The following is a 110,814-nucleotide window of genomic DNA, read 5'->3' as shown; positions in this document are numbered from 1 at the left end:
GCACGGGAATTGGACAGTGCCGGGAAAGCCGCCTTTGTGATGCACTGGAAATCCCTGCGCCGCCAGATTCGGGTGCGCGGGCTGATCAGCCGCGAAAACGGGCCGCAGGCGGATGAGTATTATGCGTCCCGGTCGCTTAAAAGCCGTTTGGGTGCTTGGGCGTCAAGGCAATCGCAGCCGCTCAGCAGTCGAACCGCTTTGATGGCCGAGGTCGCCAAGGCGACAGCGAAACATGGGCTCAATCCCGATCGGCCTCCGTTTTGGGGCGGCTATCGCTTGACACCGGTTGAGATTGAGTTTTGGGCGGATGGTGAGTTTCGTCTGCATGATCGTTTTCGATGGCAACGGGCATCCCCGAAAGATGCTTGGATGATCGAGCGGCTTAGCCCCTGATCAGGGGTGCAGTGTAGATGGTGTTAGTCAGTTGGAGTTTGTTGGGCGTCAGAAAAAATGGAGCAACCGCTGTGTGGTCGTTTTGATATCAAGGGACTGTTGTGACGGATAAAGAAGAAATAAACCAAGGGGCGGTCGCGCAAGACATGTCCGGGTTTCAGCTGTCAGGCGTGGTCAAGTGGTTTGACCCGAACAAGGGCTTTGGCTTTGTCATTGCTGATACCGGCGGGCCAGACATCTTGCTGCACGTCAATGTGTTGCGCAATTTTGGTCAAAGCTCAATCGCTGATGGGACCCGGGTTGATCTGTTTGCGCAGGAGACTGAAAGGGGGGTGCAGGCAACCAGTGTCGTGGCTGTCCATCCACCCGAAGGTTCCCATTCGATTGTGTTGGCCGATATTGTTGAGCTTGATGCCGATGCAGTCGCTGCCGCCCCGCTTGAACCTGCGCGGGTGAAATGGTTCGACAAGGCCAAGGGCTTTGGTTTTGCAAATGTGTTTGGCAAGCCTGATGATGTTTTTGTCCATATTGAAGTGCTGCGCCAATCGGGTCTTTCTGATCTGCAACCGGGTGAGGCGCTGGCGATGCGGGTGATTCAGGGCAAACGCGGCCATATGGCCGCTGAGGTGCAGGCATGGGAATCCGTACAAACGTAAATGGGCTGCGGCGCTCAGTCGTTGCCGTGATCCTGGCGGTCAGCGCTGTTGCGGCTCAGGCAGAGCAATCCTGCAGTGACGATACAGTCACGTTGCGGGGGGCCTGGGGCAGCGCGCGGTTCACCGTTGAGGTCGCTGACGAGCCTCAGGAGCAGCAGCAAGGCCTTATGCACCGGAAGACGATGGCCCTCGGCAACGGCATGCTGTTTGTCTATGACAGTCCCCGGACACTCAGTTTCTGGATGCGCAATACGCTGATCCCGTTGGATATGGTGTTCATTGATGCGCGCGGTGTCGTGCAGCACATTCACCATATGGCGAAACCACTGGATGAAACGCCGATCCTGGGGGGGCAGGACCTGCTTTCCACGCTGGAGATCAATGGCGGGTTGGCCAAACGGTTGGGGATCACGGTGGGCAGCCAGGTGCGCCACCCTGCGTTCGCAGATCATTTGCCGGTCTGGCCCTGTTAAGGTGTTGCGGATCGTGCATGTGGCACCTTTGTCCCGGCACGATCAATTTTGTCGCAAACTAGGGCTTTTCATTCAAAGCAAGTGTAGCTAAAGAAGCCCGTGTCGGAGCGTGGCGCAGCCTGGTAGCGCACCTGTTTTGGGTACAGGGGGTCGGAGGTTCGAATCCTCTCGCTCCGACCACTTTCAAAAAATCTAGATATAGAGCCTGCCAGATCTTTCGGCGCGGATTGCTACCACATTTGGGGGGCGTGTGCGTGATTCTCGCAACAATCTGGGGCCGGATGTTACGATTTCGTGACAAGGCTCGAAGTTTTTTTCAGCCGCAGAAACCGGTTGGAAATTGTCTGATTGTTAACCTTCTTCTTGTGGGTAAATTCATGCAAAAGATGAAAACCGGTATCTAAACCTGCCGGATGGTTTGATTAATCGCGATACGTGCATCGTGATCCTTGGTGGACAAAATTGGGGATATTAACCTCTTGAATCAGGCACGCGGTGTTGGCCCAAAAAATCCAATCTGGGTCAACAGTAACTTTCGCAAAAAATGGTAATAAAATCGTTGACCAGATAGGTCCCAATACGTCAGGTTGTGCAAGCCGACGATGACGCCACAAGATGTAGTGGTTAACGCTCAAAAGGCGCATCGGGGCACGAGGGACAGGTAAACGACAATAATAGCGTTGTGTTACTGCATTGCCGCCGGAGGATGATCCGGTTGGCCGTTGAAACCTTGTGTCTGCGACACGGCGACACAATAGGGCGGGGGCCTCTGCAATGACAGATGCGCCTCTTGGATGGTAACGCTGAACATGAGGCAGCTAAGATGAAAATTGAACGGAAATTCACGAAAGTCGGGCAGGACGCATATAGCGATTTGGATTTTGTCACCACGGTGTCCGAAATCCGCAATCCGGATGGGTCAGTTGTATTCAAGCTCGACGATGTGGAAGTTCCGTCAAGCTGGAGCCAGGTTGCCAGCGACGTGATTGCACAGAAATATTTCCGCAAGGCCGGCGTGCCGAGCGCGATGAAGAAGGTCAAGGAAAAGGGTGTGCCAGAGTTCCTGTGGCGCTCTGTTCCGGCAGAGGGTGCGACCATGGGCGGCGAGACGTCCTCAAAACAGGTGTTCGACCGTCTGGCGGGGGCATGGGCCTATTGGGGTTGGAAGGGTGGCTATTTCACCACCGAAGAAGACGCGCAGGCCTATTATGACGAAATGCGCCACATGCTGGCCAGCCAGCGTGCCGCACCGAATTCACCGCAGTGGTTCAACACTGGTTTGCACTGGGCCTATGGCATCGATGGGCCAGCGCAGGGTCATTATTACGTTGATTACAAAACCGGCAAGCTAACACGCTCCAAATCCTCTTATGAGCACCCCCAGCCACACGCCTGTTTTATCCAGTCGGTTAAGGATGATCTGGTTGGCGATGGTGGCATCATGGATCTGTGGGTCCGCGAGGCACGCCTGTTCAAATACGGCTCTGGCACCGGCACCAACTTTTCCAGCCTGCGGGCGGCGGGCGAAAGCCTGTCGGGGGGTGGCAAATCATCCGGGCTGATGGGGTTCCTGAAAATCGGTGACCGCGCTGCGGGTGCGATCAAATCGGGCGGCACCACGCGGCGCGCGGCCAAGATGGTGATCGTGGATGCCGATCACCCTGACATTCAGGATTTCATCAACTGGAAAGTCATCGAAGAGCAGAAAGTGGCGTCGATTGTCGCGGGTTCTAAGATGCACGAAGAAAAGCTGAACCTGATCTTTGCGGCGATCAAAGCGTGGGATGGGGCAGAGGCGGACGCCTATGACCCTAACGCGAACCCCCAGTTGAAATCAGCGATCCGCGAAGCCAAAAAGGTCGCGATCCCCGAGACCTATGTGAAGCGCGTGCTGGACTATGCCAAGCAGGGTCACACATCGATTGAATTCCCGACCTATGACACTGATTGGGATTCGGAAGCCTATTCATCCGTTTCCGGCCAGAACTCCAACAACTCGATTCGCGTTACCAATGCCTTCCTGACCGCCGTTGAAAAAGACGCCGACTGGGAGTTGATCAGCCGCGTAGATGGCAAGGTCACCAAAACCATCCGCGCCCGTGAATTGTGGGAACAGGTGGGTCACGCCGCCTGGGCCTGTGCCGATCCGGGCATCCAGTACCATGACACCGTTAATGACTGGCACACGTGCCCAGAAGATGGCGCGATCCGGGGCTCAAACCCTTGTTCTGAATATATGTTCTTGGATGACACGGCTTGTAACTTGGCGTCTATGAACTTGCTCACATTCCTGCAAGACGGCGAATTCCAAGTCGAAGACTACATGCACGCCTCGCGTCTGTGGACCGTGACATTGGAGATTTCAGTGATGATGGCGCAGTTCCCGTCCAAGGAAATCGCACAGCGCTCTTATGACTTCCGCACTTTGGGTCTGGGCTATGCCAACATTGGCGGCTTGTTGATGAACATGGGATATTCCTATGACAGTGACGAAGGCCGCGCGCTTTGCGGATCGCTGACCGCGATCATGACCGGTGTGGCATATGCCACAAGTGCCGAGATTGCGGGCGAGTTGGGTCCATTCCCCGGCTACGCCAAAAACGCCGAACACATGCAACGCGTCATTCGCAACCACCGCAATGCGGCCTACGGCGAAAGCAAGGGCTACGAGAAACTGTCGATCAAGCCCGTGCCGCTGGACCATGACAATTGTCCGCAGCCCGGTTTGGTGGATGTGGCGATGTCTTGCTGGGATGAAGCCCTGAAAATGGGCGAAAAGAACGGCTTCAGAAACGCGCAGGTGTCTGTCATCGCACCCACCGGCACCATCGGTCTGGTGATGGATTGTGACACCACCGGGATCGAGCCTGACTTTGCCTTGGTCAAATTCAAGAAACTGGCCGGTGGCGGGTATTTCAAGATCATCAACCAGTCGGTACCAGCGGCGCTTGCCAAGCAGGGCTATGGCTCGGCTCAGGTTGAGGAGATCATCAGCTATGCCGTGGGTCACGGCAGCATCGGCAACGCGCCGGGCATCAACCACACTTCGTTGATGGGCCATGGGTTTGGCGCGGTTGAACTGGCCAAGGTAGACGCGGCACTGGCACAGGCCTTTGACATTCGCTTCGTGTTTAACCAATGGACGCTCGGCGAAGAATTCTGCACGCAAGTGCTTGGTATTCCGGCGGAAAAGCTGAACGATCCGACGTTTGACCTGCTTCGTTCATTGGGCTTCAGCCGCCGTGAAATTGACGCCGCCAACGACCACGTCTGCGGGACAATGACGCTGGAAGGTGCGCCGCATCTGAAAGAAGAGCACTATAGCATCTTCGATTGCGCCAACCCCTGCGGCAAAAAGGGCAAGCGGTTCCTGGGCGTCAACAGCCACATCACTATGATGGCTGCGGCACAATCGTTTATCTCTGGTGCGATCTCAAAGACCATCAACATGGCCAATGATGCCACCATTGAGGATTGCCAAAAAGCCTATGAACTCAGCTGGTCGCTGGGCATCAAGGCCAACGCGCTTTACCGCGATGGTTCCAAACTGTCACAACCGCTGGCGGCGTCGCTGGTTGAGGATGATGATGAGGCGGCAGAGATCCTCGAAAGCGGCTCTCAGCAGGAAAAGGCCACCGTGCTGGCCGAAAAGATCGTTGAAAAGATCATCATCAAAGAGCTGATCAAATCGCACCGCGAAAAGATGCCTCAGCGCCGCAAGGGATATACCCAAAAGGCCAATGTGGGCGGTCACAAAGTCTATCTGCGCACCGGCGAATACGAAGACGGCAAGCTGGGCGAGATTTTCATCGACATGCACAAGGAAGGTGCGGGTTTCCGGGCGATGATGAACAACTTTGCCATCGCGGTGTCGGTGGGTCTGCAATACGGCGTGCCGCTTGAAGAATTTGTCGACGCGTTCACCTTTACCAAGTTTGAGCCAGCCGGTCTGGTGCAGGGCAACGAAACGATCCGGTCAGCGACCTCGATCCTTGACTATATCTTCCGCGAACTCGCGGTCAGCTATCTGGACCGCACGGACCTTGCGCATGTGCAGCCTTCGGGCCAGACATTTGATGATCTGGGCAAGGGCGAAGCCGAAGAGACGGTCGGCAACGTCGCCGAACTGTCCGACACTGCGGCAAACAAGTCATTGGAAGTGCTGAGACAAATCAGCTCAACCGGATATCTGCGCAACCGTCTGCCACAGGAACTCGTGGTGCTTCAGGGCGGGCAGGCCGATGCCGTTGCTGCGTTCCAGTCGCTGGTGCCAGAGGGCGCATCGGGCAACCTCGCGGTTGCGATGACGTCGTCCACATCGGTGTCCTCGGGCACCGTGGCCCTTGATGCACGCACCAAGGCCAAGATGCAGGGCTATGAGGGCGAGGCATGCGGCGAATGCGGCAACTATACGCTGGTGCGCAACGGCACCTGCATGAAGTGCAACACCTGCGGCGGGACAAGCGGGTGTAGCTGATGGGATTGGGTGGAGGAGAAGCGTTACAGCACTTCCCCTCCGCTATCCTTAGCCTAAACAGCGTGGGCTAGGGACAAGCTTTTCGGTCACGGGGACCGATAAGAAGAGCAGAAACATAGAACGGAAAGTGGATCAATAAAGCGCTGCTAACTCACAGGAAATACATCGGTTATCCACCGAATTCCTGTGGAGAAGTAAGGGAGGCCATCAAATGGCTGACAAAAGAGACTACTGGACGCAACAAAGATCAGATGGATCTTGGGAATCGAAGAGAGAGGGTGCATCACGCGCATCTTCAGTCTCGCCCACTCAAGCGGAAGCTTGGGAAAAGTCCAAAGATCTTGCGCGTGATCGAGGCGGCGAAGCGTACTTGAAAGGTACGAATGGCCAAATTCGTGAACGTAACACGTATGGGAATGATCCGAAGAAGTCGAAAGGCTGAGAGGGAATTTCACAGAACGTTCTAGGGCGTTCAAATAACAACCGGGTGGGTTCTCATCGTTCGCAAGCGAACGACTGCCACCCACTCCGCAGCCCCGGCTTTGCCGGGGCGCGGGACACGGGGCGGGTGCGCTCGCCCCTGACGACGTTCAGGCCGCAGGCAGAACAAATACCGAGCGGTTAACATATTGAGCTTGAACGGCGAAACTTTGAGGAGGGCTTAGGCTCTCCTCTTTTTCTTTTTTAGCGTTTTCGAATTAACTTGAGACATCTTGCATCGCCTAACGCGTTGAAATCTTTGATTTCAGGCAGCGTTAGGTGATTCAGGTTTTTCGAAAACTGCTTTAGAAGGTGAGACATCCGGCTCCCTTCCAAAACAGGACGCTGACTGGCAGAATTAGGGACCACATCCGCACTTCCATTCTTCTTTTGGAACAGATGATGCGGGACGCGCGGTGGTATGGTACCAAGAACGCGCAAACAGAACGGGCTCCTTGATGCGCATCGCAAGTTACAACATCCGCAAGGCAATCGGCCTCGACTGGCGCCGCGATGCAGACCGGATCGTGCGGGTGTTACATGAAATCGACGCGGATGTTGTGGTGCTGCAAGAGGCCGACAAACGCATCGGCCAGCGGGCAGGCGTCTTGCCCTCGGCACAGATGGAACAGGATCTGGGCTATGTCTTTGCCGATGTATCGATACGCCCGGAAAGCCACGGCTGGCACGGCAATGCGATATTGTACCGCAAAAAGACGATGATGTTGGACCGGGCAGAGCGGGTCAAGCTGCCAACGCTTGAGCCGCGCGGCGCGGTGTCGGCGCGCTTTGCGGTGCCGGGGATTGAGATTGTCGGCGTGCACCTCGCCCTCAGCCGGGGCATACGCATCAGGCAGATCAGAGCCATCGAAAGCTATCTTGAACACTCAGATCATCCGACGCTTGTTGCCGGCGATTTCAACATCTGGAAACGGGACACGGATATCACCGAGACGTTGCGCGGCGGGTTTGAGATGATCACGCCGGGCAACAGTTTTCATGCCTCCCGTCCGGTGACAGCGCTGGACCGTTTCGTGTTGAAAGGGGCGGCGCGCCATATGTCGAGCCATGTGCACAGCTCTGATCTGGCCGCGCGTGCCTCCGATCACCTGCCCATCGTCATCGACCTTGATCTGGAAAAGGACAGCGCATGAGCTTGCTTGTTGTCCTGCACATTCTCGTGGTGGGAATGTTCACGACGCGCATCCTGTTGCGCGATGATCTGTCGCCGCCTGCGCGGTTGGCGTGGTTTATCGTGCTGCTGGGTCTGCCGATCTTTGGCTCAATGGTCTATTTTCTGTTCGGAGAGGTTGATCTGCGCGGCAAGGCCAGACGCACGCGTGCGGTGATATTTGACACCATCAGACATGATGCTGCTGCAGAAATGGGGGAGGCGGACAAACTGACGGCCCTGATTGAGCGCCCTTATCAGGCGGCGTTCAAATATGCGGCGTCGGTGAATGGTTTTTATCCGATTGCCGGTAACACCGCCGAACTGATGGCTGACAGCGTGATGACCCACGCACGCATGATTGCGGATATTGACGCCGCAACGGACCATGTCCATGTGCTTTATTATATCTGGTTGGGCGACAAAACAGGCACCGAGTTGGCAGAAGCGCTGATCCGGGCGGCACGTCGCGGGGTCACCTGCCGGGCGATGGCTGACGGGCTGGGGTCGCGCGTGTTGATCCGCTCGGCCTTGTGGCGGCGCATGCGGGACGCGGGCGTGCAGATGGCGGTGGCCTTGCCGCTCAACCGTCCGATCCGGACCTTACTGAACAGCCGCATTGATTTGCGCAACCACCGCAAAATCACGGTGGTCGACGGGCAGATCACCTATTGTGGCAGTCGCAATTCGGCGGATCCCGAATTTAAGATCAAGGCGAATTACGCGCCTTGGGTCGACATCATGTTGCGGTTCCGCGGGCCCGTCGTTGCGCAAAATCAGCTGCTTTTCGCAACCGACTGGATGGATGCAACCGGCGAAAGGCTTGCGCGGTGCGCGGTATCTTCCAAGCCAGCAAAAGACGGCTTTCCTGCACAGGCCCTGGGCTTTGGCCCGACCGAGCGGAAAGGGGCCACGCCGCATCTCTTTTCCACGGCCATCGGGTGCGCACGCGCCACAGTCACCTTGTCGACACCCTATTTTGTGCCTGACGCCACGGTATTGGAGTCGTTGCGCGCCGCCGCCTTGCGCGGCATCGCAGTGACGCTGATATTCCCAAAGATGAATGACAACTGGATCGTCGCGGCCGCTTCGCGCAGCTATTATCGCGCCTTGCTTGAGGCGGGCTGTATCATTCACGAATTTACCGGCGGGTTGCTGCATGCAAAGACCCTGACGATTGACGATAAGATCAGCCTGATCGGGTCATCTAACCTTGATCTGCGCAGTTTCGATCTGAATTATGAGAATAACATCCTTTTGCAAGACACTGAAACCACATGCCAAATTCAGGGGCGGCAAGCAGATTATATTGCTGATTCTGAACCTGTCTTTTTGGATACCGTGATCAACTGGCCTTATCGAAAACGCATTTGGCACAATGTGATCGCCACGATCGGGCCGATCCTTTAGAACGCAGTTGTTTTGTAGGGTCAGTCAGCGCGTGCGGCGCGGACCCATGCCACGATGGTCGCGCGGGCCTCATCATCCATCTGCACGGCGTTAGGGGGCGGCATCGCGTGGCTCACGCCCGCGTGCAGATAGATTTGATCGGCATAGCGCGCAACGTCGTTTTGCGTCTCAAGCACGACGCCTTTTGGAGCCCAACGCAGACCCTCCCAGACAGGTTCGCGGGCGTGACACATCGAACAATTGCCCAGCACGGTGTCATAGGCATCTTCAAACCCCGCCGCGGATGCAAAGTGCTGTTCATAAGGTGTTGGCGCGCGTGCCTCGGCCGCTTCCAGCGTTTCGGTGGCTGACAGCGTGGACAGCCACGCGATAAGAACGAACAGCAGGACCGTCACCGCCCATGTCCAATGCGGGCCTGACCCGGTGGCGTGCATGGTGTTAAAGTAATGGCGGATGGTCACGCCGGTCAGAAAAATCAGGCTGGCGATGATCCAGCTGTATTCCGTGCCAAAGGCCAGTGGATAATGGTTGGACAGCATCAGGAACACGACAGGCAGCGTCAGGTAATTGTTGTGGGTCGACCGCAGCTTGGCAATCTTGCCGTATTTGGCGTCTGGCGTGCGACCGGCCTTGAGATCATTCACCACAATGCGCTGATTTGGCATGATCTGGAAAAACACGTTTGCGGTCATGATGGTCGCGGTGAATGCGCCCAGATGCAACAGCGCGGCGCGGCCTGTGAATATCTGATCATACCCCCAGGCCATGATCACCAAAATCACGAAGAGCAGCAGCATCAGCAAGGTTGAATGTTCGCCCAGCTTGGATTTGCACATGTAATCATAGGCAATCCAGCCAATGGTCAGCGACCCGCCAGAGATCACGATGCCCTGCCACAATGAAAGATTTGCCTTGGTCGGATCGAGCAAAAACAGCTCACCACCGACCCAGTAGACGATCATCAAAAGCGCCGCACCCGAAACCCAGGTGATATAGCTTTGCCATTTGTGCCAGATCAGGTGCTCGGGCATGTTTTCAGGGGCGACCAGATACTTTTGGATGTGATAAAACCCCCCGCCATGCACCTGCCATTCCTCACCGTGGCATCCGACAGGCATGTTGGCGGCTTTGCGCAGGCCCAGATCAAGTGCGATAAAGTAGAACGACGCGCCAATCCAGGCCATCGCGGTGATCACATGCAGCCACCGCACCGCAAATGCGATCCAGTCCCAAATAATTGCCAGATCGTACATGAGGCTCTCCCGAGATTCGAATTCAACTCCATACTAGGCGAGGGGGCATTCTTCAGGTATTGTACCAAAATACCAAGCAGCATCAAAAAAAACAAAACAATGTCCTATCTCGATAACATCCGCACCTTTGTCCGTGTCTATGAATTGGGCAGCATGTCCGCCGCTGGCCGGGACTTGCGTATTTCGCCTGCAGTGACGTCATCGCGGATTTCGCAACTTGAAGAACACCTCAGTGTGCGTCTGTTCCAACGCACAACCCGCAGCCTGACACCGACAGAGCAGGGCAAGGCATTCTATGGCGGTGCCAGCGAGATTCTGGAGGCGGTAGAGAGCGCCGAGGCGCAGGTGGTCAACATCACCGACAATCCCAAAGGCTCGCTTTATGTGGCAGCACCGCTGGGCGTCGGACGCAGGTTGATCGCCCCTTTGGTGCGGGGATTTCTGGACAAATATCCAGAGGTGAAAATCCGGCTCAGGCTGACAGACCGCAAGGTGGACTTGACCACCGAAGGCCTTGATCTGTCATTCTTTCTTGGGCAACCCGAGGACAGCAACCTGCGCATGCGCAAGATTGCGGACGTGGAACGCATCCTCTGTGCCAGCCCGGCCTATATCAAGGCGCATGGCAACCCAAGCTCCGGGGAGGAATTGATGGTGCAGAACCACGAATGTCTGAACCTGCGGTTTCCCGGCGCCACCGAATTTCAATGGCGGCTGAACACAGCCGATGGACCAAAACGGTTTCAGATTGCCGGGCGCTATGAATGTGATGATGGTGATGTGCTGACCGATTGGGCATTGGCCGGAAACGGCATCGTAATGAAACCAATCTTTGAGGTGGCCGATCACATTAGAGCAGGGCGTTTGGTGCCTGTTGCCACCCAAAACCCGCCCGAACCCATTCAGATGGCTTGTCTTTTCACGCACCGCAGGCGGCAGGACCCCAAGACCCGGCTGTTTATGGAATACGTGATCGCCCGGATCACCGAGGTCGTGCGCGACAGCTCAATCCCCGCTTAACTGCCGCGATAGGTGGCGTAGCTGAACGGCGACAGCAGCAAAGGCACATGGTAATGCGTCGCCTCTGACATGCCAAAACGCAGGGGGATCACATCCAGAAACCGCGGGGATTCTGGGGGTATGCCGCAGGCATCCAGATAGTCACCAGCATGAAAGACCAGTTCATAGGTCCCGGTTTCGAACTGGTCTGTTGGCAAAATCTGTTCGTCGGTGCGCCCGTCCTCATTGGTTATGAGAGTCTTGAGGTGGATCCGCGTTTCGCTGTCGAGCTTGAAAAGGTCAATCTTGAGGCCCTCAGCCGGACAGCCGCGTGCGGTGTCGAGCACATGTGTGGTCAGATATCCGGTCATGGGTGTCTCTCCTGCTGTGTTGGTCGTTTTATAGTCTGTGGGAGGTGCCGTCAGCAAAGCCCTGCTGGCAGAAGACTCCTTCGTGTTTTATTTGAAAAACAAGAATATTGTTTTGAAATACAAGAATGCCATCCGGGAGGGCTTTTCTGTGAACCGATATCCACGTGACATGACGGGTTATGGCGCGACCCCGCCGACGGCCAATTGGCCGAACGGGGCCAAGATCGCAGTTCAAATTGTCCTTAATTATGAAGAGGGTGGCGAGAATAACATCCTGCATGGTGATGCGGCGTCAGAGGCATTTCTGTCTGAGATTACAGGGGCCTCTGCCTGGCCTGGCCTGCGTCATTGGAACATGGAATCAATTTACGAATACGGGTCGCGGGCTGGGTTTTGGCGCTTGCACCGGATGATGAGTGACCTGCCGTTGACGGTTTACGGCGTGACGACCGCCTTGGCCCGTGCGCCTGAACAGGTCGCTGCGATGAAGGCATCGGGGTGGGAGATTGCCAGCCATGGTCTGAAATGGGTCGAACACAAGGACATGGCAGAGCAAGAAGAGCGTGCTCAGATTGCAGAGGCGATCCGGTTGCACACCGAACTTGCGGGGGCTGCCCCGCGCGGTTGGTACACCGGGCGCTGTTCCAACAACACTGTGCGGCTGGTCGCTGAAACCGGGCAATTTGCCTATATTTCAGATAGTTACGCCGATGATCTGCCTTATTGGATGAACTTCGATGGACGTGATCAGCTGATCGTGCCTTATACGATGGATTGCAATGACATGCGGTTTGCGATTCAGGCGGGTTTCACCAATGGGGATCAGTTTGAAAGCTACCTGAAAGACAGTTTTGATTTCCTTTATGCGGAGGGATGTGCCGGTCAGCCCAAAATGTTGTCGATCGGCCTGCATTGCCGGCTGATGGGCCGCCCGGGCCGTGCCGCGGCATTGCAACGGGTGCTGGACCATTTCAAATCGCATGAAGATGTCTGGTTTGCCACGCGACTTGAGATTGCTGAACATTGGGCGCGGGAAAACCCAGCCATGCCGAAAATGCGCCCGTCACAGATGGACCGCGACACCTTTGTCGCGGAATTCGGCGGCATCTTTGAACACAGCCCATGGGTCGCCGAAGGGGCATTTGCGCATGAATTGGGTCCGACCCATGACACGGCACAAGGTGTGCATCAGATGCTGGCACGGGTGTTTCGCAGTGCGGATGCCGAAAAGCGCCTTGGCGTGCTGACCGCGCACCCCGATCTGGCGGGCAAACTGGCTGAGGCCAAGCGCCTGACAGCGGAATCGACAGCCGAACAGGCATCGGTTGGTTTGAACGCCCTCACCGATGACGAGCGCCAGACCTTTACCGCGCTCAACGACGCCTATACCACGAAATTTGGTTTTCCCTTCATCATTGCGGTGCGCGACAACACCAAAGCGTCGATCATGGACGCGTTCAAGCGTCGCATCGAAAGCGATCGTGACACCGAATTTTCTGAGGCGTGCAAACAGGTTGAACGGATCGCGGAACTGCGGCTTCAAGAAAAGTTTTCTGCATGAGTAACCATATCAAAATCGCCCCCCTGACGGCGCAGGCCTTTGCGCCCTACGGCGATGTGTTGGAGGTATCAGGGGCACCAGACAAAATCATCAATCAGGGGAAATGCGGGCGGTTTCATGACCTTGCGAAATTGGATTTTGCGGATGGCAAGGCGGGGATCAGCATCTTTAAGGGCGAAAAAGAAACGCTGCCCCTGACCCTGGAAATGGTGGAACGCCATCCCGAGGGCAGTCAGGCGTTTGTACCGATGTCGGCTGATCCGTTTTTGGTGGTTGTGGCGGCAGATAAGGCTGGCACACCAATCGATCCACGCGCGTTTTTGACGGCACCCGGTCAGGCGATCAATTTCCATCGCGGCACCTGGCACGGCGTTTTGACACCGCTGTCCGAGCCCGGTGTCTTTGCCGTCATCGACCGTATTGGCAATGGCGCGAACCTTGAGGAACACTGGTTCACGCAACCCTACATCATCGAACAATGACCAGACTGGCGGCTTAAACGCCAGCTCATGCAATAACCAAAAGGGACTTATGACCATGAAAGATGCCTCCATCGGGACCCCGGAACAACTCCGCGACCCAAATTACACCCCCGCGCTGCACCGTGCGGTGCCCTTGGGAATACAACATGTTCTGGCCATGTTTGTCTCAAACGTGACCCCTGCGATCATCATCGCGGGTGCGGCAGGCTTTGGCTTTGGCTCTGACGCGGGGGCGCAGGGTTTTCCGGACATGACTTATCTCATCCAGATGTCGATGCTCTTTGCCGGTGTTGCGACGTTGTTCCAGACCATTGGTCTTGGCCCCGTTGGCGCGCGGCTGCCGATTGTGCAGGGCACCAGTTTTGCGTTCATCCCGATCATGATCCCGCTGGTGGCAGGCAAAGGTGTCGAGGCATTGCCAGCCCTCTTTGGGGGTGTGGTCATTGGCGGTCTGTTCCACACGTTTATTGCGACGTTTATTGGCAAGATCCGCTTTGCCTTGCCGCCACTGGTCACGGGCCTTGTGGTCACGATGATCGGTCTGGCGCTGGTCAAGGTCGGCATCCAATATGCCGCGGGTGGTGTGCCTGCCATTGACCAGCCTGAATATGGATCGTTGCTGAACTGGTCAGCCGCATTGGTTGTGATCTTTGTGACGCTGGCGCTCAAATTCTACGCCAAAGGCATGTTGGCGGTGTCCGCTGTCGTGATTGGTATTTTCGTTGGTTATTTCTATGCCATGGCGATGGGCATGGTCACGCTGGAGGGCATTGCCACCAGCTGGGGCCGCGCGGCACCTGTCGCCTTCCCGGTTCCGTTCAAATACGGGTTCGAGATGAGCTTTGCGGCGATTATCGGATTTTGTCTGATGGCCTTTGTTTCCGCCGTTGAGACGGTTGGCGACGTGTCCGGTATCACCAAAGGGGGTGCCGGGCGCGAGGCAACCGAAGAAGAGATCACAGGTGCGACCTATGCTGACGGTATTGGCACGGCGGTTGCAGGTGTATTCGGCGGTTTCCCCAACACCTCGTTCAGCCAGAATGTCGGTCTGATTGCGATGACCGGTGTGATGTCCCGGCACGTTGTCACCATCGGTGCGATCTTTTTGATCCTCTGCGGGATGATCCCCAAAGTGGGTGCTGTGATCCGCACCATCCCAATTGAGGTTCTGGGGGGCGGTGTGATCGTGATGTTCGGCATGGTGGTGGCGGCGGGCATTTCGATGCTGTCCGACGTGAACTGGAACCGCCGCAACATGGTGATCTTTGCGATTGCCCTGTCGGTGGGCCTTGGCCTGCAACTGGACCCCAAGGCGGTTCAGTATCTGCCAGACACGCTGCGCATTCTGATGACGTCGGGCCTTCTGCCTGCGGCGTTGATTGCGATCGTTTTGAACCTGATCCTGCCAGAGGAACTTTCTGGGGAAGCAACAGAAGAAGTGTCGGGCGGCATGGCCGGTCACGGGGCGGGATCGCTGCCAAAGGACAACTGACCCTTGGGTGCGTGCACCCTTGAAACAGCAGAGGGGCGCTCCAGTTGAGAGCGCCCTTTTTCGTCGCTAAATCAGTGACCTCAGTCTGAGACCTTTCAAATGCCCTCGATCGTCCCAAAGGCCAACTTCTTAGAAATCGACCTCAATGGCGACGCCCTGTTGCACCGCAAGTTCCACCACCTTGGCAGCGACGGCCAGATCCTGCAGACCAACGCCCGTCCCATCAAACAAGGTGATCTCATCCTCCGATGTCCGGCCCTTGTGGGTTCCGTTGATCACCGCGCCGATCTGATGCACATCACTTTGCTTGATCAGGCCCTCGGCAATGGCGTGTTGCGCCTCGCCAATGCTGATGGATTGCGCCACTTCGTCGGTAAAGACCGTTGCGCGGGCCAGCAGGGCGGCCTCGACCTCTTGCTTGCCTTTGGTGTCGGTGCCCATGCAGGCGATGTGGGTGCCGGGCGAGACATGATCCGCCATCAACGAAGGCGCAAAGGCTGAGGTGATTGAGATGATGACGTCAGCCTCGCCCATGCCGTCCAGTTCAACCGCTTCAAACGGCAGGCCCGCCTCGGTCGCGACCTTTTCAAGGTTGGGCAGCATATCGGGGTGATAGTTCCAGCCGATGACTTTTTCAAAGCGGCCCTGTTCCAATGCGGCGCGCAATTGGAAGGTGGCCTGATGGCCTGCACCGATCATGCCCATGACCCTTGCGTCCTTGCGCGCCAGATGTTTGATCGACACCGAAGACGCCGCTGCCGTGCGCAGCGCTGTCAAAACGTTGCCGCCCACCATTGCCTTGACCATGCCGGTGTCGGGATCAAACAGAAACACTGTGGACTGGTGGTTGATATGCCCATGCTTTTCCAGATTGTGGGGCCAATAGCCGCCCGCCTTGAGCCCCAGCGCCATGCCCGCCTTGTCAAAGCCGCCTTTGAATCCATAAAGCGCGTCCTCGTGGCCGATGGCCTCGCGGATGACGGGGAAGTTATAGGCGTCTTTTGATGCCATAGCGGCAAAGACACCGCTCACCGCATCAAATGCGGCGTCACGGGTCATCAGCGCGGCAATTTCGCGTTCTGGAACGATTATCATGGGGTTCTCCTAATAAAATGCATGCGCCTGCGTGTGGTGCCGGGAACGGCAGGCACGCAGGCGTCTTTGCTTCAACGTCGCTGTTGAAGGTGTTGTAATCAATACGCTTTGCCGCGCGCGGACACGGGCCAGACTGTTTCAACCTTGCCGCCGCGCACACCGACATACCAATCATGCACGTTGCAGGTCGGGTCACAGTGGCCGGGCACAAGGCGCAACTTGTCGTTGACCTTGAGAACACCTTTGGGGTCGCGGATCACGCCATGCTCGTCCGAGCATTTGAAATATTCGACATCTGTGCGGCCATAGACTACCGGCAGGCCACTATCGACGGATTGGGCCTTGAGGCCCGCATCAACGACCGCCAGATCGGCCTTGGCGTGAGACATGACGGAGGTCAGAATGAACAATGCGTTTTCCCATTCGCCCTGATCAATACGGTTCCCGTCCTTGTCGAGGATCCGGCCATAATCGGCATCCATGAATGCGTAAGAACCACACTGCAACTCATTGAAAACGCCAGAGTTCCCTTCAAAATAATAGGACCCGGTGCCACCGCCGCCAACGATATCACACTCCAATCCTTGCGCCTTGAGGCCCGCAATCGCGTCAGCGACCTGCGCCACGGCGGTGTCGATCTTGGCTTTGCGATCTTCGTAAGAATCCAGGTGCTGCATGGCACCCTGGTAGGCTTGCAAGCCGGCAAACTTGAGCCCATCTGCGGCATCTATCAGCTTGGCAATGTGAACAACGTCCTGCGTTGTTGTAACACCGCATCGGCCCGCGCCGCAGTCAATCTCGACGACGCATTCGATCTGGGTTCCGTGCTTGACCGCTGCTGCCGAAAGGTCCGCAACATTTTCGGGATCGTCTACACAACAGATCGTGCGCGCGCCAAGCAAAGGCAGGCGGGCAAGACGGTCAATCTTTGCGGGTTGGGTCACCTGATTGGACACCATCACGTCTTTGATGCCGCCACGGGCGAACACTTCTGCCTCAGATACTTTCTGGCAGCACACCCCAACTGAACCGCCCAGCTTTTCCTGAAGCTTGGCCACATCGACGGATTTATGCATTTTGCCGTGCACCCGGTGCCGCACACCCATTTCTTTGGCAAAGTTGCCCATCTTGACGATGTTACGCTCAAGCGCGTCCAGATCGAGCACGAGGCAGGGTGTTTCGATGTCTGCCTCGTCCATACCCGGCACGGCCGGAATGTCGTAACCGACTTCGAGGTTTTCAAAATTTACATGCGTGTTCATGAGGTTGTTCCCTTCACTTAAGCCAAGGCAGCGTGTCGAGATCGACATTGCCACCCGTGATGATGACGCCGACCCGCTTGCCAGCAAACCGGTCCTTGTTTTTGATGATGGTGGCCAGCGGCACGGCACAGCTGGCTTCGATCACGATCTTCATGCGCTGCCACGTCAGCTTCATCGCGTCGATGATTTCATCCTCTGATGCGGTCAGGATATCTGTCACGTGGTTGGACACAAAATGCCAGGTCAGTTCCTTGAGCGGCACTTTCAGCCCGTCTGCAATTGTGTTTGGCGCATCGTCGGCAATGATGTGTCCTGCCTTGAAGCTGCGATAGGCATCGTCGGCCTGTTCAGGCTCAGCTGCGATGATCTGTGTTTCGGGCGCAATGGTGCTGAGCGTGAGGCAGGTACCAGAGATCATGCCGCCGCCGCCGATGGGGGCCACGACCATATCCAGACCATCGGTCTGCTCCATCAATTCTCGCGAACAGGTGCCCTGACCGGCGATGACCCTTGGGTCATTATAGGGATGGACAAAATTTCCCCCGGTCGCGGCCTGAACCTCGGCAAAGACGGCTTCGCGCGATGTGGTTGAAGGTTCGCATTCAGTGATGATGCCGCCATACCCTCTGACCGCGTCCTTTTTCGCCTGAGGGGCAGTGTGGGGCATCACGACATTACATGGAATACCCCGGCGGCCCGCCGCATAGCTGAGCGACAAGGCGTGGTTACCAGATGAATGCGTGCAAACACCGTTTTTGGCCTCCGCGTCAGGCAGACCAAACACCGCGTTCGAGGCACCGCGCACCTTGAATGCACCCGCTTTCTGGAAGTTCTCGCATTTGAAGAACAACTGCGCACCGGTCAGTTCGTTCAGATATGAAGACGTCAGAACCGGCGTGCGGTGGATATAGGGTTTGATCCGCTCATGCGCCGCGATCATGTCATCGAATGTGGGGATATACATGGGTTCTATGTCCTTATCAGGCAGCGGTTTGATGGGCAGCGATCGGATTGGCGCGGTAGTGTTCCTGTGCCGCGGCAACGCCAGAACCGAGTGTGATATCAAGGCCCAGATCGGCCATGCACATCTCTGCCGTCGCGATCCCGCTCAGCATCATCACGTCTGTCAGGCTGCCAAGGTGGCCAATGCGGAACACTTTTCCGGCGACCTCACCCAAACCGACCCCAAAGGCCACGCCGTACACATCGGCGGCATGTGTCACGATATCTGTCGCGTTGAACCCGTCCGGCGTGCAGATGGCCGATACTGTGTCGGAATGAAGGTCAGGGGATGCAGCACAGAGTTCCAGCCCCCAGGCTGACACGGCGTGACGCACGCCCGTTGCGATGCGGTGGTGCCGGGCAAAGACGTTCTCCAGCCCTTCGTCAAGCAGCATATCAAGCGACATTTTAAGGCCATTCATCAAGCCCACCGGCGGCGTATAGGGAAAGGCGTTGGCATTATAGCCGTTCTGCATGTCTTTGATGTCAAAGAACGTGCGCGGCAAATCGGCGGTCTTGGACGCGGCGACGGCCTTGTCTGAAAATCCGACGATGGCCAGACCCGCAGGCAACATAAAACCTTTTTGGCTGCCGGTCACGGCGACGTCCACGCCCCAGTCGTCAAACCGAAAATCCATCGACGCGATAGAGCTTACGCCGTCCACAAAGAGCAGGGCAGGGTGATCTGCCGCGTCCAGCGCTTTGCGCACGGCCCCAATGTCGGATTTCACCCCGGTGGCGGTCTCATTGTGGGTGGCCAGAACAACTTTGATCTGGTGGTTCTTGTCCGCCTTGAGGATTTCGGCGTAGCGATCGGCCGGCAGGCCCTGACCCCATGGGGTTTCAACAACCTGAACGTCCAGCCCATGCCGCTGGCACATGTCAATCCAGCGGTGCGAGAACATGCCGTTGCGCGCGGCCAGAACCTTGTCCCCTTTGCTCAGCGTGTTGGTCAGCGCGGTTTCCCAACCGCCGGTGCCGGTAGAGGGGAAGATAAAGATGTTTGCGCTTTCAGATTTTAGCACCTGACGGACACCATCAAGGCAAGGATGCAGGATCTTACCGAAAATTGGAGAGCGGTGGTCGATCGTTGGCATGTCGCAGGCTTTGCGCAGGGCCTCTGGCATGTTGGTCGGACCGGGGATGAAAACGGGGTTCTGGAAGCTCATAGTTGTCTCCTTGTGTTCGTTGCAATGATCCTAGTGGTTGGGTCGTCCAAAGGATATTTTTTTGAAAACATTTTTCATTTTTAAAAAGGCGGAAAAAATGCAGCATTGTCATGGGCTTGTATTTTTCATATCGTGAATGCGTCTTTCATATCTGTCGGAATGAAAATTATGGTCTCCTCAAACACTCCTGATCAACTGGTGCGAAAGGCGCGGGGCAGGCCCCGTGACTGGCATGATAAAACCGCGCAGAACACCATCAAATCGCTAGACCGTGCGATGGAGGTTTTTGAGTTTCTGAGCGAGGCGCAGGGCCGGGCATTGTCGACCTTGGCGGCGGACATGGGCCAGTCCCCGGCGACGGTCTACCGTATTCTGGTCACGCTGGAAGGCCGAGGCTTGGTCGAATTTGATCCGGTGGATCAGGTTTGGCACGTTGGTGCGCGCGCCTTTATCATTGGTGCGCGGTTTCTAAAGCGGACCAGTCTGGTGGAACGGGCGCGGCCCTTTCTGCGGCAGCTGATGGAGGACACGGGCGAGACTGCAAACCTTGGCATTGAGCAGAATGGTCATGTGCTCTTTGTCAGTCAGGTGGAGACCCATGCCAGCATCCGCGCGTTTTTCCCGCCCGGAACATTGTCCCGATTGCATGCGTCGGGGATTGGTAAGGCGCTGATGGCGCAAATGGGGGCGGCCCAGCTTGATCGGTTCCTGAGCGACGCGCCCCTGGAACGCTTTACCGAATTTACCCTGACGGACCCTGACGCGCTGAAGGCTGATCTGGCTGCCACCCGGACGCGCGGCTATGCCATCGACGGTGAGGAGCGCAATCTTGGCATGCGCTGCATTGCGGCCCCGGTGTTTGATATGAACGGCGAAGCGGTCGGCGGCATTTCTGTCTCTGGCCCCACAGCGCGTGTCGGCTCAGAGCGGATCGCGGATTTTAGTGCCGCAGTGGTTGCCGCTGCAAAAGAGCTTACCGTGGCAATTGGCGGCAGCGCTATTTCCTAGCACTGCCAGCGCCGGCGGGTCGCAATGTCATGTGGCGGTTCACATCTTTGTAAAGCAGATACCGGAAACGCCCCGGTCCACCCGCATAGCAGGCCTGCGGACAAAAGGCGCGCAGCCACATGTAATCACCCGCCTCGACCTCGACCCAATCGGTGTTCAGACGATAGGCGGCCTTGCCTTCAAGCACATAAAGCCCGTGTTCCATCACGTGGGTTTCCAGAAACGGGATCACCGCACCGGGTTCAAACGTCACCACGGTCACATGCATGTCGTGGCGCAGATCGCTGGGGTCCACAAAACGGGTGGTGGCCCATTTGCCTTCGGTGCCCGGCATGACGGTGGGGGCGATATCTTGTTCGTTGGCGATGATCACCGTTGGGGGATCAAGGCCCTCAACGGCCTCATAGGCTTTTCTGATCCAATGAAACCGCAGCATGTCGTCGCTGTTGTTGTGCAGGGTCCATCCTGAATTCGGGGGCAAATAGGCATAGCCGCCGGGCGTCAGTGTGTGGGTTTTGCCATCAACGGCAAGTGTGGCGGTGCCTTCAACGACAAACAGCACGCCTTGCGCGGCGGGATCTGTTTCAGCGCGATCTGACCCGCCGCCAGGGGCCACTTCCATGATGTATTGCGAGAACGTCTCGGCAAAGCCGCTGAGCGGCCGTGCAATCACCCACAGGCGCGTGTTTTCCCAAAATGGCAGATAGCTGGTGACAATATCGCGCATCGTCCCTTTGGGGATCACCGCGTAGGCATCGGTAAATACCGCGCGATCGGTCAGCAGTTGATCCTGACCGGGCAGGCCACCTGTTGGGGCATAATAGCTGGCAGCCATGGATCATCCTCACCTGAGTTGCGGTTTGATGACTATGGGGGTGCAATCGGCAGATGGCCATCGGGTTGGGAATTGCAGATGTATTCGGCTTTTTTTGAAAATGGCGGCAGTTCTTGTCACAAAGCCGAAAAGCGAATGCCTATCAAAGCAGTTCGACGACCGACGCCTTGCCTTCCAATCCCATATCCACCCGCAGCTTTGCCCGTGCGCGCGCAAGGCGTGACATGACCGTGCCGACCGGAACGCCGTGCCGGGCCGCCAATACCTGCGGGCTGCTTTCCCCGGCCAGTACCAGCGCCATCAGGTGCGCCTGATCTGCCGGCAACCGCATGATTGCAGCGCGCAATTCGGCGCAGGCCAGCCGGGCAGGGGCTGCGGGGGCGGTCTGGGCCATGTCGTCGGCCAGTTCTTCGGTTTCATGACGGCTGCGCCAGCGGCTGCGTGCCAGATTGTGCAGGGTGATCATCGCATATCGGTCTGGTGCCGTGATGTCGCCATCGCGGTGCAGCGCCTGCCACAGCCGCAATGCTGTCTCCTGGGTCAGGTCCTCTGCTTCATCATGGGTGCGACACAGCTTGCGGGCGCGGGCGCGCAGGCGGGGCAGCATGTCTGAGATCGGGTCAGCTGTTGGCGATGTCATAGGGTGCCTCATTTTGGGGGCCTCAATTGGTTTTCCCCACACAATGCCCGATTTTCACCATACAACCAGTGAGGGAGTTTTCGCCGATGCGCTCATCAGGGGCTTTTTGGGCGGGCGTTTGCCCAAGCCGATCACCGCAATCGGCAGGGAGCCGCGTGTGCGCACGCCTGCGGCGGCGGACAGGGACGCAAACCCCTGCTGACCCGTCTGACAGGGTGAAGGCACGAAAACATGCTTTCAAACATCAACAACCCTGAAAGGGAGTATCAAGATGAACAGACTCAACAAATTGGCCGCAATTGCCGTATCAGCCCTCTGCCTGCCCGCCTATGCGATGGGCGCAGGCGGTGCCGAACTCGATGCAAATGGCGATGGTCTGCTGAGTGTCACAGAAGTGCAGGCCGTCTATCCTGACGTCACCGCAGAGCAGTTTTCAGCGATGGATCTGAACGCGGATGGCGCATTGGATGATGCCGAGGTGCAGGCTGCAACTGAGGCGGGCGTGATGCCTGTGGCACCTTCTGAGGGTTAACGGGATAGGCCTGTGAAGGGCGCGGCAGAAAATAGTCCTTCATAGGTTGAGGGAGGTCCGGCAGCCCCAGATTGCCGGGCCTCTTTGATTTCAGACGTCAAAAGGCCGGAATTCAGGCGCTCAGATGAATGTTGAATCTGGCCCTGATTGCAGCATCTGTTGCCGGATCAAGCCGCGCTGAGGCGCGTTCTGCCAGAATCATTTCTTTGCGTGCTTTGGCCTTTTCGATCAGGTCGGGTTTGCCCATTTCGGCCCATTCCTTTGGCGACATGCGGTTGCCAAGGGCGGGATAGACGTGGTCCGCCTCCATCCGGCTTAATGTTTGCTCTGTCCCCAGATAATGCCCGGGCCCGCCAATGCAGACCTGGCGGATTTCTTCGAGCGCCAGCGTGTCATCCGACACCTCAATCCCGCGCACACAGCGCAATGCCTGACCGATCAGATCATCCCCAAGGATCAGGCTTTCGTGGCAAAAGCCCAGCAGGGACGCATGCATGCCTGCGGCCTCATAGACCATGTTGAGACCTGACAGCCCCGCCATGACGTTGGAACACATCTGTTCCCATCCGGCCTGCATGTCAGGCAGTTTGCTGTCGGCGATGCCGGCGGCGGCACCACCGGGCAGGTCATAGAATTTATGCATCTGCGCGCATCCCGCAGTCAGCAGGGCCTGTTCGCCGGATCCACCCGTCATTGCACCGCTGCGCAAATCCAGACCAAAGGGCCAGGTGCCAAAAATTGCAGGTGCGCCGGGTTTGACAGCGTTCACGTATACCAGCCCTGCCAGACATTCTGCAGTGGCCTGCACAATCGCGCCTGCCACGGTAGAGGGGGCTGTCGCCCCGGCCATGCCAGCAGACAACAGCAACACAGGCATGCCGCCTTCGATACAGGCCTCCATCACCTGACAGGATTCGGTGGCGAACTTCATCGGTGGGACGACAAAACAGTTGGAGTTGCTGACAAAGGGGCGCGCGCGCCATTTGTCTTCGCCACCAGCGATCATGTGCAATAATTCGAGCCCGTGTTTGACATACGCAGGATCGGTAAAGGACGCGCCGACGTGCTTTTTGGTGCCAGAACAGCAGGCGTAGATCGAATTCAGGTCCATCTCAAGGTTGTCAGGGATGTCACGGCAGACCATCGGCCTTTGCAGAAAATGGATGTTTTCCAGCCGGTCAGCGATGCGTGCCGCGTCATGCAGATCTTGCACCCCACATTCGCGGTAGTTGCGCCCCTCAGCGTCCACCAGATGAACCGCAGCGCCCGCGGTGCCATAATGTACGCGGTTTCCTGACAGTTCCAGGTCATGCGCAGGGTCACGGCCATGCAGGGTCAAAGATCGGTTGGCACGGGCAATCGTTTCCTCAACCAATGCACGTGGAAACCGGATGCGGCCATCGTCACCTTCAATGGCCCCGGCCGCCGTCAGATATGCCACGCCAGAGGGCGGCGCATCGGCCAATCCGATCTGTTCCAGAGCATCGAGTGCTGCGGTGTGAATGCGCTGCATGCCCTCGTCGGTGAGGGGTTTATAGGTACCACCGTTCATGCCCGCGCGAATGGGGCGAAGATGATCGGCAAGCGGGGCTGCGCGGGCAGCGCGCCGTGCAGCGCGGCCACCGGTACGGGCTGGAGATTGATCTGTCATGTAAGGTACGTCCGAAAAGTGTCAGGGAAAGTTGCGGTATCGGCACCCGAAAGGTGCCCCCCGTGCGGCGCGACCGCGGTCCGCACCGATGGTGCGCGACACGCGAATGAAAATACACAAGTCAGCTCTCACTGCCGTTCTCCCTTGGGGTGATGCTGCTCAACTGAAAGACTGTTTTCTGTTCTGTTCGCGACGGGTGTTCTGTTTGCGACCTGCATTTGAGTTCCGCGTCGTCGATCACGAATTGTATCAGCAGGCACAACTTTGCCGATAAAAAGCGACCTAACTGCAAACATCCGCGCATCACGAATCTGTTAACTATTATCTGGGAAACTTGTACCTATTTAATGCGTTAACCGGATGATCCCGCATGACGTGTGGGCATTCGGATTAACAAAAGGAGCAACACATGACACGCACTTCAAAACTGTTTGCACTGGTCTTGGGCACAACGGCATTGGGCAGTGCCGCTTTCGCGGGCAGCCCGGTTGAGGCACCGGCTGATGCGCAGGTTTTTGCCCCCGCACCGGTACCTGTGAACACAGGTGGCGATTGGACAGGTTTTTACACCGGTCTGCAATTCGGCCATGCGGATGCCGACAGTGCGACAGGCGCACTTGACGGTGACGACACATCTTACGGTTTCCATGCTGGCTATGACTATGACTTTGGTCAGTTCGTACTGGGTGGAGAACTCGATTACGACAAAACCGACATCAGCCTGGGCGGCGGTGCTGCATCCATTGATTCCGTTGCACGGGCCAAACTTCGCGCTGGTTATGATCTTGGCCGCACCTTGGTTTACGCAACAGCCGGGGCTGCGCGCGCCGATACATCGGTGGGTGACGAAACCGGCCCGTTTGTCGGTCTGGGTGTCGCCTATCAGGTCACAGACCGCTATCTGATTGGTGCTGAGGTGCTTGAGCATCGTTTCGACGATGTCGGCGGCGTTGCAGGCAACGATATTGACGCCACAACGTTCAGTATTCGAGGCTCTTTGCGATTCTGATCATCGCGCTGTGATATTGAGATAACAAATGCCGGGGTGAGAAGCCGCCCCGGCATTTTCCATCGCGCAGGGGTCTCAAGTGAAGACTTCGCGACCCCCAGATCAGCCCCCCTTCAAGTGAAGGTTGAAGCATTGGAGGCGATGCTGGAACGAGAGCGCGAAGCGCTGACAGAAATGCGGTCGTATTGAGACGCTTGGAAGCAGCAAGCTACCGCGCTTTTAAGCGCGCCAGAAAAGAAATGCAGCCGGTAGTGGCCTTGGGAGCACTGGGCGGAAAGGTCGCCTGTGCGGGACGAACCCGCCTTTTGCTGGTGCAGCGAGTGCTGACGCAGCATTTCCTCGCATGTGCAGCGGCACGCATTTGCAGCGCAGCGGATTTCACCAGAGCGGCCAATGAGAAGGTCAAAATTGGACATTCCCAAACCACCCTTTCGCTGGGCGCGGTGCCAACAATCGTGTCGCGGACAAAGCCGCCGGTCGTTCTGTCGATCCACGTTCAATTCGTCAGAACTCCGACTGCACTGAATAAAATTGACTAATTCACAGGTGCATTGCATTCTCGCTCGATGGACACATCCTCGCTGGCCGCTATTCTGATGCCCATTGCATTGATCCAGTTTGTTGGCTGGGCCACGCCGGGACCAAACCATCTGACCATTATTACAGCTTCAGTCACGGCCGGGCGCGGTGCCGGACTTCGGGCGGCCATGGGGATCGCCACGGGTGCGCTGGTATGGTCATTGATCGCCGTTTCCGGGATCGCGGTGGTTTTCCAGCTTGTGCCGCCACTTTACTTTGGCTTGCGAGCCATAGGTGCAATGTATCTTATCTATCTTGGCATAAATGCGTTTCGCGCTGCTCGACGCGGCGGTGTATTTAAGCTTGAAGCAGACACCACTTCACCCGCAACACGTGAACCATTCCGGACTGCCTTTTTGGTAATGATGACAAATCCGAAGGCAGTATTGTTTTTTGGTTCAATATTGACCGCCTTTATCCCTCCAGACGGGCCACAGTGGCTGATGGTAGTCATCGCATTTCAGATTGGGCTTGTCGGTGCGGTTCTCAATGCATTTGCGGCGCTGTTCTTTTCGTCGCCGCCCGTCATGCGTGGTTTTCAGGCGGCCAGCTATCCGATGTCGCTTCTGTTCGGTGTACTCTTCATCGGCCTTGGAATGGTGGTCGCGTGGGATGTCGTTGGCGACTTTTTGTAAGCACCCCAGTGGAAAGCTATGGATTCCAGAACCTTGGTTTCATCTGACCAACTCTGCGCCTAAAATATTGTCAGCTTCGGGCTCTCACCGGACCTCCGAAGCCGCACCAAACCTGCCTATGAAGGCTGATCACCAACCTCTTTCTGGTGCCGCACCGCACCGACCAAAGCCACGTCCTGCTGCAACCAATGAGCGCTACATATCCGCTGGTGCCAAGGCTGATCGGCCATTCCTGAAGCTCTGGGTCCATGTCATCGACGGGACGGCCGGCATCTGGATGATCTGGAACGATCTGCATCTCGTCACGGATCGCACTTGCCGGACGTCTGGCTGCATCAGGGTTTTTCTCAGCAAGAAAACGATAGAGGCGCTGCACCTCTGCCAGCGCCTCAGGCGACCAGATCAGTTGTGGCCCTCAGGCGGCTCCTGATCGTTACCAGCGGCGAGTCGGGCCAGCCAAGCATCCGCCTCGGCATGCGTCACGTGCAGCCCGGTCTCCTGATAGGCGTCCCAGGCGCGGATGCCATCCTGGCGGAACGCTTCGTGCTTTTCCTCGCGCTCGACGTATCGGGCAATCGCCTCGCGCATGATCCAATGGGGGGATCTGTCCCGAGCTTTAGCGAGACCTTTTCTATCTGGGTGCTACGCCGCTTTCGCAAGACCTTCGGCAAAGGCACATAAAGTGCGCAGTGCCGTTTCAAATGCCCCGTCTTCGATGGTCATCGCGACCCGGATGTGGCCCGCCGCGGACTGACCAAAGCTTTCGCCGGGCATGACCGCAATGTGATGGGCGTCGAGCAGGGCGTTCGCGAATGCCTCACCGGTCATGCCCGTGCTGCGCACATCCAGCATCAGATACATCGCCCCCTGTGCGGGAACCAGCGCAACAGCGTTCTGCGCGGCCAGCACTTTCTTTGCGAGGGCGCGGCGGCGGCGGAAGGGGGCGGCAACCTCGGTCTCCACCGCCTCACCTTGGGTGAGCGCAAAGGCGGCAGCGTCCTGAATGAAGCCCGGCACGCCGTAGGTCGTGTGGGTCGCGAGGTTGATGAGATGGTCAACTATATCCTCAGGCCCAATGATCCAGCCGCACCGCGATCCGGTCATCGCATGAGATTTCGACATTGATCCCACCACCAGTGTCCGGTCCGCCATCCCGGGCAGGGCGCGGGGGCTGATGTGCGCGCCTTCCCAAACTTGGGTGTCATAGACTTCGTCCGAGATCAGCCACAGATCGTTGTCGATGCACACCTGCGCGATGCCCTCAAGTGTGGCACGTGAATAGACCACACCGGTGGGGTTGTTGGGGGAGTTGATCAGCAGTGATTTTGCCCCCTTTGCATGGGCCGCGATATCGCTGGCGCGCGGCTGAAAGGCGTCCTCGGGCCGGGTCCGGATGCACAAGGGGTTGGCGCTGACCCCGCGCAGGGTGCCGGGGTAGGTCGCATAAAACGGGTCCAGGTAAAGTGCGGTATCACCGGGATCACATACGGCCGCATGTGCCGCGAAAAGAGCGGATTGGCCGCCCGGCGTGATCATCACATTGGCACGGCTGGTTGGCACGCCGGTGCGCGATTGCACACGCGCGGCCACGACATCGCGCAGATGTGTGGTGCCGGGCACCGCGGCATAGCCTGTGTGCCCCGCCATCGCGGCGCGGTGCATGTCTTGCAAGATCGGCGCTGCGGTGCGGATGTCATGCTCGCCAATCGTCAGCTCAGTCACGGGCGTGCCGTTCGCGATCATCTCGCGCGCCCGGTTGAACACGTCCCAGCCGTCCGATCCACCGCCCAACAGGGTGGTAATGCGTTGTGATGCTTTCATCGCGGTCTCCTGAGTTTGCATTGAGGCGCAGGGGCGCAGAGCATTTACGATTCGTCAATCTCATCTATGACCACGCAGATATCAAACGCCCTTGACCCGGCAGTCCTCACCGGGCTAGTCAGGGGCATGAACACCACGATCTGCATTATCTGCTGTATTATTACCTGCTGAGTTTTCTCGCGGGCGTGTTCATGTCGTTTTCATCCAGATAGATATGTGGCATCCCCGCGTTACCCCTGCGCGAGGACGAACCGATGACGACCCCCAAGACGGCCATCAAGCTGCACAACACCAAGACACGGCGCAAAGAGGTCTTTGCGCCGATTGATGCGGATAACGTGCGCATGTATGTCTGCGGCCCCACCGTCTATGACCGCGCCCATCTGGGCAACGCGCGTCCGGTGATTGTGTTTGACGTGCTCTATCGGTTGCTGCGCCATGTGTATGGACCCGATCATGTGACCTATGTGCGCAATTTCACGGATGTCGACGACAAGATCAACGCCCGCGCGGCGGAAAGTGGGCGCGCCATCGGTGAGATCACCGCCGAGACAACGCAATGGTTTCTGGATGACATGGCCGCCGTTGGCGCGTTGGAGCCAAATGCAATGCCGCGCGCGACGCAGTATATCACCCAAATGGTTGCGATGATTGAAGATCTGATCGCCAAGGGCCATGCCTATGCCGCTGAAGGGCATGTGTTGTTTGCCGTCGGAAGCTATGCTGAGTATGGCGCGCTGTCGGGCCGCTCCATTGATGACATGATCGCAGGTGCCCGTGTTGAGGTTGCACCCTACAAGCGCAACCCGATGGATTTCGTCTTGTGGAAACCATCAGATGAGAAAACCCCCGGCTGGGACAGCCCCTGGGGCCGGGGCCGCCCCGGGTGGCACATCGAATGCTCTGCCATGGCGCATGATCTTTTGGGCGCACATTTCGACATTCACGGCGGCGGCAATGATTTGCTGTTCCCACATCATGAGAACGAGATTGCGCAGAGCAAATGCGCAGGCCACGAGTTTGCGAACGTCTGGATGCACAACGAGATGTTGCAGGTCGAGGGCAAGAAGATGTCCAAGTCGTTGGGCAACTTCTTTACCGTGCGGGATCTGTTGGATCAGGGCGTGCCGGGCGAAGTAATCCGGTTTGTGATGCTGTCGACGCATTACCGCAAGCCGATGGATTGGACGGAGAAGAAGCGGGACGAGGCGGAGAAGACTCTGCGGAAGTGGCGGGCTCAAACCAAGGACGTAATTCCGGGACAAATTCATCAAACAGCGCTCAGCGATCTGGCCGACGACTTGAACACATCTGGAGTAATTGCGGAATTGCATCGACTTTCGGCCGCTTCTGACGTGACCACGCTGTTGGCATCGGCACAGATACTGGGTTTGCTGACAGAGGAACTGGGCGGATGGCAATGTGCTGGGCTCGCCGACGGTGCTGATTTGTCGAAGCTTGATGATTTAACGCATTACATAACTGCGATGCGTAAGAAAGCAATACAAACCAAGGACTTCTCCGCAATTGACACAATGAAGGCGAAACTGCTCGATGCGGGTGTTGAAGTGCGCATGTCCAAGGCCGGAGTTGAGTTGGTTCCATCTGATCAGTTCAATAGCGAACGACTATGGCTGATAGGGCGGGAAAGAGGAGCCGAGGCATGATAAAACAACGCCTCTACCTCTACGACACCACCTTGCGCGACGGGCAGCAAACTCAGGGCGTGCAATTTTCGACGGATGAAAAGCGCCAGATCGCCACCGCGCTTGACGCGCTGGGCGTGGATTATATCGAAGGCGGCTGGCCAGGGGCCAACCCCACCGATTCCGCGTTTTTCCACGATGCCCCCAAAACCCGCGCCAAGATGACCGCCTTTGGCATGACCAAACGCAGCGGCATGTCGGCACAAAACGATGACGTGCTGGCGGCGGTTCTCAATGCGCAAACGAAATCCGTCTGCCTTGTCGGCAAAACCCATGATTTTCACGTGAAAACAGCGCTGGGCGTCCCGCTTGCGGAAAACACCGACAACATCGCCCGCTCCATCGCGCATCTGGTGGCGCAAAAACGCGAGGCACTGTTTGACGCTGAACATTTCTTTGACGGCTACATGTCCAACCCGGATTACGCATTGGCTACGATCAGGGCTGCTTATGACGCGGGCGCGCGCTGGATCGTGCTTTGTGATACCAACGGCGGCACCTTGCCCGCTGATGTCGGACGGATCACTGCAGAGGTCATCGCAGCGGGCATCCCCGGTGATCACCTTGGCATCCATACCCACAACGACACCGAAAACGCGGTGGCCTGTACCTTGGCTGCGGTGGATGCAGGCGCACGGCAAATCCAAGGCACGCTCAATGGGTTGGGCGAACGCTGTGGCAATGCCAATCTGACGGCGCTCATCCCCATCTTTTTGCTCAAAGAACCCTATGCCAGCCGGTTCGAGACCGGCATCACGCCGCACGCCTTGCAGGGGCTGACGCGGATCAGCCGGATGCTGGATGAAATCCTCAACCGGGTGCCGATGAAACAGGCCGGGTTCGTGGGCTCAAGTGCGTTTGCCCACAAGGCCGGGTTACACGCCAGCGCGATCCTCAAAGACCCCACAACCTATGAACACATCGACCCGGCGCTGGTGGGCAATGCGCGGATCATTCCGATGTCAAATCAGGCAGGGCAATCGAACCTGCGCCGCCGTCTGGCGAGTGCCGGACTGGACGTGGAAAAAGGCAATCCCGCCCTCGGTCGCATTCTTGAAGAAGTCAAAGAACGCGAGGCGCAGGGGTATTCATATGACACTGCACAGGCAAGCTTTGAATTGCTGGCGCGGGCCGCTTTGGGTCAGATGCCGGACCTCTTTGAGGTCAAGCGCTACCGCGTGACGGTGGAGCGGCGCAAAAACAAATATGACAGGATGGTCAGCCTCTCTGAGGCGGTTGTGGTGGTCAAGGTGGACGGCGAAAAGCGGTTGTCCGTGTCTGAATCGATGGACGAGCAGGGCAGTGACCGGGGCCCGGTCAACGCACTGTCCAAGGCGCTGGCCAAGGATTTGGGGCAATACTCCGCCATGCTCGAAGACATGCATCTGGTCGATTTCAAGGTGCGCATCACCCAGGGCGGCACCGAGGCTGTGACCCGCGTGATCATCGACAGCGAAGACGGGCAGGGGCACCGCTGGTCCACCGTGGGGGTTTCGGCGAACATCGTTGATGCCTCGTTTGAGGCATTACTGGATGCGATCCGCTGGAAATTGATCCGCGACAGTGCAGCGCAGGAGACATGATGGCATTCTTCACCCTGCACCGTGATCTGCCCCGCGAAGGACCGGGGGAAGCGGCAGATGTGGCCTGGGCGGCGGATGTGGTCGGCCTTGCCCAGAACGCCGAGATGGCCGATATCGCCTGTGGTCCGGGTGGCGATATTGCCGCACTGCTGCGCGCGGCACCGGATGGCCATGTGACTGCGTTGGACAAGACCGCGCATTTTGTGGACGCGGCGCGTGCGATCTGGGCGGATGACCCGCGTGCAACGATCCTTAGGGCCGACATGGCGCGGGTGATGAACACCTATGACATGATCTGGTGTGCCGGGGCTGTGTATTTTCTGGGCGTGACCGAGGCGCTGAAAACCTGGCGTAAATCGCTGAAACCCGGTGGGATTGTGGTGTTTTCAGAACCGTGTTGGTTCACCGACACCCCCTGCGCACAATCAGTTGAGGCCTGGGCCGAATATCCGGCGATGAGCGATGCCGCTGGTATCGCGGCGCGCATTGACGCGGCGGGGTTTGAAGTGGTTGCGACCCGCAAGCTGTCGGATCAGGCGTGGGAAAACTACTATGGCCCACTGGATGCCCGCATCGCTGCGTTGCGCACCGATGCTGATGCGGCATTGACCAAAGTGCTGGATGAGGCAGAGGCAGAGGCCGCCGCATGGCGCGCGCACCGTGATGAGTTTGGCTATCTGCTTAGTATCGCCCGGCCAAGATGACCTTTGACGCAGATCTGAACGCTTGCGCGGCACTGGTTGAGCGCGCGGATCCATTGCGGTTTCGCGGCGCGATGGCCGCCCCGGTTGCTGCACGCAGGCTGCTCTTTCCGCTTTATGCGTTCAATATCGAAGTTGCGCGTGCACCTTGGGTCACGCAGGAACCGATGATCGCGGAAATGCGTCTGCAATGGTGGCGCGATGTCTGCAAAGAGATTGCCGAAGGGCGGACTGTGCGACACCATGAGGTGGCGACGCCTCTGTCTGGTGTCATCAGCCGCGATGATGCGCGATTATTGGATGAGCTGGTGGCCGCAAGGCGCTGGGATATCTACAAAGATGCCTTTGAAGATGTGCCTCATTTCGGGCGCTATATCAATCAGACTGCAGGCCATTTGACATGGATTGCCGCGCGCAATCTGGGCGATGCGGACGAGGCGATCGTGCGGGGCGCGGCCTTTGCGACCGGCATTGCGGCGTGGCTGCTTGCCATACCAGAGCTTGAGGCAAAGGGGCGCGTGCCGCTGCTGGATGGCACTGCCCAAGGGGTCCGGGACCTCGCCGGGAACGCACTGGCGCGGCTCAAAGCGGCCCGCGCAGGGCGGCGTAAAGTATCGGCCAGGGCGGGTGCGGCTTTGCTGCATGTGGGACAGGCTGAGGGGACGTTGCGTGCCGCACTGAAAGACCCAAGCGCGGTTGGGGCAGGCACGTTGCCCGACCCGGTCCGCGCGGACGGGCTGAGGTTGGCATACCGCGCCTTTACGGGCCGCTGGTGATCTAGTGTCCTTAGCCTAGGCCTGTGCGCTTTTGGGCCGCATCACCAACCAGATCAACGACCCACCGGCCAGCGCCAGAAAAGGTACCATGGCCATGTTCACAGCTGTCCAGCCTTCGATCGCCGTGCCCCCCGAACAGTTCATCAAACCGCCCGAGGCCAGCGAGGCCAAAGTTACGCCGCCAAAGACCAGAAGATCATTCAGCCCCTGCATCCGGCCCCGTTCATTCGGCTCGTGTGCGCCTGCGAGCATGGCTGTGGCCCCGATAAAGCCAAAGTTCCAACCAAGGCCCAACAGGATCAGCGCCACATAGAAGTTGCCAAGGGCAACACCTTGCATCGCCACCACACCAGCCGCGGCCAAAATGGCGATGCCCAGCCCCATGATCTTTTCCACCCCAAAGCGGGCGATCAGATGCCCGGTGAAAAACGACGGCGCGAACATAGCCAGCACGTGACCTGTGACGATGTTGGAGGCATCCGCCACGCGGAACCCACATCCGACCACAGCCAGCGGCGTCGAGGTCATCACCAGGTTCATCAAAGCATAGGAAACCATGGCACAAATCACCGCCACCGCGATGCGCGGTGTGCGCAAAAGTTGGCTCAGGCTGCGCCCGCGCGGTGCGTCGACCGCAGCTACCGGGGGTTTGGGGATGTCGAGGAAAAAGAACAGCATCATGCCAATGACATTCAAGGCCATCGCCGCCAGATAGACCGGGAAGAACCGCATGACATCTGCCACACCGCCTTGGGTGAGAAAGGCAACCAGCTGTGGCCCGATGATCGCCGAGATCAGGCCACCGGCCATGACATAGGATATCGCCTTGGGCCGGAAAGCGTCAGACGCGGTATCGGTGGCCGCAAAGCGGAAAAACCCCTGTGATGACATATAGATACCCGTGAGGTAGCTGCCGAACAGAAAGATCCAGAAATTGTTGAGTGTCAGCGCATACGCACAGACCACTGCGCCGATCAGCCCGCCTGTGGCTCCGACAAGGAAGCCGGCGCGCCGGCCCCAGCGCTGCATCACGCCGCTTAGCCAGGGTGCGGTGGTCATGGACCCAAAGACGATCATCGAAATGGGCAGTGTCGCAAGGCAGACGTTGGGTGACAATTGTTGCCCCGCAAGGCCCCCGATCACAAAAATCATGGTGATCTGGCTGCCCAGAAAAGCCTGCGCTGCCACCAGTACGGCCACATTGCGCTTGGCGCGGGTGTCGTCAATCATCGCTGTCATCCAACTGTTTGCGCCAAGGGGTATCGCCGCCGTCCGGCAGGGGCAACCCCTTGCGCTGTGCAACTGCTTGGCCTTAGGTCGATGGTATGGAAACAGGCATGACATTGATGATCCTTGCCGGCAGCGCCGAAGCGCGTGCCTTGGGACAAATGGCACGACAAGCCGGGGCAAACGTGAGGGCACTGGTGTCTGAGCCGCCGCGTGGTTCGACCCCAATGCCCATGCCCAGCACATTGCTGCCGTTTGACGATGTGGATGCGGTGATGGCCGAGATGCGCGGGTGTGACGCAGTGCTTGACGCAAGCCACGGTTTTGACGCGGAGATGAGCTGGGTCGGTCATGAAGCGGCCCGGCGGTTGGATCTGCCGTTTCTGTCCTACGTGCGCCCACTCTGGGGGCTGCCAGACGATCTGCCATGGCATTCCGCCCCGGATGTGGCCACGGCACAGGCCCCGATCGCGCCGGGCGCACGGGTGTTTTCGGCAACCGGGTGGGCCAGCCTGCCAGAATACGCGGCGTTTCCCGGTGCGTGCCTAATGCTGCGCCAGACCCATGAGCACCCGCGCATTCCGCCGTTTGATTTTGTGGAGCTGATCTTTGGCGATCCGCCGTTCACCGTTGCCAGTGAAACGATGCTGTTTCGCGACCTGCGCGCAGATACGTTGATCTGTCGAAATCTTGGTGGGCAGGCCAGCCGGCCAAAGCTGGATGCAGCGCAGGCGCTGGGTATGAAAGTGATCCTGATTGACCGGCCCGCGATGCCGGCGGGCGTTGACGTGGTCGATGACATTGATGCGGCCCTTGCATGGGTGCTGTCGCGATGAGCACGTTTGGCCGGATCATCAAAACCCCGGAGGATGTGCACCAGGGGGCCGAATGGCTGGCATCGGCCGATCCGCGTTTTGCCGATCTTATGGCGCAAACGGGCCCACTGCCGCTGCGCCTGAAGCCCCAAGGGTTCAATGCCCTGCTTGAGATCATCGTCAGCCAGCAGGTCAGTGTCGCCTCTGCCGATGCCATCCGCGCGCGCATGGTGGATGCAGGTCTGAACAACGAAGCGGCGGTATGCGCTGCGGGTGATCTGGGCCTGCGTGCTGCGGGTCTGAGCCGCCCAAAGGCACGCTATGCACTGGCACTGGCGGCTGCTGACATTGATTATCGCGGGTTGCATCAGTTTTCCGATGACGCCGTGATTGCGCGGCTGACCGAAGTGCCCGGCATCGGGCCATGGACCGCACAAATATATGTGATGTTTTGCATGGGGCGGGCGGATATGTTCCCGCCCGGTGATTTGGCCCTGCAAGAGGCGGCCAGAGTACTTTTTGATCTGCCCGCACGACCCACTCCACAGGAACTCTCCATCATGGCGCAGGCGTGGTCGCCCTGGCGGTCGGTTGCGGCGCGCGCACTCTTTGCCTACTACCGTCACCTAAAGCAAAGGGAAGGTTTGGGATGACACGGGTATTGAACGCAGGACGGCGCGCGCCGGTATCGGGCGAAACGCAATCGGTTGTGGTGTTTTTACATGGCTACGGGGCCAATGGCGCGGATTTGCTGGGCCTTGCCGACCCGCTGGGCGAACACCTGCCTGATACGCTTTTTGTGGCACCTGATGCACCAGAGGCCTGTGCAGGCGCGCCAATGGGCTATCAATGGTTCCCAATCCCATGGATCGACAATTCATCGGAGGAAGAATCTGAACGCGGCATGATGCAGTCGGTTGAGGACCTCAATGCGTTTCTGGATGCGCTGATGGTCGACGAAGACGTACTGCCCGAACAAGTCGTGTTGTTTGGCTTTTCCCAGGGTTCGATGATGGCGCTGCATGTGGCCCCGCGCCGCGAAGATGCGGTGGCAGGGGTGGTTGCGTTTTCAGGCAGGCTGATGTCGCCCGAGGCGCTGGTTGATGAAGCGCGGGTGAAACTGCCAATCTTGCTGGTGCATGGCGATCAGGACGATGTGGTGCCCCCCCAATCGCTTCCGCAAGCTGCCGAAGCGTTGCAGGAGGCCGGGTTTCAGGATGTCTTTGCGCACATCATGAACGGCACCGGCCACGGCATTGCGCCCGACGGGCTGAGCGTGGCGTTGGCGTTTATGCGCGACAAGCTTAGCCTGTAAAATACCGGCGGACTGTCAGGTGGGTGTGTGCTGTTTTGCGGGTCAGATGAACCCGCAATTCGGCGCAGCACCCGAAACACCCTAAACCACAGTTATAGATGGCATGGTCAGTCGCCATAGACCGCGTCATTGCAACTGCGGTCCAATTTCAGCATGGCCCGTTCGTTTGTAGTTGAGCGTCAGGCAACAGCACATCGCTGTGCGCCACCACATGTTCAAAACAAAGGAGCTTTCCATGTTTAAGAAGAGCATTCTCCCCGCCGTTCTCGTTTGTGCGATGTCCGCTGCCGCTTTGGCCAGTGGTGCGGTTGAATTGACAGACCCGAACACCGCCAAAATTCGCGAGATGCTGACCGAACAGGGCTACGAAATTGCCAAGATCAAGATTGAGGACGGACTTTACGAAGCCTATGCCCGCAAGGACGGCAAGAAATACGAGGTCTTCCTCAATGCCGATTTTGAAGTTGTCCGCACAGAATTGGACGACTGAGCAAGCGACCTGTGAGGGCGGCGCAAATGCCGCCCCACGCCACTTTATTTTACGGAGAAACAGGATGAAACGCATTCACGTTTGGGATCCGTTTGTCAGGGTGTTCCACTGGTCGCTGGTCTTGAGCTTCGGGGCCAATGCGCTGGTCATTGATGATGACAGCAAACTGCATGAATGGGTTGGTTATGTGGTCGTCGGTCTGGTGGTGCTGCGCATTCTCTGGGGTTTTGCCGGTAAGGGTTATGCGCGATTTTCAAGCTTTCCGCCAAGCGTTCAGGGATCAAAAGAACAGATTGCGGATATCGCGGTGGGTCGGAACAAGATCCATATCGGCCATACGCCACTTGGGGCATTGATGATCTACAATCTTTTGCTGGCGCTGCTGGTGGTGGGGGTTTCCGGTCACCTGATGACGACCGATATGTTTTGGGGGGTAGAATGGCCCGAACATCTGCATGAATTTGCGGTCACATGGACAGAGGTGTCCGTGGTTCTGCATATTCTGGCGGTGATTTTTGAGAGCAAAAGGACCGGCGTCAACCTGCCTGCGGCAATGATCAGGGGTTACAAGGACGTTCCATCAGGCTAATCACCGAACCTATGTCGATACGACTTGAAACTGAAACAAAAGTCCCGATTGGGATGGCTGTGCTGATCGCGGTACAGTTCGCATGCGTGATATTTTTCCTGACTGATGTGTTGGCAGATTATCGTGCTGCAGCGCCGGGTGACGGCCTGTCCGGGCATCTCAACATCGAAGCGCTGGCGTCTTTCAGCCTGCTGGCTGCGATCGTGGTTGAGGTGCGTTTCCTGTTTGTGTTGTTGCGGCGCAAGGCCCATCTGGAACGTAATCTGACCATCGCTAGCACTGCAGTGCATGATGTGATCGCTGCCCATTTTGAGACATGGAAGCTGTCGCCCGCTGAGACAGATGTGGCCAACTTTCTGGTCAAGGGACTTGAGATTTCCCAGATCGCAGAAATGCGCGGTTGCGCCGAGGGGACGGTCAAGGCACATCTGAATGCGATCTACCGAAAATCCGACACCCGCAACCGCGGTGAATTGCTGAGCGTGGTAATCGACAGCCTGCTTGGGGCGTCAGCTTAACCATCGATTACGCCCCAAACTGATATGTTTTTGGTATTCAGGGTGTCGGGGACCTGGTGCAGATTTTTCGTGATTTCCATGACAGCAAAGAAGACGCTTTGAAAATCGCGGAATCACTTGCGATATCGCCGGTCGGCTTGGCGCGCTCAATTCCCGACATCTTGTGCCTAACCTTACACTTGCCTGTTACAAACCACGAGATATAGTCATATCAAACGGGCAGGGGACCCAGACGTGATAGAAGGCGATTTCAGAACCGAATTTACACGGGTCAAGGGGGGGCTGAAACATCGCCCCGCACTGGTGCTGAATGCGGATTACCGCCCGCTCAGCTATTACCCGCTGTCGCTTTGGCCCTGGCAGGAGGCGATAAAGGCCAAATGGCTCGACCGGGTGGATATCGTCGCTGAATATGATGATGTGGTGCGCAGCCCCTCAATGGTGATCAAGATACCGTCGGTGGTCGTGCTCAAAGACTATGTGAAACCGCAAAAGCGCGTGGCTTTCACCCGATTTAATCTTTTCCTGCGGGATGAGTTTTGTTGCCAGTATTGCGGTGCGCGGGGCGATCTGACCTTTGATCATGTGGTGCCGCGTGCGTCCGGGGGCGTCACCTCATGGCAGAACGTGGTGGCCGCGTGCAGCCCCTGCAATCTGCGTAAAGGGTCCAAGGCGTTGCACCAGACGGGTCTGAATCTGCGCAAACCACCGCGCCAACCGGCCGCAGAAGAATTGCGCAATACCGGCCGCAAGTTTCCGCCAAACCACCTGCATGAAAGCTGGATGGATTTTCTGTATTGGGATGCGGAGTTGCAGGCTTAGCCTGAATTTCAGCCGCTAAAAGTCGAGGTCAACCCAAACCGGCACGTGGTCGGATGGTTTGTCATGTCCGCGCACGTCCTTGTCGATCTGGCAGTCACGCAACATATCGGCACATCGCGGCGACAGCAGGAAATGGTCAATCCGAATGCCGTTGTTGCGATTCCAAGCTCCGGCCTGATAGTCCCAAAAGCTGTAGTGGCCCGGTCCCTGGGTGCGGGCACGAAACGCTTCTGTCAGGCCAAGGTTCAACAGCTTGCGCCATGCAGCCCGCGATTGCGGGCGAAAGAGGGCGTCATCACGCCACGCATCAGGGGTCGCCGCGTCTTCCGCCTGTGGAATGATGTTATAGTCTCCCGCCATCAGAAATGGCATTTCTTTAGCCAAAAGGGCTTCGGCGCGGGCCTGTAATCGCGCCATCCACGCCAGTTTATAGTCATACTTTGGCCCCGGGGCCGGATTGCCGTTGGGCAGGTAAAGCCCGCAAATGCGCAACGCTTCCTTTTCGCCCACCACTGTCGCCTCAATCCAGCGCGCCTGTTCGTCGGTGTCGTCACCGGGCAAGCCGCGTGTGACATCCTCCAACGGGTGTTTGGACAGGATCGCGACGCCGTTGAAAGACTTTTGGCCGTGGGTTTCGACGTTGTATCCCCGGTCTTCGAAAATTTCCGAGGGGAAATTCTCGTCTACCGATTTGATCTCTTGCAGCAGCACGACATCCGGTTGTGCGTCATCAAGCCAGTTGGGCAGGGCCTCGATCCGGGCTTTGATACCGTTGATGTTGAAGGTTGCGATTTTCATCTGACTGTCCCTGCGCTGCCGCCCATTGCTATCGCGCAAAGCACGGCATGGGGCAAGTGCAAGGTGCAACCGCCTGAGGTGATTCTCCAAAACCAAATTCCCGTATAAGGAGAAGTGTGGGTTTGGAGACCCTCGAAAAATCCGAAAATCAGACGTGTGGATAAGAATTTTTTCGCCTGTGGAGATCACAGGTTTCCCGCGTGGGTGGAACTGACTGTCGGGACGGTGCTTGGGGATAAAGGTGTGAGTTCCGCGGCTGGTCGAAAAAATCTCATTGGCAGATCGCGTTAAACGGGTAAGCGTTTTGGCACTGCAACCTAAACCTGAAAAACCAATGAAAGAGGAAATGAAAATGACAGCACTTGCACACATCCAGAGCTTTGTTCCGATGGCTGACGAGACCAGCATCATGAATGGCGCTGGCACCGAAATGTTTACAACAGGGCTTGCTTTGAACACCACCGATATGATGGCCGGTGATGGCGTTGATATGTTCACCACCAGCTGCATCACGTCCGAAAGCTCTGCAGGCGGCGGCGATAAAGTGGAAATGTTCACAACAAGCTGCTGAATTCGGTTCTGAAATGACCAAAGACCCGGCGGGCAATTGCCGGGTCTTTCCAGTCCTGAGGTCCCGATCGGACCAGAGAGGCGCACGCCCATGTCCAATGTCATCACACTCCACCGTCCCGAGCGCAGTACGCTTGCCACCCGCCAGACCCGGCTGATCCGCGCATTTGCCGATCATCGCCGTCTGGCGGATGATGTGTTCTGGCTCAAGGAAAACGCTGAACTTTTGGGCATTCTGTGCGCCACAGGGGCGGAACTTGGGCCTGACGCTTTGGCCCCTTTCGATACGTTTTACGGACAGATCGAAGACCGGCTGCGGTTTTTCCCGCAATATTATCGGTTTCTTATTTCCATTTGCCTCGACCTGGAAGATCTGGGGCTGAGCGGCGGCGACAAAGGGGCCGCTCTTTGTGACTGGGCCGCTGATCAGGGGCTTGCAGAAGCGGAATTGTCAGATTTGCAACGTGCCGAGGCACGGCGGCTGTTGGCGCGGCGCGGAGCTGCAAGGGTGCCGGATGCGGCGTTGGATGCGCGGTTGCACCGGTTTATCAATCGGCCAGGTACCTTTTCGATGCCCAACAAAAAAGCCGCCTATGAGCTGACCCATATCGTTTTCTATCTGTCCGGCTATGGCAAACGCGACCCTGAGATTTCAGCACAGGCGTTGCTGAGCCTCGAATTTGCGGGGCTGCTGGCCTATCTCGATCAGAACATCGATCTGCTGGCTGAGGTCTGTGCCGCCTTGCGTTTCGCAGGCCATGTGCCAAGCCCGATTTGGGACGACGCGGTGCTTGCGGCCCACCGGGGCTGCGTGATGGTCGCGGATGCGGGCAGTGGTTTGAACGATCCCTACCACGAATATCTGGTGACTGGCTGGGCATCACAGGTGGCCGGAGCGCCCGCCTTTGCCGCTGAAGTGCCAGAAGGGCCGGTTCGGTTTGCGCGCCCATCCATCCCCGTCGGTGCCCTGCGCACCATGTCAGAACGGATGTTTGAGTTGGGCCAGACCCGCAGCGGGGATTGGCACCACATGCGTGGCCATGTGGCCCCGTACCTTGGGCCGGATGGCCATGAGGTGCTGGCAAATGCAGAGCAGTCCAGCGACAAGTTTGATGCGTTTTTTGAAGGATTTGCACGGGCGGGCAGCGTTTGAGCCACCAAAAGATGTGGTGGCTGCGTGGCAATGTCGTGCATCGGTATTTTTAAAAGGGTGAAAGCAAAGAGGGCCCGCGTTTACATCGAAAAGGATGTTCCACACCCGCAAGCCGATGTTGCGTTGGGGTTTTCGATGACAAAGCGCGCGCCGATAAGCTCTTCTGAGAAATCAATCACCGCATTCGCGAGAAAGGGCAGGGATACGGCGTCGACCACAACCTTTTGCCCGGATCCTTCAAGGATAAGATCATCGTCTTTTGGCTCGTCCATAGTGATTTCATATTGAAAACCGGAACAGCCGCCGCCCTCGACCGCGACACGCAAAGCTTTGCCATCACCGGCAGCACCGATTTCGGCAAGGCGTTCAAAGGCTCGGCTGGTCACTTTGGGGGGCAGGTTCATCGGCTAAGCTCCGCAGGTCGGTTTCAATCCGTCTGTGAGTACAATATAGAAACCCATAGGACAGGCCACAAGGACCAGCCGCAATGCGCGCATCTTTTGCCTCTGATCCCAAGACCAGCAGGGGACGGCGGGTCTGGGAAGAGGAAAGCACCCATCGGTCTTGCTTTCAGCGGGATCGGGACCGGATCATTCATGCCAGCGCCTTTCGGCGGCTCAAGCACAAGACGCAGGTTTTTGTGGAGCATGAGGGCGATTATTACCGCACGCGGCTGACCCATTCGATTGAGGTCGCACAGGTGGCGCGGACCATTTCGGGGGCCCTGGGCCTGAACGGAGAGCTGACCGAGGCCGTCGCTTTGGCCCATGATCTGGGTCACACTCCCTTTGGTCACACGGGCGAGGATGCCCTGCATGCGCTGATGGCCCCCTACGGCGGGTTTGATCACAATGCACAGGCCATCAAGATTGTGACCTCGCTTGAGCGGCACTATGCGCAATTTGATGGGCTGAACCTGACCTGGGAGACTTTGGAGGGGATTGCCAAGCACAACGGCCCCGTCACCGGTGATCTGCCGCATGCCCTGGCGGACTATGACGCAGTGCATGATCTGGAACTGCACACCCATGCCAGTGCCGAGGCGCAGGTGGCAGCCCTGTCTGATGACATTGCGTATAATAATCACGATCTGCACGACGGGCTGCGCGCGCAACTGTTTACCGAGGCGGAGATTGCGGAGTTGCCCTTGGTTGGGGATGCCTATGCGCGGGTTGATGCGCTTTATCCCGATACCGACCCTTATCGGCGTCGGCATGAGGCGCTGCGCCGGGTGTTTGGGGTCATGGTCAGCGATGTGATTGAAACATCAAGGCTTTTGCTGGCGCAAGCGGGGGCAACAGATGCGGCAGGTATTCGTCACTTGGGGCACCCGGTGATCCGCTTTTCCGATCAGATGTGGCGTGACCTGCGCGACATCCGCAGCTTTTTGTTCCAGCGCATGTACCGCGCAGGCCCGGTTATGAAAAAACGCGCCGAGGTCACGCAGGTTGTCGAAGACCTGTTTCCCCTGTTTCTGGAGAACCCGGTGTTGTTGCCGCGCCACTGGGCGCGCCAGATTGACGCGGCGGCGCAAGATCGCACCGCTCTGGCGCGGATGGTCGCCGATTATATCGCGGGCATGACCGACCGATATGCGCTTCAGGAACATGCGAGATTAATTACGAATGCTTAGATGGCTTCTTATTTGATCAAACTCGTGCTAACCTTTTGTTAACAATTTCTGGTTCGCACATTTGTCTACTGTCATTTCACGTTCTGCCTGCACAATTCTTGTCCTTTCCGCCTGTCAAACGCCGGGCGCAGAGATTGCGCAGGCTTTTGCTGAAACGGATGCCCATGTGATCGTGATGGGCGGCGATGCACAGGGATTGGGACAGATCGCGGCCGCGTCCCCGGAACGGATCGAACCACTTTTTGTTAAAGGCGGTCAGGTTGAGGCGCTGCGGGTTCTTGCGGATGCATGGGGCGCAGAGCCGATTGATCTGGTGGTGAACCTGATGCCGCTGGCCTATCCCCACCACATCACCGAACAGATGCGCGGACTGTCAATGATCATGCGCACATTTGGACATGGTTTGGTTGCAGGCAAGGGGTCGTTGGTCAGTGTGGTTGCACGGCCAGATGATCCGCTTGCCCTTGTCGAACAGGGCCTTTGTGGTGCGCTTGGTGCAGCGGGGGCGGCCTTGGGCGATGCTGTGGCGTCAAAATCGATGCGCGTGCATACTGTGACGGTGCCAAAACAGACACCTGAGCGGGCGGTAGATACCCTGCTTTTTCTGGTGGGCGCGCAGGCCCGGCGGATCAAGAGCACGACATTCGATTTGACCCAATAACGCATTCCCCGGTGCGGTTGATTGACTGCATTTTTCCAAGTGATACATGGGCAGGGAATAAGGATTGCTGAAATGAACCTCTTTGCTGAAATTCGCACGCTGATCATCGCCACGCTTGAAAATATGGTGGCTCAGGGCACATTGCCCGCTGATCTGAACATGGACGCCATCACGGCAGAGCCTCCGCGCGATGCGGCACATGGCGACATGGCCACAAACGCGGCAATGGTGCTGGCCAAACCAGCGGGCATGAAACCGCGCGACATTGCGGATGCATTGGCGGCGCAATTGGCGCAAGATGTCCGCATCACATCAGCAGAGGTGGCGGGGCCGGGGTTTTTGAACCTGCGGATTGCGCCTTCGGAATGGCAAGGTGTTGCACGGGCCGTATTAGCCAGCGGTACGGACTTTGGCCGCGCCACGTTGGGGCAGGGGCGAAAGGTCAACGTTGAATACGTGTCGGCCAATCCCACCGGACCTTTGCACGTCGGCCACACGCGGGGTGCGGTTTTTGGCGATGCGCTGGCCAGTCTGCTGGATTACGCGGGCTGGGACGTGACGCGCGAATACTACATTAATGACGGTGGCGCGCAGGTCGATGTGTTGGCACGCTCGGTCTATAACCGCTATCTTGAGGCGCACGATCTGACCGTCGATTGGCCCGAAGGGACCTATCCCGGTGATTATCTGATCGAGGTCGGCGAGGCGCTGAAGGCCAAGGTTGGGGATGCCTATGTCGATCAGGACGAAGAGGTCTGGCTTGCGGATGTGCGGGAGTTCTCCACCGATGCCATGATGGCGCTGATCCGCAGTGATCTCAAAGCGTTGGGCGTCGAGATGGATGTGTTTTATTCCGAAAAGTCGCTCTATGGCACAGGGCGCATTGAAGCCGCGATTGAGGACCTTAGATCGAAGGGCCTGATCTATCAGGGCACCCTGGAGCCGCCGAAGGGCAAAATGCCCGAAGATTGGGAGCCGCGGGTTCAAACCTTGTTCAAATCAACAGAGCATGGCGATGACGTGGATCGCCCGGTGATGAAATCTACGGGGGGCTGGACCTATTTCGCGCCCGATATTGCTTACCACTATGATAAAATTCAGCGTGGATTTGACGCGCTCATTGATGTTTTTGGTGCCGACCACGGCGGCTATGTCAAACGGATGAAAGCGGCGGTCAGCGCGCTGTCGGATGGCAAGGTGTCACTTGATATCAAGCTGACGCAACTGGTGAAGCTCTTTAAGAACGGCGAGCCGTTCAAGATGTCGAAACGGGCAGGCACGTTTGTGACCCTGCGCGATGTGGTCGAGCAGGTGGGTGCGGATGTGACGCGGTTTGTCATGCTGACCCGCAAGAACGACGCCATGCTGGATTTCGATTTTGACAAGGTGCTGGAACAAAGCCGCGAAAACCCGGTGTTTTACGTGCAATATGCCCACGCGCGCGTCGCATCGGTGCTGCGCAAGGCGGCTGAGGCCGGGATCGCGGTGGATGATGCCAGTTTGCAAGCTGCGGACCTGAGCAAGCTTGATCACGAAGCGGAACTGAAGGTGCTGCAAAAGCTTGGTGAATGGCCGCGTCTGGTCGAAACCGCCGCCCGGTCCAATGAACCGCACCGGGTCGCATTTTACCTCTATGAGCTTGCGGGCGAACTGCATGGGCTTTGGAACCGCGGCCACGATGTCTCGTCGTTGCGCTTTATTCAGGACGACGATCCCGAAACCTCGCAGGCAAAAATTGCCCTCGCGCGGTCCACGGCGATTGTAATTGCGGCTGGTCTTGGTATTCTGGGGGTCACTCCGGCGCAAGAGATGCGATAAGTCGCACGCGCGCTGACACAGGCAAACCCAAAGATAGACCCGCATGGCAATGTACTAATGTGGGCAGCGAGGCAGAGATGGCAGAATTCACTTCCTCCCCGATGGCGGGGGGCTTCGGCGCTGATTCAGGTGAATCCTATAGCGTCGCAGCAACGGCTAATGGATTGAAAAAAATAACGAATTTGGCTGGTGCGGCGATATCGCTGGCACTGGTTGTTGGGATTGGTGTCTGGGGGTACAAGTTGCTGGTGCGCGATGTCAGCGGGATACCTGTGGTGCGTGCTGTGACCGGCGACATGCGGGTGCGGCCCAGTGATCCGGGTGGCGAATTGGCCGAGCATCAAGGGTTGTCCGTGAATGAAATAGCAGCGAACGGCACCGCAGGTTTGCCAGCCGATGAACTGCGTTTGGCCCCCCGGCCTGTCGATTTGACCGACGATGATCAGGCCACGCCCGTCGCAATGGTTGCACCTGCGCCACAGGACGCGCTGCCCCAGAATCTGCCGCTGCCTGAGCCGGTGGATGTGACGGCGGCGCTGCAATCAGGGAATGTGGATGACTTGGTTGAACAATTGACCACCGGCGTCGCCCCGATGATTGAATTAAGCGCCGACCCCGAAGAGGTTGCGGCAACCGTCGCCGCCGAGGTCGCGGAGGCCGTGCTGGAGCAAGAGCAAGTCCCCGCCGTCCTTGATGCGCCCGGCGTTCGCCAGTCGCTGCGCCCCAAGAAACGCCCCGCCACCCGCGCAGTTGTGGTTCAGGCATCGCTTAACACCGCCACAGATGCGGTCGAAGTGGATGCCACAAGTTTGGCCGCGGGGACGCGGTTGGCACAATTGGGTGCCTTCGACAGCCCTCAGGTGGCGCGTGAACAATGGGACGTTTTGCAGGGACGCTTTAGTGCGTTTCTGGATGGCAAGCAGCGCATTGTGCAAAAAGCAACCAGTGGCGGGCGCATATTCTATCGTCTGCGCGCGATGGGTTTTCAGGATATCGCGGATGCGCGCCGCTTTTGCGCGGCCCTTGTGGCTGAAAACGCCGATTGTATTCCGGTCGTGACCCGGTAATGCGCCCTGTTGGCTCTGATCAGGTGCGTCCTTTTGGGGCAACGATCATTGATGCAACGGGCCAGCGTCTGACGGCGGATGAAAAAGCGTTCTTTCGGGATGCCAATCCTATTGGTTTCATTCTGTTCGCCCGCAACATCGACACGCCAGATCAGGTTCGCGCGCTGTGCGATGAAATGCGCGAAGCCGTGGGCCATGATGCAGTGATCACCATTGATCAGGAGGGCGGCCGCGTTCAGCGAATGCGCGCGCCCCATTGGCGTGAATGGCTGCCGCCGCTTGATTTTGTGGCGATCGCGGGTGCGCGCGCCGAAGAGGCGATGTATCTGAAATATCGGATTATCGCCGATGAGCTGAGAGCCGTTGGCATCGACAGCAATTGTGCGCCCATGGTTGATGTTGCAGGCCACGCCACCCATGAATTTCTGCGCAACCGTTGCTATGGCAGCGATCCGGCGCGGGTTGGGAATATCGGGCGCGCTGTGGCGAACGCTCTGTTGGCTGGCGGTGTCTTGCCTGTGGTCAAGCATATCCCCGGTCATGGCCGTGCCACAATGGACAGCCATTTTGACCTGCCCTGCGTCGATGCCGCTCGCGCCGATCTCGATGCGCTCGATTTTGCCCCGTTCAGGGCCTTGAATGATCTGCCCATGGGCATGACAGCGCATCTGGTCTTTGACGCGATTGATCCGCGCCCCGCGACGCTGTCGGCGGTCATGATGCAATTGATCCGCGAGGACATCGGCTTTGACAATCTGATCATGACCGATGACATTTCGATGAATGCGCTTAGTGGCACGCCAGCGGAAAATGCCAAAGGAGCGATCGAGGCGGGTTGTGACGTTGTTTTGTACTGCAATGCCCCTTTGGAAGACCGCCGTCGCGTTGTTGAGGCCGCAGGTGAAATGACGCCTGCCGCAATGACCCGCGCCCGGCGTGCATTGTCGATGCGCAAAGCCCCCGATGATGTTGACATTTCCGCCATGGACGCCCAGCTTGAGGCGCTTTTGGGCGGGGCTGGACATGGCTGAAACCACATTTGAAGAAGACCCGGTATCTGTCGCAGAGCGGATGGCCGCCGAGGCGTTGATCGTCGATGTGGATGGGTTCGAGGGGCCGCTTGATTTGCTCCTGACACTCAGCCGTACCCAAAAGGTCGATCTTCGCAAAATCTCCGTTCTGCAATTGGCGCGGCAATATCTTTCCTTTGTGGAAAAAGCCAAAGCGCTGCGGCTTGAACTGGCTGCGGATTATCTGGTGATGGCCGCATGGCTGGCGTTCCTGAAATCTCGCTTGTTGCTGCCGCCCGACCCGACCGAAGATGGCCCGTCTGGTGAAGAACTGGCCGCACATCTGGCATTTCAACTGGAGCGATTGCAGGCGATGCGCGACGCTGCCGCCCGACTGATGGCCCGTGACCAGCTGGGGCGTGATTTCTTTGCCCGTGGCCAAACCCACGAGGTAACGCGGACACGCCGTGTGACATATACCGCGACCCTGCTGGATCTGATGCAAGGCTATGCGCGCATCCGCACACGTGATGATTTTCGCCCCTTTGTCATGGATCGGGATTCCGTTTTCACCATGGAACAGGCGCTGGACCGATTGCGGGGATTGATCGGGTATGCAGGCGACTGGGGGGACCTGATGAGCTTTTTGCCCGAAGGGTGGGAGGCCGACCCGATGCGGCGCAGGTCCGCCACCGCGTCGACCTTTGCGGCGTCACTGGAGCTGGTAAAAGAAGGCCAAGTTGAGATTAGGCAGAGCGCGTTGTTCGCCCCGATCCAGTTGCGCAAAAAGGATTAGGTGCGTGTCGGAAGAATTTGAAGAAAAAGAAGAAAGCCTGTTTGAGGCCCCGCCAATTGCTGAACAGGAACGCATGTTGGAGGCGGTGCTTTTTGCAACCTCGGAACCGATCACCCTCAAGGAACTTGAGGGGCGGATGCCGCATGGCTGTGACGCGGCCGAAGCGATGGTGCATCTGCGCAAACGCTATGACGGGCGCGGCGTGCAGGTGGCAAAGATCGGCGATGCTTACGCCATTCGGACGGCCTCTGATCTGGGATTCCTGATGCAAAAGGAAACCGTTGAGGTCCGCAAGCTGAGCCGCGCCGCTATCGAAACGCTGGCCATCATCGCCTATCATCAGCCCGTTACCCGCGCCGAGATTGAGGAAATTCGCGGCGTTTCGGTGTCGCGGGGCACGGTGGACCAGCTGCTTGAACTGGAATGGATTCGCTTTGGACGGCGCAAAATGACGCCGGGGCGGCCTGTGACTTTCGTGGTGACACAAGGGTTTCTTGATCACTTTGGCCTCGAAAATGCCCGCGATCTGCCGGGGCTCAAGGAATTGCGTTCTGCCGGGCTGCTTGAGAACCGACCGCCGCCGGGCACCTTGCCGATCATGGGGGAAAGCGACGGCGATGAGGAAGAAAGCACAGAAGGTCAAAGCGAGCTTTTTGAAGATTAATCAAATGGTGGCCTGAAAATCGCCGTATTCCATGCTATATTGCGCGCTGAGGCAAAAAGGGAAACGGGCAATGAACCAGATTATTAACATGATTATCCGTCAGGTGATGAATCAATTGGTCAGACGCGGTGTGAACGCCGGATTTGAACAAGCGGGCAAGATTGGCAAGCGCCGCCAGCAGCCGCAGGGCGAGATTGACGACTATGGCAACCCCGTGCAGCCGCAAATGAGCCGCGAAGAACGTCAGGCCCGCCGTCAGGCGCGCCAGCAGCGGCATTTGAATACAGGCAATGCAAATCAGTCGATGAAGGCCATGCGCCGGATCATGAAGTTCTAAGCTGCAACCGTTTTGAAATGTTTGCTGAGCTTCAGGCCCTGACCCTGATAGTTTGATGCGATGCCCGCGCCGTAGATATGCGACGGGACGTCCGCCATGCGCTCATAGACCAGCCGCCCGACGACCTGACCGTGTTCAAGCACAAACGGGGCCTCATGGCATCGGACCTCAAGCACACCTCGGGAACCGGCACCACCTGCATCAGCAAAGCCAAAGCCGGGGTCAAAAAAGCCCGCGTAATGCACCCGAAATTCCCCGACCATCGCGAGATATGGGGCCATTTCGGCTGCGTATTCCGGGGGAATGGTGACGGCCTCGCGGCTCACCAGGATATAGAACGCGCCGGGGTCGAGAATGATCTGACCATTACTGGTGTGGACCTCTTCCCAATATTCAGCAGGGTCATAATATCCAATGTTATCAAGGTCTATGACGCCGGTATGGGGCTTGGCACGGTATCCAACAAGCGTGGTGTCCGGCAGTTTCAGGTCCACTGAAAACCCCAACCCGTCATCAATCACCGCATCACCATTCACCAATGGCGTCTGTGCATGCAGGGCGCGCAGATCAGTATCGTTCAGCGTTGCATCGCCGCGGCCAAACCGGATCTGGTTCAGCCGCATCCCCGGACGTACCAGCACCGAAAAAGACCGTGGGCAAATCTCGGCATAGAGCGGCCCTTGATATCCCGGCGCGACACGGTCAAATTCTGTACCGCCATCGGTGATCGTGCGTGTCAGCAGGTCAAGACGACCGGTTGAGCTTTTGGCGTTGGCCACCGCCGACAGGTCTGCGGGCAGGGCGAGGTGCTCCATCAGGGGCACCACATAGACACAGCCCTTTTCAAGCACCGCACCATTGGTCAAGTCGACCTGATGCATCTCAAACTCGGCCAGACGGTCCGCAACCTTGGCGTCTTTGCCTGCCAGAAAAGAGGCACGCACGCGGTATGCTTTTGTACCCAGTCGCAAATCCAGGCTGGCAGGCTGGATTTGCGCAGGGATCACCGCAGGATCGGCGAGAATTGCACCGTCCCTGATCATCGCTGAGATTTCTTGGTTTGGAATAACGCCATGCACCGGGGTGGTCATCTGGTGGGGCCTTTCGCAATGACAAACGCCCGCATCCCAGGGAAGCGGGCGTGTTGTTGATGATTGGTCGGGCTAGCAGGACTCGAACCTGCGACCTTCCGTCCCCCAGACGGACGCGCTACCAGGCTGCGCCATAGCCCGACTTGGGGCGGTACATAACCGATCTTGCCCCGCACGCAAGAGGGAATTGCCAGATGTGACATTGCCGAGGTCAGTCTTGGTTTGATGGCGGCGGGGAAGGTCTGGGCCGTGTTGCCATCGAATCACGCAGTGCAATGAGCTGGCGCAGCAATGTAGTGGCTTTTTCGCGGTTCTCCGGTGCGATCTCACGGGCTCTGAATGCCGCGGTGAGCGCCGCAGGGGCTGCGTCAAAATCAGCCTCAGTTGCGAATGCCGGCAGGTCAATGACACGTGGCTTCCTGGGTGTTTCGATTTGCGGCTCTGCGTCCGGTTGCGCGGCGACGTCGGGCTTTTCATCCTGCCCGTCCTGATCCGTCAGCGGATGCCGCAGGAAGGCCGGTAATGCGTCAACGGAGGCAGGTTCCTCCACGTCTTCCGGCGCGGGTTCATCCTCGGCTGTGGCATCCAGAGGTTCAGGTTCTTTTGCTTCGTCGGGCTCAGAAAACGACGGTTCTTCTGCGCTGTCTTGTGCTGGCTCAGATGCCTCGATCTGATCTTCCTGAACTTGTGGTTGCTGTGGTTCCGCGATGTCATCCGGCGCTGCATCCACCGCGACTTCTGGTTCATCATCGGCCATTTCGGCGTCAAGAATCTTTGTGAGGTTTTCCGATATTTCAACGTCTTGCGAGACGTCCTTATCTGATTTTGCCTCAGCGCCACCGTCAAAATTGAGCACGACACCTTTTTCGTCTTCCGGCGTTCTTGCGGCGGTGGGTGCTGGCGTTTTCGGCTTGTCTTCTCCAAGCTGTGACAGGGTCAGATCATCAAGGGGGGCAGACATCCCAGCGACATGGCTCATCCCTTCTTCGCGCAGAATTTTTTGCACGCCTTTGATGGTCAGCCCGTCTTCATGCAACAGTTGCTTGATGCCACCCAACAACAACATGTCCGACGGGCGATAATATCGACGCCCGCCGGCCCGTTTGATCGGTTTTACCTGGGTAAATTTGCTTTCCCAAAAGCGCAGCACATGGGCCTGAATGCCCAGCCACTCAGCGACCTCAGAAATGGTGCGAAAGGCGTCTGGGGATTTGGCCATGGATCAGGACTTGTTCCCGTCTGCGACGCGGTCCTTCATCAGGTGTGATGGCCGGAACGTCAGCACGCGGCGCGGGTTGATCGGGACTTCTTCGCCAGTTTTCGGATTACGGCCCACGCGTGCCGTTTTGTCACGCACGGAAAACGTGCCAAAGGATGAGATTTTGACCTGTTCGCCAGCGACCAGCGCGTCCGACATATGATCCAGCACGGCTTCTACCAGCTGTGCACTTTCATTGCGCGACAGACCAACCTCGCTGAATACAGCTTCGCTAAGATCCATCCGCGTCAAAGTTTTATTCGCCATTCCGTCCCCCGTGGTTTTGGCTACCTTAGGCCCTGCGGAATTTAGGAGTCAATATCAATGACTTGGACGGGCTTGTTTCTGCCAATTATTAACGTGTGGTTGTAAGTATTTACCAGCGCAGTACAACCGCACCCCAGGCCAGTCCGCCGCCAATGGCCTCGGTCACGATAAGATCGCCATCTTTGATCTGACCGCGGGCGCGCCCGACGGACATCGCAAGGGGAATTGACGCCGCAGACGTGTTGCCATGATCCTGCACTGTGACCACAACCTGTTCCATCGGCAGGTTCAGCTTTTTGGCAGTGCCCTGAATAATGCGGATGTTGGCCTGATGGGGGACAATCCAGTCGACGTCATCGGCATTGACGCCAGCGCGTTCCATCGCGGTGGTCGCGGTCGATGCCAGTTTTTCAACCGCATGGCGGAACACCTGGTTGCCCTGCATGCGCAGGTATCCGGTCGTGCCGGTGCTGACACCACCATCAACATAGAGAAGATCGCGGTAACGCCCGTCCGAATTCAGGTCGGTCGCCAGAATACCCCGGTCCGTGGGTGCACCGGTACCAGTTTGGCCCTCAAGCAGCATCGCACCCGCACCGTCCCCAAACAGCACGCAGGTGGATCGGTCCGTCCAGTCCATGATCCGGCTGAATGTTTCGGCACCAATGACCAGCACGCGACGTGCCTGGCCCGACGCGATCAGCGCATTGGCGTTTGACAAAGCATAGATGAAACCGGCGCAAACGGCCTGAACGTCAAAGGCAAAGCCTTTTGTCATACCCAGTTGCGCCTGCACCATTGTCGCCGCTGAAGGGAAGGTCAGATCAGGCGTAGAGGTCGCCAAAATGATGGCATCGACATCGTCAGCGGTCAGGCCAGCATCTTTGAGGGCCGCCTGTGCCGCGGCGGTGGCCATAGAGGATGTGGTTTCACCCTCAGCCGCAAAATGACGCCGCTCAATTCCACTGCGGGATTTGATCCATGCGTCATCTGTATCAAGCGTTTTTTCAAATTCGGCGTTTTCGACCACGCGCGATGGCAAGTAATGGCCGCAGCCAATGACAACAGCGCGCTGGGTCATTCTTCCGTTTCCTCAACCGGCAAAGCAGCAGCAACTCGGGCCGCCAGTTTGTCATTAAATTTGTTTGCTGACAGCTGTGCGGCCAGTTTGATCGCCGCAGAAACGCCGGTGGCGTCCGCAGACCCGTGTGATTTCACCACCGTGCCGTTCAGTCCCAGAAACACACCGCCGTTCACGCGGCGCGGATCAATCGCTTTGCGCAGCCGCATCAGCGATGTGTAGGCCAGCAGCGACGCCAGCCGTGACAAAGGCGAGTATCTGAACGCCTCGCGCAACCGGGCACCGATCATGCTTGCCGTGCCTTCGCCGGTTTTGATTGCCACGTTACCAGTGAAACCATCGGTGACGATGACGTCTGCGCGGTGGCCCGAAATATCGCCGCCTTCGACAAAACCGACAAATTCATAGCCTGCAATCTCGGATTGGTCGCGAATCAAGTCATAGGCTTCTTTCAATTCGCTTCGGCCTTTGTGTTCTTCGGTGCCGACGTTCAAGAGACCCACGCGGGGGCGTTCCATGTTCATCCCGTTGCGGGCATAGGACATGCCCATCAGGGCAAAGCGCATAAGGTCATCCGCATCAGCACGAATATCAGCGCCCACATCCAGCATCACGTTAAAGCCCTGAGGGTTAGAAGAGGGGTAAAGCACCGCAATCGCAGGACGGTTCACACCGGGCAGTTTTTTGAGGCGGATCATCGAGACGGCCATCAATGCACCGGTGTTGCCACATGAAACGGCAACCGCCGCATCGCCTGTACGCACCGATTCAATGGCCGACCACATCGACGTGTCCTTGCCAGTGCGCAACACCTGGCTGGGCTTGTCGTCCATGGTGACAACGTCTGTCGTATGGCGAATTTCACAGCGTCCGGCCAGTTCGCGGCGTTTGGCCACAAGCGGGGTCAGCAGCTTTTCGTCACCGTGCAGGATAAATGCGATATCGGAATTGGCCGATGCGGACAAAGCGCATCCGGCAACAACGGCAGCCGCACCTTGATCGCCCCCCATCGCGTCAACCGAAATGAGGGTACGACCTGAACCTGCAGGTTTGGCATTCGCGGAGCTGTGATCGGTCGGGGCCGTCATCTGTTGCGAAAACCTCTTGTGATCTGGAGCGATAGTGAACTCAGCTTATGCCGCGTCGTCTTCCAAGTCGATCTCTTCGGTCAATGCGACGATTTCCGCGTCGGCATAGTGACCGCAAGACGGACAAATGTGATGCGGGCGTTTCAGCTCACCACAGTTTGTACATTCGTTTGGATTCGCTGCTGAGAGCGAATCATGCGCACGACGGTTGTTGCGACGCGACTTGGAAACTTTATTCTGCTGGACAGCCATGTCTGGTGCCTTTGTCTTTGGGGTCAGGACATGAGCCAAGCCATGTAATAACCATGTTTCAATCTGGGTCCCATTCGGGCGTGTCGTCGCTTTAGGCGCAAGGCCTCGCAATGTCCAACCTTAATTGGGGTAAGGGCGGCAAAATACTGCGAACGCGGTATGATGCAAGCAGGTATTTTGCGGCTGCCAGCGACGAATTGCCGCTTGGCTAGTGGCCGCCCTTTTTCATCTGATCCTTGAGGTCGGCCAAACCGGCAAAGGGACGGGTGTCTTCGTCGGTCATCGGGGCCTCTCCGGGCTTGGTATAAACCAACTGGCCCAGTTCGGCGTCATCCTTGCGCGGATAATCAGGGATCGCCAGTGCCAGTGCTTCTTGCATTGCGATGGCCGGATCAATCCACGGGCCAAGGGGTTCAGCGGTTTCATCTTCTGGCATTTCGGCCTCGGGTTCATCAGGATCGCTGAAATCGTGGATGAACCGGCGCGCCACGTTTGCCTCAATCCGGGTGGTCACAGGGTCCAACGTCACCACACAGGGCTGTACCACAGTGGCACCCAGACGGCCCTCAAGCTGCCAATCGGTGCTGCCCATAGAGATAATGCGCCCGACAAAGCTGAGCTTGCGCAGGGCGGACACGTCCAGCATTTCTGCAAGCGCTTTTGTCGCGGCAGCGTCGGGGCGCAGATCAAATGTATTATCAACATTGTGTGACAGGTCAGCCACACGCAGGGCTGTGGGGCTTGGTGGAGTGCGCGACATGGGATGTCACCTTTCGTTTCTTGAACCTAGTTTCTTGATACCGGGGGGGGCATTGGTGTATGCGGAATAAAAGCCATAACTTCCAAGGGCAAGGGCCAGACCATATGCGCATCAAAAGTCAGACTCGTGTTAGGGCATTTAAAGCCACGACATTTGCCGCAGTGCTGGCGCTTGCGGCCTGTAGCCCGCAGTTTGAAAACCATGGATATATCCCACCCCAAGAGGATCTCGACCAAATTCAGGTTGGCACAGACACCCGCGAGAGTGTCACAGAAAAAGTTGGTGTGCCAACTTCCGCCGGGGTTCTAAGCAACAGCGGCTTTTATTACGTCAAGATGCGGCAACGGGTGATCGGTCCATTGGCCCCCAAAGAAATCGACCGACAGGTGGTCGCAATCAGCTTTTCCGACAATGGTGTCGTGACAAATGTCGAACGCTTTGGTCTGGAACGCGGTCGGGTTGTGCCATTGTCACGGCGTGTGACATCGTCGTCGGTCAGGGATCAATCGCTGTTGCGTCAGCTTTTGGGCAACATTGGCCGGTTCAGTCCTGCCTTCGGCAGTTAAGGCCGTTTGTGCGGTCCTGCGGGATCGGCCATAGGGTGTCTGGCGCATGGCCGCTCCGTTGACCGCACAGATCAAGACGCTGACCAAAGGTAAATTCAGCGCCTATCAAGCCAAATCGCCGCGTGACATTGCAGCCGCCCAGCAATTGCGCGCGCGCTGCTTTGGGTGCCAGCAGCCCCATGATTGTGATGCGTTTGATGCCATCAGCACGCATGTTCTGATAAAAGAAGTGTCGAACAATACGGTGGTGTGCTGTTTCCGGCTCTTTGCGGTCAACGGTCGTGACCTCGCAAGCAGTTACGCCGCGCAATTTTATGAGTTGAGCGCCTTGCAGCGGTACAAGGGTCTGATGATGGAAATGGGCCGCTTTTGTGTACACCCCGATTGGTGCGATCCTGATATTTTGCGGGTGGCATGGGCCGCGATGACCGATGTGGTCGATTCCAATGATGTCCGGATGCTGTTTGGGTGTTCATCCTTTGCCGGCGTTGACCCCGATGCCTATCTGGATGCTTTCGCCATGCTCAAGGCCCGCCATCTGGGCCCCTTATGCTGGCGACCCGGGGTCAAGGCCCCAGATGTGTTTCGCTTTGCGGCCCAGCTCAGCCAAAAGCCTGATGCGAAAAAGGCGATGTTGGGATTGCCACCGCTTTTGCGAACGTATCTTTTGATGGGCGGCTGGGTCAGCGATCATGCGGTGGTCGATCATCAGATGAACACCCTGCATGTGTTCACAGGGCTTGAAATCGGGTTGATCCCGGCACCCCGGAAACGGATCCTGCGGGCGTTGGTCTAGCAGGAATTTATGCGTCATAGGGTCAGGGGACATTGACCTCTGAGATCAGCGCAGATAGCTGGCGGTCATGGCACGTGCACCTCTTTTGCAACTCAATGAAATATCACTGACCTTTGGCGGTGATCCTGTTTTTGACGACCTGTCGTTGGTCATTCAGCCGGGTGACCGGGTGGCCCTGGTCGGGCGCAACGGGTCAGGCAAATCAACACTGATGAAGGTGATGGCCGGCCTTGTTGAGGCGGACAAGGGCGATGTCATTGCAGGCCCCGGTGTGTCCGTCGGCTACATGGAACAAGATCCTGATCTGGCCGGGTTCGACACGCTGGGTGATTTTGCGGCGCACGGGCTGGACCCCGGCGAGATGTACAAGGTTGAACGCGCGGGCGAGGGGCTCAAATTCGATCCTACGCGTCCGGTGGCCACCGCCAGCGGCGGCGAACGGCGGCGCGCGGCACTGGCGCGGCTGATGGCCGAAGAACCTGAATTGATGCTGCTTGATGAACCGACGAACCATCTGGATATTGAAGCTATCCGGTGGCTTGAGGCCGAGCTAAAGCAAACCCGGACAGCCTTTGTGATCATCAGCCACGACCGTGCATTTTTGCGTGAACTTACACGCGCAACCCTCTGGATTGATAGAGGAAAGGTGCGGCGGCAAGAAACCGGTTTCGCTGGGTTTGAGGCATGGCGCGACCAGGTATGGGACGAAGAGGACATGCAGCGGCACAAGCTGAACCGCAAGATCAAGTCCGAGGCGCGGTGGGCCGTTGAAGGCATCTCAGCGCGCCGCAAGCGCAACCAGGGCCGGGTGCGTGCGTTGCAGGAACTGCGTGCAGAACGCTCTGCCCAGATCACGCGCCAAGGCACCGCCGCGATGGCGCTGGATGCCGGACCCAAGTCAGGGCGCAAGGTGATCGAGGCTGATAACATCAGCAAAAGCTTCGGTGACACGACGATTCTGAGCGGTTTTTCCCTCAAGGTGCAACGCGGCGATCGCATTGCGCTGGTGGGGCCAAATGGCGTGGGCAAAACCACTCTTCTGAATATGTTGATTGGCCGCGAAGAACCCGACAGCGGGACTGTGTCGCTTGGCACCAATCTGGAAATTGCACTGTTTGATCAGGCGCGGGCGCAACTGGACGGTGATATGACGCTTTGGGAAAGCCTGACAGGCGATCCTGATATGCGGGTGTCGGGCAAGGCAGATCAAGTGCTGGTGCGGGGCAACCCCAAGCATGTGGTTGGATACCTTAAAGAGTTTCTGTTTGACGAAGCACAGGCACGCGCGCCGGTCCGGTCTTTGTCGGGGGGCGAAAAGGCGAGGCTGCTGTTGGCCAAGATCATGGCACGGCAGAGCAATCTGTTGGTTCTCGATGAACCCACCAACGATCTGGATGTAGAAACACTGGATCTGTTGCAGGAACTGCTGGGCAATTACGACGGCACCGTCATTCTGGTCAGCCACGACCGCGACTTTCTGGACCGGGTTGCCGCGACCACCATTGCAATGGAAGGCGATGGCAAGGCCACGATTTATGCGGGCGGATGGACCGACTATCTGTCGCAGCGGGGGCAGGATGACTTTTCGGAAAGCGTGACCAAATCCAAAGCGCAGCCCGCTAAAGCCAAGCAGGACAAACAGGCCAAATCGGGGCTGAGCTTCACCGAAAAGCACAGGCTTGAGGCACTGCCCGATGAGATCGCGCGGCTGGAGGCGGAGATTGCCAAGCTTGAAGGGTTATTGGCCGATCCTGATCTGTTCACGCAACAACCGGTCAAGTTTAACAAAGCCACGCAAGCCCTTGCCGAAAGGCAGAAAAAACTAGGTTCCTGTGAGGAAGAATGGCTGCTCCTTGAGGAAAAAGCGGGCGGCTAGGACGGATGATCACATCCGCCGCGCCGGCACGCCAATAACGCTTTGCCCTGCGGCCACATCACGCGTCACAACAGCACCTGCGCCGACAATTGCACCGTCGCCGATGCGCACCCCCGGCATTATGATCGCACCTGCACCGATCCAGACATCGTCCCCAAGCGTCACGGGTCTGGCAATTTCAATGCCGGCTTTGCGCTTGTCGCGGTCCTTGTGATGCTGGGCGCAAAGGATCTGCGCACCGGGTCCGATCATGGTGCGACTGCCGATCACAACCGGGGCGGAATCAAGAATAATGCACCCTGCGTTCAGGTAAACCGCATCTCCTAGGTGGATGTTGAAGCCATAGGAACAGTGGAACGGCACCTCGATCATGCAGTTCTCGCCATGTTGTGCAATAAGGTCTGCCAAAGGCGTGCTCAATTGCTGACGGTCATCGGGGGACATGGAGTTGTGCGCGAATACCGCATGTCGCGCCCGCATCCGCAACGCCTCCAGTCTATCGTCGATGCAGCTATACCATTGGCCTGCCAGCATTTTATCATATTCGGTTGCTGACATTTCTGCCACCCTCAGCGCATGCGCAGCGCGCCGTCAATGCGGATGACCTCGCCGTTGAGATATCCCATTTCAACGATAAAGCCGGCCAGACGGGCATATTCAGACGGATCGCCCAGCCGCGCGGGGTTTGGCACATCGGCGGCCAGCGATGCCTGAACCTCATCGGGCAGTCCGGCCAGCATCGGCGTCATGAAAATGCCCGGCGCGATGGTCATCACGCGGATGCCATCCTTGGCCAGGTCGCGGGCCATTGGCAGGGTCATGCCGACAACGCCACCCTTGGACGCGGCATAGGCGGCCTGTCCCTTTTGACCGTCAAAGGCCGCAATCGATGCAGTGTTGATGATCACGCCGCGCGCACCATCGGGTTCAGGATCGTTCTGCGCCATCGCCTCGGCCCCAAGCCGCGCCACGTTAAAGCTGCCGACAAGGTTGATATCAATGGTGCGCTGGAAGGCATCAAGCGGGTGCGGGCCATCGCGGCCAATGGTCTTGATGCCATAGGCGATCCCCGCACAATTTACGGTTGCAGAGATTTTCCCCATCTTTTCAAGGGCAAAGGCAACAGCCGCCTGTACAGATTCCTCATCTGTGACGTCTGTCTGGATAAAATGCCCGCCAATGTCTTTGGCCACATTCGGTCCGCGCTCTGCATCCCGGTCCAAAAGCGTCACCTGTGCACCTTGGTCCGCAAAATGACGCGCTGTGGCTTCGCCTAATCCAGAGGCTCCGCCGGTGATGATGGCTGATGACGTGCTGAGTTTCATAGGTGCCTCCCTGATTTGAACGTATGTTCAGATAATCACGGGTCGCCGCCCCGTGCAAGTGGACGCCAGCGCAACCATGTGCCGCCGGTTTGGGCGGTCACGGCCCCGGTGCGCAATTTGAATCGGTTAAGTCCGGGTGTACGCGGATCAATCAACCCCAGATCAAGGGCGTCATGCCCCTGTGCGGCAAGCCACCGCGATGCCTGCCACAACAGCAGATTGTGGGCAGAGCATGCTTTGCCGGCCGCTGTGATATGCCCGATGTGGTAGGTCGCACGCGCGCCGTGGCGAAAAAACAGCATATGGGCCACCACGGTGCCTTTTTGGTGCGCCATAAAAAGGCGGGTCTGGTCCGGGGCCACCGCCGCAAATGCAGCCGTCAAAGCGGCGGGCCAGTTGGCGTAGCGGCGTGCGCGGGCTTGGGCGGTTTCCAATCGTAACAGCGGGTGCGTTAGTTTGGGCGGCAGGGGCCGGTGCGAGACCCGTAGTCCTGCGGCCTCGGCACGTCCAAGCTGATTGCGGCATTTGGGATGGAGCGCTGCGCGCGCCGTATCCACATCCGGGTGCAGGCGTAGCTGTGCCAGAAACTGCGGTCCGCGCAGGCGCATTGCGCGGGGCAGGGTGCAGGGCCGTTCAGGTGAGAGGACCAGTGGCGTGCGGTGAAGGTTATGGGCGCGTAATTGGCGATCAAGGTCATCAGGCGGCACCGCACGGGGCAACATCGTGATCGGTATGCCCAGCACGCGACGATGCAGCAGCATCAGACCAGATTGCAGGACAATGGGGCTTTGCCCACACCTGCGCAAAGCAGCAGCAAAGGCCGGGTCCTGCATCAGCGGTGTATCTTGGGCGGGTCCGGCATCAAACATGGCCGCAAGGGTGCGCCCATTATGCTAAAGAAAGGGTTAAATGCGCACTACAGGAAGGCTGGCGGGGCGCATCATCCGCCCCTGCCTTTAGTTCAATTGCACCAGCGCATGGCGTTTCTTGCCCGCACTCAGTTTTATCGGTGTGGCCAATGCGCTGGCATCAATCATCATGCCCGCATCGTTCAGCGGTTCATCATTCAGCCGCGCACCGTTTTCGGAAATCAGCCGCTTGGCTTCTTTTCCCGAACCGGCAAGGCCGGACTTGACGAACAGTTGAACAATGGAAATGCCATCCCCCACATCCGCCGCTGACAACGTCAGGGTTGGCAAATCGTCGCCAATACCGCCTTTTTCAAAGACCTCGCGTGCGGTTGCCTCGGCTGCTGCCGCCGCATCAGCGCCGTGCAACAGGGTCGTGACTTCATTGGCCAAACGCACCTTGGCCGCGTTGATCTCGGATCCTTCCAGCGCGCCCAGGCGATCACATTCATCAACGGGCAGTTCGGTATAAAGCTTGAGAAAACGCCCCACATCCGCATCCGTGGTGTTGCGCCAGAACTGCCAGAACTCGTAGGGCGACAACATGTCGGCGTCCAGCCAGATCGCGCCAGATTGCGACTTGCCCATCTTTTTGCCATCCGAGGTCGTCAAAAGATGTGACGTCAGCCCGTACACTTCGCCGTCAATCACCCGGCGCGTCAGGTCGATCCCATTGACGATGTTGCCCCATTGGTCGCTGCCCCCCATCTGCAGGATGCAGCCATAGCGGCGATGAAGCTCCATGAAATCATAGGCTTGCAGGATCATGTAGTTGAATTCCAGGAACGACAGCGATTGCTCGCGGTCCAGCCGGGATTTGACGCTCTCAAACGACAACATCCGGTTGATCGAGAAATGCCGCCCGATGTCGCGCAAAAAATCGAGGTAGTTCAGATCATCGAGCCATTCGGCGTTGTTGATCATCATCGCATCAGAAGGCCCGTCGCCATAGGTCAGGTAGGCCGAGAACACCTTTTTGATGCCAGCGATGTTGGCGTCGATCTGTTCGGGGCCCATCAGCGGGCGTTCGTCAGCGCGAAACGACGGATCACCGACCTTTGTGGTGCCGCCGCCCATCAGCGTGATCGGTTTGCCGCCGGTTTTTTGCAGCCAGCGCAACATCATGATCTGAATGAGCGATCCAACGTGCAGCGACTTTGCCGTGGCATCAAAACCGATGTAACCCGGTTGCCCGCCCTGCAACAGCGCCTCGTCCAGCCCCTGATAATCGGTGCAATCCGCAAGAAACCCGCGTTCCGTCATGATGCGAATGAATTCCGATTTGGGATGGTATGTCATGGCGCTTGCCCTCGGCGTCTGTTGCGGGGCATCTATAGGGCCAGAGCAGTCAAAGGGAAAGGCCCCGAGTAACGCCATGAACAAGGCCGTAAGCAAGACAGGTGTGGTGACCGCACTGGGCGCGATGTCGGGGACCTCGCTGGACGGTGTGGACGCCGCCGTTCTGCGCACGGATGGACATGATATTGAGAGCTTTGGACAGGTCGCTTATCGCGCCTATTCCGATCAGGAACGCGATGTGATTGCTGCGGGGTTTGGCAGATGGTCAGGGCCTCAGGTGCAGGCCGCCGCCGGGATCGTTGAAGCCGCTCATATCGAGGTTCTGTCTGAATTCAAAGATGTGGACCTGATTGGTTTTCATGGTCAGACGCTGGCCCATGCCCCGCGGGCGCAAGGCACACTGCAGGTTGGTGATGGTGCGGCCTTGGCCGATGTTCTGGGTGTGCCGGTGGTCTGGGATTTTCGCAGTGCGGATGTTGAATTTGGCGGGGAAGGGGCACCGCTTGCGCCGTTTTTCCACCATGCCTGTGCGCGGTTTGCCGGGCTGACAGATCCGGTGGTTTTTCTGAACCTCGGCGGGGTTGGCAATCTGACCTGGGTGGACCCGTCTTGCGCGCGTCCCGAGGATACGGGCGCGCTTTTGGCTTTTGACACGGGGCCTGCGAACGCGCCGCTGAATGATCTGATGCAGGTGCGGCGTGGGAAGCCTTTTGACGAAGGGGGCAGACTGGCTGCCAAAGGGCAGGTTGAACAGGGCGCTCTTGAGCTGTTTCTGGCAGAGCCTTACTTTGCCCGTGTCCCGCCCAAGTCACTGGACCGTAATGATTTTGCCGAAATGGTGGCGCTTGTGGGCGAATTGTCAGATGCCGATGCGGCGGCAACGCTGACCGCCATGTGCGCCGCCGGGGTGGCCGAGGCGATGCAGCATTGCCCACGCCCGCCGACGCGCGTGTTGGTCACAGGTGGCGGGCGGATGAACCCGGTGTTGATGCAGATGCTGACCGTGAGCCTTGATTGTCCGGTGGTCCCGGTCGAGGACATCGGGCTCAATGGCGATATGTTGGAGGCACAGGCCTTTGCCTATCTTGCGGTGCGCGTGGCGCGTGGATTGCCGACATCGTGCCCCGGCACCACTGGGGTGCGGGCGGCTGTTGGCGGCGGGACCGTCAGCGTGCCGTCAGGCCGTTAAACCGGACCCTTAACAGGTGGCATTTGGTGCCCAGAGATATTCCGGAGGCTGGCCCTCACGGACAACTTCGGTGACGCAGATGCGGTCGCCTTCGGACACATCGGGGCGCGACAGGCGCGGTTCCAGCACGACCTCTGCGGCATCAATCGCCACGGTCAGGTGCCAGGTGTCGCCGCCTTTTTCCGCAATCTGACTGTCGATGTTCACGACCGTAGCGGGCAGCAAGATATCGGTTCTGGAATTGCGATCATAGGTATAAAGCCCAACGATCAGGGCAATGCCGACATAAAGGATCATGCGGTTTTTCATCTGGGTATGTCCATTTCAGCGGGCGCGAGGGTGAAGCCGTCAAAGGTAAAGCCGGGTGATACGGTGCAGCTGACCAGCGTGTAATCACCGGTGCTGCGCGCGGCCTGCCAGTGGTTTTCCGGCACGATGATCTGGGGTGCACCTTGCGACAGATCGGGCGTCAGCAGGTGATCGGCAGCAGGGCCCGCATCGGTTTCAGCCAGTGACAAGACCAGCGGTGCGCCCGCGTGATAGAGCCATATCTCGGTGGCATCGACGCGGTGCCAATGGCTGTGCTCGCCCGCTTTAAGCAGGAAATAGATGCAGGTGCCGGTCGGGCGGCCCGCGTTTTCGGCCACCCAGGTCTGGCGAAAATGGCCGCCTTCGGGGTGCGGCGCGAGGTTGAGGTGGGCGATGATTTGGTCTGGGGTCATTTCGGTGCCATGGCAGGCGCAAGATGTTTTTCAAAAAACACCAATTCAGGCAGGACATTGTCTGGCATCGGCTGGTAAGGGCCTCGGCGACTGAACCCCAGCTTTTCATACAAGCGTTGCGCGGCGTGAAGTAATCTATGGGTGTCCAATACGACGCGGGAAAACCCGTCCTTATGTGCTTGGGCAATCAATGAAGTGCAAAGCTGGTGCGCAACATTTTGTCCACGGGCTGCATCAGCCACAAAAACACGTTTTATTTCAGATGTTTGTCCATCCAGTGGGTGGCTCATGCCGCATGCTACTGGCGTACCTGTAGGGTCGGTCGCAAGCATGATGATACCCTTGGGGCGGGCGTGCAGGATCGGCAGGTTTTCCATCAACGCCTCGTATTTTGAGGCAGGGCGAAAGGCATCGGTAACTTCTTCGCTTACGCCCTGCATGGACAACAAATAGTTCCGGTAGTCCCAGCACAGGCTACGCACCGCTGCCAGATCGGCAGCGGTGGTCGCGGGGCGAATGGTAACTTGTTCAGCCACGCAGGATCGAACGGCCGGCGTATTCGGCAGTTTCACCGAGCATTTCCTCGATCCGGATCAACTGATTGTATTTTGCCAGCCGGTCCGACCGCGCAAGCGATCCGGTCTTGATCTGCCCGCAGTTTGTTGCGACCGCCAGATCGGCAATCGTGGCATCCTCGGTTTCACCCGAACGGTGCGACATTACATTGGTAAAGCCCGCTCGATGCGCCATGTCCACCGCTTTAAGTGTCTCCGTCAAGCTGCCGATTTGATTGACTTTTACCAGCATCGAATTGGCGCTACCGCGTTCAATGCCCATGGCAAGGCGTTCAGGGTTGGTGACAAACAGATCATCGCCGACCAGTTGGATTTTACCACCCAGTTTGTCCGTCAACGCCTTCCAGCCGTCCCAGTCATCCTCGGACATCCCGTCTTCGATTGAGATGATCGGGTAATCGGCGACCAGTGCGGCCAGATAGTCGACATTTTCTTCGCTGCTCAGGGATTTTCCTTCGCCAGCAAGCTCATAGCGGCCGTTCTTGTAGTATTCTGTCGCGGCACAATCCATCGCCAGATACATATCTTCCCCGGGTTTGTAGCCTGCTTTTTCAATGGATTTCAGCACAAAATCCAAGGCATCGCGGGTGGATGAGATATTGGGGGCAAAGCCACCCTCATCGCCGATGCCCGTGGACAGACCCGCTGCAGAGAGTTCCTTTTTCAACGTGTGAAAGACTTCGGCCCCCATGCGCACGGCTTCGCGGATGTTTTCCGCAGCCACGGGCATGATCATGAATTCCTGAATGTCGATCGGGTTGTCGGCATGTTCACCGCCATTGATGATGTTCATCATTGGCACCGGCAAAACCCGTGCAGACGTGCCGCCGACATAGCGATAAAGGGGCTGGGTGCAGTAATCTGCCGCCGCTTTGGCCGCAGCAAGCGATACGCCCAGAATGGCGTTGGCCCCAAGGCGTGATTTGTTGTCAGTGCCGTCAAGTTCGATCATGATCTCGTCGATTTCGACCTGTTCCGTGGCGTCGATGCCGACCAGTGCCTCGGCGATCTCACCGTTCACAGATGCACAGGCCTCAAGCACGCCTTTGCCCATGTAGCGTGCTTTGTCCCCGTCGCGACGCTCGACCGCTTCATATGCGCCGGTTGAGGCCCCTGATGGCACGGCGGCCCGGCCCATGGTGCCGTCTTCGAGGATCACGTCAACCTCGACCGTCGGATTGCCCCGGCTGTCAAGGATTTCGCGGGCGTGAATGTCGATGATTGTGCTCATGAGGGCTGTCCTTTGGGCTGAATGATTTCTGCGCTTTTAGCGTGGACGGGGCAGGTTGAAAAGGCGGGTCAGGTGCTGGTCCGGACCTTGCGTTCGCGCAGAATTGTGTAAATGCCCGATGCGACAATGATCGCGGCCCCGATCAGTGTCAGTGCATCGGGGGATTCTCCAAACACCGTCACCCCGATCACCAGGGCGAACACCAGTCGAATATAGCGAAACGGTGTGACAAACCCCACATCGCCCACCCGCATTGCGGCAACAATGGCGTAATAGGCAAAAAGCCCGATGCCCAAGGCAGCGCTGATGTAAATCCATTCGGTGGCGTTCAATGCCACAACCTGTGAGCCGGTGAAAATCATCAACAAGATGCCCGCAGGAATAATCACCACGAACCCCAGAAAGCTGAGCTGCATGGTGGTAATTGACGCGGGCGTCCTGCGTGTGGCCAGATCGCGCAGGGCGAGGGCAAAGACCGCAAGCAGCGCCAAAAGCGACAGAACCTCAAAGCTGTCCAGACCGGGGCGGATGATCAGCAAGACGCCGATCAGGCCCACGAAAATCGCGCTCCACCGGCGCCAGCCAACAGGTTCGCCCAGAAATACCGCGGCCCCCAGGGTGACGGCCAGCGGCGTTGCCTGCAGAATCGCAGAGGCGCTGGAAAGGGGGGTCAGCACAATGGCCGAAACAAATGCCAATGCGCCAATCAGGTCACCCAATCCGCGCAACACAATCGGATAGGACAACATGGTGCGGGCGAACAATGCCTCGCCTCTGGCCACGACAATTGCGCCAAAGGCCAGCGAACCGCCGATGCCCAGCATGGTCAGGATCTGCCCGACCGACACGGCATCAGCCAGTAATTTGATGAACATGTCCTCAAGCGCGAAACCGGCCATCGCCAAAACCATCAAAACAGCGCCGCGTATATTGTCCATGATCCTGCGCTCTTGAGAAATGAATATGACGGCCATGACGGTTTTGCACGGCAAGGGCAAGGGGCGCTGGCAGAGCATCTAATCGAGTGATAGCAACGGCGTATGAGATCGCCGAACCTATCCCTGTCGCTCCGCGAAACTTTGCTGACAATCTGCGTTGGGGCTGTGGGGGCCGCACTGGCTTGGGCGTTGTCGGTGCCGGTTTACATGTTGTTGGGGCCGGTTGTTGCGGTCAGTCTTTCCAGCCTCGCCGGCCTGCGCACCGCCATTGACCTGCGGCTGCGCGATGCGTGCTTTGTGGTGATCGGGCTTGCGGTCGGGGCCGGTTTTGACACCGATGCTCTGGGTGCCATGCTGCGCTGGCCACTCGCGTTTGTGTTCATGGCAGTGATCATTTGGCTGATCATGGCCATTTGCCGTGCGATGCTGGTGCGGTTCTTTGGGTTTGATGCGCGGTCGGCGCTTCTGGCGTCTGCGCCCGGGCATCTGAGCTTTGTGATTGCGATGGCCAGCAGCACCGGATCGGACGTGGCGCGCATTTCGATCACCCAATCGGTCAGGTTGCTGGCTCTGACGCTGGTCGTGCCCTTTGTGGCCGTCGCGATGGGGGTGGAGTTGTCAGGCAACATTGCCCCTCAGGGCGAGCCTGTCGCGCTCGTTCAATTGGTGATCATGATTGTGCTGGCCATCGTGGTCGGGCTGCTGTTTCAGCGCGTGTCGGTGCCGGCACCGCTGCTTTTGGGCGCGATGGTTGTGTCTGCCATCGGGCATCTGAGCGACCTTGCGCCGGGGGTCATGCCCCAGTGGATCATCCTGCCTGCCTATCTGGTTTTGGGATCCTTGATCGGGACCCGGTTCAGCGGGGTCACGCCGGCGCGTTTTGCTGGTGGCCTGGGTGCGGGTGTCGCAATCACGCTGGTTGCTGTGGGGCTGGCGGGGTTGGGGGCCTTGCCGGTTGCCTGGGCCCTGAACATGCCACTTGCGCATGTTTTGGTTGCTTTCGCCCCCGGCGGATTAGAGACGATGATCGCGATGGGCGCTGTTTTAGGGGTCATCCCGGGATTTGTCGCGGCCTGTCACATTGCCCGGTTGCTGGTGCTCAGCGTGCTGTTGCCGTGGATGCTGGGGCGGCGCTAGGTCTTTGGCCGAACCATCGGGCGGTTGTCTTTGTTGGCAAACTCCAGCTTTGGCATCGCTTTGATCAGACTGCTGAGCTTGGCAAATCCATAGCTGCGGGTGTCAAAGTCGGGGTGTGCTGCCATCAAGTTTACACCTAGCGGACCAAGCGCTACCCAGTCGTCTTCTGTATCACAACGCTCAATTGCAGTCCGGATCAACTGATACGCATGATTCATGTCAGCTTTCGGTTTGGGCTTGGCAGCGGTATCGTTGCTGTCCTCTTCGTCTTTGAGGTTTTCGACCAGAATGAAACGGTTATAGACGTTTCGCAGGGCCGGGTTGGTCTTTTCCTCGCCAATGCCAATGACAGTTAGTCCGTCCTCACGCAATCGGTTCACAAGTGCTGTGAAATCGCTGTCGGACGACACGATGACAAAAGCGTCAAATTTGCCTGAGTGCAGGATGTCCATCGCATGAATAACAAGGCCGATGTCAGTTGCGTTCTTGCCTCTCGAATTGGCAGTTTCCTGATGGGCAACGAGACCAAGAGCATGTATCGGCTCCCGCCAGCCTTTCAGATGTTCGCTGGACCAATCACCATAGACACGCCGCAGCGCAGGTTCGCCAATAGCGGCGATTTCGCGCATGATTTTGGCCGCATCTCGTGCGCGTACATTGTCGGCGTCGATCAGCACGGCAAGCAATGGGCGGTCACGGTCAGGCATCACGTATTCCTTCGGTATCTGTGTTTCTCAAAGCAGCGCGGTGGCTCACTTCCTGATCGGCACGCCGTAGAGCTCAAGCCGATGACCGCGCAGCTCATAGCCCAGTTTTTGCGCGATACGCTCCTGCAACGCCTCAATATCGGCGTCGACAAATTCGATCACTTCGCCCGAATGCATGTCGATCAGATGATCGTGGTGATCGCGCTCTGCGTCTTCATAGCGCGCCCGGCCGTCGCCAAACTCAAGCTTGTCGAGGATGCCCGCCTCTTCAAACAGCTTTACCGTGCGATAGACCGTCGCAATCGAAATCGCCGCATCCAGAGCCGAGGCGCGGGTGAACAGCTCTTCTACGTCGGGGTGATCATCGGCATCCTCGATGACCTGTGCGATGATCCGGCGTTGACCGGTCATGCGCAGGCCCATGGCCTCGCAGCGTTTGATGATGGGTTTTGACATGGCGTTGGGCCTTTGGGGTAATCGGCCCATGGTGTAGCGGCATTTGCGCCGCGCTGCCACATGCTTTTGCCGCAAAGGTTGACTTATCGCGGCGAGAGGGCCATGTGGGGGTCAAGCGATGCCTTCTGCCGCGTGAGCAGTGCCGGTTCTGGATCAATGATCCACGTATTTTCCGGGTTTTAAGGCGCGCCGATGTTCCCAAAATCACGCGTGGGGCCAAAACGCGATCAGACAGGTTTCCGGCATTTGGCCGTTGCCTGCGATCTGTTTTGCGTGACCCACGTGGCACATCCGACCCCTTTGAGGGCGGGGTGCTGCGCACCGACAGGGCGTCGCTTTTTGTGTGCGTCCAGAAAGAATGAATATGAGCGATTTTGACATGATGGGCCTGCCCAGAAAACTGGTGCAACGGCTGCATGATATGGGTCTCAAAGACCCGACACCGATCCAGAAACAGGCGATCCCGCACGGTATGAATGGCCGAGATGTGATGGGTCTGGCCCAAACCGGTACCGGTAAGACGGCCGCCTTTGGTGTGCCTCTGGTGGCCCAGATGATGGCCATGGAAGGCCGCCCGAACCCGCGCTGTGTGCGTGGATTGGTTCTGGCCCCAACCCGCGAACTGGCCACCCAGATTTCCGTGAACCTGCGCGACTATGCCAAGGGATCATCCCTGCAGGTTGCGATGGTCGTTGGTGGACAGTCGATCAATACGCAGATCAAGCGGTTGGGCGGCGGTGTTGACCTTTTGGTCGCAACACCGGGCCGATTGCTGGACCTGATGGACCGCCGCGCCGTGCGTCTGGACGAAGCGACATTTCTGGTTCTCGACGAGGCCGATCAGATGCTCGACATGGGTTTCATCCATGACCTGCGCAAGATCGCGTCTGTCATCCCCAAGAACCGCCAGACCATGCTGTTCTCGGCGACAATGCCCAAGTTGATGAACGAGATTGCCAACACCTATCTGAATAGCCCGATCCGCATTGAAGTCTCGCCTCCGGGCAAGGCGGCGGACAAGGTGACGCAAGAGGTGCACTTTATCGCCAAGGCGGAAAAGACCGAACTGCTTAAGGAGCTGTTGGGCAAGCACCGCGGCGAACGGGCGCTGGTGTTTGGCCGTACCAAACACGGCTGTGAAAAACTGATGAAAACGCTGGTCAAGGCGGGCTTTGATGCGGCGTCTATCCACGGCAACAAAAGCCAGGGTCAGCGGGACCGCGCGATTGCCGGGTTCAAATCCGGGAATGTGACGATTCTGGTGGCCACGGATGTGGCGGCAAGGGGGCTCGATATCCCGGATGTGAAACACGTTTATAACTACGACCTGCCGAATGTGCCTGATAATTACGTCCACCGCATTGGCCGCACTGCGCGGGCGGGCAAGGATGGGGCAGCAATTGCATTTTGTGCGCCCGATGAAATGGGCGAATTGAAAGCGATCCAAAAGACAATGGGCACTGCGATCCCCGTGGCCTCTGGCCGCGCGTGGGAGGCGATGGAAATCCCCGACAAGCCCACGGGCCGTGGTCGCGGGCGCGGTGGTCGTCCGGGCGGCGGCGGCGGTCGTCCGAATGGCGGCGGCGGCGGTGGCGCTGCTGGCAAGCCGAACGGGGGGCGTAACCGCCGTCGGGGTGGCGGTGGTGGTGGCAAGCCCGGTGGGCAAAAGGCCGCGTAACCGATGCGCAAATTTGCCCTTGGTCTGCTTTATGTCGCGGTGGCGCTGCTGGTTTCTGTGCCGCCGATATTTGCCGCACTCTTGTCCGGCATGTGCATGAACCCGACCGGGGCCGCATGCCGTACCGTGACCATGTCAGATTGGTTCAAGGGCGAGCTTGCGATGATCTGGATGCCACCGTTGGTGCTGGCCATCGTCCTGATCTGGGTGATTTTCCGGCTGCACAGGGCCGCGCCACAAGATTAAGAAAAAAGGCGGCGGTCCACATTAGAACGCCGCCTTTTTTATTTATCGGTGGTCGCTGTGGTCAGGTGTAAAGAGATGGGACGCCCATTTGCGCGTGAACGTCATTCACCTCTGCGGGTTTCATCCCATATGCCTTGGCCAGCTTATGCAGATACTTCGCCTCGTCCTGGGTATCGAGATCAATGCCCAGCAGCGACATCGCGTAAATCTGCGGTCCCATGCCCTTGGGTGTCTGTTTGGCCAATGCATCGACGTCAACGGGCGCTTTCATCTGGGCGTTCACAAACGCGGCTTCCTCAGGATCGACATCGCCAAGCCTGCCCAGCAGTTTGTCCCGCTCTGCGGCATCAAAAGTGCCATCAGATTTTGCGGCCTGAATCATTGCGGCCAGCATCAGCGCGGCCGCGGCTTCCTGATCTTGCGAGGGTTCGATTGCGGGCTCGGGTGTTGCGTCAAACTGTGAATTGAGCACTTCACCAAAGCTGCCGCTTTCGCGTTGGGGACGGCGACGCAGGGTTTCATCGGTGCCCGCCAAAAGGCCTCCGGCACCGGCGGCACTTGCAAGGCCGCCCAGCAATCCGCCAAGGCCGCCTGCGCCGCCTTTGGACCCGCCGCCCAATTGTTCCAATAGGCCGCCAAGCCCGCCGGGCATGCCACCCCCGGCACCGCGTTGAGTTGATCCGCCGGCACCGCCCAGCAGGCCGCCCAACATGTCCTCAAGACCACCGCCGGCACCGGGACTGTGCGCGCCACCATGCGGGCGTGACCCGCCAGGATTGCCGCCCGCCTGATTCATCAGACCGCCCAGCAGGCCGCCCAAACCGCCGGATTGACCCGCGCGGCTGGTGCTGCCACCGCCGCCCTTTTTGATCATGGCGTTCGCGCCTTTGGCCACGGCGACACCGATGGCCACTTTGGCCAGTGTTTTCATCAAACTCATTGTTTTCCCCCGGAAATGAATCACATTGCCTTACTGTGGCATGTTTTTATGCGCGGTTGAGGGGAAAAAACGTGAACCGGCCTCAGCGGCAAGCAATTGCGCATTGACATCGCACCCCCTGGAACTGCTTTTGGGGGGATGGAGCGCAAAGCACACATTGATCTTTTTGGCGCTGCTGCGCTGATCGCCTTTGCCTTCAATCTCGCTTTTAATCAGGTCGTCATCAAGGTCACTGCGGGTGGGTTCAACCCGGTATTTGCTGCCGGCTTGCGGTCGGCGGGGGCTGTTGTGGTCTTGCTAATCTGGATGCGGTTGCGCGGGGTCAGCTTGCATGTGCCGCGCGACGCCTGGACGGCGGGACTGGTTGCCGGGCTGCTTTTTGCGCTTGAATTTACCTGTTTGTTTGTAGCGCTTGATATCACCACCGTCAGCCGGGCCTCGGTGATTTTTTATTCCATGCCGGTGTGGCTGGCCCTGATCGCGCATTATCTGTTGCCGGGCGAAAGCCTGACCCGTCTCAAAGGGGTGGGGCTGTTGCTGGCCATGGCGGGCGTTGCGCTGGCGCTGAGCAATCGAAGCGGTGGTGAGGTGAGTTGGACCGGAGATTTGCTGGCGCTGACATCGGCGTTTTGCTGGGCCGGGATTGTTCTGTGTGTGCGGATCACCCCGCTGTCCCGGGTGCCGCCCGCGCAGCAATTGATGTTTCAGGTGGCTGTGTCGGCCCCGATCATGTTGCTGTTTGCACCGCTTCTTGGCCCCCTGATCCGTGATCTGCAACCGATCCATCTGGCAGGAATGTTGTTTCAAATCATCGCGGTGGCAAGCCTTGGCTTTTTGGTGTGGTTTTGGCTGATGTCGATCTATCCAGCGTCCTCGGTCGCCTCGTTCAGCTTTTTATCCCCGGTGTTTTCCGTGCTTTTGGGCTGGTTGTTGTTGTCAGAGGATGTAGCGCCGTCGGTTTGGGGCGCGCTGGTGCTGGTGGCCAGCGGCATTTACCTGATCAACCGCAGGCCCAAACCTACGGCCTGATCTCAGGTGCCGCAGAATGTCGCGGGCACAATTTCGCTTTGTGTCGGTGGGCGGTGCAGATCGGTATCGGTATCGCTGAAGGGTGTCGATAGCGCCTTCATCAACCGCTCAAACGGGGCCATGTCGCCCGCAACCGCGGCTTCGATCATCTGTTCCATGCGATGATTGCGCGGGATGACCGCAGGGTTTGTGGCATTCATCAAACCCGTCGGGTCCGGTTCTTTGGCGATGCGCTGTTGCCAGATTTCGGTCCAGCCCTGAAACGCGTCGCGGTTGGTGAACTGATCTTGCGCCGTGGCCGTGGCCAAGGCGCGGAAGGCATTGGTGAAATCAGCGCCGTCTGTCTGCATCAGGTTGAGCAGGTTTTCGATCAGCGCAACATCATCTGGCTGCGGGTCTGAAATGCCGATCTTGGGTGCAAAACGGCGCAGCCAGGCGGCCTCAACCTGTGCAGGCATGGCGTGCACAATCTCGGTTGCCTGCGCGACTGCTGCGTCTTTGTCATCCATCTGTTGCAGCAGGCTGGTGGCAAGCTGCGCCATGTTCCAGATCACGATATTGGGTTGATTGCCAAAGGCATAGCGGCCCTGCTGATCGATAGAGCTGAACACCCGGCCACTGTGAAATGCATCCATAAAAGCGCAGGGGCCATAGTCGATGGTTTCGCCCGCAATGCTGCAGTTATCGGTGTTCATCACGCCGTGAATAAACCCCACGGACATCCATGAAGCGACCAGTTCAGCCTGGGCCGCACAAACGGCGCGCAGCAGGTCCATCGCATCTTTTGAATCCGGGTAATGGCGCTTTATCGCGTAATGAGTGAGGGTTTTGAGGTTTTCGGTCTGGCCGCGATGGGCAAAGACCTGAAACGTACCGACCCGCAGGTGGCTTTGCGCCACGCGGGTCAATATCGCACCGGGCAGCGCGCCCTGTTCGCGGAAAATCGGCTCGCCTGTGCTGATGGCGGCCAGCGCGCGGGTGGTGGGGATGCCAAGTGCATGCATCGCTTCGCTGACCACGTATTCGCGCAACACAGGGCCAACCCAGGCGCGGCCATCGCCACTGCGCGAATAGGGGGTAGGGCCAGACCCTTTCAGCTGGATATCGCGGCGGGTGCCGCTTTTATCGATCACTTCGCCCAACAGAATGGCGCGGCCGTCGCCCAATTGCGGATTGAAGTTGCCGAATTGATGGCCCGCATAAAGCTGCGCCAAGGGGGCCGCGCCGTCAGCGATTTGATTGCCAGAAAACACCTGCGCCACCTCGGCCAGATCGCCCACCTCAATGCCCAGCACCTGCGCCAACCCGTCGTTAAAGGCCAAAACCTGTGGCGTTTTCACCGGTGTTGGGTTCAGCCGGGTGAAAAACCCGTCTGGCAAAGTAGCATAGCTGTTGTCGAAAGGGATCAGCATTCAAAGGGTCTTTGACATGAACATATAGCGATCACGCTCGCGAAATCCGGCGCGGCGGTAAAGCTTGACCGCTGCTGCATTGTCGCGGTCCACCTCCAGATGAATGGCCCGCAATCCGCCGCCTGCCAGGGCGCGGGGCAGGGCAATCAATGCCTCTGACGCAATGCCGCGCCCGCGCACGCCGGGGCGGATGTAAAGTTCGTCAATGATGGCATCGAGACCGCCAAATTCCACCGACCAGCCGAACGTGATCACGACATAGCCGATGGGTGCGCGCGGCGGTCCGATCAGATAGGCCGCCCCGTGCGGAATGCCATCCAGCAGGGGCGAGATGCCCGCCGTCAGCGCCTCATCTGACATCGTGATGTTTTCTTCGGCATGAAACGCAGCAACAAGTGCCGTCAAACTGTTCAGATGTTCGGGTTTGGCGAGGGTCAGGGCGGCGCTCATAAACGGGCCAGCCGTTCCGTCAGCAGGGCAAAAAAGCCATCCGCATCAATGTCGCCCATGAACGTGGCGTTGGGCGCGCGGTCGGTGACGCCCCACCAGTCGGCGACGGTCATGCCCATGGTGAGTTCCGATTGGGTTTCAATCTCGACGTTGATGTGGCGGCCGGAAAAGAGGTCAGGCTTCAACAGATAGGCGGTGACGCAGGGGTCATGAAGCGGCGCACCGGCTGATCCATATTTTTCCTTGTCAAAACGTTCAAAGAAATCGGTCATCTGGGCCACGGCAGTGCCAACAGGTGTGTTCAGCGCGCGAAACGCATCATTGCGTGGTTTCGTGACTAAGGCCTTGTGCGTGACATCCAGTGGCATCACCACGATCGGAATGCCAGATTTAAAAACAATATCAGCGGCCTGCGGATCGACGTAAATGTTAAATTCAGCCGTGGGGGTGATGTTGCCCCCCTCGAAATAGCCGCCGCCCATCAATACGATCTTGGCCACCCGTTTGGCAATGTCAGGGGCTTTTTGCAGGGCTGTTGCGATGTTGGTGAGCGGGCCGAGCGGACACAATGTGATGGTACCGGGGGCATATTCGCGCAGTTGGTCAATGATGAAATCGACGGCATGACCGTCTGCCAAAGGCATGGTCGGATCGGGCAGGTTTGGGCCATCAAGGCCGGTTTTGCCGTGCACATGTTCCGCCGTGACCAGATCGCGTCCCAAGGGCCGGTCACAGCCTGCGAACACTTTCATATCTGTGCGCCCGGCCAATTCGCAGACAATGCGTGCGTTTTTTGCGGTCAGTTCCAGCGGCACATTGCCCGCGACACATGTCAGACCCAGCACCTCCAGCTCATCCGGGCAGGCAAGCGCCAGCAGGATCGCCACTGCGTCATCCTGGCCGGGGTCGGTGTCGATAATGATCTTGCGTGCGGGCATAAGGCGTCCTTTTTCGGCGTAGAGATAGGGCAAGTACCGGCTGAGTAAAAGGGCGTCGGCACCGCGTCGGTATCGTGTCGGTATTACGTCGGCGTTGTTTTGCCTGCGCGCTCGTCCGCCTTAACCGCATCCCAAAGCGCGTCCATTTCGGCCAGATCGCTTTCTGCAGGTGTCTTGCCAAGGGCCGCCAGGCGCGCCTCGACCGCCTCAAAGCGTCTGGTAAACTTGGCATTGGCCGCACGCAAAGCTGCCTCTGGATCAAGGCCCAGATGACGACCCAGATTGGCCATGACAAACATCAGATCGCCAAACTCCTCTTCGACCTCTGCGGGGCTTAGCGATTCGCGGGCCTCGACCAGTTCGGTTGCCTCTTCGGTGATCTTGGCAATGACCTGCGTGGTTGAGGGCCAATCAAAGCCAACCCTTGCCGCGCGTTTTTGCAGCTTGAGCGCGCGCAGCAGGGCAGGCAGGCCAATAGCCACACCTTCCAATGCGCCGCCTTGTGCTTTGCCAGCGCGTTCTTGCGCCTTGATCGCTTCCCAATCGGCGGTCTGTTGTTCAGCAGATTTATCCCGGCTCTCGGTGCCAAAAACATGTGGATGCCGCGCGACCATCTTGTCCGAGATGTTGCGGACCACGGATTGAAAGCTGAAATGCCCGGCCTCTTCGCCCATGGCCGTGTGATAGACCGATTGCAGCAGCAGGTCGCCCAATTCGCCCTCAAGTTCCGGCCAATCACGGCGTGCGATGGCGTCGGCGACTTCGTAAGCCTCTTCAATGGTGTAGGGGGCGATGCTGTCAAAATCCTGTTCGATATCCCACGGACATCCCGACGCGGGATCGCGCAGGCGGCGCATGATTTCCAACAGGCGCTCAATGCCGGCACTCGTATCGTGGATCAGGGCGTCATTGTTTGGTGTATCTGGCATTGCGGCTGGGTCCTGTCTGGTGTCAGATACCTCAACAAGAATGCACTCAAGGAGTCCAGCCCATGCCAGTGGTGAACCGTATTGCCGCCTTTGCGCCTGTGATGAAAGAATGGCGGCAATATCTGCACACCATCCCTGAACTGGGCATGGAATGTCACAAGACAGCAGCCTTTGTGGCAGAACGGCTGCGCGAATTTGGCGTGGATGAACTGCACGAAGGGTTGGCGACGACGGGGATTGTGGCAATCATCAATGGCCAGGGTGACGGGCCGACCATCGGGTTGCGCGCCGATATGGACGGTCTGCCGATTATCGAGGCGACGGGGGTGGATTATGCCAGCACCCACCCAGGCAAAATGCACGCCTGCGGGCATGATGGGCATACGACCATGCTGCTTGGTGCGGCAAAGTATCTGGCCGAGACCCGCAATTTTGCGGGCCGCGTTGCGCTGATCTTTCAACCGGCAGAGGAAACCGGCGGCGGGGCCGAGGTGATGGTCAACGAGGGCATGATGGACCGGTTCGACATCGCCGAGGTCTATGCGCTGCACAATGCGCCGGGGTTTGAACAGGGCGGGTTTTATACCACAACCGGGGCCATCATGGCGGCGGTTGATACCTTTCACATTCACATCAAGGGCAAGGGCGGACATGGCGCGATGCCGCATGAGACCTGTGATCCGGTGATTGCGGCCTGCGGCATTGCACAGGCCGTCCAGTCGATTGTCAGCCGCAATCATTTGGCCACGAAGGAACTGGTTGTGTCCGTCACGCAAATCCATACCGGGTCTGCTGACAATGTGATCCCCGATACCGCCTATATCAACGGCACCGTGCGGACTTTTGACAAGGACGTGCAGGACATGGTGATGCGGCGGCTGAAAGAGATCGCTGCGGGACAGGCCGCAAGTTACGGCGTTGACGCAGAGTTGATCTATGAGATTGGATACCCTGCGACTGTAAACGATGCCGAAAAGGCCAGATTTGCAACGCAGGTGGCACAGGACGTGGCGGGCGCGGATCATGTGATCGCGGAATACAGCCGCGAAATGGGCGCCGAAGATTTCAGTTACATGCTGGAAAAACGCCCCGGTGCTTACCTTTTTCTGGGTCAGGGTGAGGGGCCGGGACTGCATCATCCCGAGTATAACTTCAACGATGAGGTGGCCCCGGTTGGTGCCTCGTTCTTTGCGCAGATTGTGGAACAGGCCCAGCCGTTGGGAGGGAAATAATGGCATTAGAGGATGCAAAAACCCAAGTAGATCAGGCGTTTACCCGTGAGGACCTCAAGGGGCCGAGTTTCGAGAATGCCTTTGGTGGGGCCACGTCGTTTTTGCGGCGGCGCTATACCAAGGACCTGCGCGGTGTGGACATCGCGGTGACGGGTATTCCGTTCGATCAGGCCGTGACCAACCGCACCGGCACCCGGCTTGGCCCCCGCGCGATCCGTGAGGCCAGCACGTTGCAACCTTTTGATCCGCCCTATGGCTGGGATTTTGATGTGCTCAGCGAATTTGCCATAGCGGATTATGGCGATCTGGCGTTTGATTATGGCCATGTCAGCCAGTTTCCTGGTGCGCTCAAGGCGCATATCAAGGGGATATTGGATGCAGGAGCGGCCAGCGTGGTCTTGGGCGGCGATCACTATATCACCTTTCCGGTACTCAAGGCCTATGCAGAGAAATATGGGCCGATCAGCCTGCTGCAATTTGATGCCCATTCCGACACCTGGCCCGATGATGACATGGACCGGATTGACCATGGCACGATGTTTTACAAAGCGGTCAAGTCGGGGATCGTGAACCCGAAAACATCCGTGCAGGTGGGGATCAGGACCACCAATGAGGACACATTGGGGGTTACCGTCATTGACGCCCGCGAGGTGCATGAAAAAGGGCCGGTGGCCACGGTTGCGCGGATCAAAGAGGTTCTGGGAGATACCCCAACCTATCTGACCTTTGATATTGATGCGCTCGACCCGGCCTTTGCCCCCGGCACCGGGACGCCGGTCTGGGGTGGTCTGACGTCGGCACAATGCGCCATCATGCTGCGTGATCTGGCGGGGATCAACATCATGGGCGGTGATGTTGTCGAAGTGTCGCCGCCCTTTGACACCACGGGGGCCACGGCCATTGCGGGCGCGCATATTGCGACCGAGATTTTGTGCCTTTTGGGACATCGGATGAGGACCACATGAGTACCAAGAACCAACCGATCAGCGGCAATGATCTGGCCCGGTTTTCCGGGCCGAACACATTTATGCGCCTGCCGTCGGTCAATGACCTGAAGGGCCTTGATGTGGCGGTGCTGGGCATTCCGATGGATATCGGCACCTCGTGGCGGTCTGGCACCCGGTTTGGGCCCAAACAGGTGCGCAGCGAAAGCGCGATGCTGCGGCCCTATAATCTGGCGACCGGGGCGGCACCCTTTGACAGTTTGCAGGTGGCGGACATTGGTGATCTGGCGATCAATACGTTTTCACTGAGCGATAGTTTGCGCATTATTTCAGAAAGTTATGATGCGATCCTCAAGTATGACGCGATGCCATTGGCGATTGGCGGCGACCATTCCATCACTCTGCCGATTTTGCGCGCGATGGCGAAGCGTCATGGCCCCCTGGCATTGGTCCATGTCGATGCCCATGCAGACGTGAATGAGGATATGTTTGGTGAACGCGAAACCCATGGCACGGTGTTTCGCCGCGCGCATGAAGAAGGGCTGATAAACCCTAAGAAAACATATCAAATCGGGTTGCGCGGCACTGGATATTCGGCGGAAGATTTCAGTGAGGCCGCCGGTTGGGGATTTCAGCAATTTCCGGCCCACGAATTATGGGGACGGTCGCTTGCGTCCCTAGGCGCTGAGATCAGGCGCGATATTGGCGATGTGCCTGTCTATGTAACCTATGACATCGATAGCCTTGATCCGGCTTATGCGCCCGGGACCGGCACACCGGAAATTGGCGGGCTGACCACGCCGCAGGCGCTGGAGCTGATCCGCGCGCTGAAAGGGTTGAACATTGTTGGCGGCGATCTGGTTGAGGTATCGCCCCCCTATGACACCTCTGGCAATACCGCGCTGACCGGAGCGAATATCCTCTATGAGATGTTGTGTGTCCTGCCCGGCGTTGCGTATCGTTGAGCGGGCGGGATTGAGTATTTTTGGCGAAAAGAAGCGGGGGCGGCTGCGCATGGTTGGATGGATCGTGCTGATCTTGATTGCGGGGGTTTTGGCCTATGTCCGTCTTGCCCCTGTGGATGTCGACAAATGGCATAATCCGCAATTGCCGGTGATGGGGCCGGGTGAATATCCCGGCGTGGGGCGTTTTGTCGGTCAGTATGTGCAGGAGGGTGATGGGCGCGACGCCCTGGCTCGACTGCATGCGGTGGCACTGGCCACGCCGCACACGCAGGTGATTGCGGGCAGCCCTGACGCGGGGAAGATCACCTATATGACCCGCTCAAAGGTAATCGGATTTCCCGATTTTTCCACCGTAACGCTGACGCCGCTGCCAGGCACCGGCAAGTCCACGCTGCAGCTTTTCGGACGGCTTCGGTTTGGGAAGGCGGATTTTGGGGTGAATGAAGCGCGTATGAAGTATTGGGCAGACCGCGCAGACCTGAAATAGGTTTAACCGGCCTCAGGTATTTTCGATATTTGCGGAGACAGTTGGCTGCTCAGACACCCTTGTTGCACTTCGCGCCACATCGGCACATTCAGCGACATCTGGCATTGCGCCATGAACATGCGCCCATCGACCTGCAGACAGATCGTTTCGCCCAGCTCAACGCGGTTGTGGTTGCGGTCGGTGCAATAGCAATCATTGGTCTTGCCGCCCGGTGCCGCGACATCGGCCAAAGCGCTGAAAGGCAGGAGCGAGAGGATCATGGCGTAGCGTATCATGTGCCTTATATAGCACAGCGGAGGCTCTTGACCAAAGCCGTTTCATCAGCGACACGACAATATGATCCCGATGGACCGCCTTGAACAAATTTCGCAGCGTTTTCAGTATTTGGAAGCGTCTATGGCGGCTGGCTCGGACGGGGCGGATTTTGCGGCTTTGGCCAAGGAATATGCCGATCTGCGCCCGGTGGTTGAACAGATTGATGCCTATAAGCAATTGCTGAGCGACATGGCTGAGGCCAAGGCGATGCTGGCGGACCCTGAAATGGCGGAATTGGCGCAAGAAGAAATGCCGACGCTCAGGGCGGCGCTGCCACGTGCAGAGGCGGCGTTGCAACTGGCGCTTTTGCCGCGCGATGCGGCGGATGCCAAGCCCGCAATGCTTGAGATCAGACCGGGTACGGGTGGCGACGAGGCCGCGCTTTTTGCTGCTGATTTGTTGCGGATGTATCAACGATATGCCGAAGCGCGCGGTTGGGGCTTCGAGTTGATCGAAGAACAGATGACCGAACTTGGCGGTGTCAAGGAAGTGGTGGCGCATATTACCGGGCAAAACGTGTTTGCACGGTTGAAGTTTGAAAGCGGCGTGCACCGGGTGCAGCGGGTTCCGACGACAGAGAGCGGTGGGCGCATCCATACCTCTGCGGCCACTGTGGCGGTGCTGCCGGAGGCCGAAGACGTCGACATCGAGATCAACCAGAACGATCTGCGCATTGATACGATGCGGTCCTCCGGGGCAGGCGGCCAGCACGTAAACACAACTGATTCGGCTGTGCGCATCACCCATTTGCCGACCGGCATTGTGGTCACATCATCGGAGAAATCCCAGCACCGCAACCGTGAAAAAGCCATGCAGGTGCTCAAGGCGCGGCTCTATGATCTGGAGCGGTCCCGGATGGACAGCGAACGTTCGGCGGACCGGGCGGCACAGGTGGGATCGGGTGATCGGTCAGAGCGGATCAGAACCTATAATTTCCCGCAAGGGCGGATGACGGACCACCGGATCAACCTGACGCTTTATCGATTGGATGCGGTGATGCAGGGCGATCTGGACGAGATTGTCGATGCGCTGACCGCCGATGCCCAGGCACGGATGCTGGCCGAGATGAACGGATGAGCGCGCCGACTGCAGCCCAGGCGATGGCGGCGGCCGCATCGCGGCTCCGTGCGGCTGGGGTGCCAGACCCGGCGCGGGATGCGCGAATATTGCTGGCCCATGCGGCATCGGTTGATGCCGCCCGCGTGACCCTGATAGCGCCTGAAGAAATCGCGCCCGAAATTGCCGAACGGTTCGAGCATCTGATCGCGCTCAGGGTGGTGCGGGTCCCGGTGTCGCATCTGATCGGCAGTCGTGCATTTTATGGACGTGATTTCAAAATCAGCCGCGATGTGCTGGACCCGCGCCCTGAGACGGAGACGTTGATTGAATTGGCGTTGATGGAACCGTTTGAGCGGGTTCTGGACCTTGGCACCGGATCGGGGTGCATTCTGGTGACGCTGCTGGCCGAGCAGCAGGACGCGCGCGGCCTTGGCGTGGACGTGTCGGAGGCTGCATGCCTTCAGGCCAGCGCAAACGCGGTGGCGCATGGGGTTCAGGACCGCGCAGAGATCGGTCAGTCCGATTGGTTTGAGGCCGTCGAAGGGCGCTTTGATCTGATCGTGTCGAACCCGCCGTATCTGGGGCTGGGTGAAATGGCCGATATTGCGCCTGAACTTGCCTTGCATGAGCCTGCCATTGCGCTGACGGATGGCGCTGATGGCTTGTCGGCCTACCGCATAATTGCCGAGCAGGCGCATGGGTATCTGACGGCAAAGGGGCGTGTGATGGTGGAAATCGGCTGGCAACAGGGCAGCGAGGTCAGCGATATCTTCAGCGCCGCAGGATGGGGGCGGGTTACGCTTGCACATGATCTTGATGGCCGCGCGCGTGTCGTTTGTGCCGACAGACCCGCCTAAAACGGCGAAAAACAACCTATCATCGGATTAATATTACACTTTACACTTGCCGTGGGCGATTTGGCATGCTTATTCAAAGATGTTGCAGCGGTGGATGCTTACGGGCGGTCCCGCGCGGCATTATGCCCAACAACTCGCACATCCGGGATATTCATTGGTGCTGCTACGCCACCCGGGTTTTACGAATAACAGCATTGAAGGCTGAAAAGTTTACATGAAATCAACCAGATCTCGGGGCCGGTCGAAGAGCAACCGCAACCGTTCGCAGAACAATCAAGGCGGCAATGTCGTCAATCGGGTATTCGACAGCTCAGGCCCGGAAGGCAAAGTGCGTGGCACGCCAAGCCAGGTGATTGAGAAATACAATCAATTGGCCCGTGACGCCCAGCTTAGCAATGACCGCGTTGCGATGGAGAATTTCCAGCAACACGCAGAGCATTACCTGCGGCTGCTGGCTGAGGCACAGCGTGAAATAGATGCAAAGCGGGAAGAGCAGGAGCGCCAGAACCGCGAACGCCAGATTGAGCGCGACCGCGAGCGCCAGGAACGCCAGGACCGCCAGGAGCGCGAAGGCAACCCTCAGGATGCCAATCAGCAAGACAACGCCCCGCAGCATCAGGGCGAGGGCCAACAGCCGCACGCGCAGCAGAATGACAATCAACAAAACGAGGGCGGTTCGCGTCGCGATGCCGATCGCAGCGGTGACCAGCCACAGCAACAGCCCAAGCCCAAGCCGAGATCACGGCGCAAACCTGAAACCGTGTCACAGCTGCCTGATTTTGTGACGCAAGGCGAAGCGGCAGAACCCGACAATGGTCTGGTTGAGACGCCTGAAAGCAAACCCAAGCCAAAGCGTGCCCCGCGCCGCAAACCCGACCAGCCAAAAGCAGATGGCAACGGCGGCGATGGCGGCGGCGATCAGCCCGAAGCGGCAGAATGATTTAGACAAGGGCCTCGCGGGATGCGGGGCCTTTTTCTTGGAGGGAGCGGTCCTTTTGATCGTGTAAGAATTGTTGCCGGTCTGATGAATTGGCTATTTTTCTCAAGCCTGCTTGCATGCCGTCCGCCCCCCCCCCCGCTTCGGAAGCGTCTCGAGATTTCCTATCCCTTGAAAGTTGCAGCATTCGCATGCAGCTGATCCGGACCAAATCTGTAAATCCGCATGTTGTCGATGCTGTAGGCTCCTAAAGCAGTTTTCGAAAAAACTGAATCAACTAACGCTGACTGAAATCAAAGATTTCAACGCGTTAGGTGATGCAAGATGTCTCAAGTTAGTTCGAAAACGCTATAATTGCCTGTAAAACTGGATTGTCGGCGCGTTCCAGTCGAGGCACCCCACTCAAGCATTTGGCAGTTCCTCTCAATTGCGTACTTGCACATATAGGCCATCATGATCTTACCCAGACCTTTGTGCCGCACATCATCGTCTATTAGAAAACCATCTATAAAGAGCCCAGAGCGGCCCGTGAAAGCGGATGATTTTTTGCAAGAATATACAAACCCGGCAGGTTTGCCGGAGTAGTAGCCGATCACCGCTTCGCCAAGGTTTTCGCGGAGCAATCTTTCTATCTCTGCTGTGGTTGCAGTGATCTCATCAGCCATTTCCTGGTAGGCACCAAGTTTTCATGAAGTCTACCAACAAGCCCGCATCCTCTGCTGTGGCCATGCGCAGTAAGAGGATTGGATCGTTTGTTTCAATCGGTTGCGGTGCCATCATTACGTCTCATCTGGAATTTGATCAAATTATGAGCGGGTAGCCTTCCCGTCATGCCAAACACCTCAAGCCGTCATTTCAATACGCTGATCAGGCCAGTGGGGAACGTCCGGATGTTTCGGCACAAAAGCCAGTTTCCCCAGATGAAGCCTGCGTCAAATCGCCCAAGGCAGGTGCAGTGCAGCGGTGCGTTTAGCCTTGCATTTCCCCCGGCAGCGCATAGCGCACCAGCCCTTTTTCGCGCTGCACGTCAAATCGACGCCGCCACGGGTATTTGGGGTCCTCGGGAACGCGCGACCAAAACAGCACGCCACCCATGCGCCAGGGGTCTACCACGATGCCTTGTTCCATCGAATCGCCGCGCGCCGAAATCACGGCGCTGCTGTGTTCGATCAGGAAGCGTTTGTTGGCGTTGGCGATGGCGCGGTGAACCTCAAGCGTTTTAAAGCCCTCTTGGTTCAGGCGTGCCTCCATATCTTCGGCCCAGTGGCGGCACAGGCCGCGTGGTTTTTCACCGCGGTTGACCTTGGCGTTGTGTACCAGCGGCGCATCGGTGATTTGATAGGCAATCGCAAGGGTGTGGGAATATTCATAGGAGATTCGCGCCGCGCGGGCGGCCTCGCTGGGGTCCACCTGCGGGTCAAGTGCGCGCAGGCTTTGGGCCAGTTGGGCGATCTGAGCCTCTGATCCGCGTGGCGGTCCGTTTTCCCCGTGTCCGGCGGCACAGGCGCTCAGCACTGCAAGTGAAAAGAGCAGGGCGAGTAATCTGATCATGCTTTGGCAGCCTTTTCGATTTCGCGGGCCAGCGCACAGAAGCCTTCAAGCGGGATCTGCTCGGCGCGGTCGGTGGGTTTGATGCCAGCGGCGCGCAGATGGTCTTCGATGTCTGGTGCCGCCCCTTTGAGGGCTGCACGCAGCATTTTGCGGCGCTGATTAAAAGCGGTGGCGACAATCCGGCTGAGCGTGGCGGGATCAGCGGGAAAGCGCGGAGCGGGCAGGGCGGTGAGATGCACCACGCTTGAGGATACCTTTGGCGGCGGCGTGAAGGCACCGGGCGGCAATTGCATGACAATGCGGGCATCGCTGCGCCATTGCGCGAGTATGGCCAGACGACCATAGGCCTTGGAGCCGGGGGCGGCGACGATCCGCTCTGCGACCTCGCGCTGAAACATCAACGTCAGGCTTTGCCAGAACGGCGGCCAAGTCGGCGGGGTCAGCCAACGCACCAGGAGTTCAGTGCCGACATTGTATGGCAGGTTCGCTGCAACCCGGATCGGCGGTGTCAGATGGGCGAGGGGATCAATTTCAAGGGCGTCCCCTTCGATGACCGTCAGCCTGCCGGGATAGGCCGCTGCGATCTCGGCCAAAGCCGGCAGGCAGCGTGCGTCTTTTTCAATCGACAGCACATGGCGCGCCCCCTCAGACAGCAATCCACGGGTCAGCCCGCCGGGGCCGGGACCGATTTCAAGCACATCACAGGCGCTCAGGTCACCGGCCTGCCGGGCAATCTTGGCCGTCAGGTTCAGATCCAGCAGGAAGTTCTGCCCCAGTGATTTGCGCGCGGAGAGGCCGTGGCTGGCGATCACGTCGCGCAGGGGCGGCAGGGTGTCGATGGCGCTCATCTTGCGCACCTCGCGCCGGGGGGCGGGGCCGGGATATGTGTATTTTTGGAACAATGAAACATCATCGGCTGCGCTTGGCCATGTGGTGCGCCAGTTTAACAGCCTCAATCATGCTGGTTGGGTTGGCGATGCCCTTTCCGGCAATATCAAAGGCGGTGCCATGGTCGGGCGAGGTGCGGATGAACGGCAAGCCGAGGGTCACATTCACACCTTTGTCGAAATCAAGTGTCTTGATCGGGATCAGCGCCTGATCGTGGTACATGGCGATGGCCACGTCATAGCGCGCGCGCGCGGTGGCGTGAAACATCGTGTCGGCCGGCAGGGGACCGGTCAGATCAAACCCTTCTGACCGCATTTCAGCCAGCAAGGGTGTCATCCAGTCACGTTCCTGCGTGCCCATTGTGCCGCCTTCACCCGCATGCGGGTTCAGACCCGCAACGGCGATGCGTGGAGACGCAATGCCGAAATGGCCCTTCAGGCTGGCATGGGTGATCTCGATCGTGCGGCGCAACCCCTTTGGGGTCAGTTGATGCGGGACCTGTTCCAAGGCGATGTGGATGGTTGCCGGGACCACACGCAATTGGTCAGAGGCGAGCATCATCACCACATCATCCACCCCGCCAAGGGCCGCCAGATATTCGGTATGGCCGGGGTAGGCGAAACCGGCCCCGTCTTTCAGCGCCTTTTTGTGAATGGGCGCTGTGCACAGCGCTGCGGCCTGACCGTCACGCACCATCGCAACGCCTTTTGCAATCATGTCAATCACCCCTTGCGCATGACCCGGTTGCGGGTGTCCTTGGACCGCGTCACTGCCAAAATCAAAGGCCAGAACGGGCAAGGCATCGGCGCAGATCGTCATCGCCTGATCTGCGGATTGGATGATACGGTGCGGTATGTCGCGCGGCAGATGACGCGGATCGCCAAGCCAGAGCATCGGGATTTCAGCGCCGATGGCCGACCAAGCTTGCGCGGCAACCTCCGGTCCGATCCCCGCAGGTTCGCCGCAGGAAATGACGACCGGGCCGGTGCCGTTACTCATTTATCGAAATTTGGGCATCCGCACGCAGCTGTTCGAGCAATTGATCGGCGTAGCCCTGCAATTTGCGCTGGCGGATGGATGCGATCACGCTGTCGCGGTCAACCTCAGCGTTGGCTTCGGCGGTGCGGTTGCACAGCATCAGGAACACCAGCGTCTGGCCATCCGCGCGGGTCAGCGCAATGGAGGATTCACCGGGATCAAGCTTGGCCAGTTCAATGGCGACATCTTGCGGAATTTCGCCGGGCTTTTTGGCCCCACGGTCAAGCACTTCGGCGGGCTGTCCCTTGGCGATGCCATAAAGATCATCACAGACATCAACCTTGGCGCGCACTTTGGCCGCTTGCGCCAATCCAGCCTCTGACCGGCCACCGGGAATGTAATAGGCTGCATAGTCAATCTCGGAATAGGCGCGTGAGGGGGTTCCGGTTTCCTCAATCCCGCGCAGCTGGAAGAGCGCGATAGCGTTCGGAATTGGCAGCGGGGCGGTCACTTCACCCGGGGCCAAAGCCAGAATGATCGGGTGCAAGGAAGGCGGCAGCTTTTCAAGCGGTGTCCAGGGCATCCGGCCGCCGTTGCCGCGCGATGCTGTTGCGGAATAGCGGCGCGCATAGCTTGAGAACTCTGCCTCGGACTGGGTTTGGGAAATCTGATCCGCCAATGCCGCAACCCGCGCGGCGTTTTGGGGAGGGGCGGGAATGATTATCTCGGACAACAGAACGCGAATGCCGGAGCCTGACCCGTCCGCCCCAAGGGCGCGGTCAATTTCGGCGTCCGAAATGGTCACGGTGTTGCCATAGCGGGCGCGGACATAATCACGCCACAGCACTGATATGGTCACAAAATCGCGAAAGGTTTCCTCGTCCACACCAGACTGGCCCAGAGCGGTGATGAATTCTTCTGCGGTCAGGTTTGCCCTTGCGGCAAAGTCGGTCTGGCCCTGTCGGACCTCTTCGGGGGAAAGCTCGCCGCCCGCCTGGCGCATCAGTGCGCTGCGCAACCGGTCATCGATCAGCCCGTCAACCACGCTTTTACGATCAGAACCGGGCGCATTCAGCAATTGCAGGAACCGCTGCCGCTGCTGGACCTCAAATTCCGTCACCACAGAATCGTTGACCTGCGCAACCGGTGCATACAAGTTCTGCGCCGCAGCACCCTGACCCATCACTGCGATCAGGCCAAAGGCGGCAATGCATCGGATCAGTTTGGAAAATTTCATTTTGATTAGTTCCGACATGAGCGCACGTATCTTTCTTTTCCGGTTGAGGCGGCAAAACCCCTTAGGCCGATGTTAAACCCGATATTGGTAGAGGGCTCAACACTTGTTGAGGACGAATAGCGGCGATTGACCGAAAGGTCGACCGTGACACATTCATTGTAATAGGTCAGACCAAAGCCCGCCGTTGCGGAGCGGTCATCGGCGATGTCAAAGCGATAGTCTGCGCTGGCAGACCATGCGCTGCTGATTTTGTACAGGCCATCCAGTGATATTTCCGAGATGTCCTGGGGGCGGGCCTCGGCCGGGTCAGCGTCAAGCCAGACATAACTGCCGCCCATGCTGCCCCGCGCGAAGTCCCAGTCGCCGCGCAGTTCGGCTTTGGAGAACTTGAACTCTTTGTCAAAAATGCTGCGCCCCGTCAGTGACAGGCCGTTCGCGGTCTTGATCTGGCCCGCAAGCAACAGATCAGACGAGGTGCCGGCCAATCCGGAGGTGTTGGTGAATGCCGGGTCCGCCTTTTCGCGCAGCACCTGACCCACGGTGATATGCGCGTCCCAGCCTGCGGGATCGATGCGGGACCAGTTCAGGCCCACGGCGGCGATCCCATGGCGTTCGCGGCGATCAGGGCGTGGAAAACGTGACAATGCCAGCAGGTTGCCTTCGTCGAATTCGACGCGGGTGCTTTCTTCGTTGGGAATGACAAGGCGGTCGCCACCAATCCACCCAAGCTGTGCCACGGGTTCCAAGGTTTGCACGACACCGTTGCGGCCCCGGCGCACCATCGGATAGCGCACCGCCAGCGCTGCATGTGGCACAAAGTCCGAATGGTTCTGGGCAAAGGTTGAATCCTGCGTGATGTCGAAAAAGCCAAAATTGGCACCGACACGAAAATCTGCCACCACCCCTGATTGCAATGTCAGACGCCGCAGCCAGTCAACCTCGCCATTGATCCGCGCCACATCGCGTCCGTCCACGATCAGGTCTGGGTCCGGTCCATCGATGCTCAGGTCGGAACTGCGCCGATGGCTGTGCGCCTGCAATGCTACGCGCACCTCGCCACCCATGGACGCGGGGAAGTAACGCCGCTCGTATTCACCGTCCAATACCAGCGTGGGCAAAGTGTCATTGTCTTCGTTGTCGCGCAGGGATTCAAAATTAAAGAGGCTGGCACGGACATATTGGTCCCGGCGCGCCCGACTTACGGTCAGTTCTGATGTCAGCCTGTCTTTGCCCGAATACCCATATTCCGTCAGATAGGCGTGGTCGCCGGTTGTCTCAATCGCAAAGTTCAGCTTGTAATCGCGCGCCAGATCAAAGTGTCCGAACCCGAAAAGATACGCGCGGGTTTTGCCGGGGCGTTCATCATCGCGCGACACTGCGCCGTTGAATTCAATGCGTCCGGTTCTGTATGCCTGCCGATAGCGCAACTCAAGGGTACGGGTACTGCTGGACAGATAGGGTGTCACGGTCAGGTCGCGCCTGTCGCCTATTTTGATGAAATACGGGATCTTGAGGCCGGTGCCCAACTGCGATGTGGTGCGGATGGAGGGCGTCAAAAAGCCAGTGGCGCGGTCCAATGTCGGATCTGGCAGCCGCAGCCGGGGCAGGTAAAAGACCGGGATGTTCTTGATGCGAAACTGCGCATCGTCGAAAAAAAGCTGCTGTTCGAGCTGGTCATGTACAACGCGTCTTGCGCGGATTTGCCAAAGGGGCGCTTCGCCGTCCTCGCAAACCTTGCAAGAGGTCACGGCGGTTTTGTAAAGCTGGCTGTAGCGACCCTCGACCCGATTGATCTGAACTGCTGCCAGTTGCAATTGCTGATCCAGGATCAGCCGCGCACCCGTCAGAAGGCCGGTTTGCAGATCCTGATCAAGCTGCGCTGCATCGGCCAGAATGATGGTGTCATCGCCTTCGCTTAGTACAATCGGACCTTCAATGACCAAGGACCCGGTTTGTCGGCTGTAGCGGATGGACCGGGCGCGGATACGGGTCGTGCCCTGAAATGCCTCGACATTGCCTTGTGCCACCAACGTGCGGTCGCGGGTGATAAACACCTGATCTGCCACCAAAACGGCGGCCGCCGGGGGCGCGTCCTGTGCCGCCAGCACTGCTGGCAGCGAGATCAGGGCAATAAGTGCAAGGACAAGGCGCATGTGATCAGCCGTCCTCTGCATGCAAGATCAAGCCCAACGCCAGCAGGATGGCGGCCGTCGGCGGGGCCCAAGCGGCCAAAACCACAGGTATCTGACCGTTCTCGCCCAAGATTTGCGCAAAGCTGCGGATGAAATACAAACCAAACCCCAATAGCACAGATGCCAGTACAGCCATCCCTGTACCACCAAATCTGGTATGACGCATGGTAAAGGCGCTCGCAACAAGAACCATCGCGATCAGGAAAAATGGCCGCGCAAGCTCGGTTTGAAGCCACACTTTGTGGCGGCGCGGGCTGAACCCTGCCTGTTCAAGTTGCAGTATAAATTCAGGCAAATCATAGATCGAAACGGCGGCGGGTTTGCCAATACTTTCGCGGATGCGTTCAAGGGTCAGCGTCGAAGGTATGGTCAGGTTCTTGTAGTATTGCGCGTTGCCTTCGGCATTGGTGCCTGCCTGCAGCGGCCAGGATTTTGCATCGCGCAACGACCATCCCACATCGGTGAGCGCCGCGCTCGCCGCCTCAATGCGGCGTGTTGGTCCGCCATCCGGCGCATACGACAGGAAGGTCACGTCATAAAGGACAGAGGCATCATCGTTTGACCGCCACGCCCGGATCACGGTCTGGCCCAGGGCGCTGCCCTGACGCAGCCACAACCCTTCGTCGCTGATCGACAAGGCCGAGGCACCACCGGCGCGGTAACTCTCGGACAATTGCAGATACCGTTTGCCAGTGGCCGCAACGATAGGGTTCAACACACCCACTGCCATCACACCGATGATAAAGGCAACAACCACAGGGGCAATCAGCGCCCGCATGGCAGAGCGCCCCGCTGCCCGCGTGACCACCATTTCTGATGACCGGGCGAGTGAGATAAACAGCGCGACGGTGGCCAGAATTACGATCAGCGGCAGGATCAGGTTAATGGTTTGCGGCGTGTTCAGCAGGGTCAGACCCATGATGTTTTTCCAGCCGATGTTGAGGCTGCCGAATTTGCGCGCCTGATCAACGCCATCAATCAGCACCACAAGCGCAAAGAGCACAATGGTGATCATCATGAACACCGCAGCAAAGCGGCGGGCGAAATAAAGGTGCAGGATCATGGCGCAACCTCTTTGCGGCGCAAACGGCGCAGCCAATTGGGGTGTGATGCCTGCCACAATATCGCCAGCACCAGAATAATTCCAATTGCCGACGGGACATACATCAGCGGCCAGGCAGATCCATCACTGCGCACAGGGTCGACCAACACCCCGCGGATGCCGTCGATTGTGATCAACAGACCAAACGAGATCACCACTTCGCGCCACACGCCGAACCGTGAATAACCGCCGACCATCAGCGTCGAAAACCCGATCATCGCCGCGATGATGCAAAACAAGGGTTGGGCAAAACGTGAATGGTATTCCTCGGCAATGACGCCCGCAGTGGCTCCGGTGCGTTTTTCGAGATTTGACCAATCTGATATGAGATCCGGTGTGGTGATATTGCCGATGGATTGGCTGCCGGATGTGCTTTTGTCCACAAGGGCAGAAATATCGAACGAGAAATCGCGAAACTTTGCCGTGGCCAGACGTTTGTCGACGGTGCTCAGCCGTTGCGCCAGACCATCGACCATAATCAGGGTTGTCCCATCGCCGTTGCGCACAAGATATGCCTCGGCAGCGGTGTAGATCACACCTTCATTCGGGGTTCGGCGATCAGACAGAAACACATCGCGCAGCACCCCATCGGCGTCGATAGTGCGGGTATAGAAGGTGACTTTTTCGGTGGGATGCAAAAATGTGCCTTCGGTCAAGAGCCGCGCGGTCACGTTCTGAGATATCTCATTTTCCCGCTGGTTCAGCTGCGCCTGCGCCAGCGGCACCAGAATATGCGTCAAAATCGACATCATGAGGGCGACGCAGATGCCATAGGCCAGCACCGGACGCGCCAACCGCCATGGGCCGGTCCCGGTTGATTGCAGCACGGTCAATTCAGATTCGCTCATCATCCGGTTGGTCACATAGACCGCGCCGGCAAATGCCGCGATGGGCAGAACGGTGGTGATCAGTTTGGGCAGGCCAAGTGATGTAAATTCAAGGAAAACAAGGGCGGATTGGCCGTCACCGATCAACCGGTCAAACAAAACGACCGCACGGTTGATCCAGAACAACGCCACAAGCACAAGCGCAAAAAAGCCAAACAGCACAAGAAGCTGCGACAGCATATAGCGGTCGAATTTGGCCACTGCGATCCCCCAAAAAGATGCTCTGACGGCTGTTTTTCGGCATCGTAACCCATAATGTGGTGCGGGAAAACTGATATCTGTCCATAATTCTGGTCATGGGCGTTGTGCCGCGATAGGTCTTGTTTGAATTTCTAACCGAGGCGCGCACCATGACTGACCTGACCCCTATCTCATTTGCCGATACAGATATTGATCAAATAGCTGGCCATGCTGGCCGGATTGCGGTGCTTGTTGACAAGGATGGCCGCCTGGATGCCGGGGCGCGGCGGGTGAATAAATTAACGCGTGGCGCTTTGGCGCGTCTGATCGAGGGTGCGCCCTTTGCCAAGCTCAAACCGGGGGATGCGGTGGCGATGGCCTATCCCGGCGGCTTGACTGCTGACGCGGTGGATGTGGTGTGCCTGCCAAAAGGGGCGGACCGCCATGTGGCGCGCCGCGCGGGCGCATCTTTGGCCAAATTGCGCGGTCAGTCGGATGTGTTGATCCTTGCGGCAGGAACCCGGCGGGTGGCCGAGGTCGCCTATGGGGTCGCACTGCGGGATTACCGCTTTGATGATCATAAAAGCGACGCGGAAGCGCGCAAAGGTGCCGTGCGTGTGATGTGCAGCAAGCCGGATGCCGCGCAAGAGGCCTATGCCCCGTTGATGGCCATTGCCGAAGGCGCGTTTATGACACGCGATCTGACCAATGCACCAGCAAATGTGCTGACCACGACCGCGTTTGCGGATCAATTGGCGCAGATGAAGAGCATTGGACTAAAAGTTGAGGTTCTGAATGAGGATGATCTTGCAAGGCTCGGAATGAGAACGCTTTTATCTGTTGGTCAGGGATCAGATAGCCCATCGCATGTCGTGGTGATGCGTTGGGACGGCGGCAAAAAAGGCGCGGCCCCGCTGGCGCTGGTTGGCAAAGGCGTGGTTTTTGACACGGGCGGGATCAGCCTGAAACCCGGCGCTGGCATGGAAGACATGACCATGGACATGGGCGGTGCGGGCGTGGTCTCGGGTGTGATGCGGTCACTGGCGCGGCGCAAGGCGGCGGCCAATGTCGTGGGGCTGGTGGGCATCGTCGAAAACATGCCCTCGGGCAATGCCACGCGCCCCGGCGATGTCATCACCTCGATGAAAGGCGACACGGTAGAAGTGATCAACACCGACGCCGAAGGGCGTTTGGTTTTGTGTGACGTGATGTGGTACGCGCAGGATCGGTTCAAACCTGCGGCGATGATTGATCTTGCAACACTGACGGGGGCAATAATCGTCAGTCTTGGCCACGAGAATGCAGGCGTGTTTTCAAATGATGACGCATTCTGCACTGCGTTTTTGAAAGCCGCCAAAACCGAAGGTGAAGGGGCCTGGCGGATGCCATTGGGCAAAGCCTATGATGATCTGCTGAAAAGCCGCATTGCCGATATGAAGAACATCGGTGGTCGCATGGCCGGGGCCATTTCGGCAGCGCAGTTCCTGCAACGGTTCGTAAAGGACGGGGTACCATGGATCCATCTGGACATTGCAGGCGTGGCGTCGGTCAAGACCGATACAACGCTGGCCCCTAAAGGCGCGACCGGATGGGGCGTGGCGACACTGAACCGTCTGATATCCGATATGTTTGAGAAGGATTAATCAGGTCATGGGTGCCGCCTATTTCTATCAATTTTCGCGCAAGCCATTGGCGGACACGCTGATAATGCTCTTGGGCAAATCGTTGGAAAACGATTGGAAGGTCGCGGTGCGCGGAACGGATATGGCGGGGCTTGAAGCGCTGGACAAGGCGCTGTGGCTGGGGCCGGAGGATGGATTTTTGCCGCATGGGCTTGCAGGCGGGCCGCATGACGCCGATCAGCCTGTTTTGTTGACCTTGGGGACAGAGGCAGCCAACGCGCCACAGTGTGTCATGTCGGTGCAGGGGGCGGATGTTGGTGTGGATGAGGTCGCAGCGCTGGACCGGGTCTGTATCTTGTTTGATGGCGATGACGAGGTCGCATTGGACCGCGCACGTGGGCAATGGAAAACGCTGAAAGATGCCGGAGGCTCGGCGCAATATTGGTCCGAGGCCTCAGGTCGCTGGGAGAAGAAGGCCGAAACCTAACGGGTCAGGATCAGCTCGCCATTGGCGATTTCCAAACGGCCCCAGCGCTGCAGATATCCCATGCCAAGCAGCGAATCCTCCATCTGGCCACCATTGACCACCGCTGCGACGTCGCGGTCGGTCACATCGCCCAGTTGCACTGCATCTAGGCGCACAAAAGCGGTCCGTACCTCGCCATTGGCCGTGTTTGCGCGCCCCAGATAGGTCAGTTGATCGGGGTCCAGCCCGGCGCGCCGTGCATCAGACTGAGTGAGCACCATGTCGGTTGCGCCCGTATCCAGCACAAAGCGCACATCGGCACCGTTGATCTGAACCGTCAGGTAATAGTGGCCATCCGCACTGCGCGGAACAATGATCTGTCCGGCGTCTGTCATGCGGGTCTGGGATGCGGGGCGGCTGATGTCTTGCCACAGCCCCACGGCTGCGGCACCGCCAACAAAGATCATCGCCCAAACCGCAGCATGTTGCAGGGTTTTGTTCAGACCTTCGCGGGTCTGCATCAGGAACCATCCGGCAACCATGACCAAAAGGACAATGAGATAGATCAGGCGTGAGGTGTCGAAATCGGCCATTTGATGCCCTTTATGGAGTCTGAAGTCATATAGGGCTGGTTTGCCGGGTTGTCAGCCCACGCCCGGTCCAAAACCAAAGGCGGAAAGGCCATCGAGCACAAATTGCACGGACAATGCGGCCAGCAACATGCCCAGCAACCGGGTGATGACGTTGATCACCGATTTGCCAATCACCCGTTCCAGATAGCCACTGGCCTGTAGGGTCAGGGCCATCACCACAAGCACAAAAAGAGTAATGCCGCTGACAGTCAATAACCCTTCCCAGCCGGGTTTTTCGCCGGTGAGCAGAATCACGGTTGCGATGGCACCGGGACCGGCAATCAGGGGAATGCCAAGCGGAAAGGCGGATGGGTCGTTGTGGTCGTCTTCCTCGGCGGTGTCGGCGCGGCGTTTGGTGCGCCGCGCAAAAAGCATGTCGAGGGCGGTGATGAACAGCAAGATACCGCCCGCGACCCGGAAAGCGGGCATCGAGATGCCGATAAAGCCAAGCACCGCCTCGCCAAATGCCGCAAAAATGATCAGCACGGCACCGGCAATGATACAGGCACGCCAGGCCACGCGGCGGCGCTCTGCATCGGTCATGCCGGGGGTCAGCGCCAGAAACAGCGGTGCAATGGCAATCGGATCGACCACCACAAACATGGTGACAAGGGCGGTGATCATATAGGCGGTGTCGAGTGTCATTGTTTATTCTGAATGGGGGCTTTGCCCCCAAACCCCCGAGTATTTAAGGCGAAAAGAAAGGTCAGGCGGTGGCTTTTTCGAGTTTTTCGAGTGCGGTCATCCAGAGCGCTTCGGCGCGGTCGAGCGCTTGCATCACTTCGGCATATTTTTTGTTCCAGACCTCAAGCTCGCCTTTTTTGGCGTCTTCGTAAAGGTCGGGATCGGCGAGTTTCTTGGCCAGCTTGTCGCGCATGGCGTTGATCTTGTTCACCCGGTCCTCTGATTTACGGGCATCTGCGCGCAGGGCGATCACCTCGTCGCGGCTGGCGCGTTTGGGTTTTGGGGCCTCTTTGGCGGCCTTGTTGGGGTTCTTGCTGACCGGTTTGACCGGGGTCAGCAGCATTTTGCGGTATTCCTCAAGGTCGTCGTCATAGGGGGTGACCGTGCCCTCCGAGACCAGCCACAGGCGGTCGGCGACCATCGACAAAAGGTGCATGTCGTGGCTCACAAGGATGACTGCACCGGAGTACCGGGTCAGCGCCTCGACCAGTGCTTCACGCGATTCGATGTCGAGGTGGTTGGTCGGTTCATCCAAAATCAGCAGATGTGGGGCGTGCAGGGTGGCCAAGAGCAGCGACAGGCGCGCCTTTTGGCCGCCCGACAGACGGCCCACTTCGGTTTCGGCCTGATCGGGGCCAAGGCCAAATCCCGCAAGCTGTGCGCGCAGTTTGGATTGCATCACGCCGGGGCGGGCGGTGAGCATGTGTTGCAGTGGGGTTTCCGCAACAATCAGTTCTTCGACCTGATGCTGGGCAAAGAAACCCACCCTGAGTTTGTTGGAATTGACCTGTTTGCCCGCCATCAGGGGCAGGCGGTCAGACAGCAGTTTGGCCAGTGTCGATTTGCCTTGACCGTTTTTGCCCAAAAGCGCGATCCGGTCGTCCTGATCAATGCGCAGGTTGAGCCGCGTCAGAACGGGGTGGTCGTCGGAATAGCCGACAGAGCCACCTTCGATGTTGATGATCGGGGGCGACAGTTCTTCGGGTTCGGGAAAGGTGAACACCTTGCGCGCTGCCTCTTCCGGCGGGGTGATCATGTCCATCTTTTCGATCATTTTCAGGCGTGACTGGGCTTGCTTGGCCTTGGATGCCTTGGCTTTGAAGCGGTCCACAAAGCTTTGCATATGCTCCTTGCGGGCCTGTTGTTTCTTGGCCATCGCCGTCAGTTGCGCGCGTTTTTCGGCACGCTGGCGGGCGAATTGATCGTAGGGGCCTTGGTAAAAGGTCAGTTTGCGGTCTTCGAGATGCAATATCCCGTTGACGGCACGGTTCAGCAGGCCGCGGTCGTGGCTGATGATAATGACGGTGTGCGGATATTTGGCGAGGTAGCTTTCAAGCCAAAGCGCGCCCTCAAGATCGAGGTAGTTGGTCGGTTCATCCAGCAACAGCAGGTCAGGTTGGGCAAAGAGCACGCCCGCCAGGGCCACACGCATGCGCCAGCCGCCCGAAAATTCGGAGCAGGGCATTTGCTGTTCTTCGTGGTCAAAGCCAAGGCCTTTGAGGATCGAGGCGGCGCGGCCTTCGGCAGACCATGCGTCGATGTCGGCCAGCCGCGCCTGAATGTCGGCAATGCGGGCAGGCTCGGTGGCGGTCTCTGATTCCAGCATCAGCGCGGCACGTTCGGTGTCGGCGGCCAGAACTGTGTCGATCAAGGAGACCTCGGACGACGGCACCTCTTGTGCGACGCCGCCGATCTTGGCGCGTGACGGCAATGAGATGGCACCGGCGTCCAGCCCCAATTCGCCGCGGATGATTTTGAACAACGTTGTCTTGCCAGCACCGTTGCGGCCGACAAGGCCAACCTTGTGACCATCTGGAATGACGGCGCTGGCCTCTTCAAACAGGGGCCGGCCTTCGACGGAATAGTTGATTTCTGAGATGCGTAACATGGGCGCGGTGTGGACCAACGGGTGCGCGGCGTCAATCACAGCTTTTCATGGGCCGGACCCCATGTTAGGGAGCGGCCAAATTCAACACCGATAGGAGCACGCCACATGGCCCTCGAACGTACATTTTCGATCATCAAGCCCGATGCAACACGCCGCAACCTGACAGGTGCGATCAACAAGAAGTTTGAAGATGCGGGTCTGCGCATCGTTGCACAAAAGCGCATCCACCTGACCAAGGCGCAGGCGGGCGAGTTTTACAAGGTGCACGCCGAGCGTCCATTCTATGACGAGCTGTGCGAATTCATGGCGTCGGCACCGATTGTGGCACAGGTTCTGGAAGGCGAAGGGGCCATTGCCAAGAACCGTGAAGTCATGGGGGCGACAAACCCAGCAGATGCCGCAGCAGGCACAGTGCGTGCAGATTTTGCTGAAAGTGTTGGCGAGAATTCTGTGCACGGGTCGGACGCGCCGGAAACCGCAGCGGTTGAGATTGCCTATTTCTTTTCGGGTCTTGAACTGGTCGGTTAAGCCGCCAGAGTTCAGCACAAACAAGAAAGGGTCGCAGCGATGCGGCCCTTTTTCGTTACGGGGTATCGGCCACGCTTTGATCCGGGAGCGGACCAACCCGACCCTGTTGCGCCAGATGGCTGTGCAGCAGGTCAACGTTGCGGGTGTTGGACCGCCAGCCGATGTCAAAGACATCGCCCACCAGCGGGATCGCCCCGATGGCCAGATCGATGCCAACATTGAGGCCCATACGGGCCATGATGGATTTCGATGCCCCCAAACTGAGCGATTCCCGCAAGATAAAGATCGAGGGTACCAGTGTCAGCGCATCGCCGACGACAGGCACCAGACCAAACACCGAATCCCAGCCCACGCGAATGCCAAGGACCGGCACGCGAAATGCACTGTCCATGCGCTGCGCCAATTTGCGCAGTCGGGCCAGATCAGTGGCATGGGGGTGATGATCAAGGTTCATATGGTTGAAGTTAGGTGTTGATTACTTTGTTTCAACAGCTTCTGACGAAGCATTAGGCGTGTCTTTAAGTATGGCGCACCCCAATGACATTCATCATCCGTTCAAATTCTGATGTGCCAGGATCGTGGCTTTGGGCCTTTATGGCGTCGAATTTTGCGCGCAGGGCGGTTTTTTCCGCCCCTTTGCAATCATTCCATGGACGTCCCTGCAGGCCCATGACCAATACATAATAGCCAATGAAATGGGGGCGCATGCCGCTTTTGAGCAATTGCGCATAGGCGGTATCGGCACCAAGGGCGCGCAATTCTTCGGCGCTGTTGATGCCGGCTTTGGCGCAACTGGCCTCATACGCGGGGCCAAGGTTGCGGATCGACGAAACGGGTGTTTTCATCTGCTGGTTTTAGGATGAACGCGCGGTCATGTCACGGGGCTCAGAGGCTGGCGTAATCCGTGATTTCAGGCTCCGGTGGTGGCGGTGTCTTATCTGAGGTGTCGGTCTTCGGTTGTGGCACAGGCTCAGGGCGCAGTGGCGGTTCCTGCGCGGGGTCATCTTTACCAAGGTCACTCTTATCAAAACGGGCCATTGCAGCATGCTCCTTTCCCCCGGCAGGCAGGCCGGTCGGATTTGCCCCAGAGCAAGTATGCTGGCAGATTTGGTCCGGGGAAGGGCGCAATTGAGGTGATTGGACGTTAATCTTAGGGCGGGGTCAGCCTGAAATGGGTGCTTTGGGCATAGGTTTGGCCCGGTACCAATGTGATTTGCGGAAAATGATCGTGATGCGGTGCATCCGGCCAATGCTGGGGTTCAAGGGCGATCCCGGAATAGGGTTTCAGCGGTGGGCAATCGGCCATTTCAACTGCCAGATCAGGCAGGGAAGCCCCCGCATAGACCTGCAAACCGGGGGCCGTGGTGGCGATATCAAGCCGGGTGCCGTCGCTGCCCGTGAGGGTCGCGGCATGGGTTGGCGTGGCAAGAGGGGCCGACGCGAGGCAAAAGTTTACATCGAGCGCCGGGCTGAGCGGCACGGGTTTCTCGGTTTCAAAGTCGAACTCACTACCGCGCGTTATGTGTCTTTCACCTGTGGGCAGCCCTTGTGGGTCGGTCGGCAGATATTGGGTGGCATTGACGGCGATGCGATGCCCGCCGACGTCGGGTGTCCCATCAAGGTTCCAATAGGGGTGCGCGGCGACGTTCATCGGGGTCGCCCGGTCCGTGGTGGCCGTGATGGTGAGGGTCAATGTGTCTGCCTCAACGCTGTAACGCGCCAGGATCTGCCGATTGCCGGGCAGGCCATTCATACCGTCCGCGAGCGCGCAGGATAGCGTCACGCTTTCAGGGGTTTGCAATTCGATTTGCCAGAGGCGTGTGTGCAGGCCGTCTGGCCCCGAATGCAGGCAATTTGTGTTTTCATTCTGTGGCATCTGGTAGGTCTGGCCGTCCAGTGTGACCCGCCCGTCTTGCACCCTGTTGGCGATCGGCCCGACCAGCGATCCTGCGCAAATCGGCACTTTGGTATGATCCGCGGGATCTGCGAACCCGATGACGAGATTTCGGGTCTGACCCGCAAAACGCACACCCACCAATGCGGCCCCTTGCGGCAATATGGTGGCGCACAGGGTGTCGGAGCTGATGGTGATGGATTGTTGATTGGTCATGGCCGCTAGGATTGCCCGGATCACATCAGGGACACAAGCGGGTGTTTTGACGAGGTGCGCAGCGTGGCCGGGCATTTCAGTGGCGCATATAAGATGGGGCTCAAGGACGCTTATGAAGAAACCTTTGCCGGTCGGGCTCATTTAAACCAGTGCTCTGGACCTGATCCTTGAAGTCAGGAGGCGCAGGATGGACGCGTAGGTTTTCAGATCCGCCATCAGCAAAGCGGCCGCCAGTGCGAAACTGAGGATGAACATCACCACGGGCACAGCTAATGTCCGGATCGTTCCCTGCGGCTTGATCTTGATCGCGGTGATCACCAGCGCGGGCAGGGTGCCGTAGAACATCACATGGGCGGCGAAACCGAAGGTGATCAGATTCCCACATCACCATCGAAAGCTGGTGGAAACACGACAACACCAGACGGCCAGATCGTGCTCTGGATTACCGCCCGCTTGCGCCAGAAGCTGTCGTGGCGATAAGCCAAAAGCCAATCATCCACTAACTTTCATTTTGGAATACTCAGTTGGGGCAGGCCGGTCCGAAAACACGATCTGTGTGGAAATATCCATTGATCTGGCTCAATACCGGCAGCCTTCCGGTGTGTTAATTTAGTCTGATCATGCAAAATTGGTGGAGAAAGGCCATGGAGAAATCCCAAGCATATCAATCAGCCAAAAAGCGCGTTGAATCCAAGATGGGATTTTACACTCACCTGTCCGTTTATGTCGCGGTCATTCTATTCCTTGTGGTCATCAATCTACTGACCTCATCCGGTAGCATCTGGTTCCACTGGCCAATGCTGGGATGGGGGATTGCGGTGGCAATTCATGCCTTGGTGGTTTTCGTATTTCCAGGTCAGTTCGCTGTCACCGAAAAAATGATCGAGAACGAAATGGACAAGTCCCGAACGGGTTCTTGAGGGGTGCTATGGTCAAAGGCGAAACACAGACTTGGGATGCCATTGTAATCGGGTCCGGCATGGGTGGCATGGCATCTGCAGCAACACTGTCGAAAATGGGCCACAAGGTATTGTTGCTGGAGCAGTACGAGACCTTGGGTGGGCTGACGCACAGCTTCTCTCGCGACGGCTTCTCATGGGATGTTGGGATTCACTATCTCGGCTGCGTCGCGCCGGGTGATCGGGAACGCGGATTCATCGACTGGCTGGCGCATACGCCCATGGACTTCGAACCGATGGGAGCGGTCTATGACAATCTGCACCTCGCAGACGCGCCGCCGCTTGCGCTGTCGCGCCCGTTTGAGGCGCAAGAACGCGATTTCAAAGATCGCTTCCCAGATGAGGCCGAGGCGATCGAGGCCTGGATAGCCGCCCTTCGGGAAGGGCGGGATGCGATGTACACGCTGAGTTCTACCCGCGGCATGCCCGAGATTGCCGCCCAGATGACGGAATGGTGGAACCACCGCGCCATCAACAAATGGTGCAGACGCACCACCCAGGAGGTTGTTGACAGCATCACCCAAAACCCGGAACTTGCCGCCGCCTTTACCGCCCAATGGGGGGACCATGGCGGTCGGCCCCACAAGGCGAGCTTTGGCATGCATGCCCAGATTTGCGGTTCTTATCTGGAAAGCGGCGCATGGTATCCGGTGGGAGGCGGCAAGGCCTTTGCCGACCATCTGATCCCGACGATCACCCATGCGGGTGGAGAGGCCCGCGCCGGAGTAAAGGTTGAGACGCTGCTGGTCGAGGATGACAAGGTCGTGGGCGTTCGCACATCGACAGGCGAAGACATCCGGTCGGACGTCGTCATTTCCGATATCGGCGCGCGCGAGACGATCAACAATTTGCTTCCCTCTGGCTTTGGTCCCGAAGATTGGATCAGCGAAATTCAGGCGCTGCCAGCCTCTATTGCCCATTTCGATCTTTTCCTGGGCTTCGAGGGCGATGTGGAACAGGCCGGTGCCACGCGGTCAAACCACTGGGTTTATCCGACCGGACAAGTCGACGCAGTATGGGCGGAGGCACCAGAGGGTGATCCGCCGGGTTTTTTCCTCTCGTTCGGTTCACTAAAAGATCCAAGCCATGATCCGGGACCCAAGCAGAAATATGCGGGCGACATGGTCGTTTGGACCGATTGGGACTGCGTTGCGCAATGGGCGGACATGCCATCTGGCGCGCGGGGCGCGCAGTACAAAGCCTTCAAGCAGCAGGTGGAGGATAAGATGTTCGCGCTGTTGGAAAGGTACTTCCCGGACTTGGCCGACCTCGTCGTCTTTCGGGAGCTTTCAACGCCGCTGGCGACCGCGGCGATCACCGGCCACCACCAGGGCCGCTTCTATGGCCTGGATGGGACGCCTGAGCGCGCACTAAGCCGTGCGCTCAAAGCCAAGACCCCGATCGAAGGGCTTTATCTCTCAGGGCAGGACGTGGTCAGTCAGGGTATTCAAGGCGCGCTTTGGGGCGGAGTTTTAGCCGCGGCAAGCGTCGATCCCAGAGTTTTTAGACAGCTTCGCGGGTGATCCCTCAACAGGCGTTTTGCCCGGGGCTGATGTTTATGGAAGCGCCAACACTCGAGGTAGTGAACTCAAAACCGCTATGCGGAAGCACGCAAGTTTTACGTTTTACCGGAACAGTTGTGCGTTGCTCACGGTCTGTTCCTGCTATTCATTCATAGCGCAGCATTTTGGAGGTGTGAACGGCAGTAGAGTTGGGCGGAGCGGACATCTGACCGCCACTCCATTTTTCAATATTGATTGCTATTGCAAATGTGCAAATCGCCGCATTTCAAATGGCTTGATCGATATTGCTGACAGAAGGGATACCGTCCGTCTGAAGCCTAGGTGAACCAGCGCGCGCTACTTTCTCGGCTAAATCCACAGAAATCATAGCATCCATTGCAAGCCGGAACCTCGGATCGCGGGTGGCGCGTTGTTTTAACTCTGCGATTTCCCATTCAAGGATATCACAATCGCTCACTAGGTAAGTTGATGCGGAAGCGCGGTTCCCTGTCAGATAGGCCACTTCACCTATGAAAACACCGTCCGGAACAAAAAACCGACTGCCATATTTTTCAATTTCGACTTTACCGCCAATCACGTAGTAGAGAGTGTTGACGCGGCTACCATCTGCGGTAAGCTGATGTCCTGCCGGCCTGGTCACGCGGTTTGCTACACTCATTAATTTACGGAAATCGCCAGGCGGCAGAATGTCGAAATGCGCATAAATATCGCGGTACTTTCTGGGTATAGCCCAGACCGAACGTCGATAAAACAAACTCATTAAGCCAATAAGGTTTGCTGTTCCCGTTGCGGTGCTGGCCCATATAGCAGGCCACAATGGCGTATCATTCACAACCGCGTAATACCAAATGTAAAGCGCTGTTCCGACAAGCAGCATGGCCCGAAGCATTATTTGATTGATAATGAGATACCCGAGCACAAACATCCCTGCCGCCGCGAGTACTAAAAAATCAGGCAAAAGGAATTCGTTCATTTGCACACCAGAAGTAACCAAAAAAATGTGTCAGATAAATTATGCCGCCCAGCACACACCAAACCGCTACCTTAGGCAAGCCGACTTGAAATCGGCCGTGTGAAATTATGTCAAACCACCCCGGAAAGCTTTATTCACCAAAGCAGTAAATTTGATCAAAGGTTCACTTTTTTTGGTTAAGCTTGACCGCATTGGGGTTTTTGCCGTCATGCGGCGGCGCAGAGATTTGCCACGGCGGGGCTTGCCTGTGTCGGCGTGAATGGCCCGGAGCGGACATTCATGCACCACGCAATAAAAGGGGCTTCGGCTCGTGCGGTGAGCGGGGCACCATGCACAGACCTGCTGTGCTGCAACCTGCAGCTAAGACACTTAGTGCCTCATCGCTTACAAACAGATCAGCAGGTGTCGCGGTCGCGCGTCCTTGAACCTTGCCATTCTTCAGATCAGATTGGGGATATGTTCCTTTGGAATTCGGGCCCCGAAATGCCGAAGAACTTCTGACGATACTGCCTGGCCGAACGCAATTGCGTCCTGCTGAGGGTGCCCGGATAGGCGCGCCGCCAGATAGCCTGCGTTGAAGGCATCGCCTGCGCCTGTGGTATCACGCATGCCGCTGACGGAAGGGGTTTCAACCGTCGTTTGTGTACCGTCACACAAGCCCAGAACCGGACCGGCACCGTCCTTGACCGCAATTTCTGTAACGCCGGCTTTTTGCAGCCGCTCAAGTGTCGCCTGTGGGGATGTGTCGCCCCACAAGGCCGCCTCATCGTCAAAACTGGGCAGGGCGATGTCAGTGATCTCAAGAAAGGCAGACAGGGTTGTGCGGGTCTCGTCTTGTGACGACCACAGCCTGGGGCGCACGTTCGGGTCGAAAGACAGGCGCGCGCCTTGCGAGCGGGCCGTGGCGATCACATCCCAGAGGCGCGCGCGCGCATCAGCCGACAGGATCGCGAGGGTAATGCCTGAAAGGTGAATGAGGCCCGCCTGACCGATTGCCTTGGTCAGCCAGTCTGGGTTGTCCGCCAATAGCCGCGCGGCGGAGTGTGATCGCCAATACTGGAAATCTCGTTCAACCCCCTTCAGGGCGATCATATAGAGGCCCATGGTGCGGTCATCGACGCGGCCAATGCAGGAAACATCCATGCCGTCGTCTGTGAGTTGGTCGATGAAGGTGTCCGAAACCGAATCCCTGCCTACCTTTGTGACAAAGCCAACTTGTCCGCCGGTGCCCAGAATTTGGGCCATATGCCAGGCCGTATTGAAGGTGTCGCCCGCAAAGCTGCGCCGATAGGTATCATCGCCGATCACGGCCATTTCAATCATGGCCTCACCGATTGCGACCACTTTGCTGGACATGAAATCCATCACGTTGTGCCGGTTTCATCAGCGAGGTCAAAGATTCCGCCTGTCAGCCAGGCGGGCCAGTCGCGTTCAAATACCGATTTGGCCTGTGTGTCGAAAGTGCGGATGGGGCGGGTGGTGACGGCCATGTCATTGCCAACCAGCCGCACAAGAATTTGCGATTGCATGTCATCTGCGCGTTCCGGGCGGAATCTCACCTCTGGCAGCGGTCCGGTCCTCGATCTCGGCAGGGATGCGCCATCTGGGTCACAGATTGCGCGTGCGCCACGGCTGCCGCCGCCTTGGGCGATATAGAAATCAAGCGCGGCAAGCACCGCCTCTGACGCGAGGGCCATCTGCTGCCATTGCACGACGCGGGCGGCTTCGTTGTTGCGGGTAAATGAAAGCCCGTTTTCACGAACCGCCTGACTAAGCTTGCGGGCGTCTTGATGCGCACGTTCAACGTCTATGGCGTGGCACAGGATACCTGCGTGATCGCTCATTCGGGCCTGAATTTCGCGGCGCACGTCTGCCACGGCATAGGGGCTGTCAGCGTTCAGGACGGCGAGGATAGCTGCAACAGCATCACCGGTTTGTGGGCGTGCATCCGAATTTGCGGGTGCCGCTGCGCGACCACTGGCCGCGATGTGTTCGGCAACCCGTGTGCCAAAGACCTGACCTGCATTCAATGCAGACCCGCCGGGGCGTGTTGCGCCATGGGTGCCTGCGGCCTCGCCCACCGCATAGATGCCAGCGATGTTGGTCCGCCCCCAGGTATCGACGGCGATGCCGCCGTTCATATGCTGGTGGTTGACGGCAAACTCCAGCGGATCGGCAGTGATATCCACCTTGTAGCGTTTATAAAGTTCGATCGCGAGCGGGTTCATATGGCGCAGACGATCAATGGGCAGGTCTTGATTGGCTCCCGACCGTTTGAGGTAATCCCCTACGTCAGGGTCGAGCCGATCCAGGCTGAAGTCCTGATCACCGGGCACCGGCAAAAGGTTGCGGTTGAAGTCAAGAAAGACCCGCCGCCCTTTCTGGCCCTCGCGGTAGATCGCCAGATCCACAAGGCTGGATTCGAAGTTCAGCATCCGGCTGGCATGGAATGGCCATTGATAGCCTTTGCGAAAGATGTTCGAGGCCATTTCTTGGGTGGTGCGATAATAGTCGGCCAGAAAATGATGCTCTTGGCCATCCGCATCAAGGGAATAGATATGCGGGATCACCTGCACATAGGTGCCTGACAGGTTCCAGGGGAACCCTTCGCGACGGGTGCCGATGCCGAACTGGCTTTCGGTGATGTTCACCAGCGCGAGCCCCGTTTCCAGCGCCAGCCCAAGCGTGCCAAAGCAGCCGTTGGGGAATACGCTGTCGCGGTACATCTCGCCGGGGCCCCCTGCGGCAAAGACAAGAGCCTCGCATTGGAACAGCGCCAGACCGTAGGGATTTGCGTCGGTGCTTGTTTTGGGCCGGATGGTCAGCACGCCGATGACGCGCAACTGATCACCTTCTTGCTTGGTCAAAACCTTCACGGCGGTCGTATGGTTGTAAAATGGAATGCCGAGACGCAGCGCTTCCTCGGCCAGAACCTTGACCATCAGGCGCGACGTGCGTGGTCCGCAGGATGTCGCGCGGCCAACCTCATCATGGTCGGTCTGATATCGCAACGTGCCGCCCAGTTCATCCTGTGGTAACGGCAGACCCAGATACTGCAGCGACGCCATCGCCCGGATTGAGCCAATGGCCTCGATATAGGCGGTGTCTTCGTCCATGGCACCGCCCGACCGGATCGCGGCGGCCATATCCTGAAAGTTGTCACCCTGATCCTTGGTGTTGGCGGTGTGCAGCGTTTGTTTGTCCGACCCCGAACAGGCGGACGTGCCGCCCCATGCACTTTGACTGATGATAGTTACATCAACGGCGCGGCGCTTCATCTCGACGGCGGCACGCAGTCCGGCGGCACCGCTTCCGATCACGAGGCTTCCGGCGCGAAACACAGGGACGTCGAAGCCATCCACGGTCATCCGTTCGCCCGTGTCAGGGGCGTTGCCGAGGCGCGGCATCGCGACGTCGGTCAGCGCATCAAGGATATGTTGAGGGACGGACAGGCTCATCTCGCGACCTTCTTTTTGATTGGGCAGCAGGTCACGGAATGTCGACCCAGCGTCTCAGGCGCGATGATTCCATACAGGCATCGACAATCTGGCAGATGTGGTGGCCCGTCTCAAAGGTCGGCCACATGGGCTTGTTGGCAACGATGGATTGAATGACTTCGGCCGCCTCAATGATCTTGCTTTCGTTATAGCCAAGCGCAAAATTGGGCAGCGGCAGGAAGGCTTTGTAGGTTTCATGTTCTGGTCCGACGTCGATTTCGCGGTAGCCGCGCCGCCCGACCTTGTCGTCGTTCGAATAGAACCGCAGGCGGTTCACCTCGTCATAGGTGTAGGCCAGACTGCCCTTGGTGCCGTATATTTCATAGGTCTGCATGAATTTGCGACCCGTGGCGATGCGGCTGAAATCGACCAGACCGCGTGCGCCATTGGCAAAGGTGCACAGGATGTTGGATCCATCGGGATTGGTGATGTCTGCCCAGTCTTCATCACCTGAAAGCGCCGTTTCGGCACCCAGCCCGACACCTTCGACGACCGGCCTTTTGGCGGTTATAATGAAGTTGTCGGCAATCAACGCGCTGACCTTGCCGACCAAAAACTCCATGAAGCTAAAGACATGGCTGCCGGTGTCGCCGACGATCCCCGTCGGGGCCAGATCGCCGTTCGCGCGCCACATATAGGGTGCGAGGGGGTCGCCATACATGTCGACATGCTGGCAGCCCTTGAAGAGCTTGATTTCACCGATTTCGCCTGCCTCGATGATCTCTTTCGCGCGGTCGTGCACGGGGTTGCGGGGAAATGCATGGCCCACGCGGGTGATCAGCCCCTTGGCTTTGGCGATGTCGGCAAGTTCCTGCGCCTGTGCGGCCGTATCGGCCAGGGGCTTTTCGCAAAAGACATGTTTTCCGGCCAGCAACGCCGCCTTTGCGACGTCGTAGTGCAGATTGTCGGGCAGGCAGATATCAATCAGGTCCACATCAGGATCGGCCACAGCCTCTTGCCAGTTGGTCAGAATTTTTGCACCCGGTGCGCGAAAGGCAAGGTCTTGCGGCGTCGATGATTTTCCGCCGACCAGTGCGACAACCCGCGCCGTACCGCCGCTTTCCCCGAAGAAATGCGGAAAGGTCTGATAGGCCATGGTGTGGACCTTGCCCATCCAACCTGATGCACCCAAAACGGCAACTTTTACCTCAGTCATGTCCGTCTTCCTTTCGTTTGTTCCAGGCTGGAACGTTCCATCATTTATCGGCGCACAAGTGGGGATTTGGCCCGGTTGTGCGACGTTTGGTCAGGCCCCGCTTGAGGCCCGTTTGATCAGTTGAACCGGGCTGCGCGCGGTGACCACGGGCGTTTTGCCGTCCTTGACCCAGCCCAAAATCTGCGCCGCAGTGGATTTTGCGAAATCAGGGATATTGCAGCTGACAGAGCTCAGCGGCGGATAGCTGTCCTGGCAATCTTCGATGTCGTCGAAACCCACAACGCGCAGATCGGTACCGACCTTGATGCCAAGCTCTGGACATGCCGCCAAAACACCCAAAGCGACGAGATCATTAAAGCAGATCACACCATCGACCTCCGGATGCTCAGCCTGCAGCTTCGCGGCCATGGTCTTGCCAAAAGACCGGGTTGCCTGTCCGGTCAGGACAACGGGTGTCATCCCATTCTCGGATAGGACGGACAGATACCCGCTCATGCGTTCTTCGGTGACAGCGCGGCCATCAAGCCCGCCAAGGAATGCGATCCGCTTGCATCCCATCTCAAGCAGGTGTTCAGCCGCAAGGCGTCCGCCACGCAGGTAATCTGGGGCCAGAAAAGGAAACTTTGGGTCTCCCGACTTGAGCGACCGAAAGACCTGAAGCGTCGGTGTGTTTGACGCATTCAACACGTTCAACGTTTCTTGTTCATCGCCATAGCTTGGCGAGATGATAAATCCTGACACCCCATGCTCAACAAGCGAGGATATCATCCGGGTTTGCAGCGATGGATCTTCGTCTGTGTTCGCAAGTACGGTGGCATAGCCATTGCGCGCCAGTTCCATTTGGAACAGCGCCGCAAATTCCGTATAGAACGGGTTGCGCAAATCGTTGATGACAAGACCGATCAATCCAGAGGACGACGACCGCAACGTGGCGGCGGAGCGGTTATAAACATATCCGATGTCCGCCATCGCCTGCCGCACGGCCACTCGCGTCGTTTCTTTGACGGCGGATCCTTGCAGCACAAGGCTGACCGTCGATTTCGACACGCCCGCGCGTTTCGCAACATCAAGGATTGTGGGGCGCTCTTTCATTTTGCTTTTGTGTCCTGTCGGTGCATCAAGCATTGGTTTCCGTGATCCTCATCAGACGTCCAGATCAAGCACAAGAATGCCGTCGATCCCGCCTGTGGCATTGGCGACAAGTTGGCCACCCAGTGCCTGGTGTTCCGGGTCATTCGCGTAGTTTTGCAGCGCTGCCCAGTTGTCAAAGTCGATGACAAAGCCGTGCATGTAGCCGCGTTCGATCTGTTCGGGGCTTTCAGAACGCCCGCCGGTGAAGTTTTGGGCACCGGGAAGTTTTTCGGCCAAGGCGGACAGGCCCGCGTAAATTCCGGCGATTTCATCCTCGGTGGTGTCAGGCTTGAATTTGGTCAGCACGATATGGCGGATCATTGTGTCATTCCTTGATCTTGCTTGATCATATCGGCGGCTTTTTCACCGATCATGATGGCAGGGGCGTTGGTGTTGGATGAATTGACGGTCGGCATCACTGATGCATCTGCGACCCGCAGCCCATCGATCCCATTGAATCTCAGGCGCGGGTCAAGCACGGCATCGGCGTCGCTGCCCATCCGGCAGGTGCCCGCGCAGTGGTGCGAGGTCTTGGAATGCACGCAGATGAAGTTGAAATAATCCTCATCGGTGCGCACATCCGGGCCGGGCAGGCGTTCGGCCATGATGTAGGGTTTGAGCGCATCCTGGGCCAAAATTTGCTGCACCAGCTTCAGGCCACGGATCGACATCTCGCGATCATAGGGGTCTGAGAGATAGTTGGGATCAATCAGCGGCATATCAGCCGGGTTGTCGCTTTGCAGGCGGACGGTGCCCCGGGATCGCGGGCGCAGGTGGCAGGCATTGAGCGTCACCCCGCCATTGCGCATGACCTCGACTCCGGCCTCGATCCCGGTGCCAAGGCCCAGATGCATCTGGATATCGGGGGAACGGGCGTTTTCATCGGCATACCAGAACCCGCCGGTTTCAAACAAACTGGATGCGACCGGACCCTTGCGGGTGAAAAGATACTGCAACCCGGCATACGCAGACAGATGCAATTTGGCGAAGCGGTCATAGGTGTGCGGACCGGTGACTTCACAGATTGCATAGAGGTCGAGGTGATCCTGAAGGTTCGACCCCACGCCCGGTTGGTCAAAAACCACATCGATGCCAAGCGATGACAAATGATCCGCTGGCCCGATGCCGGAAAGTTGCAGCAGACGCGGTGAACCGATGGCACCGGAGGACAAGATCACCTCCTGG

At 58.1% G+C, this 110,814-nt stretch carries 119 protein-coding genes, 2 tRNA genes and 1 pseudogene (2 of these 122 cut by a window edge); 58 read left to right on the top strand and 64 right to left on the bottom strand.

The window, feature by feature from the left end; translation table 11 throughout:
* The 8 genes from pdxH to cls form a co-directional block, all read left to right on the top strand.
* Positions 1-393, top strand: partial view of a pyridoxamine 5'-phosphate oxidase gene (gene pdxH / locus C1J02_RS12965; RefSeq protein WP_114878953.1) — the 3' portion only. It extends 243 nt beyond the left edge of the window; the window shows 393 of its 636 coding nt (coding positions 244-636); its start codon lies off the left edge, out of view; it ends in the stop codon at positions 391-393.
* Between the two features lie 146 nt (positions 394-539).
* Positions 540-1,049, top strand: coding sequence for a cold-shock protein (locus C1J02_RS12960; protein ID WP_205389918.1), 510 nt, complete (start codon positions 540-542; stop codon positions 1,047-1,049).
* On the top strand, positions 1,028-1,522 hold the full coding sequence (locus C1J02_RS12955; protein ID WP_114878952.1) for a DUF192 domain-containing protein: 495 nt from the start codon (positions 1,028-1,030) through the stop codon (positions 1,520-1,522). Before C1J02_RS12960 ends, C1J02_RS12955 begins: the two co-directional genes overlap by 22 nt.
* A 103-nt stretch (positions 1,523-1,625) precedes the next feature.
* A tRNA-Pro gene (locus C1J02_RS12950) sits at positions 1,626-1,702 on the top strand.
* A 643-nt stretch (positions 1,703-2,345) separates the two neighbouring features.
* On the top strand, positions 2,346-5,999 hold the full coding sequence (locus C1J02_RS12945) for a vitamin B12-dependent ribonucleotide reductase (RefSeq protein WP_114880554.1): 3,654 nt from the start codon (positions 2,346-2,348) through the stop codon (positions 5,997-5,999).
* Between the two features lie 211 nt (positions 6,000-6,210).
* The gene (locus C1J02_RS12940; RefSeq protein WP_114878951.1) at positions 6,211-6,441 is read left to right on the top strand and encodes a DUF2188 domain-containing protein; all 231 of its coding nucleotides are present in this window, start codon (positions 6,211-6,213) and stop codon (positions 6,439-6,441) included.
* A 496-nt stretch (positions 6,442-6,937) separates the two neighbouring features.
* Complete coding sequence (locus C1J02_RS12935) at positions 6,938-7,633, top strand: endonuclease/exonuclease/phosphatase family protein (protein ID WP_114878950.1); 696 nt, start codon at positions 6,938-6,940, stop codon at positions 7,631-7,633.
* Complete coding sequence (cls, locus tag C1J02_RS12930; RefSeq protein WP_114878949.1) at positions 7,630-9,060, top strand: cardiolipin synthase; 1,431 nt, start codon at positions 7,630-7,632, stop codon at positions 9,058-9,060. The genes C1J02_RS12935 and cls overlap by 4 nt, the downstream gene beginning before the upstream one ends.
* A 20-nt stretch (positions 9,061-9,080) precedes the next feature.
* On the opposite strand, the gene C1J02_RS12925 is transcribed toward cls, so the two are convergent.
* Positions 9,081-10,313 carry a urate hydroxylase PuuD gene (locus C1J02_RS12925; protein ID WP_114878948.1) on the bottom strand — a complete coding sequence of 411 codons (1,233 nt, stop codon included), beginning with the start codon at positions 10,311-10,313 and terminating at the stop codon, positions 9,081-9,083.
* Positions 10,314-10,412: 99 nt separating this feature from the next.
* Between C1J02_RS12925 and C1J02_RS12920 the strand changes: the two genes are divergently transcribed.
* Positions 10,413-11,333 carry a LysR family transcriptional regulator gene (locus tag C1J02_RS12920; protein ID WP_114878947.1) on the top strand — a complete coding sequence of 307 codons (921 nt, stop codon included), beginning with the start codon at positions 10,413-10,415 and terminating at the stop codon, positions 11,331-11,333.
* Here the strand turns inward: C1J02_RS12920 and uraH are convergent.
* On the bottom strand, positions 11,330-11,683 hold the full coding sequence (uraH, locus tag C1J02_RS12915; RefSeq protein WP_114878946.1) for a hydroxyisourate hydrolase: 354 nt from the start codon (positions 11,681-11,683) through the stop codon (positions 11,330-11,332). The genes C1J02_RS12920 and uraH overlap by 4 nt on opposite strands.
* A 148-nt stretch (positions 11,684-11,831) precedes the next feature.
* Here uraH and puuE point away from each other — a divergent pair, with 148 nt between their 5' ends.
* The 3 genes from puuE to C1J02_RS12900 are packed head-to-tail and all read left to right on the top strand — an operon-like array spanning position 11,832 to position 15,218.
* Complete coding sequence (gene puuE / locus C1J02_RS12910) at positions 11,832-13,244, top strand: allantoinase PuuE (protein ID WP_114880553.1); 1,413 nt, start codon at positions 11,832-11,834, stop codon at positions 13,242-13,244.
* A complete protein-coding gene (locus C1J02_RS12905; RefSeq protein ID WP_114878945.1) occupies positions 13,241-13,726 on the top strand; it encodes an ureidoglycolate lyase in 486 nt (161 codons plus the stop codon). The genes puuE and C1J02_RS12905 overlap by 4 nt, the downstream gene beginning before the upstream one ends.
* Positions 13,727-13,781: 55 nt before the next feature.
* The gene (locus C1J02_RS12900) at positions 13,782-15,218 is read left to right on the top strand and encodes a nucleobase:cation symporter-2 family protein (protein WP_114878944.1); all 1,437 of its coding nucleotides are present in this window, start codon (positions 13,782-13,784) and stop codon (positions 15,216-15,218) included.
* 129 nt (positions 15,219-15,347) lie between these two features.
* On the opposite strand, the gene bhcD is transcribed toward C1J02_RS12900, so the two are convergent.
* The 4 genes from bhcD to bhcA form a co-directional block, all read right to left on the bottom strand.
* Positions 15,348-16,313 (bottom strand): iminosuccinate reductase BhcD, encoded by a 966-nt coding sequence (bhcD, locus tag C1J02_RS12895; RefSeq protein WP_114878943.1) that lies wholly within the window; start codon positions 16,311-16,313, stop codon positions 15,348-15,350.
* A 98-nt stretch (positions 16,314-16,411) separates the two neighbouring features.
* Entirely contained in the window at positions 16,412-17,575 is a 1,164-nt protein-coding gene (gene bhcC / locus C1J02_RS12890; RefSeq protein ID WP_114878942.1) for a 3-hydroxy-D-aspartate aldolase BhcC, read from the bottom strand.
* 13 nt (positions 17,576-17,588) lie between these two features.
* On the bottom strand, positions 17,589-18,539 hold the full coding sequence (bhcB, locus tag C1J02_RS12885; RefSeq protein ID WP_114878941.1) for a beta-hydroxyaspartate dehydratase BhcB: 951 nt from the start codon (positions 18,537-18,539) through the stop codon (positions 17,589-17,591).
* Positions 18,540-18,555: 16 nt separating this feature from the next.
* Complete coding sequence (bhcA, locus tag C1J02_RS12880; protein WP_114878940.1) at positions 18,556-19,746, bottom strand: L-aspartate--glyoxylate aminotransferase BhcA; 1,191 nt, start codon at positions 19,744-19,746, stop codon at positions 18,556-18,558.
* Between the two features lie 168 nt (positions 19,747-19,914).
* Between bhcA and bhcR the strand changes: the two genes are divergently transcribed.
* A complete protein-coding gene (gene bhcR, locus C1J02_RS12875) occupies positions 19,915-20,754 on the top strand; it encodes an HTH-type transcriptional regulator BhcR (RefSeq protein ID WP_114880552.1) in 840 nt (279 codons plus the stop codon).
* Here the strand turns inward: bhcR and C1J02_RS12870 are convergent.
* The 3 genes from C1J02_RS12870 to C1J02_RS20920 all read right to left on the bottom strand — a co-directional run bounded on the left by C1J02_RS12870 (position 20,744) and on the right by C1J02_RS20920 (position 22,454).
* Positions 20,744-21,589, bottom strand: coding sequence for a bifunctional allantoicase/(S)-ureidoglycine aminohydrolase (locus C1J02_RS12870; RefSeq protein WP_114878939.1), 846 nt, complete (start codon positions 21,587-21,589; stop codon positions 20,744-20,746). The genes bhcR and C1J02_RS12870 overlap by 11 nt on opposite strands.
* Positions 21,590-21,731: 142 nt before the next feature.
* The gene (locus tag C1J02_RS12865; RefSeq protein ID WP_162798323.1) at positions 21,732-22,229 is read right to left on the bottom strand and encodes an RNA polymerase sigma factor; all 498 of its coding nucleotides are present in this window, start codon (positions 22,227-22,229) and stop codon (positions 21,732-21,734) included.
* A 54-nt stretch (positions 22,230-22,283) separates the two neighbouring features.
* The gene (locus C1J02_RS20920; RefSeq protein ID WP_162798322.1) at positions 22,284-22,454 is read right to left on the bottom strand and encodes a hypothetical protein; all 171 of its coding nucleotides are present in this window, start codon (positions 22,452-22,454) and stop codon (positions 22,284-22,286) included.
* 46 nt (positions 22,455-22,500) lie between these two features.
* Here C1J02_RS20920 and C1J02_RS12860 point away from each other — a divergent pair, with 46 nt between their 5' ends.
* A complete protein-coding gene (locus tag C1J02_RS12860; protein WP_162798321.1) occupies positions 22,501-22,761 on the top strand; it encodes a hypothetical protein in 261 nt (86 codons plus the stop codon).
* Positions 22,762-22,873: 112 nt separating this feature from the next.
* On the opposite strand, the gene C1J02_RS12855 is transcribed toward C1J02_RS12860, so the two are convergent.
* Entirely contained in the window at positions 22,874-24,412 is a 1,539-nt protein-coding gene (locus C1J02_RS12855; RefSeq protein WP_114878937.1) for a trimethylamine methyltransferase family protein, read from the bottom strand.
* 409 nt (positions 24,413-24,821) lie between these two features.
* Between C1J02_RS12855 and C1J02_RS12850 the strand changes: the two genes are divergently transcribed.
* The 3 genes from C1J02_RS12850 (at position 24,822) to C1J02_RS12840 (ending at position 26,635) form a co-directional block, all read left to right on the top strand.
* Complete coding sequence (locus C1J02_RS12850) at positions 24,822-25,421, top strand: outer membrane protein (RefSeq protein ID WP_114878936.1); 600 nt, start codon at positions 24,822-24,824, stop codon at positions 25,419-25,421.
* A gap of 185 nt (positions 25,422-25,606) precedes the next feature.
* On the top strand, positions 25,607-25,960 hold the full coding sequence (locus tag C1J02_RS12845; protein WP_162798320.1) for a hypothetical protein: 354 nt from the start codon (positions 25,607-25,609) through the stop codon (positions 25,958-25,960).
* A 27-nt stretch (positions 25,961-25,987) separates the two neighbouring features.
* The gene (locus C1J02_RS12840) at positions 25,988-26,635 is read left to right on the top strand and encodes a LysE family translocator (RefSeq protein WP_114878934.1); all 648 of its coding nucleotides are present in this window, start codon (positions 25,988-25,990) and stop codon (positions 26,633-26,635) included.
* Positions 26,636-26,705: 70 nt separating this feature from the next.
* On the opposite strand, the gene C1J02_RS12835 is transcribed toward C1J02_RS12840, so the two are convergent.
* The 3 genes and pseudogenes from C1J02_RS12835 to C1J02_RS12825 form a co-directional block, all read right to left on the bottom strand.
* A complete protein-coding gene (locus tag C1J02_RS12835; RefSeq protein ID WP_205389805.1) occupies positions 26,706-27,011 on the bottom strand; it encodes a type II toxin-antitoxin system RelE/ParE family toxin in 306 nt (101 codons plus the stop codon).
* A gap of 26 nt (positions 27,012-27,037) precedes the next feature.
* Positions 27,038-27,253: pseudogene (locus C1J02_RS12830) on the bottom strand (CopG family ribbon-helix-helix protein); the annotation flags it as partial.
* A 24-nt stretch (positions 27,254-27,277) separates the two neighbouring features.
* Entirely contained in the window at positions 27,278-28,456 is a 1,179-nt protein-coding gene (locus C1J02_RS12825) for a pyridoxal phosphate-dependent aminotransferase (protein ID WP_114880550.1), read from the bottom strand.
* A gap of 254 nt (positions 28,457-28,710) precedes the next feature.
* Between C1J02_RS12825 and cysS the strand changes: the two genes are divergently transcribed.
* Genes cysS through C1J02_RS12805 form a run of 4 tightly spaced genes read left to right on the top strand, consistent with a single transcriptional unit; the run spans position 28,711 to position 33,222 of the window.
* Positions 28,711-30,123 (top strand): cysteine--tRNA ligase, encoded by a 1,413-nt coding sequence (cysS, locus tag C1J02_RS12820; RefSeq protein ID WP_114878932.1) that lies wholly within the window; start codon positions 28,711-28,713, stop codon positions 30,121-30,123.
* On the top strand, positions 30,120-31,745 hold the full coding sequence (gene cimA, locus C1J02_RS12815; protein WP_114878931.1) for a citramalate synthase: 1,626 nt from the start codon (positions 30,120-30,122) through the stop codon (positions 31,743-31,745). The genes cysS and cimA overlap by 4 nt, the downstream gene beginning before the upstream one ends.
* A complete protein-coding gene (locus C1J02_RS12810; RefSeq protein ID WP_114878930.1) occupies positions 31,742-32,449 on the top strand; it encodes a class I SAM-dependent methyltransferase in 708 nt (235 codons plus the stop codon). The genes cimA and C1J02_RS12810 overlap by 4 nt, the downstream gene beginning before the upstream one ends.
* Positions 32,446-33,222: a squalene/phytoene synthase family protein gene (locus C1J02_RS12805; protein ID WP_114878929.1), complete on the top strand. Its 777-nt coding sequence runs from the start codon at positions 32,446-32,448 to the stop codon at positions 33,220-33,222. Before C1J02_RS12810 ends, C1J02_RS12805 begins: the two co-directional genes overlap by 4 nt.
* Before the next feature lie 15 nt (positions 33,223-33,237).
* Here C1J02_RS12805 and C1J02_RS12800 read toward each other — a convergent pair whose 3' ends face one another.
* Entirely contained in the window at positions 33,238-34,461 is a 1,224-nt protein-coding gene (locus C1J02_RS12800) for an MFS transporter (protein WP_114878928.1), read from the bottom strand.
* Between the two features lie 98 nt (positions 34,462-34,559).
* On the opposite strand from C1J02_RS12800, the gene C1J02_RS12795 reads away from it, so the two are divergent.
* From C1J02_RS12795 to C1J02_RS12765, 7 genes are all read left to right on the top strand, one after another.
* Positions 34,560-35,285: a precorrin-6A/cobalt-precorrin-6A reductase gene (locus C1J02_RS12795; protein WP_162798319.1), complete on the top strand. Its 726-nt coding sequence runs from the start codon at positions 34,560-34,562 to the stop codon at positions 35,283-35,285.
* Complete coding sequence (locus C1J02_RS12790; protein ID WP_114880549.1) at positions 35,282-35,917, top strand: DNA-3-methyladenine glycosylase; 636 nt, start codon at positions 35,282-35,284, stop codon at positions 35,915-35,917. The genes C1J02_RS12795 and C1J02_RS12790 overlap by 4 nt, the downstream gene beginning before the upstream one ends.
* Positions 35,914-36,579, top strand: a complete 666-nt coding sequence (locus C1J02_RS12785) for an alpha/beta hydrolase (protein WP_114878926.1) — start codon at positions 35,914-35,916, stop codon at positions 36,577-36,579. Before C1J02_RS12790 ends, C1J02_RS12785 begins: the two co-directional genes overlap by 4 nt.
* Positions 36,580-36,814: 235 nt before the next feature.
* Entirely contained in the window at positions 36,815-37,069 is a 255-nt protein-coding gene (locus tag C1J02_RS12780; RefSeq protein ID WP_114880548.1) for a PepSY domain-containing protein, read from the top strand.
* A 64-nt stretch (positions 37,070-37,133) separates the two neighbouring features.
* A complete protein-coding gene (locus C1J02_RS12775) occupies positions 37,134-37,658 on the top strand; it encodes a cytochrome b/b6 domain-containing protein (RefSeq protein ID WP_114878925.1) in 525 nt (174 codons plus the stop codon).
* 11 nt (positions 37,659-37,669) lie between these two features.
* Positions 37,670-38,176 (top strand): helix-turn-helix transcriptional regulator, encoded by a 507-nt coding sequence (locus C1J02_RS12770; RefSeq protein ID WP_114878924.1) that lies wholly within the window; start codon positions 37,670-37,672, stop codon positions 38,174-38,176.
* A 237-nt stretch (positions 38,177-38,413) separates the two neighbouring features.
* Positions 38,414-38,998 (top strand): HNH endonuclease, encoded by a 585-nt coding sequence (locus C1J02_RS12765; protein ID WP_114880547.1) that lies wholly within the window; start codon positions 38,414-38,416, stop codon positions 38,996-38,998.
* Positions 38,999-39,013: 15 nt separating this feature from the next.
* Here the strand turns inward: C1J02_RS12765 and xth are convergent, their stop codons facing one another.
* A complete protein-coding gene (gene xth / locus C1J02_RS12760; protein WP_114878923.1) occupies positions 39,014-39,796 on the bottom strand; it encodes an exodeoxyribonuclease III in 783 nt (260 codons plus the stop codon).
* Between the two features lie 352 nt (positions 39,797-40,148).
* On the opposite strand from xth, the gene C1J02_RS12755 reads away from it, so the two are divergent.
* Together C1J02_RS12755 and C1J02_RS12750 are read left to right on the top strand one after the other, a co-directional pair.
* Positions 40,149-40,367: a DUF6749 family protein gene (locus C1J02_RS12755; protein WP_162798318.1), complete on the top strand. Its 219-nt coding sequence runs from the start codon at positions 40,149-40,151 to the stop codon at positions 40,365-40,367.
* A gap of 90 nt (positions 40,368-40,457) precedes the next feature.
* Positions 40,458-41,519: a hypothetical protein gene (locus C1J02_RS12750; RefSeq protein ID WP_114878921.1), complete on the top strand. Its 1,062-nt coding sequence runs from the start codon at positions 40,458-40,460 to the stop codon at positions 41,517-41,519.
* An 80-nt stretch (positions 41,520-41,599) separates the two neighbouring features.
* Here C1J02_RS12750 and C1J02_RS12745 read toward each other — a convergent pair whose 3' ends face one another.
* Entirely contained in the window at positions 41,600-41,923 is a 324-nt protein-coding gene (locus C1J02_RS12745; RefSeq protein ID WP_114878920.1) for an iron-sulfur cluster assembly accessory protein, read from the bottom strand.
* Positions 41,924-42,006: 83 nt separating this feature from the next.
* Here C1J02_RS12745 and C1J02_RS12740 point away from each other — a divergent pair, with 83 nt between their 5' ends.
* The 8 genes from C1J02_RS12740 (at position 42,007) to C1J02_RS12705 (ending at position 49,505) form a co-directional block, all read left to right on the top strand.
* Positions 42,007-43,152, top strand: coding sequence for a deoxyguanosinetriphosphate triphosphohydrolase (locus C1J02_RS12740; protein WP_114878919.1), 1,146 nt, complete (start codon positions 42,007-42,009; stop codon positions 43,150-43,152).
* A gap of 61 nt (positions 43,153-43,213) precedes the next feature.
* Positions 43,214-43,813, top strand: coding sequence for a hypothetical protein (locus C1J02_RS12735; protein WP_114878918.1), 600 nt, complete (start codon positions 43,214-43,216; stop codon positions 43,811-43,813).
* Positions 43,814-43,885: 72 nt separating this feature from the next.
* Positions 43,886-45,631 (top strand): arginine--tRNA ligase, encoded by a 1,746-nt coding sequence (argS, locus tag C1J02_RS12730; RefSeq protein ID WP_114878917.1) that lies wholly within the window; start codon positions 43,886-43,888, stop codon positions 45,629-45,631.
* A gap of 77 nt (positions 45,632-45,708) precedes the next feature.
* On the top strand, positions 45,709-46,698 hold the full coding sequence (locus tag C1J02_RS12725) for an SPOR domain-containing protein (protein ID WP_254693095.1): 990 nt from the start codon (positions 45,709-45,711) through the stop codon (positions 46,696-46,698).
* Positions 46,698-47,729 (top strand): beta-N-acetylhexosaminidase, encoded by a 1,032-nt coding sequence (nagZ, locus tag C1J02_RS12720; protein ID WP_114878915.1) that lies wholly within the window; start codon positions 46,698-46,700, stop codon positions 47,727-47,729. Before C1J02_RS12725 ends, nagZ begins: the two co-directional genes overlap by 1 nt.
* Positions 47,722-48,504 (top strand): ScpA family protein, encoded by a 783-nt coding sequence (locus tag C1J02_RS12715; RefSeq protein WP_114878914.1) that lies wholly within the window; start codon positions 47,722-47,724, stop codon positions 48,502-48,504. The genes nagZ and C1J02_RS12715 overlap by 8 nt, the downstream gene beginning before the upstream one ends.
* 4 nt (positions 48,505-48,508) lie before the next feature.
* The gene (scpB, locus tag C1J02_RS12710) at positions 48,509-49,168 is read left to right on the top strand and encodes an SMC-Scp complex subunit ScpB (RefSeq protein WP_114878913.1); all 660 of its coding nucleotides are present in this window, start codon (positions 48,509-48,511) and stop codon (positions 49,166-49,168) included.
* 70 nt (positions 49,169-49,238) lie between these two features.
* On the top strand, positions 49,239-49,505 hold the full coding sequence (locus C1J02_RS12705; RefSeq protein WP_114878912.1) for a hypothetical protein: 267 nt from the start codon (positions 49,239-49,241) through the stop codon (positions 49,503-49,505).
* Here C1J02_RS12705 and C1J02_RS12700 read toward each other — a convergent pair.
* The 8 genes from C1J02_RS12700 to C1J02_RS12665 form a co-directional block, all read right to left on the bottom strand.
* Positions 49,502-50,584, bottom strand: a complete 1,083-nt coding sequence (locus C1J02_RS12700; RefSeq protein WP_114880546.1) for a 2'-deoxycytidine 5'-triphosphate deaminase — start codon at positions 50,582-50,584, stop codon at positions 49,502-49,504. The two genes, C1J02_RS12705 and C1J02_RS12700, sit on opposite strands and share 4 nt — an antisense overlap.
* A gap of 76 nt (positions 50,585-50,660) precedes the next feature.
* A tRNA-Pro gene (locus C1J02_RS12695) sits at positions 50,661-50,737 on the bottom strand.
* 70 nt (positions 50,738-50,807) lie between these two features.
* Entirely contained in the window at positions 50,808-51,815 is a 1,008-nt protein-coding gene (locus C1J02_RS12690; RefSeq protein ID WP_114878911.1) for a MerR family transcriptional regulator, read from the bottom strand.
* A 3-nt stretch (positions 51,816-51,818) separates the two neighbouring features.
* A complete protein-coding gene (gene ihfA, locus C1J02_RS12685; RefSeq protein ID WP_114878910.1) occupies positions 51,819-52,121 on the bottom strand; it encodes an integration host factor subunit alpha in 303 nt (100 codons plus the stop codon).
* 109 nt (positions 52,122-52,230) lie between these two features.
* Positions 52,231-53,202 carry a beta-ketoacyl-ACP synthase III gene (locus C1J02_RS12680; protein WP_114878909.1) on the bottom strand — a complete coding sequence of 324 codons (972 nt, stop codon included), beginning with the start codon at positions 53,200-53,202 and terminating at the stop codon, positions 52,231-52,233.
* Positions 53,199-54,290, bottom strand: a complete 1,092-nt coding sequence (plsX, locus tag C1J02_RS12675) for a phosphate acyltransferase PlsX (RefSeq protein WP_114878908.1) — start codon at positions 54,288-54,290, stop codon at positions 53,199-53,201. Before plsX ends, C1J02_RS12680 begins: the two co-directional genes overlap by 4 nt.
* Before the next feature lie 45 nt (positions 54,291-54,335).
* Positions 54,336-54,542 (bottom strand): 50S ribosomal protein L32, encoded by a 207-nt coding sequence (rpmF, locus tag C1J02_RS12670; protein WP_114880545.1) that lies wholly within the window; start codon positions 54,540-54,542, stop codon positions 54,336-54,338.
* Positions 54,543-54,750: 208 nt separating this feature from the next.
* Entirely contained in the window at positions 54,751-55,302 is a 552-nt protein-coding gene (locus tag C1J02_RS12665; protein ID WP_205389804.1) for a DUF177 domain-containing protein, read from the bottom strand.
* Between the two features lie 104 nt (positions 55,303-55,406).
* On the opposite strand from C1J02_RS12665, the gene C1J02_RS12660 reads away from it, so the two are divergent.
* From C1J02_RS12660 to C1J02_RS12650, 3 genes are all read left to right on the top strand, one after another.
* Positions 55,407-55,868, top strand: coding sequence for an outer membrane protein assembly factor BamE (locus C1J02_RS12660; RefSeq protein WP_114878907.1), 462 nt, complete (start codon positions 55,407-55,409; stop codon positions 55,866-55,868).
* A 46-nt stretch (positions 55,869-55,914) separates the two neighbouring features.
* Positions 55,915-56,664 carry a GNAT family N-acetyltransferase gene (locus C1J02_RS12655; protein ID WP_114878906.1) on the top strand — a complete coding sequence of 250 codons (750 nt, stop codon included), beginning with the start codon at positions 55,915-55,917 and terminating at the stop codon, positions 56,662-56,664.
* 67 nt (positions 56,665-56,731) lie between these two features.
* Positions 56,732-58,540 (top strand): ABC-F family ATP-binding cassette domain-containing protein, encoded by a 1,809-nt coding sequence (locus C1J02_RS12650; RefSeq protein ID WP_114878905.1) that lies wholly within the window; start codon positions 56,732-56,734, stop codon positions 58,538-58,540.
* A gap of 9 nt (positions 58,541-58,549) precedes the next feature.
* Here the strand turns inward: C1J02_RS12650 and C1J02_RS12645 are convergent, their stop codons facing one another.
* The 4 genes from C1J02_RS12645 to tyrS form a co-directional block, all read right to left on the bottom strand.
* Complete coding sequence (locus tag C1J02_RS12645) at positions 58,550-59,098, bottom strand: sugar O-acetyltransferase (protein ID WP_114880543.1); 549 nt, start codon at positions 59,096-59,098, stop codon at positions 58,550-58,552.
* Positions 59,099-59,109: 11 nt separating this feature from the next.
* The gene (locus C1J02_RS12640; protein ID WP_114878904.1) at positions 59,110-59,865 is read right to left on the bottom strand and encodes a 3-hydroxyacyl-CoA dehydrogenase; all 756 of its coding nucleotides are present in this window, start codon (positions 59,863-59,865) and stop codon (positions 59,110-59,112) included.
* A 35-nt stretch (positions 59,866-59,900) separates the two neighbouring features.
* The gene (locus C1J02_RS12635; protein ID WP_114878903.1) at positions 59,901-60,734 is read right to left on the bottom strand and encodes a GNAT family N-acetyltransferase; all 834 of its coding nucleotides are present in this window, start codon (positions 60,732-60,734) and stop codon (positions 59,901-59,903) included.
* 87 nt (positions 60,735-60,821) lie between these two features.
* On the bottom strand, positions 60,822-62,072 hold the full coding sequence (tyrS, locus tag C1J02_RS12630; protein WP_114878902.1) for a tyrosine--tRNA ligase: 1,251 nt from the start codon (positions 62,070-62,072) through the stop codon (positions 60,822-60,824).
* A 76-nt stretch (positions 62,073-62,148) separates the two neighbouring features.
* Between tyrS and C1J02_RS12625 the strand changes: the two genes are divergently transcribed.
* Positions 62,149-63,261: an anhydro-N-acetylmuramic acid kinase gene (locus C1J02_RS12625; protein ID WP_114878901.1), complete on the top strand. Its 1,113-nt coding sequence runs from the start codon at positions 62,149-62,151 to the stop codon at positions 63,259-63,261.
* A 9-nt stretch (positions 63,262-63,270) separates the two neighbouring features.
* On the opposite strand, the gene C1J02_RS12620 is transcribed toward C1J02_RS12625, so the two are convergent.
* From C1J02_RS12620 to C1J02_RS12600, 5 genes are all read right to left on the bottom strand, one after another.
* Positions 63,271-63,570 carry a hypothetical protein gene (locus C1J02_RS12620; protein WP_114878900.1) on the bottom strand — a complete coding sequence of 100 codons (300 nt, stop codon included), beginning with the start codon at positions 63,568-63,570 and terminating at the stop codon, positions 63,271-63,273.
* On the bottom strand, positions 63,567-63,983 hold the full coding sequence (locus tag C1J02_RS12615) for a cupin domain-containing protein (RefSeq protein ID WP_114878899.1): 417 nt from the start codon (positions 63,981-63,983) through the stop codon (positions 63,567-63,569). The genes C1J02_RS12620 and C1J02_RS12615 overlap by 4 nt, the downstream gene beginning before the upstream one ends.
* A complete protein-coding gene (locus C1J02_RS12610; RefSeq protein ID WP_114878898.1) occupies positions 63,980-64,519 on the bottom strand; it encodes a GNAT family N-acetyltransferase in 540 nt (179 codons plus the stop codon). The genes C1J02_RS12615 and C1J02_RS12610 overlap by 4 nt, the downstream gene beginning before the upstream one ends.
* Positions 64,512-65,789 carry a phosphopyruvate hydratase gene (eno, locus tag C1J02_RS12605; protein WP_114878897.1) on the bottom strand — a complete coding sequence of 426 codons (1,278 nt, stop codon included), beginning with the start codon at positions 65,787-65,789 and terminating at the stop codon, positions 64,512-64,514. Before eno ends, C1J02_RS12610 begins: the two co-directional genes overlap by 8 nt.
* Positions 65,790-65,857: 68 nt before the next feature.
* Positions 65,858-66,727 (bottom strand): DMT family transporter, encoded by an 870-nt coding sequence (locus tag C1J02_RS12600; protein ID WP_114880542.1) that lies wholly within the window; start codon positions 66,725-66,727, stop codon positions 65,858-65,860.
* Between the two features lie 102 nt (positions 66,728-66,829).
* Between C1J02_RS12600 and C1J02_RS12595 the strand changes: the two genes are divergently transcribed.
* Positions 66,830-67,864 (top strand): AbrB family transcriptional regulator, encoded by a 1,035-nt coding sequence (locus C1J02_RS12595; protein WP_114878896.1) that lies wholly within the window; start codon positions 66,830-66,832, stop codon positions 67,862-67,864.
* On the opposite strand, the gene C1J02_RS12590 is transcribed toward C1J02_RS12595, so the two are convergent.
* Both C1J02_RS12590 and C1J02_RS12585 read right to left on the bottom strand, forming a co-directional pair.
* Positions 67,861-68,571: an NYN domain-containing protein gene (locus tag C1J02_RS12590; RefSeq protein ID WP_114878895.1), complete on the bottom strand. Its 711-nt coding sequence runs from the start codon at positions 68,569-68,571 to the stop codon at positions 67,861-67,863. The genes C1J02_RS12595 and C1J02_RS12590 overlap by 4 nt on opposite strands.
* 45 nt (positions 68,572-68,616) lie before the next feature.
* Positions 68,617-69,027, bottom strand: coding sequence for a Fur family transcriptional regulator (locus tag C1J02_RS12585; protein ID WP_114878894.1), 411 nt, complete (start codon positions 69,025-69,027; stop codon positions 68,617-68,619).
* 364 nt (positions 69,028-69,391) lie between these two features.
* Here C1J02_RS12585 and C1J02_RS12575 point away from each other — a divergent pair, with 364 nt between their 5' ends.
* Both C1J02_RS12575 and C1J02_RS12570 read left to right on the top strand, forming a co-directional pair.
* Complete coding sequence (locus C1J02_RS12575) at positions 69,392-70,705, top strand: DEAD/DEAH box helicase (RefSeq protein WP_114878892.1); 1,314 nt, start codon at positions 69,392-69,394, stop codon at positions 70,703-70,705.
* Positions 70,706-70,708: 3 nt separating this feature from the next.
* Positions 70,709-70,951, top strand: coding sequence for a hypothetical protein (locus C1J02_RS12570; protein ID WP_114878891.1), 243 nt, complete (start codon positions 70,709-70,711; stop codon positions 70,949-70,951).
* 61 nt (positions 70,952-71,012) lie between these two features.
* Here C1J02_RS12570 and C1J02_RS12565 read toward each other — a convergent pair whose 3' ends face one another.
* Complete coding sequence (locus C1J02_RS12565) at positions 71,013-71,891, bottom strand: tellurite resistance TerB family protein (RefSeq protein WP_114878890.1); 879 nt, start codon at positions 71,889-71,891, stop codon at positions 71,013-71,015.
* A gap of 138 nt (positions 71,892-72,029) precedes the next feature.
* Here C1J02_RS12565 and C1J02_RS12560 point away from each other — a divergent pair, with 138 nt between their 5' ends.
* Positions 72,030-72,920 (top strand): DMT family transporter, encoded by an 891-nt coding sequence (locus C1J02_RS12560; protein ID WP_114878889.1) that lies wholly within the window; start codon positions 72,030-72,032, stop codon positions 72,918-72,920.
* Between the two features lie 2 nt (positions 72,921-72,922).
* Here the strand turns inward: C1J02_RS12560 and C1J02_RS12555 are convergent, their stop codons facing one another.
* From C1J02_RS12555 to mazG, 4 genes are all read right to left on the bottom strand, one after another.
* Positions 72,923-74,332 carry a YdiU family protein gene (locus tag C1J02_RS12555; protein ID WP_114878888.1) on the bottom strand — a complete coding sequence of 470 codons (1,410 nt, stop codon included), beginning with the start codon at positions 74,330-74,332 and terminating at the stop codon, positions 72,923-72,925.
* Positions 74,333-74,782 (bottom strand): N-acetyltransferase, encoded by a 450-nt coding sequence (locus tag C1J02_RS12550; RefSeq protein ID WP_114878887.1) that lies wholly within the window; start codon positions 74,780-74,782, stop codon positions 74,333-74,335.
* A complete protein-coding gene (locus tag C1J02_RS12545; protein WP_114878886.1) occupies positions 74,779-75,720 on the bottom strand; it encodes a nucleoside hydrolase in 942 nt (313 codons plus the stop codon). The genes C1J02_RS12550 and C1J02_RS12545 overlap by 4 nt, the downstream gene beginning before the upstream one ends.
* 83 nt (positions 75,721-75,803) lie before the next feature.
* Positions 75,804-76,649, bottom strand: coding sequence for a nucleoside triphosphate pyrophosphohydrolase (gene mazG, locus C1J02_RS12540; protein WP_114878885.1), 846 nt, complete (start codon positions 76,647-76,649; stop codon positions 75,804-75,806).
* A gap of 62 nt (positions 76,650-76,711) precedes the next feature.
* Here mazG and C1J02_RS12535 point away from each other — a divergent pair, with 62 nt between their 5' ends.
* From C1J02_RS12535 to C1J02_RS12520, 4 genes are read left to right on the top strand one after another with little or no spacing between them, the layout of a single operon-like run.
* The gene (locus tag C1J02_RS12535; protein WP_114878884.1) at positions 76,712-77,881 is read left to right on the top strand and encodes a M20 aminoacylase family protein; all 1,170 of its coding nucleotides are present in this window, start codon (positions 76,712-76,714) and stop codon (positions 77,879-77,881) included.
* Positions 77,881-78,846, top strand: coding sequence for an agmatinase (gene speB / locus C1J02_RS12530; protein ID WP_114878883.1), 966 nt, complete (start codon positions 77,881-77,883; stop codon positions 78,844-78,846). Before C1J02_RS12535 ends, speB (C1J02_RS12530) begins: the two co-directional genes overlap by 1 nt.
* Positions 78,843-79,790 (top strand): agmatinase, encoded by a 948-nt coding sequence (speB, locus tag C1J02_RS12525; protein ID WP_114878882.1) that lies wholly within the window; start codon positions 78,843-78,845, stop codon positions 79,788-79,790. Before speB (C1J02_RS12530) ends, speB (C1J02_RS12525) begins: the two co-directional genes overlap by 4 nt.
* A gap of 49 nt (positions 79,791-79,839) precedes the next feature.
* Positions 79,840-80,277, top strand: a complete 438-nt coding sequence (locus C1J02_RS12520; protein ID WP_114880541.1) for a DUF1499 domain-containing protein — start codon at positions 79,840-79,842, stop codon at positions 80,275-80,277.
* Positions 80,278-80,279: 2 nt separating this feature from the next.
* On the opposite strand, the gene C1J02_RS12515 is transcribed toward C1J02_RS12520, so the two are convergent.
* Positions 80,280-80,552, bottom strand: coding sequence for a hypothetical protein (locus tag C1J02_RS12515; protein ID WP_114878881.1), 273 nt, complete (start codon positions 80,550-80,552; stop codon positions 80,280-80,282).
* Positions 80,553-80,613: 61 nt separating this feature from the next.
* Here C1J02_RS12515 and prfA point away from each other — a divergent pair, with 61 nt between their 5' ends.
* The 3 genes from prfA (at position 80,614) to C1J02_RS12500 (ending at position 83,448) form a co-directional block, all read left to right on the top strand.
* On the top strand, positions 80,614-81,669 hold the full coding sequence (prfA, locus tag C1J02_RS12510) for a peptide chain release factor 1 (RefSeq protein WP_114878880.1): 1,056 nt from the start codon (positions 80,614-80,616) through the stop codon (positions 81,667-81,669).
* Positions 81,666-82,508: a peptide chain release factor N(5)-glutamine methyltransferase gene (prmC, locus tag C1J02_RS12505; RefSeq protein WP_114878879.1), complete on the top strand. Its 843-nt coding sequence runs from the start codon at positions 81,666-81,668 to the stop codon at positions 82,506-82,508. The genes prfA and prmC overlap by 4 nt, the downstream gene beginning before the upstream one ends.
* A gap of 214 nt (positions 82,509-82,722) precedes the next feature.
* Positions 82,723-83,448: a DUF4167 domain-containing protein gene (locus C1J02_RS12500; protein ID WP_114878878.1), complete on the top strand. Its 726-nt coding sequence runs from the start codon at positions 82,723-82,725 to the stop codon at positions 83,446-83,448.
* 326 nt (positions 83,449-83,774) lie between these two features.
* Here C1J02_RS12500 and C1J02_RS12490 read toward each other — a convergent pair whose 3' ends face one another.
* The 8 genes from C1J02_RS12490 to lptF form a co-directional block, all read right to left on the bottom strand.
* Complete coding sequence (locus tag C1J02_RS12490) at positions 83,775-84,110, bottom strand: GNAT family N-acetyltransferase (RefSeq protein ID WP_205389803.1); 336 nt, start codon at positions 84,108-84,110, stop codon at positions 83,775-83,777.
* Between the two features lie 304 nt (positions 84,111-84,414).
* On the bottom strand, positions 84,415-84,996 hold the full coding sequence (locus tag C1J02_RS12485; protein ID WP_114878876.1) for a hypothetical protein: 582 nt from the start codon (positions 84,994-84,996) through the stop codon (positions 84,415-84,417).
* The gene (rsmA, locus tag C1J02_RS12480; protein WP_114878875.1) at positions 84,993-85,844 is read right to left on the bottom strand and encodes a 16S rRNA (adenine(1518)-N(6)/adenine(1519)-N(6))-dimethyltransferase RsmA; all 852 of its coding nucleotides are present in this window, start codon (positions 85,842-85,844) and stop codon (positions 84,993-84,995) included. The genes C1J02_RS12485 and rsmA overlap by 4 nt, the downstream gene beginning before the upstream one ends.
* A gap of 61 nt (positions 85,845-85,905) precedes the next feature.
* Complete coding sequence (gene pdxA, locus C1J02_RS12475) at positions 85,906-86,883, bottom strand: 4-hydroxythreonine-4-phosphate dehydrogenase PdxA (protein WP_114878874.1); 978 nt, start codon at positions 86,881-86,883, stop codon at positions 85,906-85,908.
* A complete protein-coding gene (locus C1J02_RS12470; protein ID WP_114880540.1) occupies positions 86,876-88,099 on the bottom strand; it encodes a peptidylprolyl isomerase in 1,224 nt (407 codons plus the stop codon). The genes pdxA and C1J02_RS12470 overlap by 8 nt, the downstream gene beginning before the upstream one ends.
* Positions 88,100-88,104: 5 nt before the next feature.
* Positions 88,105-90,252 (bottom strand): LPS-assembly protein LptD, encoded by a 2,148-nt coding sequence (gene lptD / locus C1J02_RS12465; protein WP_114878873.1) that lies wholly within the window; start codon positions 90,250-90,252, stop codon positions 88,105-88,107.
* A gap of 4 nt (positions 90,253-90,256) precedes the next feature.
* Complete coding sequence (gene lptG / locus C1J02_RS12460) at positions 90,257-91,354, bottom strand: LPS export ABC transporter permease LptG (protein ID WP_114878872.1); 1,098 nt, start codon at positions 91,352-91,354, stop codon at positions 90,257-90,259.
* Positions 91,351-92,481: an LPS export ABC transporter permease LptF gene (lptF, locus tag C1J02_RS12455; RefSeq protein WP_114878871.1), complete on the bottom strand. Its 1,131-nt coding sequence runs from the start codon at positions 92,479-92,481 to the stop codon at positions 91,351-91,353. Before lptF ends, lptG begins: the two co-directional genes overlap by 4 nt.
* A gap of 149 nt (positions 92,482-92,630) precedes the next feature.
* Between lptF and C1J02_RS12450 the strand changes: the two genes are divergently transcribed.
* Both C1J02_RS12450 and C1J02_RS12445 read left to right on the top strand, forming a co-directional pair.
* A complete protein-coding gene (locus C1J02_RS12450) occupies positions 92,631-94,103 on the top strand; it encodes a leucyl aminopeptidase (protein ID WP_114878870.1) in 1,473 nt (490 codons plus the stop codon).
* Positions 94,104-94,110: 7 nt separating this feature from the next.
* Positions 94,111-94,569, top strand: coding sequence for a DNA polymerase III subunit chi (locus C1J02_RS12445; RefSeq protein ID WP_114878869.1), 459 nt, complete (start codon positions 94,111-94,113; stop codon positions 94,567-94,569).
* Here the strand turns inward: C1J02_RS12445 and C1J02_RS12440 are convergent.
* The 3 genes from C1J02_RS12440 to C1J02_RS12430 form a co-directional block, all read right to left on the bottom strand.
* A complete protein-coding gene (locus C1J02_RS12440; protein ID WP_114878868.1) occupies positions 94,566-95,141 on the bottom strand; it encodes a TIGR02281 family clan AA aspartic protease in 576 nt (191 codons plus the stop codon). The two genes, C1J02_RS12445 and C1J02_RS12440, sit on opposite strands and share 4 nt — an antisense overlap.
* 51 nt (positions 95,142-95,192) lie before the next feature.
* The gene (locus C1J02_RS12435) at positions 95,193-95,825 is read right to left on the bottom strand and encodes a MarC family protein (RefSeq protein WP_114878867.1); all 633 of its coding nucleotides are present in this window, start codon (positions 95,823-95,825) and stop codon (positions 95,193-95,195) included.
* A gap of 61 nt (positions 95,826-95,886) precedes the next feature.
* Positions 95,887-97,752 (bottom strand): ABC-F family ATP-binding cassette domain-containing protein, encoded by a 1,866-nt coding sequence (locus tag C1J02_RS12430; RefSeq protein ID WP_205389802.1) that lies wholly within the window; start codon positions 97,750-97,752, stop codon positions 95,887-95,889.
* 105 nt (positions 97,753-97,857) lie between these two features.
* Between C1J02_RS12430 and ndk the strand changes: the two genes are divergently transcribed.
* On the top strand, positions 97,858-98,280 hold the full coding sequence (gene ndk, locus C1J02_RS12425; RefSeq protein WP_114878866.1) for a nucleoside-diphosphate kinase: 423 nt from the start codon (positions 97,858-97,860) through the stop codon (positions 98,278-98,280).
* A gap of 55 nt (positions 98,281-98,335) precedes the next feature.
* Here the strand turns inward: ndk and C1J02_RS12420 are convergent, their stop codons facing one another.
* The 5 genes from C1J02_RS12420 to C1J02_RS12405 all read right to left on the bottom strand — a co-directional run bounded on the left by C1J02_RS12420 (position 98,336) and on the right by C1J02_RS12405 (position 100,762).
* Entirely contained in the window at positions 98,336-98,734 is a 399-nt protein-coding gene (locus C1J02_RS12420) for a DUF4112 domain-containing protein (RefSeq protein ID WP_114878865.1), read from the bottom strand.
* Positions 98,735-98,798: 64 nt separating this feature from the next.
* The gene (locus tag C1J02_RS12415) at positions 98,799-99,125 is read right to left on the bottom strand and encodes a TfoX/Sxy family protein (protein ID WP_114878864.1); all 327 of its coding nucleotides are present in this window, start codon (positions 99,123-99,125) and stop codon (positions 98,799-98,801) included.
* A gap of 40 nt (positions 99,126-99,165) precedes the next feature.
* Positions 99,166-99,318: a hypothetical protein gene (locus C1J02_RS20915; RefSeq protein WP_162798317.1), complete on the bottom strand. Its 153-nt coding sequence runs from the start codon at positions 99,316-99,318 to the stop codon at positions 99,166-99,168.
* A gap of 112 nt (positions 99,319-99,430) precedes the next feature.
* Positions 99,431-100,465 carry an aldose epimerase family protein gene (locus C1J02_RS12410; protein ID WP_162798316.1) on the bottom strand — a complete coding sequence of 345 codons (1,035 nt, stop codon included), beginning with the start codon at positions 100,463-100,465 and terminating at the stop codon, positions 99,431-99,433.
* A 66-nt stretch (positions 100,466-100,531) separates the two neighbouring features.
* Complete coding sequence (locus C1J02_RS12405) at positions 100,532-100,762, bottom strand: phosphoethanolamine transferase domain-containing protein (RefSeq protein WP_302622767.1); 231 nt, start codon at positions 100,760-100,762, stop codon at positions 100,532-100,534.
* A 272-nt stretch (positions 100,763-101,034) separates the two neighbouring features.
* Here C1J02_RS12405 and C1J02_RS12400 point away from each other — a divergent pair, with 272 nt between their 5' ends.
* Positions 101,035-101,310 (top strand): 2TM domain-containing protein, encoded by a 276-nt coding sequence (locus tag C1J02_RS12400; RefSeq protein WP_114878861.1) that lies wholly within the window; start codon positions 101,035-101,037, stop codon positions 101,308-101,310.
* Positions 101,311-101,318: 8 nt separating this feature from the next.
* A complete protein-coding gene (locus C1J02_RS12395; protein ID WP_114878860.1) occupies positions 101,319-102,872 on the top strand; it encodes an NAD(P)/FAD-dependent oxidoreductase in 1,554 nt (517 codons plus the stop codon).
* Between the two features lie 265 nt (positions 102,873-103,137).
* On the opposite strand, the gene C1J02_RS12390 is transcribed toward C1J02_RS12395, so the two are convergent.
* From C1J02_RS12390 to C1J02_RS12355, 7 genes are all read right to left on the bottom strand, one after another.
* Complete coding sequence (locus tag C1J02_RS12390) at positions 103,138-103,845, bottom strand: Crp/Fnr family transcriptional regulator (RefSeq protein ID WP_114878859.1); 708 nt, start codon at positions 103,843-103,845, stop codon at positions 103,138-103,140.
* Positions 103,846-104,283: 438 nt separating this feature from the next.
* Entirely contained in the window at positions 104,284-105,201 is a 918-nt protein-coding gene (locus C1J02_RS12380; RefSeq protein WP_114880538.1) for a sugar kinase, read from the bottom strand.
* An 8-nt stretch (positions 105,202-105,209) separates the two neighbouring features.
* Entirely contained in the window at positions 105,210-107,303 is a 2,094-nt protein-coding gene (locus C1J02_RS12375; protein ID WP_114878857.1) for an FAD-binding protein, read from the bottom strand.
* 31 nt (positions 107,304-107,334) lie between these two features.
* Positions 107,335-108,498, bottom strand: a complete 1,164-nt coding sequence (locus C1J02_RS12370) for a Gfo/Idh/MocA family protein (protein WP_114878856.1) — start codon at positions 108,496-108,498, stop codon at positions 107,335-107,337.
* A gap of 90 nt (positions 108,499-108,588) precedes the next feature.
* On the bottom strand, positions 108,589-109,590 hold the full coding sequence (locus tag C1J02_RS12365) for a LacI family DNA-binding transcriptional regulator (RefSeq protein ID WP_114880537.1): 1,002 nt from the start codon (positions 109,588-109,590) through the stop codon (positions 108,589-108,591).
* Positions 109,591-109,641: 51 nt separating this feature from the next.
* A complete protein-coding gene (locus tag C1J02_RS12360; RefSeq protein ID WP_114878855.1) occupies positions 109,642-109,950 on the bottom strand; it encodes a Dabb family protein in 309 nt (102 codons plus the stop codon).
* Positions 109,947-110,814, bottom strand: the 3' portion of a protein-coding gene (locus C1J02_RS12355; protein ID WP_114878854.1) for a GMC family oxidoreductase. The gene runs 728 nt beyond the window's last position; the window shows 868 of its 1,596 coding nt (coding positions 729-1,596); its start codon lies beyond the right edge, outside the window; the stop codon is at positions 109,947-109,949. Before C1J02_RS12355 ends, C1J02_RS12360 begins: the two co-directional genes overlap by 4 nt.

Source organism: Sulfitobacter sp. SK011 (assembly GCF_003352065.1).
Classification (GTDB): domain Bacteria; phylum Pseudomonadota; class Alphaproteobacteria; order Rhodobacterales; family Rhodobacteraceae; genus Sulfitobacter.
This window is presented reverse-complemented; position numbering and strand designations above follow the sequence as displayed.

Excerpts from the sequence above, each read along its gene's own strand:
- C1J02_RS12430 (WP_205389802.1), bottom strand. The coding sequence starts at position 97,752 with ATGTTACGCATCTCAGAAATCAACTATTCCGTCGAAGGCCGGCCCCTG.
- C1J02_RS12870 (WP_114878939.1), bottom strand. The coding sequence starts at position 21,589 with ATGGCTGCCAGCTATTATGCCCCAACAGGTGGCCTGCCCGGTCAGGAT.
- C1J02_RS12485 (WP_114878876.1), bottom strand. The coding sequence starts at position 84,996 with ATGATCAGATTACTCGCCCTGCTCTTTTCACTTGCAGTGCTGAGCGCC.
- C1J02_RS12655 (WP_114878906.1), top strand. The coding sequence starts at position 55,915 with ATGGCCGCTCCGTTGACCGCACAGATCAAGACGCTGACCAAAGGTAAA.
- C1J02_RS12500 (WP_114878878.1), top strand. The coding sequence starts at position 82,723 with ATGAAATCAACCAGATCTCGGGGCCGGTCGAAGAGCAACCGCAACCGT.
- C1J02_RS12945 (WP_114880554.1), top strand. The coding sequence starts at position 2,346 with ATGAAAATTGAACGGAAATTCACGAAAGTCGGGCAGGACGCATATAGC.
- mazG (WP_114878885.1), bottom strand. The coding sequence starts at position 76,649 with ATGCCAGATACACCAAACAATGACGCCCTGATCCACGATACGAGTGCC.
- lptG (WP_114878872.1), bottom strand. The coding sequence starts at position 91,354 with ATGATCCTGCACCTTTATTTCGCCCGCCGCTTTGCTGCGGTGTTCATG.
- ihfA (WP_114878910.1), bottom strand. The coding sequence starts at position 52,121 with ATGGCGAATAAAACTTTGACGCGGATGGATCTTAGCGAAGCTGTATTC.
- C1J02_RS12755 (WP_162798318.1), top strand. The coding sequence starts at position 40,149 with ATGACAGCACTTGCACACATCCAGAGCTTTGTTCCGATGGCTGACGAG.
- C1J02_RS12370 (WP_114878856.1), bottom strand. The coding sequence starts at position 108,498 with ATGACTGAGGTAAAAGTTGCCGTTTTGGGTGCATCAGGTTGGATGGGC.
- bhcC (WP_114878942.1), bottom strand. The coding sequence starts at position 17,575 with ATGAACACGCATGTAAATTTTGAAAACCTCGAAGTCGGTTACGACATT.
- rpmF (WP_114880545.1), bottom strand. The coding sequence starts at position 54,542 with ATGGCTGTCCAGCAGAATAAAGTTTCCAAGTCGCGTCGCAACAACCGT.
- C1J02_RS12380 (WP_114880538.1), bottom strand. The coding sequence starts at position 105,201 with ATGTCCAGCAAAGTGGTCGCAATCGGTGAGGCCATGATTGAAATGGCC.
- cimA (WP_114878931.1), top strand. The coding sequence starts at position 30,120 with ATGATAAAACAACGCCTCTACCTCTACGACACCACCTTGCGCGACGGG.
- C1J02_RS12775 (WP_114878925.1), top strand. The coding sequence starts at position 37,134 with ATGAAACGCATTCACGTTTGGGATCCGTTTGTCAGGGTGTTCCACTGG.
- C1J02_RS12745 (WP_114878920.1), bottom strand. The coding sequence starts at position 41,923 with ATGAACCTGCCCCCCAAAGTGACCAGCCGAGCCTTTGAACGCCTTGCC.
- C1J02_RS12600 (WP_114880542.1), bottom strand. The coding sequence starts at position 66,727 with ATGGACAATATACGCGGCGCTGTTTTGATGGTTTTGGCGATGGCCGGT.
- plsX (WP_114878908.1), bottom strand. The coding sequence starts at position 54,290 with ATGACGGCCCCGACCGATCACAGCTCCGCGAATGCCAAACCTGCAGGT.
- C1J02_RS12850 (WP_114878936.1), top strand. The coding sequence starts at position 24,822 with ATGACACGCACTTCAAAACTGTTTGCACTGGTCTTGGGCACAACGGCA.
- C1J02_RS12520 (WP_114880541.1), top strand. The coding sequence starts at position 79,840 with ATGGTTGGATGGATCGTGCTGATCTTGATTGCGGGGGTTTTGGCCTAT.
- C1J02_RS12535 (WP_114878884.1), top strand. The coding sequence starts at position 76,712 with ATGCCAGTGGTGAACCGTATTGCCGCCTTTGCGCCTGTGATGAAAGAA.
- C1J02_RS12940 (WP_114878951.1), top strand. The coding sequence starts at position 6,211 with ATGGCTGACAAAAGAGACTACTGGACGCAACAAAGATCAGATGGATCT.
- eno (WP_114878897.1), bottom strand. The coding sequence starts at position 65,789 with ATGAGCACAATCATCGACATTCACGCCCGCGAAATCCTTGACAGCCGG.
- C1J02_RS12560 (WP_114878889.1), top strand. The coding sequence starts at position 72,030 with ATGGAGCGCAAAGCACACATTGATCTTTTTGGCGCTGCTGCGCTGATC.
- speB (WP_114878883.1), top strand. The coding sequence starts at position 77,881 with ATGGCATTAGAGGATGCAAAAACCCAAGTAGATCAGGCGTTTACCCGT.
- C1J02_RS12740 (WP_114878919.1), top strand. The coding sequence starts at position 42,007 with ATGCGCGCATCTTTTGCCTCTGATCCCAAGACCAGCAGGGGACGGCGG.
- C1J02_RS12400 (WP_114878861.1), top strand. The coding sequence starts at position 101,035 with ATGGAGAAATCCCAAGCATATCAATCAGCCAAAAAGCGCGTTGAATCC.
- C1J02_RS12410 (WP_162798316.1), bottom strand. The coding sequence starts at position 100,465 with ATGCCCGGCCACGCTGCGCACCTCGTCAAAACACCCGCTTGTGTCCCT.
- C1J02_RS12935 (WP_114878950.1), top strand. The coding sequence starts at position 6,938 with ATGCGCATCGCAAGTTACAACATCCGCAAGGCAATCGGCCTCGACTGG.
- C1J02_RS12390 (WP_114878859.1), bottom strand. The coding sequence starts at position 103,845 with ATGAACGAATTCCTTTTGCCTGATTTTTTAGTACTCGCGGCGGCAGGG.
- C1J02_RS12795 (WP_162798319.1), top strand. The coding sequence starts at position 34,560 with ATGACATTGATGATCCTTGCCGGCAGCGCCGAAGCGCGTGCCTTGGGA.
- C1J02_RS12585 (WP_114878894.1), bottom strand. The coding sequence starts at position 69,027 with ATGTCAAAACCCATCATCAAACGCTGCGAGGCCATGGGCCTGCGCATG.
- C1J02_RS12415 (WP_114878864.1), bottom strand. The coding sequence starts at position 99,125 with ATGAAAACACCCGTTTCGTCGATCCGCAACCTTGGCCCCGCGTATGAG.
- xth (WP_114878923.1), bottom strand. The coding sequence starts at position 39,796 with ATGAAAATCGCAACCTTCAACATCAACGGTATCAAAGCCCGGATCGAG.
- tyrS (WP_114878902.1), bottom strand. The coding sequence starts at position 62,072 with ATGACATACCATCCCAAATCGGAATTCATTCGCATCATGACGGAACGC.
- C1J02_RS12855 (WP_114878937.1), bottom strand. The coding sequence starts at position 24,412 with ATGACAGATCAATCTCCAGCCCGTACCGGTGGCCGCGCTGCACGGCGC.
- C1J02_RS12680 (WP_114878909.1), bottom strand. The coding sequence starts at position 53,202 with ATGACCCAGCGCGCTGTTGTCATTGGCTGCGGCCATTACTTGCCATCG.
- C1J02_RS12360 (WP_114878855.1), bottom strand. The coding sequence starts at position 109,950 with ATGATCCGCCATATCGTGCTGACCAAATTCAAGCCTGACACCACCGAG.
- bhcB (WP_114878941.1), bottom strand. The coding sequence starts at position 18,539 with ATGTATATCCCCACATTCGATGACATGATCGCGGCGCATGAGCGGATC.
- argS (WP_114878917.1), top strand. The coding sequence starts at position 43,886 with ATGAACCTCTTTGCTGAAATTCGCACGCTGATCATCGCCACGCTTGAA.
- C1J02_RS12575 (WP_114878892.1), top strand. The coding sequence starts at position 69,392 with ATGAGCGATTTTGACATGATGGGCCTGCCCAGAAAACTGGTGCAACGG.
- C1J02_RS12805 (WP_114878929.1), top strand. The coding sequence starts at position 32,446 with ATGACCTTTGACGCAGATCTGAACGCTTGCGCGGCACTGGTTGAGCGC.
- C1J02_RS12690 (WP_114878911.1), bottom strand. The coding sequence starts at position 51,815 with ATGGCCAAATCCCCAGACGCCTTTCGCACCATTTCTGAGGTCGCTGAG.
- C1J02_RS12595 (WP_114878896.1), top strand. The coding sequence starts at position 66,830 with ATGAGATCGCCGAACCTATCCCTGTCGCTCCGCGAAACTTTGCTGACA.
- C1J02_RS12570 (WP_114878891.1), top strand. The coding sequence starts at position 70,709 with ATGCGCAAATTTGCCCTTGGTCTGCTTTATGTCGCGGTGGCGCTGCTG.
- C1J02_RS12925 (WP_114878948.1), bottom strand. The coding sequence starts at position 10,313 with ATGTACGATCTGGCAATTATTTGGGACTGGATCGCATTTGCGGTGCGG.
- lptD (WP_114878873.1), bottom strand. The coding sequence starts at position 90,252 with ATGCGCCTTGTCCTTGCACTTATTGCCCTGATCTCGCTGCCAGCAGTG.
- C1J02_RS12635 (WP_114878903.1), bottom strand. The coding sequence starts at position 60,734 with ATGTTTGATGCCGGACCCGCCCAAGATACACCGCTGATGCAGGACCCG.
- C1J02_RS12490 (WP_205389803.1), bottom strand. The coding sequence starts at position 84,110 with ATGGCTGATGAGATCACTGCAACCACAGCAGAGATAGAAAGATTGCTC.
- C1J02_RS12800 (WP_114878928.1), bottom strand. The coding sequence starts at position 34,461 with ATGACAGCGATGATTGACGACACCCGCGCCAAGCGCAATGTGGCCGTA.
- C1J02_RS12470 (WP_114880540.1), bottom strand. The coding sequence starts at position 88,099 with ATGAAATTTTCCAAACTGATCCGATGCATTGCCGCCTTTGGCCTGATC.
- C1J02_RS12420 (WP_114878865.1), bottom strand. The coding sequence starts at position 98,734 with ATGAACCTTGATCATCACCCCCATGCCACTGATCTGGCCCGACTGCGC.
- C1J02_RS20915 (WP_162798317.1), bottom strand. The coding sequence starts at position 99,318 with ATGGCCCGTTTTGATAAGAGTGACCTTGGTAAAGATGACCCCGCGCAG.
- C1J02_RS12395 (WP_114878860.1), top strand. The coding sequence starts at position 101,319 with ATGGTCAAAGGCGAAACACAGACTTGGGATGCCATTGTAATCGGGTCC.
- C1J02_RS12955 (WP_114878952.1), top strand. The coding sequence starts at position 1,028 with ATGGGAATCCGTACAAACGTAAATGGGCTGCGGCGCTCAGTCGTTGCC.
- C1J02_RS12440 (WP_114878868.1), bottom strand. The coding sequence starts at position 95,141 with ATGGCCGATTTCGACACCTCACGCCTGATCTATCTCATTGTCCTTTTG.
- C1J02_RS12515 (WP_114878881.1), bottom strand. The coding sequence starts at position 80,552 with ATGATACGCTACGCCATGATCCTCTCGCTCCTGCCTTTCAGCGCTTTG.
- C1J02_RS12620 (WP_114878900.1), bottom strand. The coding sequence starts at position 63,570 with ATGAAAAACCGCATGATCCTTTATGTCGGCATTGCCCTGATCGTTGGG.
- C1J02_RS12715 (WP_114878914.1), top strand. The coding sequence starts at position 47,722 with ATGGCTGAAACCACATTTGAAGAAGACCCGGTATCTGTCGCAGAGCGG.
- bhcA (WP_114878940.1), bottom strand. The coding sequence starts at position 19,746 with ATGAGCTTCCAGAACCCCGTTTTCATCCCCGGTCCGACCAACATGCCA.
- C1J02_RS12920 (WP_114878947.1), top strand. The coding sequence starts at position 10,413 with ATGTCCTATCTCGATAACATCCGCACCTTTGTCCGTGTCTATGAATTG.
- C1J02_RS12375 (WP_114878857.1), bottom strand. The coding sequence starts at position 107,303 with ATGAGCCTGTCCGTCCCTCAACATATCCTTGATGCGCTGACCGACGTC.
- C1J02_RS12840 (WP_114878934.1), top strand. The coding sequence starts at position 25,988 with ATGGACACATCCTCGCTGGCCGCTATTCTGATGCCCATTGCATTGATC.
- C1J02_RS12900 (WP_114878944.1), top strand. The coding sequence starts at position 13,782 with ATGAAAGATGCCTCCATCGGGACCCCGGAACAACTCCGCGACCCAAAT.
- C1J02_RS12725 (WP_254693095.1), top strand. The coding sequence starts at position 45,709 with ATGGCAGAATTCACTTCCTCCCCGATGGCGGGGGGCTTCGGCGCTGAT.
- C1J02_RS12650 (WP_114878905.1), top strand. The coding sequence starts at position 56,732 with ATGGCACGTGCACCTCTTTTGCAACTCAATGAAATATCACTGACCTTT.
- nagZ (WP_114878915.1), top strand. The coding sequence starts at position 46,698 with ATGCGCCCTGTTGGCTCTGATCAGGTGCGTCCTTTTGGGGCAACGATC.
- prfA (WP_114878880.1), top strand. The coding sequence starts at position 80,614 with ATGATCCCGATGGACCGCCTTGAACAAATTTCGCAGCGTTTTCAGTAT.
- C1J02_RS12590 (WP_114878895.1), bottom strand. The coding sequence starts at position 68,571 with ATGCCTGACCGTGACCGCCCATTGCTTGCCGTGCTGATCGACGCCGAC.
- C1J02_RS12865 (WP_162798323.1), bottom strand. The coding sequence starts at position 22,229 with ATGACATCGCCAACAGCTGACCCGATCTCAGACATGCTGCCCCGCCTG.
- C1J02_RS12750 (WP_114878921.1), top strand. The coding sequence starts at position 40,458 with ATGTCCAATGTCATCACACTCCACCGTCCCGAGCGCAGTACGCTTGCC.
- C1J02_RS12645 (WP_114880543.1), bottom strand. The coding sequence starts at position 59,098 with ATGTCAGCAACCGAATATGATAAAATGCTGGCAGGCCAATGGTATAGC.
- C1J02_RS12445 (WP_114878869.1), top strand. The coding sequence starts at position 94,111 with ATGGGTGCCGCCTATTTCTATCAATTTTCGCGCAAGCCATTGGCGGAC.
- C1J02_RS12640 (WP_114878904.1), bottom strand. The coding sequence starts at position 59,865 with ATGAAACTCAGCACGTCATCAGCCATCATCACCGGCGGAGCCTCTGGA.
- C1J02_RS12660 (WP_114878907.1), top strand. The coding sequence starts at position 55,407 with ATGCGCATCAAAAGTCAGACTCGTGTTAGGGCATTTAAAGCCACGACA.
- cysS (WP_114878932.1), top strand. The coding sequence starts at position 28,711 with ATGACGACCCCCAAGACGGCCATCAAGCTGCACAACACCAAGACACGG.
- C1J02_RS12705 (WP_114878912.1), top strand. The coding sequence starts at position 49,239 with ATGAACCAGATTATTAACATGATTATCCGTCAGGTGATGAATCAATTG.
- C1J02_RS12810 (WP_114878930.1), top strand. The coding sequence starts at position 31,742 with ATGATGGCATTCTTCACCCTGCACCGTGATCTGCCCCGCGAAGGACCG.
- pdxA (WP_114878874.1), bottom strand. The coding sequence starts at position 86,883 with ATGAGTAACGGCACCGGCCCGGTCGTCATTTCCTGCGGCGAACCTGCG.
- C1J02_RS12960 (WP_205389918.1), top strand. The coding sequence starts at position 540 with ATGTCCGGGTTTCAGCTGTCAGGCGTGGTCAAGTGGTTTGACCCGAAC.
- C1J02_RS12555 (WP_114878888.1), bottom strand. The coding sequence starts at position 74,332 with ATGCTGATCCCTTTCGACAACAGCTATGCTACTTTGCCAGACGGGTTT.
- C1J02_RS12565 (WP_114878890.1), bottom strand. The coding sequence starts at position 71,891 with ATGAGTTTGATGAAAACACTGGCCAAAGTGGCCATCGGTGTCGCCGTG.
- C1J02_RS12860 (WP_162798321.1), top strand. The coding sequence starts at position 22,501 with ATGAACAGACTCAACAAATTGGCCGCAATTGCCGTATCAGCCCTCTGC.
- C1J02_RS12365 (WP_114880537.1), bottom strand. The coding sequence starts at position 109,590 with ATGAAAGAGCGCCCCACAATCCTTGATGTTGCGAAACGCGCGGGCGTG.
- C1J02_RS12780 (WP_114880548.1), top strand. The coding sequence starts at position 36,815 with ATGTTTAAGAAGAGCATTCTCCCCGCCGTTCTCGTTTGTGCGATGTCC.
- bhcR (WP_114880552.1), top strand. The coding sequence starts at position 19,915 with ATGGTCTCCTCAAACACTCCTGATCAACTGGTGCGAAAGGCGCGGGGC.
- C1J02_RS12625 (WP_114878901.1), top strand. The coding sequence starts at position 62,149 with ATGAACAAGGCCGTAAGCAAGACAGGTGTGGTGACCGCACTGGGCGCG.
- cls (WP_114878949.1), top strand. The coding sequence starts at position 7,630 with ATGAGCTTGCTTGTTGTCCTGCACATTCTCGTGGTGGGAATGTTCACG.
- ndk (WP_114878866.1), top strand. The coding sequence starts at position 97,858 with ATGGCCCTCGAACGTACATTTTCGATCATCAAGCCCGATGCAACACGC.
- C1J02_RS12790 (WP_114880549.1), top strand. The coding sequence starts at position 35,282 with ATGAGCACGTTTGGCCGGATCATCAAAACCCCGGAGGATGTGCACCAG.
- C1J02_RS12905 (WP_114878945.1), top strand. The coding sequence starts at position 13,241 with ATGAGTAACCATATCAAAATCGCCCCCCTGACGGCGCAGGCCTTTGCG.
- rsmA (WP_114878875.1), bottom strand. The coding sequence starts at position 85,844 with ATGAGCGCCATCGACACCCTGCCGCCCCTGCGCGACGTGATCGCCAGC.
- C1J02_RS12825 (WP_114880550.1), bottom strand. The coding sequence starts at position 28,456 with ATGAAAGCATCACAACGCATTACCACCCTGTTGGGCGGTGGATCGGAC.
- prmC (WP_114878879.1), top strand. The coding sequence starts at position 81,666 with ATGAGCGCGCCGACTGCAGCCCAGGCGATGGCGGCGGCCGCATCGCGG.
- C1J02_RS12550 (WP_114878887.1), bottom strand. The coding sequence starts at position 74,782 with ATGAGCGCCGCCCTGACCCTCGCCAAACCCGAACATCTGAACAGTTTG.
- uraH (WP_114878946.1), bottom strand. The coding sequence starts at position 11,683 with ATGACCGGATATCTGACCACACATGTGCTCGACACCGCACGCGGCTGT.
- C1J02_RS12665 (WP_205389804.1), bottom strand. The coding sequence starts at position 55,302 with ATGTCGCGCACTCCACCAAGCCCCACAGCCCTGCGTGTGGCTGACCTG.
- C1J02_RS12450 (WP_114878870.1), top strand. The coding sequence starts at position 92,631 with ATGACTGACCTGACCCCTATCTCATTTGCCGATACAGATATTGATCAA.
- C1J02_RS12785 (WP_114878926.1), top strand. The coding sequence starts at position 35,914 with ATGACACGGGTATTGAACGCAGGACGGCGCGCGCCGGTATCGGGCGAA.
- bhcD (WP_114878943.1), bottom strand. The coding sequence starts at position 16,313 with ATGATAATCGTTCCAGAACGCGAAATTGCCGCGCTGATGACCCGTGAC.
- speB (WP_114878882.1), top strand. The coding sequence starts at position 78,843 with ATGAGTACCAAGAACCAACCGATCAGCGGCAATGATCTGGCCCGGTTT.
- C1J02_RS12545 (WP_114878886.1), bottom strand. The coding sequence starts at position 75,720 with ATGCCCGCACGCAAGATCATTATCGACACCGACCCCGGCCAGGATGAC.
- C1J02_RS12615 (WP_114878899.1), bottom strand. The coding sequence starts at position 63,983 with ATGACCCCAGACCAAATCATCGCCCACCTCAACCTCGCGCCGCACCCC.
- C1J02_RS12770 (WP_114878924.1), top strand. The coding sequence starts at position 37,670 with ATGTCGATACGACTTGAAACTGAAACAAAAGTCCCGATTGGGATGGCT.
- C1J02_RS12435 (WP_114878867.1), bottom strand. The coding sequence starts at position 95,825 with ATGACACTCGACACCGCCTATATGATCACCGCCCTTGTCACCATGTTT.